A 111,895-nucleotide genomic window follows, 5' to 3' on the forward strand; every position below is an offset into this window, starting at 1 on the left:
CGTCCAGCTCCCTGGGCTTGAACGGGTTGATCGGCGCCTGGATGGCGCTGGGCGCCACGGATTTCGGGCTGTAGGCGTAGCGCCCGGCATGCAGGATCTGCAGGCAGATCTTGCCGCCGGCCTCATGCACGGCCTGGGTGACGACCCTATGCTTGTCCGCTTCCTCGGCGGTGCTCAGCTTGGCCGCACCGGCATAGACGCCGCCCTCCTCGTTCGGTCCGAAACCGCCGGTGACCATCAGGCCGACGCCGCCGCGGGCACGCTCGGCGAAGTAGGCGGCCATGCGCTCGAAGCCGTTGGGCTTCTCTTCCAGGCCGGTGTGCATCGAGCCCATCAGGGCGCGGTTCTTCAGGGTGGTGAAGCCCAGGTCCAGAGGCGCGAGCAGGTTCGGGTAGTGAGCGGTCATGGAGTTCTCCACTTCGAGGCATTGCAGTTCACGGAGCGCCGCAGCCTCAGCCGGGCCACGGTCGGTATGGGCTAGACGATAAAGAGCCACCCCGAGAGCTTCAATGACCAAAAGTTACAGCTAACTGATTAAAAATAACATCATGGCTTGGCAAGCGACCGGCACTGCCCTAGGCTTGACGGGTCGACGCCCGGCGAAATGGCCGCACATCCCCACCAGGAGCGAATCCGCATGATCACCAAGCCTCCCCGGGTCAGGCTCGGCGACCTTTCGGTCGGTTTCGTCCACAGCCTGGCCGCAGCCGTGCGCAGTCACGGGCAGGATCCGCATCCATTGCTGGAGAGCTATGGCCTCGACGCGGCACGACTGGCCGAGCCCCGCGCACGCCTGTCCATCCCCCGCTACATGCGCCTGGGGCACGCGGCGATCCAGCTGACCGGCGAGCCCGGCCTAGGCCTGCAGATGGGACGACTGAGCCGCCTGAGCCAGGCCGGCCTGGCCGGCGTCACCGCCGCCCAGGCCCCGACCGTGCGCGAAGCGGCGCGCACGCTAACCCGCTTCGAGCCACTGTATGCCTTCAACTACCGAGGCCACTCCAGCCTCCATGAAGATGCCCAGGGCGCCTGGCTGTGCTTCTATTCGATCAGCCCGTACAACGCCTACAACCGCTTCGTCGTCGACTCGGTACTGAGCAGCTGGGTCCGGCAACTGGGCAACCTGGCCGGGCAGCCGCTGCCGGTGGAGAAGGTGCAGATCGAGTTCCCGGCCCCCAGCTATAGCGAGCAATACGCAGAAAGCTTCGACAGCCCGGTGGAGTTCGCCGCGGCGCACAACCGACTGCGCCTGGACCAGGCCGCACTGAATCTGCGCAACCCCGAGCACTGCCCGAACACCTGGCGCCAGCTGGTGGACATTTGCGAAGCAGAACTGGAACAGCTGACCCGCACCCGCAGCCTGCGCGAGCGCATCGGCCAGCTGCTGGGGCCGCTGCTGCATGGTCGTGAGCCCGACCTGCAGGAGATCGCCGCACGCCTGCAACTGCCCAGCTGGACCCTTAGGCGCAGGCTGGCCGAAGAAGGCACGCAGTTTCGCGCCATACTCAACGACACTCGCCGCGACCTGGCCATGGCCTATATCCGTGATACCGAACTGGCCTTCGGCGAGATCGCCTACCTGCTCGGCTTCGCCTCTGCCGAAGCCTTCCAGCGGGCATTCAAGCGCTGGACCCAGCAGACCCCGGGCGAGTTCCGCCGCAGCCAGCGCAGAGGCGACTGACCCCCAGCTACGCGCCAGCGGCCTGAGTGCACTCAAAGCTCGGTGGCGTCCTCCGCCAGCTCTTCGACCTCCTGCTCGCCGGCGCGCAGCTCGAGCAGCTCTTCTTGGTAGTCTTCCATCGGGCGTTCCTCACAGGCAGATAAGGCAGGGCCTCGAGAACCATCGAGGCCTGTCAGGCAGCCTATGAAAAACCGATGACCGAAAGATGACAGAATTTAGCAGGCAACAAAAAACCCTCAGGCATTGCTACCTGAGGGTTTCGTGTATGGCGCAGCGGACGGGACTCGAACCCGCGACCCCCGGCGTGACAGGCCGGTATTCTAACCGACTGAACTACCGCTGCGTGTCGGTTGGACTTGCGTCCGTGGAACTCTTGCTTCGTCTGGCGGAACAGCTCCATGGCTCTTTCGCCTCATATCAGGCAAGCCCGATATGGAAAATATGGCGCAGCGGACGGGACTCGAACCCGCGACCCCCGGCGTGACAGGCCGGTATTCTAACCGACTGAACTACCGCTGCGCGTCGGCCGGGCTTGACGCCCGATTTCACAAAGAGTGGTGGGTGATGACGGGATCGAACCGCCGACCCTCTGCTTGTAAGGCAGATGCTCTCCCGGCTGAGCTAATCACCCATCTCGTTGCGAGGCGCGAAATTTACGCAAGGGCCTGAGCTAAGTCAAGGCCCCGTCTAAAGTTTTTCTTAAAAAACGGAAAAACACGCGTCTGCAAGACAACAGGCGACCATCGCAAGAATCAAAACGCCACCCGCAAGCTCAGACGCGCCGCCACCAGATTGTCCTCGCTTCGGTCCAGGCCGGCCTCGGCGATGCGCACCCCTTGCCGCTCCAGCACAACGAACCAGCGCAATAACTGAGCGAAGGGTGCCGCCTGCAGGCTGACCTCCAAGGAGCCGTCGCCGGCGCTGTCCAAACGCTCGACCGTCAATCCCTGCTCGGTCGCACTGGCCGTGACCACACCTTGTAGCCGCGCCGGGTCGAGGGTGCTCTGCGGCGTACTCGCCAGACTGCGCGCCAGCGGCGCCTGGGCCTGCATATAGGCATGCAGGTCACGCTGCTGCTCATAGGCCTCGCGGGCCGTCACCAGGCCCTGCTGAACCGGGCGCCAGAGCGACAGGTAGAGCAACACCAGCAACAGGAACAAGGCCAGTAGCACCAAGGCCAGGCGCTCACGCGGCGCCAAGGCCTGCCAGCGCTGCCCCAGGACACTGCCCTGCAATCGTGCGGAAAATGGGGTCTTCAGCTCACTCAGACTGCTCATGTTCATCCCTCTATCACCAGACGGGCGCTTACCCCTTGGCCTTCACGGCTGGCCGAACCCAACTGGACGACCAGACCGGCTTCCAGCAAACGCTCGCGCAACCGCTCCAAATCGCTGAAGCCTGGGGCCAGGACCTGCAGCGCCAGATCGCCGCGACCATCACTGAAGTCCAGTTGCTCGACCTCGACCCGCGCCCCCTCGGCCGTCATCGCCTGGTGCACCTGGGCCAACAGGCCGAGCATCCGGCCCTGGCCGCTGACACCGCCCTCGGCCAGGTGCTGGTCCAGTTGCGCCCGCAGATCGACCAGCTTGCGGTCATCCGGAAACAGTTCGCGATACAGCGCCTCATTGGCCCCGGCATAGGCATCGGCCTGGCTCTGCAGGTGCCAGCCCTGGGCCAGATTGAAGCCCCATTGCAACACCAGCCACAGGCCGACCAGCCCCAGCAGCGGCCACCAACGCTGCCACCGCTCACCCGCGCCGACCGAGGCAAACTCGCCCTGGGCCAGGTTGCCGAAGACTGCCTGCTGGGCCAACCAGACATGGGGGTCGGCCACTTCGGGGCACTGGTCCGCCGGCTCCAGCTCTGCCTGATGGGACGTGCGATAGACGATGTGCGGACGCGGACACAGGGGAGCCAGCGCCGGCCACTCCTCGGCGCTCAGCGCCAGGCGGGCCACCTCGACTCCGCCGACCAGGCAGCGCGAACCCAGCGCCAGCAACTGCGTGCCTTCACGGGGCAGCAGATCCGCATCCACGGCAATCGCCTGGGGCGGTGTCTCGCACAGTGCCAGCCAGCTCGCCAACCAGCTGCGGCGCACCGCGAACACCCGATGACGTCCATCGGCCAGCGGCTCGCCCAACGCCAGGTGAAACTGCTCGACATCCTCGGCCAGCAGTTCCTCGACCGCAAACGGCAGGGCCTGGTGCAGCCAGCGAGCCTTCTGGGTCGGCAGCTGTACGGCGCAGGCGGTCACCGCCTCGACCGGCAGCACCAGAGTCCAGGATTCGTCCTTCGCGGCCACCGCCCGGGCGAACGGCATCGGCTCGCGGCGCTCCCCATGGACCCGCTGCACCAACAGTTCGGCGTCGATCTCGGCACAGGCCGCCGGCGGCAAAAACACACAGGTCTGACTCATGGTTCGACTTCCTCGACGGGCGCGGGCGATGCACCACCCTGCCCCAAATCACGGGCTAGGACATAGACGCGGCCATCGCTGGCGCGCTGCACGGTGCTGCGCAGCACCTGACGGCGATCACCCACGCTGACCTCACTGATTACCTGAAAGTATTGACTGCCGACGGCCAGCCCCTGGCTCTGCACCTGCAACCCCGGCAGGCGGGCGGTAAAGCTGGCCACATCGGGATAGCCCTGGCTGCCTCGAGCCGCCACCAGGGCCTCGGCGGTGGCGAGCGGCAAGCCTTCGGCCAGACTCGCCAGCACCGGGGCGCTGGCGGTATTGACGTTCAACGTGGCATCTGCCGGCAAGGCCGTGACGAAAGGCAACAGACGCCGGTAGTCGGCCTCGGTCATCTCCAGAAGCAGACGCAGTTCCGAGACATCGCTCAAGGTCCTGTTGGCCGCACGATAGGCCGGTTGCGCCAGAAGATACTGGTTGTCCTCGGCGCCATAGCCGCCGCTCGGCTCCTGGTCGCCGTCCAGCCAATCCACCAACCGCTCGGCATAGAGCTTGTCGATCTGCAGGTTACGCAGCAGGCGGCGAAACTGTGCCAGAGCCGCCTCGTTGGCCTGCCCTTTGCGCAGCAGCCCATTGAGATTGAAGCGGCCGGTCGGGTCGACGATGCTCACCAGCAGTTCACCCCCCTCGTTCAAGGCGAAGGGGGCCATGGGCTGAGCCCAGGACTCGCCGAGATGATCCACCGGTGCCCGCGGGTTACCCTGCTGCAGGTCGCGGCGCAGCAGTGCCTTGGCCAGGGTCTCGCCACCCAGGGCATAGTGCCAAACCTGGCGCACGTGCAGCTGATTGGCGCTGCTGCGAATGGCCAGCTGCTGGCGAGCGATCAGACTCGCACACACCACCGTCACCACCGCCACCACCAGCAGCACGGTGATCAGTGCCACACCACGCTGCTTCTTCATGGTGCCGGCTCCTTCTGCGGTTCGAGCACGCCGCCCCCCTCTGCGCCCTCTTCGCCCCCTGCTGGCGGGGCCTGGCGCTGCGGCGGCGCGTCCGGCAGGCGCAGCAGGCGACGCAACTCGCCATAGCGGCGATGTTCGAGGATCAGTTCGACCGCCTGCGGCAACAAGGTGAGCACCTCCTCGCTACGCCCATCCTGGGGCGGCCAGCTGTCGCGCCAGGTGCCGGCGCCATCCAGGTAGCGCAGCCGCAACCGCGTCACGCCCTGGAGTGCTTGCTGGATCTGCGGCTGACTGTCCTGAGCCTGGTCCAGCACGTTCCAGTAGCGTCTCTGCCACTGCTCGCCGCTCAACTGCCAACGCACCCGCTGCACCCCTGCTCGCGTGCGCCCCAGGGGGTTGCGCCAGCCGGCCCGGCTCAGCTCCACCACTGCGCCCCCCTGCTCCTCACCGAACAAGGCCGGACGCGGATCGCCGAAGGGATCGCGCACCGGCCGTGCGATGACCTGTAATAGATCGCGCTCGAACGCCGCCATGGCACGCACCAGTTCGCGCAATTGCAGTTCATGCTCGCGGGTGGCGCTGTCGGTGCGCAGCACGCTGTCGAGCATGCGATAGGTGGCGAGACCGAGCAGGGCGAAGATCGCGATGGCGATCAGCAACTCCAGCAGCGTGAAGCCCCGCACTCGCCTCATCGCGCCGCCCCGAGGAAACCGCTGAGGCTGACCAGCGCCCGCTCACGCAGATCACCGCTGGCCCGCCGCTGCGCAAGCGGCGCCACCCACAGGGTGACCCGGCGCATTTCCGGCTCGCTGGTCTGCTGGACCTCGCTCTGCCACTGCCAGCGACGCCCGGCGTACGTCAACTCGCCCTCAGCCCGGCCATCCGCGACCGGCTCCTCGGCCAGCTGCAACTCGCTCAGGCGGTTGTCGGCGATCCACATCGCCAGAGTCTTGTCCTCCAGCCGGGCAACCGTCTGCAAACTGCGGCTACTGGCGCTGAGTACGCTGGCCGCAACCAGGGCGAAGATGGCCAGGGCGACCAACACCTCGAGCAGGGTAAAACCTGCAGCACGCCTCATCCGGAACGCCCCTTTGCAGCATCCTGCGCGACCCGGGGCAATTGAAAGCCATCGCTCGACAGCCACAGGCGCAAACCGTCCCGACGCCGCTCGCGCAGCTGCAGGCGGAACGGGCTGAGCTCGCCGCTGGAGAGAATCAGCAGCTGCGGGGTGAGGCCGGCCCTGCGTCCGGGCTCGGCGAGCGGCTGCGGCAAGCGCAGCGCCTCGCCCTCCAGCTCGACCCGCAACTCGGCCCAGGGCGGCAGGTCATGGGGCTTGCCCTGCAGCGGCAGCCAGCGCCCCAGGGCCGGATCGTAGCGCAGCACCTGGTAGGCGCCGTCCGTCATGTGCAGGCCGTATTCGCGGTTGTCCAGCACGGCCTCCTCGGCCAGCACGCCGATCAGTCCGGCCAGACGCTCGGCCTCGCCATGCAGCTCCCGCGCCGGCCCGGCGACGCCGGGGCCGAGCATGGCCAGACCAATCAGCACGCCGAGGATCACCAGCACCACCAGCAACTCGACCAGGGTGAACCCGCGCACCGCACCGCGCCCGGCGCAATGAGGGGTTAGGGCGGCGCGAGCTGTCGGCATGGCTCAGCGACGCCCCATCAGAGGTCCCAGTTGCCGATATCGGCATCCAGGTCGCTGCCGCCCTGCTTGCCGTCGCGGCCGAGGGAGTAGAGGTCGAAGGCGCCCTTGGTACCGGGTGCCAGGTACTGATAGACATTGCCCCAGGGGTCGACCGGCAGGCGCTTGAGGTAGCCTTCGCGATTCCAGTTCTTCGCCGGCGGATTACCGGAAGGCTTCTGCACCAAGGCTTCGAGACCCTGCTGGGTACTCGGGTAGCTGTGGTTGTCCAGCTTGTACATGTCCAGGGCGGCACCTATGGCACGGATATCGTTCTGCGCCGCGGTCACCTTGGCCTGATCCGGCCGACTCATGACCTGCGGCACCACCAGGGCCGCGAGGATCCCGAGGATCACCACCACCACCATGATTTCGATCAGCGTGAAACCTGCCTGACGCTTATCCACCTGCTTACCCCACCAATTGATTGAGAGACAGAATGGGCAACAGGATGGCCAGGACTATGACCAGCACCACCGCCCCCATGAAAACCAACATAAACGGCTCGAACAGGCCGACCAGCAGGGCCACCTGGGCACTCAGGTCGCTTTCCTGGTTGCGCGCCGTGCGCGCGAGCATCTGATCCAGCTCGCCGGAGCGCTCGCCGCTGGCGATCATATGCAACATCATCGGCGGAAACTGCCCGCTGGCCTCCAGCGCGCGGGTCAGGCTGCCGCCCTCGCGAACCTTCTGCGCCGCCACCACCACCTGGGCACGAATCACCCGGTTGGCGATCACTTCGGCGCCGATCGCCAGCGCCTCCACCAAGGGCACGCCGCTGCGGGTGAGAATCGCCAGGGTCGAGGCGAAACGGGCACAATCGGTGGCGCGAATCAGCCGCCCGAACAGCGGCACGTGCAGCAGCATGGCATGCCAGCGCAACTTCACCGCCTCGTCGCGCAACGCCCAACGCAGGACCAGGAAACCCAGCGCCATCAGGATCAGCACCAGCCAGGCCCAGGCCTTGACCCAGTCGCTCAGGGCGATCAGACCACGGGTCAGGGCCGGCAGGGTCTGCCCGGAGTCGACGAATACCCGCACCACATCCGGCACCACGTAGCCGAGCAGGAAACCGACGATCAGCAGCGAAGCGCACATCAGGATCAACGGATAGAGCAGCGCCAGCTGGATCTTCTGCCGCGACTGCTGGCGCTGCTCGGTGTAGTCGGCCAACTGCTCCAACACCGGTCCGAGGTGACCGGCATGTTCGCCCGCCGCCACCGTGGCGCGGTAAAGCTCGGGAAAGGCGGCAGGAAACTCCTTAAGGCTCTCGGCCAGGCCGTGCCCCTCCAGCACCCTGGCGCGCACCGCCAACAACATGCCCTGGACGCGCGGCGCGCTAGCCTGGGCCGCGGCGGCACGCAGCGCCTCCTCGACCGGCAGCGCCGCCTGGATCAGGGTGGCCAACTGACGGGTCAGCAGGGCCAGATCGCGCGCCGAAAGGCCACGAGAGAAACTGAAAAGCCCGCTGCCGGCCTGTTCGCGGGTGCGCGTGGCGGTCACCTCCAGAGGGGCCAGCTGGCGCTCACGCAGCAACTGGCGTACCTGCCGGGCGCTATCGGCCTCCAGCACGCCCTTCTGCTGACGGCCTTTAGGGTCGAGGGCAAGATATTCGAAGGCGGCCATTACTCTTCCAGGGTCACGCGCAGCACCTCTTCCAAGCTGGTCAGCCCTTCCAGCACCTTGCGCCGGCCATCCTCGCGGATGCTCGGGCCCAAGGTGCGCGCATGGCGAAGCATGTCCTGCTCGGAAGCGACGTTATGGATCAGGGTGCGCAGATGATCGTCGAACACCACCAGCTCGTAGATTCCGGTGCGACCGCGATAGCCTTGCTGATGGCAGGCGCTGCAGCCACGGGCGTGATACAGGGTCGGCGCCTGCTCCGGCGCCACGCCGAGCTTGGCGCATTCGGCGGCGTCGGCCTGATAGGCCTCCTTGCAGTGCGGACAAAGTACGCGCACCAGGCGCTGGGCCAGCACCCCGAGCAGCGACGAGGACAACAGGAAGGGTTCGACCCCCATGTCCACCAGGCGGGTGATGGCACCGACCGCACTGTTGGTATGCAGGGTCGACAGCACCAGGTGCCCGGTCAGCGAGGCCTGCACGGCGATCTCCGCGGTTTCCTTGTCACGGATCTCGCCGACCATCACCACGTCCGGGTCCTGACGCAGAATGGCCCGCAGGCCGCGGGCGAAGGTCATGTCGACCTTGGTGTTGACCTGGGTCTGACCGATACCCTCGAGGTTGTATTCGATCGGGTCTTCCACCGTGAGGATATTGCGCGTGCGGTCGTTGAGGCTGACCAGGCTGGCATACAGCGTGGTGGTCTTGCCCGAGCCGGTGGGGCCGGTGACCAGCAGGATGCCGTGCGGCTTGCGCACGGTCTCCTCCATCAGCTGACGGTCCCGGGCGCTCATCCCCAGATGCTTCAGGGTCAGGCGTCCGGCCTGCTTGTCCAGCAGCCGCAGGACCACGCGCTCGCCGTTGGCCGAGGGCAGGGTCGAGACGCGAATGTCCACCTCGCGACCGCCGACCTTGAGGGAAATCCGCCCGTCCTGGGGTACGCGCTTCTCGGCGATGTCCAGACGCGCCATGACCTTGATCCGCGAAACCAGCAGCGCCGCCAGCTCGCGTTTGGGCTCGAGAACTTCGCGAAGCACGCCGTCGACGCGAAAGCGCACCACTAGGCGCTTCTCGAAGGTTTCCAGATGAATATCCGAGGCGTTTTCCTTGATCGCCTCGCCGAGGATGGCGTTGATCAGGCGAATGATCGGTGCATCGTCTTCCTGTTCCAGCAGGTCCTCGGTCTCCGGCACCTGCTCGGCCAGCGCCGCCAGGTCCAGACTGCCGCCGATATCTTCGGCCAATTGCATGGAGGCCGAGTCGTGCTGATAGGCCTTGCCCAGGGCCTGTTCGAAGGCCTCGGCAGACAGCGCCCGCAAGGCCAGCTGACGACCGATGAAGCGCTGCGCCTCGGCCAGTGCCACCAACTCGACGCCCGGTCGATGAGCCAGGCAAGGCGGATCGACCTCCGCCAACAACACCACGCCATGACGCTTGGCAAAGCTGAACGGCAAACGGCGCAGTGGCGCGTCATTGAGCAAAGCGTTCATCCTGGACGAACCTTAGGCGGTAACGTGACGCACGTATCATGGTCGTTCCTGACCATTATGCAGCCGCGGTTCCGTCGGTTAATGGTAGTGAGTTCCCGCTGTAGTGCGGACACATTAAGCTATCTTTAGCACATCGCAGCAATGGGATACACCACCCTGACGGGGGACTGTCAAACACCTGCGAACTGTCTATCATCGGTGCGCGACACGCACCCCAGAACAAGAACATTCATGGAGTGATGCCCTTGCCCCTTACGGCTACTCGACGCTGGATCGATCGACACGCCACGACCCTGGCCGGCATTGCCATCGTCTTGGCCATGAGCATCAGCCTGGCCTGGCAAACCGCGGACTGGCTTCGACTGTTGCGCACACCGCCCGGCATCGACGCCTTCGACGCCCCCCGCAACGCCCCTCCCGCCCTCACCCAAGGCCTGGAGCTGCTCTTTGGCAGCAGCACCCTGGACGGCGATGCGCCGCCACCCGCCACCAGCCTGCGCCTGACGCTGCTGGGAAGCTTCGTGCACAGCGACCCGCAGCGCTCCAGCGCCATCATTCGCCAGGAAGGCAGCGAAGCCCAGCGCTACGGCATAGACAGCGAAGTAGCCAACGGCGTGCGCCTGCATGCGGTCTATGCCGACCATGTGGAACTGCTGCGCAACGGTCGCCGGGAAAGCCTGGCCTTCCCCCATAGCCAATCCGGCGGCGATAACCTGAGCCCCGTGCAATATGACGCGGCGCCGGACAACCTCGATCAACTGGACGAGCTGGAGGCCGGCAACCTCGAACAGTTACGCGAGCGCATGGATGCACTGCGCGAGCAAATGGAAGCGGCAGGTACCTTGCCGCCGGACGCCGAACCTACCGATCAGACCACAGAAGGCCACTGAACCGATGTCCCCGATCCTCTCGCGCCTCACCTTCGCACTGTTAGCCGCCGGGCTGGCATTCGGCCCGCTGCCGCTCAGCGCAGCCAACAGCACGGTGCAACCCTCGGCCGGGCAGCAGGAAGAAAGTTGGACCATCAACCTGAAAGGCGCGGATATTCGCGAATTCATCGATCAGGTCGCACAGATCACTGGGCAAACCTTCGTCGTCGACCCGCGGGTGAAGGGCCAGGTCAGCGTCGTGTCGAGCACTCCACTGAATCTCAGCGAGGTCTACCAGCTGTTCCTCTCGGTGATGGCCACCCACGGCTTCAGCGTCATCACTCAGGGCGAGCAGGCACGCATCGTACCCAACGCCGAAGCCAAAGCCGAAGCGGGACTCGGCCGCGTCGCCCCCGACCGCCTGGAGACCCGCCTGATCCAGGTACAACACGGCTCGGCCACCGAACTCATCCCCCTGCTGCGCCCGCTGGTACCGCAATACGGCCACCTGGCCGCGGTGACTTCGGCCAACGCCATCATCATCAGCGACCGCAGCGCCAATATCGCCCGCATCGAGGATCTGCTGCGCCAGCTCGACCAGAAAGGCGAACGCGACTACAGCATGCTCAATCTGCAACACGCCTGGGTGATGGACGCCGCCGAGGTGCTCAACAGCGCCCTGGAGCGCGGCCAGGCCAAGGGCGCCTCCGGCACCCAGGTGATCGCCGACGCGCGCACCAACCGCCTGATCCTCCTCGGCCCACCGGCAGCACGCGCCAAACTGGTGGCCCTGGCCCAATCGCTGGACACCCCCACCAGCCGTTCGGCCAATACCCGGGTCATACGCCTAAGACACAATGACGCCAAGGCCCTGGCCGAGACCCTCGGCGACATCTCCGAAGGCCTGAAGAACCAGGAAGGCGGCGAAACCACCGGCAAGCCGCAGAACACCCTGATCCGCGCCGACGAGAGCCTCAACGCCCTGGTGCTGCTGGCCGAACCGGACCTGGTGGCGACGCTGGAGGATATCGTCCGCCAACTCGACGTGCCCCGCGCCCAGGTGATGGTGGAAGCCGCGATCGTCGAAATTTCCGGCGACATCAGCGATGCCCTGGGCGTGCAGTGGGCGCTGGATGGTCGCGGCGACAAGGGCGGCCTCGGCGGGGTCAACTTCGGCAACACCGGTCTGTCGATAGGCACCGTGCTGCAGGCCATTCAGGATCAGAAGAACAACGTCGACAACCCGATTCTCAACAACCTCCCCAATGGCGCGATCGTCGGCCTGGGCAGCGACCGCTTCGGCGTACTGGTCACCGCCCTGTCGGCCAATACCAAGAGCAACCTGCTGTCGACCCCCAGCCTGCTGACCCTGGACAACCAGGAGGCGGAGATCCTGGTCGGGCAGAACGTGCCGTTCCAGACCGGCTCCTTCACCACCAGCGCCTCCGGTGCCGACAACCCCTTCACCACCATCGAACGCAAGGACATCGGTGTCACCCTCAGGGTGACGCCGCATATCAACGAGGGGGCCAGCCTGCGTCTGGAGATCGAGCAGGAGATTTCCTCCATCGCACCGACCACCCAAGGGGTCAATGCCGTCGACCTGATCACCAACAAGCGCTCGATCAAGAGCACCATCCTCGCCGAAGACGGCCAGGTCATCGTGCTCGGCGGCCTGATCCAGGACGACGTCACCCAAACCGACTCCAAGGTGCCGCTGTTGGGCGACATTCCCTTCCTCGGCCGTCTGTTCCGCTCCAACAAGGACACCCACATCAAGCGCAACCTGATGGTGTTCCTGCGCCCCAGCGTGATCCGCGACGCCGCCGGCCTCGCGGCCCTGTCCGGGAAGAAGTACGGCGATATCCGCGTGCTCCGGGATATCCGCGACGACTACCAGCCCGGCGAACTCCCCCGCGACCCGGTCCAGCTGTTCGACCGCGCCACGGCGCCGGCGGTCGATCTGCGCGAATAAATTCGCGCAACAACGAAAAAGGCCTCGATATTCCATCGAGGCTTTTTTTCGTTGGCCGGTAGGCACCGGCCACAAGCTCGGATAAAGACTGGACGTCGCCGACTCAGAGTGCGGCCAACCCTCGGGCCAGGTCGGCCTTGAGGTCGGCCAGGTCTTCCAGCCCCACCGCCACGCGGATCAGGTTGTCGCGGATGCCGGCATTGGCCCGCTCGGCCGGCGACAGCCGCCCATGGGAGGTAGTGGCCGGGTGGGCGATGGTGGTCTTGGTGTCGCCCAGGTTGGTGGTGATGGAGATCACCCGCGTCGCGTCGATGAAGCGCCAGGCCGCCTCCTTGCCCCCCGCCACCTCGAAGCTGACCACGGCGCCGAAGGCGCTCTGCTGCCGCCGGGCCAGCTCATGCTGGGGATGACTGGGCAGGCCTGCATAGTAGACGCGCTCCACTCCTGCCTGCCGCTCGAGCCACTCGGCCAGTTGCAGGGTGCTGGCGCAGTGCGCCTGCATGCGTACGCGCAGGGTTTCCAGGCCTTTGAGGAAGATCCAGGCGTTGAACGGACTGAGGGTGGGGCCTGCGGTGCGCAGGAAGCCGACGATTTCCTTCATCAGCTCCGCCTTGCCGGCCACCACGCCGCCCATGCCACGGCCCTGGCCGTCGATGTACTTGGTCGCCGAGTGCATCACCACGTCCGCCCCCAGCTTCAGCGGCTGCTGCAGCGCCGGGGTACAGAAGCAGTTGTCCACCGCCAACAGCGCGCCTCGATCATGGGCGATCTGCGCCAACGCGGCGATATCGACCAGCTCGGCCAGGGGATTGGAGGGCGACTCGACGAACAGCAGCTTGGTAGTGGGCCGACAGGCCGCCTGCCACGCATCCAGGTCGGACAAGGCGACATAATCGACTTCGATGCCGAAACGCTTGAGGTACTTCTCGAACAGACTGATGGTCGAGCCGAACACGCTGCGCGAGACCAGCACGTGATCGCCGCCACTGCACAGGCTCATGACGATGGCCAGGATCGCCGACATGCCGGAGGCCGTGGCGACCGCCTGTTCAGCGCCCTCCAGTGCGGCGATGCGCTCCTCGAAGGCTCTCACCGTGGGATTGGTGTAGCGGGAATAGACGTTGCCGGGCACCTCACCGGCGAAGCGCGCGGCCGCATCGGCCGCGGTGCGGAACACGTAGCTGGAGGTGGGGAACAGCGCCTCGCTGTGCTCGCCTTCCGGGGTTCGGCGCTGGCCCGCGCGTACCGCCAGGGTATCGAAGCCGACTCCGTCCAGGTCGCTGTCCAGCCGTCCGGCATCCCAATCTTGCGTCATGCCCCTCACCTCGGTTCTGCCGCCGCAGCTTCGCCCGGCGCGCCGCTCTTTAGTTGTTGTACAGGTCGATGATCGCACTGACCGCCTGGGACTTGGCCTTGGTGGCGTCGTTGCGCGCCTGCTCGATCTTGTCCAGGTAGGCCTCGTCGACATCGCCGGTGACGTACTGGCCATCGAATACCGCACAGTCGAAGTGCTCGATCTTGATCTTACCGCCACCGACCGCATCGATCAGATCGTTGAGGTCCTGGTACACCAGCCAGTCGGCACCGATCAGCTCGGCGACCTGCTCGGTGCTGCGGTTGTGGGCGATCAGCTCGTGGGCGCTGGGCATGTCGATGCCGTAGACGTTCGGGTAGCGCACCGCCGGCGCCGCCGAACAGAAATAGACGTTCTTCGCCCCGGCCTCGCGGGCCATCTGGATGATCTGCTTACAGGTGGTACCCCGCACAATGGAGTCATCCACCAGCATCACGTTCTTGCCGCGGAACTCCAGCTCGATGGCATTGAGCTTCTGCCGCACGGACTTCTTGCGCGCCGCCTGGCCGGGCATGATGAAGGTACGACCGATGTAACGGTTCTTGACGAAGCCCTCGCGGAACTTCACCCCCAGGTGATTGGCCAGCTCCAGCGCCGCGGTGCGGCTGGTATCGGGAATCGGAATGACCACGTCGATGTCGTGATCGGGCCGCTCGCGCTGAATCTTCTCGGCCAGCTTCTCGCCCATGCGCAGGCGCGCCTTGTACACCGAGACGCCGTCCATGATCGAATCCGGACGCGCCAGGTAGACGTGCTCGAAGATGCACGGCGAGTAGCGCGGGTTCTCCGCACACTGGCGGGTGAACAGCTTGCCGTCCTCGGTGATGTACACCGCCTCACCGGGTGCCAGGTCACGGATCAGGGTGAAGCCGAGCACGTCCAGCGACACGCTTTCCGAGGCGATCATGTACTCCACGCCCTCGTCGGTGTGGCGCTGACCGAAGACGATCGGCCGAATGCCGTTAGGGTCGCGGAAACCGACGATGCCGTAACCGGTGATCATCGCCACCACCGCGTAACCGCCGCGGCAGCGCTTGTGCACATCGCTGACCGCGGCGAACACGTCTTCCTCGGTCGGCTGCAGCTGGCCGCGCAGGGCCAGTTCGTGGGCGAACACGTTGAGCAGCACTTCCGAGTCGGAGTTGGTGTTGACGTGACGCAGGTCGGACTCGTAGATCTCCTTGGCCAGCTGTTCGACGTTGGTCAGGTTGCCGTTGTGCGCCAGGGTGATGCCATAGGGCGAGTTGACGTAGAACGGCTGTGCCTCGGCCGAGCTGGAGCTGCCGGCGGTCGGGTAGCGCACATGCCCGATGCCCATGTGGCCGACCAGACGCTGCATGTGGCGCTGCTGGAACACATCGCGCACCAGGCCGTTATCCTTGCGCAGGAACAGCCGTCCATCATGGCTGGTGACGATACCGGCAGCATCCTGGCCGCGGTGCTGCAGAACGGTAAGCCCGTCATACAGCGCCTGATTGACGTTCGATTTACCGACGATACCGACAATGCCACACATGTGACGCAACCCCTACTTAGTGAAACACGCAGATTCTGAAGGCTCTTACGGCAGTTTAGGCTGCAAGAGACCCTCTTTGAACGGCAGCGGCGCCGATGCGTCGACGCCGCTGGCCAGCCACTCGCTGGACACCCCGAGGATGAGGTTCTTCGACCAGTCCGCAACCATTAGAAAGTGCGGCAACAGCGTCGACTGCTGCCACCAAGGATCCTGTTGCACCGGCGCCAGGCTGAGCAGGCCGACCAGCACCACGACCAACAGCCCGCCCCGGGCGGCACCGAACACCATGCCGAGAAAACGGTCGGTGCCGGACAGACCGGTGACCCGGATCAGCTCGCCGACCAGGTAATTGACCAACGCCCCCACCATCAGGGTGACGACAAAGAGGAAGGCGCAGGCGGCGATCACGCGCGCCGACGGGGTTTCGATGAATTCTGTGAGGTGCTGCGACAAGGCGCCGCCGAACATCCAGGCAACGACGCCGGCAACGATCCAGGTGAGCAACGACAGGGCTTCCTTGACGAAGCCACGGCTCAGACTGATCAGACTCGATACGGCGATGATGGCGATAATCGCCCAATCGACCCAGGTAAATGCCACGATTCAGCTACCGACGCAAAAGGCGCTGCATTTTAGCAGAGCCCATGCCTTCGGGTAAGCCGCGGATCAACTGCGCTCCGGCTGAAAGCGCACGACGAAGCCGTTGAGCTTATGCTGACGCTTGAGCTGATCGCGCAGGCGGTCGGCCTCGGCGCGCTCGATCAACGGACCGACGAACACTCGGTTCATGCCGTCCACGCTGCGGATATAGGCGTTGTAGCCCTGACTGCGCAGGGTCTTCTGCAGGTTCTCGGCCCCGCTGCGACTGGACAGGCTGGCCAATTGCACGGACCAACTGATCGGCAGGCTGTTGGCATCCAGACGACTGGCGGGAGCCGGTGGTACAGCCGCGGGCTGCGCGGGGGCCGCCGCCACTGCTTCAGGCTCGACGACGGGGGCCGGGACAGGAACAGGCTGCACCGGGTCGACCGCATCCTGCGCATCCGGCTGCTCGGGTACCGGCTCCTCCGGCAGAACCTGGGGCTCCGGCACCGTGACCGGCTGCATCTCGATCTGCGGCATGGCTGGCGCCTCCGGCATGGCCGGCGCCTCGACCACCACCTGACGCAACTCGTCCTGGCGCGACAGCAACATCGGCAGGAAGATCACCGCCAGCGCCAGCAGCACCAGGGCCCCCACCATCCGCTGCTTCAGCCCTTTATCCAGCAAAGCCATCCTGCACATCCCCCGTGGCATGGCGGGCCAGCCAGTCCAGGGCCTCGGCCACGCAATAAAAAGATCCGAACAGCAGAATTTCATCCCCTGCCGACGCCCGCTCACACTGTGCCAGCAATGCCGATTGCACATCGGCATAGGCGCTCACCCGCGCCGCGCAATTGTGCAGGTGCGCCTCCAACTCGGCGACCGGACGACTGCGAGCGGTCGGCAGCGAAGTCACGGCCCAATGCGCGATCTCGCCCAGCAGCGGCGCAACCACCCCAGCCAGATCCTTATCGGCCAGCAGCCCGAACACCGCCAGACGCTCGCCAGTCGCCGGCCTGACCGCCAGCCGTTGCGCCAGGTACCCGGCGGCATGGGGATTATGCCCAACATCCAGCAGCAACGTGAGTGGCTTGCCCCGCCAATTCACAGCCCGGCGATCCAGGCGACCGGCAACCCGGGTCTGCGTCAAGGCAGCAGCGATCCGCTCAGCCTGCCAGGGCAGTCCAAGCAAGGCAAAGGCCTGCAGCGCCAAGGCGGCATTCTCCATCGGCAGATCGAGCAGCGGTAGCCGCTCCAAGCGCAGCTCTTTGCCCTGAGCGTCCACCCCGCCCCAGGACCAGCAGTGGGCATCGACGCCAAGGTCGTAGTCGCGCCCGCGCAGATACAACGGCGCAGCCAATAGCGCCGCCTGATCCAGCAAGGGCTGCGGCGGCTGCGGGTCGCCGCACAAGGCCGGCGTACCCGCGCGAAAGATTCCGGCCTTTTCGAAAGCGACCGACTCGCGGGTGTCTCCCAGCCACTCGGCATGATCCAGGCCGATACTGGTGACCAGGGCCAGGTCGGCATCGATCAGATTGACCGCATCCAGCCGCCCGCCCAGCCCCACTTCCAGCACCACGGCATCCAGTTGCGCGCGCTGAAACAACCAGAAAGCCGCCAGCGTGCCCATCTCGAAATAGGTCAGGGAAATTTCGCCTCGTGCCGCCTCGACAGCGGCAAAGGCCTCACAGAGCGAGGCATCGCTGGCCTCGCTACCGGCGATCTGCACCCGCTCGTTGTAGCGCAGCAAGTGCGGCGAGCTGTACACCCCGACCCGCCGTCCCTGGTCTTGCAGCAGGGCGGCCAGGAAGGCGCAGGTCGAGCCCTTGCCATTGGTGCCGGTGACGGTGATCGCCAGAGGCGCCGGCTTGCCCAGACCCAAGCGCTCAGCTACCGCCCTGGAGCGCTCCAGCCCCATATCGATAGCCGAGGGGTGCAGCTGCTCCAGATAAGCCAGCCAATCAGCCAGGGAGCGCTCGATCATGCAGTGACCGGCAGCGCAGCTGGGGACGGCAGGCGCATCAGCTGTGCGAGCAGCTTGGCCAGACGCGGGCGCAACTCCGCACGCGGGATGATCATGTCGATCGCGCCGTGCTCGAGGAGGAACTCGCTGCGCTGGAAGCCTTCGGGCAACTTTTCGCGCACCGTCTGCTCGATCACCCGCGGGCCGGCGAAGCCAATCAGTGCCCGCGGCTCGGCGACTATCACGTCGCCGAGCATCGCCAGACTGGCGGACACGCCACCATAGACCGGGTCGGTCAGCACCGAGATGAACGGAATACCCTCTTCGCGCAGACGCGCCAGCGCCGCCGAGGTCTTGGCCATCTGCATCAGAGAGATCAGCGCCTCCTGCATGCGCGCGCCACCGGAGGCGGAGAAACAGATCAACGGGCAACGCTGCTCCAGGGCTACGTTGGCCGCGCGCACGAAGCGCTCACCGACGATTGCGCCCATGGAGCCCCCCATGAAGGAAAACTCGAAGGCGCAGGCCACCACCGGCATTTTCTCCAGGGTACCGCGCATGGCGATCAACGCATCCTTCTCGCCGGTCTGCTTCTGCGCCGACACCAGGCGATCCTTGTACTTCTTGCTGTCACGGAACTTCAGGCGATCGACCGGCTCCAGGTCGGCCCCGATCTCCTCGCGCCCCTCGGCATCGAGGAAGATATCCAGACGGGCGCGCGCATCGATACGCATGTGATGGTTGCACTTGGGGCAGACATCCAGGGTCTTCTCCAACTCCGGTTTGTACAGCACCGCCTCACAGGAGGGGCACTTGTGCCAGAGCCCCTCGGGCACCGAACTCTTCTTGACCTCGGAACGCATGATCGATGGGATCAGTTTGTCTACCAACCAGTTGCTCATGCTCTTCATTCTCCAAAGCAGTGGGCTCGAGCATGCCATGGCACAGGGCCTTGCGGCACACCCAAGCGAATTCACGGATGCGGTCTCGACAGGGGCCGGCACCAGTTCCAACCGGCCCCTATCGACCACTCGAAACACATCGGTACCCGCCGCCCAATCTCGACCGCCAAAGGCGCTCATTACAACACCTGCAACAGGGCTATGGACGGCTGCCCGCGCAGCGTCGTCACATCAGCGGTGCAATCGACTCAGGCAGCCCGGACGGCGCTCACGAACGCACGGATCTTCTCGGCATCCTTGATGCCCTTGCTTGCCTCCACCCCACCACTGACATCGACCCCATAGGGCCCGACCTGGGCAATGGCCGCCGCCACGTTCTCTGGCGTCAGGCCACCGGCCAGAACAACGGGCTTGGTCAAACCTCGGGGCACCAGAGACCAGTCGAACGTCTCGCCAGTACCGCCTGGAACACCCGCCACATAGGTATCCAGCAGTATTCCCGCGGCACTGGCATAGGGCTCGATGCGCGCCGCGACGTCGTCCCCCGGCCTGACCCGCAGCGCCTTCATATAAGGACGGCCAACGGCCTCGCAGGAGGCGGCCGTTTCATCACCATGGAACTGCAACAGGTCCAGCGGCACCGCGCGCAGGACAGCGTTCAATTCATCGGCACTGGCATCGACGAACAGGCCCACGGTGGTCACGAAGGGCGGCAGCGCGGCGATGATCGCTCGTGCTTGAGGCACGCTGACCGCCCGCGGGCTCTTGGCATAGAACACCAGGCCGATCGCATCCGCACCGGCCTCGACGGCGATCAGAGCATCCTCTACGCGGGTAATTCCACAGATCTTGCTGCGAACGACTGGCAACTGGCGAAGCCTCCGGCAAAGCATCGATGGTAGCAAATGACTACCTAGGCGTCAGCCGCCACATCTGGCAGGCCGGAAAGGAAATGCGGCCCGAGATAACGCCTGGGGAGATCGAATTCCTCTGGATAATCGACCTGCACCAGATACAACCCATAAGGATGAGCCGTGACGCCCCCCGTGCGGCGCGCCCGCGTTTCGAGCACTTCTCGCGCCCACTCCACCGGCCGCTCCCCGGCACCTATGGCCATCAGCACGCCGGCAATGTTGCGGACCATATGGTGCAGGAAGGCGTTGGCACGAATATCCAGCACGATAAAGCGGCCATGCTCGAGTAGATGCAGATGATGCACCGTCTTCACCGGCGACTTGGCCTGACACTGGCGCGCGCGGAAGGCACTGAAATCATGGGTACCCACCAGCACCTTGGCTGCCTCGCGCATGAGCCCGATATCCAGCGCCCGGTGATTCCAGGTGACCTCTTCGGCCATGTGCGCCGGACGGATCTGATCGTTGTAGATCACGTAGCGATAGCGCCGGGCCATGGCACAGAAACGCGCATCGAAATGCGCCGGCATGAGCTTGGCCCAGGCCACACTGATGTCGGCCGGCAGGTTCATGTTTGCGCCCATGACCCAGGAATGCATGGAGCGCTCGACAGTCGTATCGAAGTGCACCACCTGGGCGCTGGCATGCACCAGGGCATCGGTACGACCGGCACAGCTCAGGGTGACCGGCGCGCCGCCGGCCACCTTGGACAAGGCCTTCTCCAGAGACTCCTGAATAGACGGCACCCCTGCGCGCTGACGCTGGAAACCGCGGTAGCGGGAGCCCTTGTACTCGACACCGAGGGCGACCTTGAAAAAACCAACGGCAGCCGAATCGGCTGCCGTTGCGGGTAGTGCATCAGACATGTATCAAACCAATTTAGCGATCAACTCTCGCGCTTCTTGCTGCTGGCCTTCGTCGCCCTCGGCAACCACCTCATCGAGGATGTCGCGCGCACCTTCGGTGTCGCCCATATCGATATAGGCCCGGGCCAGATCGAGCTTGGTCGCCGTCTCGTCGGTACCGGACAGGAAGTCGAAATCATCGTCCTCCAGATCCACAGAAGCAGGTCCACTCGCCTCGGCTGCCGCAGACTGCTCCGGACCACCTGCAGACAACTGATCCAGTTCGGCGCTCACCTCATCGAGTCGAGCGGAGAAGTCATCCGCCTGGACTTCCACCGCCTCATCGTCCAGCGACAGATCGAAGTCGGCCGGCAGGTCGAGTTCGCCACCAGCACTCGCTTCCGGCAGATCGAGCGCCAAATCAGAAACCTCATCCACGACAGGCTTAGAAACCGGTTCGTCATCCAGACTGAGGAGGAACTCGTCTTCCTCTGCCGCCGGGGCCTCGCCACCGTCGGCCTCGATGTCCAGGCTGAAGTCGGCCAACTCGCCACCCAGCGGCAGATTCTCGTCGGCAGCATCATCCAGACTCAGATCGAAGCCTAGATCGTCGTCCAGGCTGGCGACCGGCGCGGTCGAAGACTCGACGTCCAATTCCAGACCTTCGGCCTCTGGGGTCGAGCCCTGAGTAGAGGCGGCCTGCAAATCACTCTCGAGTTCGCTTTCGAGGTCATCCAGACTCAAATCGAATTCGTCATCCAGTTCAGCCGCAGCAGTCGGCCGAGCCGGCTCGTCCAGCGTCAGATCGTCGAGACTGAAACCGTCCAGATCATCGTCGACGCCAGCAGCTGCGGTGGCCGCCATGGTGGCGCCGGCGAAGGCGACCATGGCCGGGTAACGCACCTTGAGTTGATCGACCTCTGCTCCGGCCCCACCTATCTCGCGCAACTCGTTTTCCTGACGGGCAAAACCCTCACGATCGCCCAGCTCGGCATAGACCTCCATCAACTTGAGTCGCAGGTCCGCACGATGCGGTTCGTCGTTGATCGCGTTGGACAACAGCTCGGCAGCCTGATTGAAGCGGCCGTAAGCGATATAGATATCCGCTTCACCCAAGGCATCCGAGGTCTGCGCCGTGACACGTTCCTCGGCAGGTGCAGCAGCGGCCTCCTCGCCCAAGGCATCGGGAAATACCTCGAAGCCTTCGGACGCCTGCTGCATATCGTTATCGAAGATGTTCTCGTCACTCGCGGCCGCCAAGCCGGCCTGCAGCTCGGCTTCCTTCTGGGCATTGCGCCGCGACAACATCATCAAACCGACCAGCAGCACCAACAAGGCGCCACCACCGGCGGCGCCCAGCAACATGGGATTGGCCAGAAGGTCGTCCAGGGCGCTGGACTGCGGCGCCTGCACCGCGACCGGCTCAGCCGGTGCCGCTGGCGGCTCAGCGACAGCAGCAGGTACAACCGGCTCCCCGATCGCAGCCACAGGTTCGGGCGTCACTGCAGGCTCGGATACCGGCTGTGCAGCCTCACCTTGCGCGGCCGAAGCGGGCTCCTCGCCGTAGTTGTAATCCGGCGCGGACTCCGACGTAGTGGCCGCCGCTTCCGGCTGAACGACTGCCACCTGGGCCGGCTCAACCTTGGCCGGTTCTTCGGCCGCTACGACCGGGGCAGTAGACGCGACCTCTGGCGCCTGGACCTGCCCTGGCTTGGCGAGATCCGCCTGCAACTTGGCCAACTGGTCATCCTTCAGCTGGATCAGGCGCTGTAGCTTGTCGAGCTGCCCCTGCAGATCGCTCATGCGTCCTTTCAGCTCATCGTTCTCACGGCGAGTCGAGTCGAGACTTTCTTGGGTGACGGCCAACTTATCGGCCAGCGCCTTGCTGTCGGCCGCCCCCCTGTCGCTGCCACTGCTGGCCTTGCCGCCATCGGCAGAAACCAGCTTGAGACTGTCCTGAGACTTGACCTGGGCGGGTGCCGCGCCAGCAGCGCTGCGCTTGGTTGCATCAAGCTGACGAGCCGCAACACCACGCCCTTCGCGCCAGGCCGCATTCTGACTGGCGACCTGAGCAATGGCCTCGGCCTGGGAGCGACGCTTGAGCTGCTGCTCATCGGGCAGACGCAGAACCTGGCCGCTCTTCATGCGATTGATGTTGCCGCCGATAAAGGCATCCGGGTTCAGGTCCTGAATCGCCAGCATGGCCTGATGCACGGTGCCGCCAGGCACACGTCGAGCGATTTCCCAGAGCGTATCGTTAGACGTGGTCTTGTACTCGTTGCTCCCGCCTGCACTGCGCACAGCTGGCGCAGGCACGGCCGCTTGCACGCTCTGACGCGGCGCAGCAGCCTGCGAAAGCGGGGCCGGCGCGGCTACGGGCAACTGCGGAGTAGCCGCGACTGCGGTTTGCGGCGAATAGAGCGGCGGATCGAGCAGCAGGGTGTACTCGCGCAGCAGGCGACCATTGGGCCACAACACCTCTACCAGAAAGTTCAGGTACGGCTCGCGCACCGGCTTGTTCGACGTCACCCGGATCACACTCTTGCCGTTAGGCTTGAGGATCGGAGTGAACTTGAGGTCGGTCAGGAAGTACTGACGATCGACGCCAGCCTTGGTGAATTCTTCGGGAGCCGCCAGGCTCGGCAGGACTTCATTGGACGCCAGATCGCGCACTTCCAACAATTCGATTTCAGCCACCAACGGCTGATTCAGCGCCGATTGCAGGGTCACTTCTCCCAGCCCCAGCGCGTGCGCCATACCGGAGGACAGTGCCGAAGCAGCTGCGATTGCCAGCACCAGTTTGCGAACCCGAACCATAGCGTTATCCCTTGTTTTATCTTTTTTCTCGGTTTCCGAGAGGGTCTTGTTATTGCTGCCTGCATCCGCCCAGGGCGACTCCCCATGCAGCAATCAACTCGGCCAGTATTGCCAAGCTCGAAAGATTCTTCAAATTTCAGGGTAAGTATCTTTTACAGGTAGTGTTTTATCAACAACTCACCCGGCGACACGACATTCAAGCTCGCGCCTTTTCTTACATTATCAGACGCAATCCACAAATCGAGATCGGCGACCTAGCCCTGCCCGCCGATCCGCCTGACACGGGCCACATCCAAACCAGCTGCGACATCCGGCGCAGCCGAGCCGCCCGATTCGAGCCATTCAAGACTTGAGCCGGCCCTCTCACCCATGCTCTGAAAGAGCGGGCCGTGACGACCATCTCCTCCATACCTGCCATTGCCATTCCTTACACCCTGGCGCACTGGCCGCTGCCGACACTCAAGTATCGACCTAACGCCGGCAGACTGAAGGCAGTTCGTCGGCTAATCGGCGAGCGTTCATGCCTGCGACCGTCCCAAACAGCGGCCTAATGAAGGGCCCGCCCGACACTTTTTCGCGCCCCTCAAAATGCGAGGGGCGGGCCCGTCTCACGATCACCTTCGATCGCAGACGGCGCCCGCCCCTATTCGGTATCGACAACGCTCAGCCGAACAGACTCAGCGCGCGACTCCCTCAACGCTCCAGCAGAATCCGCAGCATGCGCCGCAGCGGCTCCGCGGCGCCCCACAGCAGCTGGTCACCCACGGTGAAAGCCCCCAGGTAGTGCGAGCCCATGTTCAGCTTGCGCAGGCGACCGACCGGTACGCTCAGGGTGCCGGTGACTGCAGTCGGACCCAGCTCGCGGATGCTCGCCTCGCGCTGGTTCGGCACCAGTTTGACCCAGGGGTTGTGCTGACTGATCAGCCCCTCGATATCGGACAGCGGCACGTCCTTGTTCAGCTTGATGGTCAGGGCCTGGCTGTGGCAGCGCATCGCGCCGATGCGCACGCAGATGCCGTCCACCGGGATCGGGCTCTTGAAGCGACCGAGGATTTTGTTGGTCTCGGCCTGGGCCTTCCACTCTTCGCGGCTCTGGCCGTTGGGCAGCTCCTTGTCGATATAGGGGATCAGGCTGCCGGCCAGCGGCACGCCGAAGTTGTCCACCGGGAAGGCTTCGCCGCGCATGGCATCGGCCACCTTGCGGTCGATGTCGAGGATGGCGCTGGCCGGATTGGCCAGATCGTCGGCCACCGCGCCGTTGATCGCACCCATCTGCTTGATCAGCTCGCGCATGTTCTGCGCGCCGGCGCCGCTGGCCGCCTGATAGGTCATGGCGCTCATCCACTCGACCACGCCGGCCTCGTAGAGACCGCCCAGGGCCATCAGCATCAGGCTGACGGTGCAGTTGCCGCCGATATAGTTCTTGGCGCCGGCATCCAGCTGCTGATCGATCACCTTGCGGTTGACCGGGTCCAGCACGATGACCGCGTCGTCGGCCATGCGCAGCGAGGACGCCGCGTCGATCCAGTAGCCCTGCCAGCCCGCTTCGCGCAGCTTGGGGAAGACTTCATTGGTGTAGTCGCCGCCCTGGCAGGTGAGGATCACGTCCAGACCTTTCAGTTCGTCGATGCTGTAGGCGTCCTTCAGCGGGGCGATGTCCTTGCCAATGGCCGGGCCCTGGCCGCCGACATTGGAGGTGGTGAAGAACACCGGTTCGATCAAGTCGAAATCCCGCTCTTCCAGCATGCGCTGCATGAGCACGGAACCGACCATGCCACGCCAACCGATCAGACCTACACGTTTCATAACGACTACACCTATGTGAACAGACCGCCGGAACCACCCCGGCGGACCTGGAAGATTACAGACTACGCAGCGCTTCGACTACCGCATCGCCCATGGCCGCGGTACCGACCTTGGTCATACCGGCGGAGTGGATATCGCCGGTACGCAGGCCCTGATCGAGCACCTTGCTCACCGCCTGCTCGATGGCATCGGCCGCAGCGCCCTGATTGAAGCTGTAACGCAGCATCATCGACACCGAGAGGATGGTCGCCAGCGGGTTGGCGATGCCCTGCCCGGCGATGTCCGGCGCACTGCCGTGGCACGGCTCGTACATGCCCTTGTTGTCGGCATCCAGGGAGGCCGAGGGCAGCATGCCGATGGAGCCGGTGAGCATGGAAGCCTCGTCCGACAGGATGTCGCCGAACATGTTGTCGGTGACCATCACGTCGAACTGCTTGGGTGCGCGCACCAGCTGCATGGCCGCGTTGTCCACGTACATGTGGCTCAGCTCGACGTCCGGGTAGTCCTTGGCCACCTCCTCCACCACGGCGCGCCACAGCTGGCTGGAGGCCAGCACGTTGGCCTTGTCCACCGAACAGAGCTTCTTGTTGCGCACCCGGGCCATGTCGAAACCGACACGGGCGATGCGGCGGATCTCGCTCTCGCTGTACGGCAGGGTGTCGTAGGCCATGCGCTCGCCATTCTCCAGCACCTTGCTCTCGCGCGGCTGACCGAAGTAGATGCCGCCGGTCAGCTCACGGACGATGAGGATATCCAGGCCGGCGACCACTTCCGGCTTCAGCGAGGAGGCATCGGCCAGCTGCGGATAGAGGATGGCCGGGCGCAAGTTGGCGAACAGGCCCAGTTGCGAGCGGATCTTCAGCAGGCCGCGCTCCGGGCGCAGGGCCGGGTCGATGGCGTCCCACTTGGGTCCGCCGACCGCGCCGAGCAGGATGGCATCGGCGGCACGGGCCCGCGCGAGGGTCTCGTCGGCCAGCGGCACGCCGTACTTGTCATAGGCGGCGCCGCCCAGCTCGTCGAAACTCAGCTCGAAACCCAGGGCGTACTTGTCGTTGGCCAGCTGCAGCACCTTGACCGCCTCGGCCATGATCTCCGGGCCGATGCCGTCGCCGGGGAGAACCAGAATCTGCTTGCTCATTACATTCCTCTACTTCGGTAGGGTGGATATTGGCCACAGGCCCCATCCGCCAAAATCCGTGGTGGAAAACGCTGCGCGGTTTTCCACCCTACACATCACTTGATCGCGCCGAACAGCCAGGGGCTGCGCTGCTTGTAGCCGGCCTCGAAGGCCTCGATCGCCTCGGCATCCTGCAGGGTCAGGCCGATGTCGTCCAGGCCGTTGAGCAGGCAGTGCTTGCGGAAGGCGTCGACCTCGAAGCCGTACTGCTTGCCGTCCGGACGGGTCACGGTCTGCGCCGCCAGGTCGACGGTCAGCCGGTAGCCCTCCTCGGCCTCGCACTGGCGGAACAGCTCGTCCACGTCGCGCTCGGCGAGGATGATCGGCAGCAGGCCGTTCTTGAAGCTGTTGTTGTAGAAGATGTCGGCGAAGCTCGGGGCGATGATGGCGCGGAAACCATACTCCTCCAGCGCCCAGGGCGCGTGCTCGCGGGACGAGCCGCAACCGAAGTTCTCCCGGGCCAACAGCACGCTGGCGCCCTGGTAGCGGGGGAAGTTCAACACGAACTCCGGGTTGACCGGCCGCTGCGAGCAGTCCTGGTTGGGTTGGCCGACATCCAGGTAGCGCCATTCGTCGAACAGGTTCGGGCCGAAGCCGGTGCGCTTGATCGACTTGAGAAACTGCTTGGGAATGATCTGGTCGGTGTCGACGTTGGCGCGGTCCAGCGGCGCGACGAGACCGGCGTGTTGGGTAAAGGCTTTCATGGGCGGTCTCCTTAAGGCCGAATCAGTTCGCGAACGTCGATGAAGCGGCCGGTGACCGCGGCCGCCGCGGCCATGGCCGGGCTGACCAGGTGGGTACGCCCGCCAGCGCCCTGACGGCCCTCGAAGTTGCGGTTGGAGGTGGAGGCGCAATGCTCGCCGCTGCCCAGCTTGTCCGGGTTCATCGCCAGGCACATGGAGCAGCCCGGCTCACGCCACTCGAAGCCGGCCTCGATGAAGATCTTGTCCAGGCCTTCGGCCTCCGCCTGGGCCTTGACCAGGCCCGAGCCCGGCACCACCAGCGCCTGCTTGACCGTGGCGGCGACCTTGCGGCCCTTGGCCACCTCGGCGGCGGCGCGCAGGTCCTCGATGCGCGAGTTGGTGCAGGAGCCGATGAACACGCGATCCAGCATGATGTCGGTGATGGGCTGATTGGCCGCCAGCCCCATGTACTTCAGCGCGCGGACGATGGAGTCGCGCTTGACCGGATCGGCCTCGGCCGCCGGGTCCGGCACCTTCTGGTCGACCGCCAGGACCATCTCCGGCGAGGTGCCCCAACTGACCTGGGGCTTGATGTCTTCGGCACGCAGCTCGACCAGGGTATCGAAACGGGCGTCGGCATCCGACACCAGCTCGCGCCACTGGGTCACGGCCTGGTCCCAGTCGGCGCCCTTGGGCGCGAAGGGGCGGCCCTCGACGTAGTCGATGGTCTTCTCGTCCACGGCCACCAGGCCGACCCGGGCGCCCGCCTCGATCGCCATGTTGCACAGGGTCATACGCCCTTCCAGGGACAGGTCGCGGATGGCGCTGCCGGCGAACTCCAGGGCATGGCCGTTGCCGCCGGCGGTGCCGATCTTGCCAATCACGGCGAGGACGATGTCCTTGGCGGTGACGCCGAAGGGCAGCTGACCCTCCACGCGCACCTGCATGTTCTTCATCTTCTTGGCCACCAGGCATTGGGTCGCCAGCACGTGCTCGACCTCGGACGTGCCGATGCCGTGGGCCAGGGCGCCGAAGGCGCCGTGGGTGGAGGTGTGCGAGTCGCCGCAGACCACGGTCATGCCCGGCAGGGTAGCGCCCTGCTCCGGGCCGACCACATGGACGATGCCCTGGCGCGAGTCGTTCATCTTGAATTCGAGGATGCCGAAGTCGTCGCAGTTCTCGTCCAGGGTCTGCACCTGAATGCGCGACACCTCGTCGACTATGGCCTCCAGACCGCCCTGACGCTCGGCCTGAGTGGTCGGCACGTTGTGGTCCGGGGTGGCGATGTTGGCGTCGATGCGCCACGGCCTGCGGCCGGCCAGACGCAGGCCCTCGAAGGCCTGCGGCGAGGTCACCTCGTGGAGGATATGGCGATCGATGTAGATCAGCGAAGAGCCATCGTCGCGGCGCTTCACCTCGTGCATATCCCAGAGCTTGTCGTAGAGCGTTTTGCCGGCCATCAGCGAGTCCCTCATCAGCGTGTTTCTATGCCCGGGCGAATAGCCCTGCGGCTTATGGGGACGATCCTAGGGGCTTGCTTTAAATTACTCAAATTCATATTTTTCATCCATTGGATAACCAACTGGAATTCAATATGGACCTGGCCACCCTCAACGCCTTTATCGCCATCGCCGAGACCGGCAGTTTCTCCGAAGCCGCCGAACGCCTGCACCTGACCCAGCCGGCGGTGAGCAAACGCATCGCCAGCCTGGAGCAGCAGTTGAACGTGCGCCTGTTCGACCGCCTGGGCCGCGAGGTGAGCCTGACCGAGGCGGGCCGCGCCCTGCTGCCGCGGGCCTACCAGATTCTCAATGTGCTGGACGACACCCGTCGCGCCCTGACCAACCTCAATGGGGAGATCAGCGGCCGCCTGACCCTGGCCACCAGCCACCATATCGGCCTGCACCGTTTGCCGCCTCTGCTCAGGGCCTTTACCCGCGCGCACCCCAAGGTGGCGCTGGATATCCAATTCCTCGACTCGGAGGTGGCCTACGAGGAGGTGCTGCATGGTCGCGCCGAACTGGCGGTGATCACCCTGGCGCCCGAGACGCGCGAACCGGTACGCGCCACGCCGGTATGGAACGACCCGCTGGACTTCGTCGCCGCCCCCGAGCACCCCCTGGCATGCCAGGGCGCGGTCGAACTGGCCGACGTCGCGCGCCACCCGGCGGTGTTTCCCGGCGGCAACACCTTCACCCACCACATCGTCCAGCGCCTGTTCGAGGCCCAGGGCCTGACCCCGAACATCGCCATGAGCACCAACTACCTGGAGACCATCAAGATGATGGTCTCCATCGGCCTGGCCTGGAGCGTACTGCCGCGCACCATGCTCGACGAGCAGGTCTCCCGCCTGCCCCTGCCCGGCATTCAACTGTCACGACAGCTGGGCTATATCCTGCATACCGAGCGCACCCTCTCGAACGCCGCGCGGGCCTTCATGGGACTGCTCGATACCCAGCGCGACGATCTTGCAGCGACAGCCGCGCACCAGCTAACGTGACGCGCAGCCCGACATACGGCGATCCGCGAATAATGTGCCAGCCAGCTCCATGCATCGGGCGCCTCGCCGCTCCAGTACCGCCAGAGGGGGTCGACCATGGCCAGAAGCAGTGACCGCCTCCCGCCCCTGCCGAGCGCCTCTCTATATGACGCGGCCGAAGCAGAGCAGGCCATCCAGGATAGTCCGCGCCTGCTCGAGGCGCTGAACGGCGCCCGCCTCGCGGCCTGGCACTGGGACATGCACGCCGACCGGATCAGCTGGTCCCCTGGCGCCGAGGCGCTGTTCGGCCTGCAGCCCGACGGCCTGGAGCGCCCCCCGATCGACTACCTCGGGCAAATCCTGCCGGAAGACCGCGACGAGGTGCTGCAGCGGCTCCACTTGATGCTCGATGGTCGCCCGAACCCCCACCCCGTCCACCATCGCATTCGCTGGCCGGATGGCAGCCTGCACTGGCTGGAGGTCAGTGGCCGCCTGCACCGGGACGACCACGGCAACCCGCACGGAACGGGCGTCATCCGCGAGATCGGCGAACAGCACGCACGCCGCCAAGACCAGAGCCGCGGCGAGGACAAGTTCGCCAAGGCCTTCCACAACACCCCCGACACGGTGGTGATCACCGAGAAGGCCAGTGGCCGCTTCATCGAGATCAATGCCAGCTTCGAACGCCAGTTCGGCTGGAGCAAGAGCGAGGCCGTGGGCCGCACGTCTCTGGCCCTGGGACTCTGGCTGCAGCCCGAGGACCGCCAGCGGCTTCTCGACGCCCTGCAGGACGACGGCAGCCTCCAGCCGGTCGAGACGCGCCTGGCCAGCCGCGACGGACAGATCACCGACAACCTGATTCACGGCGGCGAGATCGAGCTCGGCGGCGTCGCCTGCCTGGTGCTGACGGTCCGTGACATCACTCGGCAGAGGGCGCAGGAGCAGGCCCTGAAGGACAGCCAGGAACGGCTGAACCTGGCGCTCGACTCGGCGGACCTCGGCACCTGGGACTGGCACATACCCAGCGGCATCTTCTATGGCTCGGCGCGCGCGGCCGCCCTCCATGGGCTGCCCGCAGAACCCTACCAAGGGACATTCCAGCCATTCTTCGGCTGCGTGCCGCAGGAGGATCGCCAGGCCATGCGCCAGGCCTACGGCCAACTGCTCGAAGGCACCAACAGCGAATACCAGGTGACCTATCGAGTGCGGCACCCCGACGGCAACCTGCACTACGTGGAAAGCACGGCCAAGCTCTACCGCAACGACCGGGGCCACCCCCTGCGCATGGCCGGGGTGCTGACGGACATCAGCGAACGGGTCCGGCGCGAACAGCGCCTGGCCGCCTCGGAGGAGAAGTTCGCCACCCTGTTCCAGAGCAGCCCCGACCCCATCTGCGTCTCACGCATCCGCGACGGCGTGTTCATCGAGGTCAACCCCAGCTTCAGCGAAACCTTCGGCTGGCCAGCCGAGCAGATAGTCGGGCGCAGCGGCCCAGAGGTCGGCTTCTGGCACGACCTCGAGCAACGCCGCCGCCTGTTCGAGCAGCTGACCCGCGACCAGGGCCTGAGCAACGAGATCGCCCGCTTTCGCACCCGCGCCGGAACGACCCTCAGCTGCGTGGTTTCCAGCCGTTTCATCCGCGTCGACCGCCAACTCTGCATCGCCAGCACCTTCCGCGACATCACCGAGCATCAACAGGCCGAGGCCGCGCTCAAGGCCAGTCAGGAGAAGTTCGCCAAGGCCTTCCACTCCAGCCCCGACGCCATCACCATCACCGAGCGCGACACGGCCCGTTATATCGAGGTCAACGAGGGCTTCACCCGCCTCACCGGCTACAGCTCGGCAGAAGTCATCGGCCGCAGTGCGCTGGAACTGAACATCTGGGCCGAGCCCAGGCAGCGCCAGGAGCTGCTCGAGGCGCTGCAGCGCGAGGGCCGCGTGCCGCACCGCGAGATGCTCGGCCGGCACCGTAGCGGCCAGGTCAAGACGGTGGAGGTCTCGGTGGAGCCGATCATGCTCGACGACACCCCCTGCCTGCTGCTGACCGCCCGCGACATCAGCCAGCTGAAGGAGGCCCAAGCGCAGATCCAGCACCTGGCCTATCACGACTCCCTGACCAACCTGCCCAACCGCGCCCTGCTGATGGACCGCCTGACCCAGCAGATCGCCCTGCTCAAACGCCATCAGCTGCGCGGCGCCCTGCTGTTTCTCGACCTGGATCACTTCAAGCACATCAACGACTCCCTCGGCCATCCGGTGGGCGACGCGGTGCTCAAGCTGGTTACCGCACGCCTGGAGGCCAGCGTGCGCCAGGAAGATACCGTGGCGCGCCTGGGCGGCGACGAGTTCGTGGTGCTGCTCAGCGGCCTGGAGGGCCCGCGTTCGAGCGTGACTCGCCAGGCTCGCACACTGGCAGACAAGCTGCGCCGCCTGCTGGCCGAACCCATGCGCCTGGATGGCCACCGCCTGCAGGTCACCCCGAGCATCGGCATCGCCCTGATCCCCGACCATGGCGACACCCCCGCCGACCTGCTCAAGCGCGCGGACATCGCCCTGTACCGTGCCAAGGACGCCGGACGCAACACCATCCAGCTGTTCCGCAGCACCATGCAGCAGGCCGCCAGCGAGCGCCTGCGCCTGGAAAACGACCTGCGCCTGGCCTTGGCCCGCGGCGAGTTCGAGCTGTACTTCCAACCCCAAGTGGACGCCCGCGACGGCCGGGTGATCGGCGCCGAGGTGCTGTTGCGCTGGATTCATCCGAGCCTAGGGGCGCAATCCCCGGCCCTGTTCATTCACGTACTGGAAGACAGCGGCTTGATTCTCGACGTCGGCAGCTGGGTCATTGCCGAGGCCTGCCATGCCTGCGCACAACTGCTCGAGGAAGGGCTGATCGCAGCCGAGACCTTCAGCCTGTGCGTGAACATCAGCCCGCGACAGTTCCGCCAGAACGACTTCGGCGACCGCGTGGAGAGCAGCCTGCGCAACAGCGCCTTACCGCGCGCCATGCTCAAGCTGGAAATCACCGAAGGCATCGTCATCGAGAATATCGAGGACACCATCGCCAAGATGAAACGGCTGCAGCGCCTCGGCGTCAGCTTCGCCATGGACGACTTCGGCACCGGCTACAGTTCGCTGACCTACCTCAAGCGCCTGCCGGTGGACGTACTGAAGATCGACCAGTCCTTCGTCCGCGATGCCACCCACGACCCCAACGATGCGGAAATCATCCGCGCCATCGCCGCCATGGCGCGCAGCCTGGGTCTGACGCTGATCGCCGAAGGGGTCGAACAGCAGGAGCAGCTGGACCTGCTCGAACGGCAGGGCTGCCACCTGTACCAGGGCTACCTGTTCAGCAGGCCACTGCCGCTGGCGGAGTTCCGCGCCCTGCTGGCGCATTCGGCCCAGCGCCCGCCCCGGCGCTGAAAACCACGAGGGCGCCCTCGCCGACGGTGAGGGCGCCCTGCGCCGCACAACGAGAGGCGCTTAGCTGTCCAGCGCCGGCCGCGCGCCATTGATGGGGATGCGCTTGGCCTTGGCCTCTTCCGGAACGATGCGCACCAGGTCGATGTTCAACAAGCCATTGACCAGGCCGGCGGCCTTGACCTCGATATGATCGGCCAGGCGGAACGACAACTTGAAGGCACGCCGGGCGATGCCCTGGTACAGGTAGGTGATACCGTCGGCGTCCTGCTCGCGCCGCCCGCCGGTGACGGTCAGCACGCCACGCTCGACCTGCAGGTCGAGGTCTTCCTCATGGAAGCCGGCCGCGGCGATGACGATGCGGTACTCGTCCTCGGCATGCTTCTCGACGTTGTACGGCGGATAGCTGCTGCCCGACTCGTTGCGCATGGCCGACTCGAACAGGTCGTTGAAGCGGTCGAAGCCGATGGACTGGCGGAACAGCGGGGTCATGGAAAATGCAGTGCTCATGGATAATCTCCTGAATAACAGCGAGTGATTCGACGCGGAGCCCGACTTCGGCGCCCCGCAAGAGAGAAGATGCGGTTGAGCGAAAGGATTTCAACCCCCAGGCAGACCGAGGAGAAAAACCGGTGGAACGAGTCATGCTGATTACCGGGGCCGCGCGCGGCATCGGCGCCGCTACCGCCCGCCTGGCCGCCGAGCGCGGCTATGCCCTGTGCCTGAACTACCGTCAGCGGCGCGACGCCGCCGAGGCCCTGGCCGCCGAGATAGTCGCGGCCGGCGGGCAGGCCATCGCCGTGCAGGCCGACGTGGCCGACGAGGCGCAGGTGACGGCGCTGTTCGCCGAACTCGACCGCCGGTTCGGCCGGCTCGACGTACTGGTCAACAACGCCGGCATGCTGGAAACGCAGATGCGCCTGGAACAGATGGACGGCGCGCGCCTGCAGCGGGTGTTCGCCGCCAACGTGTTCGGCAGCTTCTACTGCGCCCGCGAGGCGGTCAAACGCATGTCGACCCGCCACGGCGGCCGTGGCGGCGCCATCGTCAACCTGTCGTCGGTAGCCGCGCGCCTCGGCGCCCCCGACGAGTACATCGACTACGCGGCGGCCAAGGGCGCCATCGACAGCCTGACCCTGGGCCTGGCCAAGGAGGTGGCCGGCGAAGGCATCCGCGTCAACGCCGTGCGCCCCGGGGTGATCGACACCGAGATCCATGCCTGCGGCGGCGAGCCGGGGCGGGTGGCGCGGGTCAGCCGCAGCGTGCCCATGGGCCGCGGCGGCCTGGCCGAGGAAGTGGCCGAGGCGATCCTCTGGCTGGCCGGCGAGCAGGCCTCCTACACCAGCGGCGCGCTGCTGGATGTCGCCGGCGGACGCTGAGGCTCAGGCGCTGGCCAGCTGCTCCCGAGGCGCCGGCTCAGGCAGCTCGACGCCGAGCAAGGCATCGAGCCGCGCGCAGTCGCTCTCCCGGCGCAGCAGGCCGAACAGTTCGACCGCCTGGGGGTAGCTGCGGGTCAGCATGGCCAGCCACTGCTTGAGGCGCCCCGGCGCGTAGCGCGGGGACAGCTTGCGCCGGGCCTGCAGCCAGAAGTCGGCGAGCAGGGGTTGCAGCTCGGTCCAGGTCATCTCGGCGACGGCCTGCCCGGCGCGCGCCGCGGCGATCTGCCGGGCCAGGTCCGGCCGCGCCACCAGGCCGCGGCCGAGCATGATGTCCTCGACCCCGCTGACCTCGCGGCAGCGGCGCCAGTCGTCCAGGGTCCACACCTCGCCGTTGGCGAACACCGGCACCGCCACCGCTTCCTGCACCCGCGCCACCCACTCCCAGTGGGCCGGCGGCTTGTAGCCCTCGACCTTGGTCCGCGCATGCACCACGAGCTGCGCGGCGCCGCCCTCAGCCAGGGCGCGGGCGCAGTCCAGGGCGTACTCCTTGTGGTCGAAGCCCAGGCGCATCTTCGCCGTCACCGGAATCTGCGGCGGCACGCTGCGGCGCACCTCGCGGACGATGACATGCAGCAGCTCGGGCTCCTTGAGCAGCACCGCGCCGCCGCGGGACTTGTTCACCGTCTTGGCCGGGCAGCCGAAATTGAGGTCGATCACCGGCGCCCCCAGGGTGCAGGCGAAGGCGGCGTTGTCCCCCAGGCAGGCCGGGTCGGAGCCGAGCAGCTGCACCCGCAGCGGCGTCCCCGCGCGGGTCTGCGCGCCGGCGAACAGTTCCGGGGCGAGCTTGCGGTAGGTCGCCGCCGGCAGCAGCCGGTCGCTGACACGGATGAATTCGGTCACGCACCAGTCGATGCCGCCGACCCGGGTCAGCACATCGCGCAGTATGTTGTCGACCAGGCCCTCCATGGGCGCCAGGGCAATCTGCATAGCCTTACTCACGAAAAAACGCCGCGTAGTGTACGCGGCGCGGCGCGGCGGATGAACAGACTCAACGGCGCCGGCACCGGCCGCTCGTCAGAGTTCCAGGGGAAAGGGCCGCTGCAGTGCGCGCCCATAGCCCTCGACGAACTCGGCCGGCATGCGCCTGGGCTTGCCGCTGGACAGCTCGATGCAGACGAAGGTGGTCCTGGCCCGCAACAGGGTGACGCCGTCGGCCGGGCGGATCAGCTGGAAGCGCCGATCCATCTTCAGGCGCTGGTCGGATTCGACTATCCAGGTGGCCATCTGCAGCTCCTGGTCCTCGTAGGCGCTGGCCAGGTAGTCGACCTCGTGGCGCACCACGGCCATGGCCCGATCCAGGCGCCGGTACTCGGCCAGATCCAGGCCCAGGTACTGCGAATGGCGCCAGGCGCAGCGCTCCAGCCAGCTGACGTAGACCGCGTTATTGGCGTGGCCGAGGCCATCGATGTCCTCGGCGCCGACGCGAATGTCGATGACGAACGGATTGGCCAGCTCCCAGTTCATCGCACCGGCCCCGCTGCCATGGGGCGCGGCTGGCGCATCAGCTCCTCGATCCACTTCATGATTGCTCCTCGTTGCATGCCCTGCCATTTCCGGTGGCCGAGCCGGCCGGGCATCATGGCGCCTTCGGCGCCAGGAAGCCAGGGGTCCGCAACGGATCGTCCTCTCCCGCATCACCTCCCCCGGAAGCATGTAGCCGCTCCGGACGCCCGTACGCAGCCACAGGCGACGCCTCCACAACCAGCGGACTCAAGCCGTCAGGGGCACAACGGCGGCAGGCTGACCGATCCTATCGAGCAGGTGCAGGGTCGCTTCGATCAGCCGCGGATCGCCCAGTACCCGCTGGTGCCCGCCCTGCTCCAGGCGCAGCAGCCGACTGTCGGGCCAGGCCTGGTGGATCGCCTCGGCCTCGGTGAAGGGCACCAGCGGATCGTCGGCGGCGTGCACCACCAGGCCGGGCATATCCAGGTGATACTGCGCCACGTCGATCTGCCTGGCGGGCATGCCCGCCTTTTCCTCGACCAGGCGCACGAAGTGCGCCCGTGCCTTGGCCGGCAGCCCCATGTAGCGGGCGAAACCGCGCAGCATGGTGAGGATGCGCCCAGGTGCGGCGATGGTCACCAGCGCCTCGGTGCGCAGGCCCAGCTGAGTCGCCAGCAGCGCACTGGCGCCCCCCATGGAATGGCCGATCACCGCCTTGAGCGGCGGCAGCTCGCTGGCGGCCTCGAGCATGGCCCGGGCGAACAGCACCACGTTCGCCTCGCGCCCCGGTGAGCGCCCATGGGCCGGCGCATCCAGCGCGACCACCGCGTAACCGGCGCCCACCAGCGCCTTGATCAGCTCGGCGAACTGGGTCGGCCGCCCTTCCCAGCCATGCATCAGCAACACCACCGGGCCACTGCCCCAACGCAGCGCCGACAGGCCGAAGCGCAAGGTCACCCGCTCGGCCTGGGCCAGCAGCGGCAGCTCCCAGTCCCGTAGCGGCAGGTCGCGCGGCGTCATGAAGGCCCGGCGCATCCGACCCGCCACCGCACGAGGGGCCAGCCTGCCAACGGTGGCATTGAGTCCACGTACCCAGTTCAAGCTGCTCATAGCCTTTCTCCTCAAATGATCGCCGCCTTGGCGGCACGCAGGACGCGGTCGGACATCTCACCGGGGCCCAGCGCCCGCGCCAGCGCCAGTCCCCCGACCATCAACGCGATATCGGCGAGCACGCTGTTGGCCTCTTCCGGGCCACCCGCCAGCTTCGCCATCAGCAGTTCCAGGTGTTCGGCCAGCGCCTCGCGAAAGGCGTCCGGCAAACGCGCCAGCTCGCTCAGCGAACTCGGCAGCGGACACCCCAGCTCGGTGGCGTCGCGATGCTTGCGCGAGAGGTAGAACGCCGCCACCAGCGCCCGCCGCTCGGCCGCGGGCAAGCGCTCGTCCATCTGGCCGATCAGGTCCTGGCGCTGACAGAGCAACTGCTTGAACGCCTCCAGCATCAGCGCATCCTTGCTCTCGAAGTGGGCGTAGAACCCTCCCACCGTCAGCCCCGCCGCCCCCATCACCTCGCCGACGCTGGGCTCCGCGGGGCCGCGCTGCAACAGGGCGGCACCCGCAGCCGAGAGAATGCGTTCGCGGGTCTGGGCTTTCTTGTCGCTCATGATCGCCTCCAAAAATATTACGATAGAAATATTACTCTCATAATATTTACAGGCAAGCACCAGCCACGACCGCCGGTCGGCAGCAGCATGAAGACAGGGAGATTCAGACTCGGAAAAACAAAAGGGCCACTCCGCAGGAGTGACCCTTAAAAATCCCGCAGAGCGGGCAAAACTGGCGTCCCCTAGGGGACTCGAACCCCTGTTACCGCCGTGAAAGGGCGGTGTCCTAGGCCACTAGACGAAGGGGACGAATCCTTCGAAGAACAAGGCCAGCACAGCGGCTGGCCTTGTCGTGGAATTGGTGGAGCTAGACGGGATCGAACCGTCGACCTCTTGCATGCCATGCAAGCGCTCTCCCAGCTGAGCTATAGCCCCGAAACCTTGCGGTCTGGCTGCAGCGCCTAAGCACTGCGGCTGGAAATAGTGGCGTCCCCTAGGGGACTCGAACCCCTGTTACCGCCGTGAAAGGGCGGTGTCCTAGGCCACTAGACGAAGGGGACGCAAAGCCCTTCAAAACTCAGCCGGCTGCTGGAACCGACTGTGGCAAGCCTTTCGGCTTCGAGATTGGTGGAGCTAGACGGGATCGAACCGTCGACCTCTTGCATGCCATGCAAGCGCTCTCCCAGCTGAGCTATAGCCCCATCTCGTGGACGGGGCGCATGTTAAGGGCGCCCCTGGGTACTGTCAACAAGATTTTTATTCCTTCCCTGTTTTTTTTCGCTGACATAACAATCACTTACCCCAATCCTTCGCCGACGGCTCGATCAGCCGATGGCCGCCAGCAGCTTTTCCCACTCCTTGTTCTCCTTCTTCGACACGCCACCGAGCAGCTCGATGGCCTGGCGCAGGCGGAAGCGGGTGAGGTCCGGACCGAGGATTTCCATGGCGTCGAGCACCGACACCGAGCTGGCCTGACCGGTGATGGCGGCGAACATCAGCGGCATGGCATCGCGCAGCTTCAGCTCGAGGTGTTCGACCACCGCCTGGATGCAGCCGGTGATCCTGTCCTTCTCCCACTGGCGCAGGGCCTCCAGCTTCCACAGGATCAGCTGCATGACCTGACGCACCTGGTCGGGCGAGAGCTTCTTGTGCTCGAACAGCTTGGCGTCCAGGTTCAGGCCACCGGCGAAGAAGAAGCTCGCCAGCGGGGCGATCTGACTGAAGGTCTCCACCCGCCCCTGCACGTGGGGGGCGATCTTCATCAGGTAATCGGAGTTGAACGCCCACTGCTGCGCGCCGGCGGCGAATTCCTCGACGGAAAGTTCGCGCAGCCACTGGCCGTTGAGCCAGGACAGCTTCTCCAGGTCGAAAATCGGCCCGCCCAGGGACACGCGCTGGATGTCGAAGTGCTCGATCATCTCGGACAGCGAGAACTTCTCGCGCTCGTCGGGCATCGACCAGCCCATGCGCCCGAGGTAGTTGAGCATGGCCTGGGGCAGGAAACCCATGCGCTCGTAGAAGGTGATCGAGGTCGGGTTCTTGCGCTTGGACAGCTTGCTCTTGTCCGGATTGCGCAGCAGCGGCATGTAGCACAGCTGCGGCTTGTCCCAGCCGAAGTACTCGTACAGCAGGATCAGCTTGGGCGCCGAGGGCAGCCACTCCTCGCCGCGCAGCACATGGGTGATGCCCATCAGGTGGTCGTCGACCACGTTGGCCAGGAAGTAGGTCGGCAGGCCATCGGTCTTCATCAGCACCTGCATGTCCATGCGGTCCCAGGGAATCTCCACCTCGCCGCGGAGCATGTCCGGCACCACGCACACGCCCTCGCTCGGCACCTTCATGCGCACCACGTTGGGCTCGCCGGCGGCCAGACGCCGCTGCACCTCATCCTGAGCCAGGTGCATGCAGTGGCCGTCGTAGCGCGGGGTCTGCTTGGCCTCGGTCTGCTCGGCGCGCAGCTTGTCCAGGCGCTCGGGGCTGCAGAAGCAGTGGAAGGCATGGCCCTTCTCCACCAGCTCGGCGGTGTACTGCTTGTAGATGTGCCCGCGCTCGCTCTGCCGGTACGGCCCATGGGGACCGCCGACGTCCGGCCCCTCGCTCCACTCGATGCCGAGCCAGCGCAGGGCGTCGAAGATCTGCTGTTCGGACTCGCGGGTCGAGCGCAGCTGATCGGTGTCTTCGATGCGCAGGATGAACTCGCCACCGTGCTGCCGGGCGAAGCACAGGTTGAACAGGGCGATATAGGCGGTGCCTACGTGCGGATCGCCGGTGGGCGATGGCGCGATACGGGTACGAACGGTGGTCATGGCGATTCTCGAGAAAATGAAGCGAAAGCCGATTTAAGGCGGCGATGTTACCAGCCCCGTGGGCGCCGGCTCCAGCAGCCGCCCCCCTTCGACCGGCAGGCTGCGCATGAGGAAGTCGAGAAAGGTCTTGACCTTCATCGCCTGGAAACGCCGGGAGGGATAGACCGCATAGAGCTCGCCGGTCGGCAGGCACGCGCCTGGCAACAGGTGCACCAGGCGCCCGCTAAGCAGAGCCTCCTCGCAGATCATCCGCGGCAGGCCGGCGATACCGGCGCCGGCCAGGGCCGCCTCGCGGGCGAAGGTGATGTTGTTGCACGCCAGCACCCGCTGACAGGACAGGCTCTCCCCCAACAGCGGCCAATGGCGCGGCGAGTCATGGGGCAGCAGGATCGCCCGGTGCCCCTCGAGTTCGGCCACCGTCTGCGGCGTACCCTGGGCTCGCAGGTAGGCGGGACTGGCGCACAGGCGCCGCTCGACCTCGAACAGCTTGCGTGCGATCAGCGTCGAATCCTGCGGCTGGCCGACCAGGATGGCGATATCCACGCCCTCCTCCACCGGGTCGACATGGCGCGAGGTCAGCTCCACCTCAGCGGTAATCTGCGGGTACTGGCGCATGAACTCGCCGAGCACCCGACCGAGCAACAGCTGGCCGAACTCGATGGGGGCGGTGATGCGCAGCAGGCCGGATGGCGCTTGCTGCAGCTGCATGACCGCCTGCTCGGCTTCGGCGAAGTCCAGCATGATCTGCCGGCAGCGCTCGTAGTAGGCCTGACCCACCTCGGTCAGGCGCAGCTTGCGCGTGGTGCGGTTGAGCAGACGCACGCCGAGGCGCTCCTCCAGCAGGACGATGCGCCGGCTCACCGTGGACTTCTGCATGCCCAGGCCCTGGGCCGCCAGGGTGAAGCTGTGGCACTCGACCACCCGGGTGAAGATCAACGCATCATCCAGACCCATCAGCATTTCTCACAGTCAACAAAGCGCAGAAAGTCTAACGGCCACGGGCGAGGATGGAACAGCTCATGCATTGCCCAGAGCCGCAGTGGCATCGCCCCCTCACACCTGCAGCAGGCGCTCGCGCAGCTTCTGGATCTCGTCGCGCAACTGCGCCGCCGCCTCGAACTCCAGGTCGCGGGCAAGCGCGTACATCTTCTCCTCCAGCTGGCGGATGCGCTTGGTGATCTCGCTGGGCGAACGCAGTTCGCTCTCGTAGCGCGCGCTGTCCTCGGCGGCCTGGGCCATGGCCTTGCGCTTCTTGCTGCGCGCTCCGGGTACGGTGGCGCCCTCGAGGATGTCCTGCACGTCCTTCTTCACCCCCTTGGGCACTATGCCGTGGGCCTGGTTGAAGGCGATCTGCTTGTCGCGGCGGCGCTCGGTCTCGCCGATGGCCCGCTCCATCGAGCCGGTCATGCGGTCGGCATAGAGGATCGCCTTGCCGTTGAGGTTGCGTGCTGCGCGGCCGATGGTCTGGATCAGCGAGCGCTCGCTGCGCAGGAAGCCTTCCTTGTCGGCATCGAGAATGGCCACCAGGGACACCTCCGGCATGTCCAGGCCCTCGCGCAGCAGGTTGATGCCGACCAGCACGTCGAAGGCGCCGATGCGCAGGTCGCGGATGATCTCGACCCGCTCCACCGTGTCGATGTCCGAATGCAGGTAACGCACCTTCACGCCGTGGTCGGCCAGGTAGTCGGTCAGGTCCTCGGCCATGCGCTTGGTCAAGGTGGTGACCAGCACCCGCTCCTCCAGGGCCACGCGCTTGTGGATCTCCGACAGCAGGTCGTCGACCTGGGTCAGGGCCGGGCGCACCTCCACCTCGGGGTCGACCAGGCCGGTAGGCCGTACCACCTGTTCGATCACCCGCCCGGCGTGATCGGCCTCGTAGGGCCCCGGGGTGGCCGAGACGAAAATGGTCTGCGGACTGGCCGCCTCCCACTCCTCGAAGCGCATGGGCCGGTTGTCCAGGGCCGAGGGCAGGCGGAAGCCGTACTCCACCAGGGTCTCCTTGCGCGAGCGGTCGCCCTTGTACATGGCGCCGACCTGGGGCACCGACACGTGGGACTCGTCGATCACCAGCAGGGCCTGGTCCGGCAGGTAGTCGTAGAGGGTCGGCGGCGGCTCGCCCGGGCCGCGTCCGGACAGGTAGCGCGAGTAGTTCTCGATGCCGTTGCAGTAACCCAGCTCGAGGATCATCTCCAGATCGAAGCGAGTGCGCTGCTCCAGGCGCTGGGCCTCCACCAGCTTGCCCGCGCCGCGCAGGTATTCCAGGCGCTCGGCCAGCTCGGCCTTGATGCCATCGACCGCCTCCAGCAGGGTCTCGCGCGGGGTGACGTAATGGCTCTTGGGGTAGAAGGTAAAGCGCGGCAGCTTGCGGATCACCTCGCCGGTCAGCGGGTCGAAGGCGGCGATGCTCTCCACCTCGTCGTCGAACAGCTCGATGCGGATGGCCTCCAGGTCCGATTCGGCCGGGAAGATGTCGATCACGTCGCCACGTACGCGGAAGCTGGCGCGGGCGAAGTCCAGGTCGTTGCGCGTGTACTGCAGATCGGCCAGGCGGCGCAGCAGCGCGCGCTGGTCCAGCTTGTCGCCGCGATCGACGTGCAGCACCATCTTCAGGTAGGTCTCGGGGCTACCCAGGCCGTAGATGCACGACACCGTGGTGACGATGATGGCATCCGGACGCTCGAGCAGCGCCTTGGTCGCCGACAGGCGCATCTGCTCGATGTGGTCGTTGATCGAGGCGTCCTTCTCGATGAAGGTGTCGGACGAGGGGACGTAGGCCTCCGGCTGGTAGTAGTCGTAGTAGGAGACGAAGTACTCCACCGCGTTGTGCGGGAAGAACGCCTTGAACTCGCCGTAGAGCTGCGCCGCCAGGGTCTTGTTCGGCGCCAGCACCAGGGTTGGACGCTGCACCTGGGCGATCACGTTGGCGATGGCAAAGGTCTTGCCCGAGCCGGTGACGCCCAGCAGGGTCTGGTGCGCCAGGCCCGCCTCCAGCCCCTCGACCATCTGCCGGATCGCCTCCGGCTGATCGCCGGCCGGCTGGAAGCGGGTGACCAGTTGGAACTCGGACATAGCGGACCTCGACAAGCGGTTGTGACGCAGACCCACAGCCTACGTCAAACCCGGTGTAAAAGCCTGTGCCCGCTGTCGCGGCACAGGACCTGGACCCGTTATACTAACGGCCCATTCGCGCAACCCCCAGCCGCAGACGTAGCCGGGTGTTGCAGACACCCACCCCTCTTCCCCCGAGCTGCCGCATCCATGAGTCTGTTCTCTGCCGTCGAAATGGCACCGCGCGACCCGATCCTGGGCCTCAACGAAGCATTCAACGCCGACACCCGCGCCACCAAGGTCAACCTCGGCGTGGGCGTGTATACCAACGAAGAGGGGCGCATTCCGTTGCTGCGCGCGGTCGCCGAAGCCGAGAACGCACTGACCGCCAAGCACGCACCGCGCGGCTACCTGCCGATCGAAGGTATCGCCGCCTACGACCAGGCCGTGCAGACCCTGTTGTTCGGTGCCGACTCGGCGCTGATCGAGGGCGGCCGGGTGATCACCGCCCAGGCTCTGGGCGGCACCGGCGCGCTGAAGATCGGCGCCGACTTCCTCAAGCGCCTGCTACCCGACGCCACCGTGGCCATCAGCGACCCGAGCTGGGAGAACCACCGCGCGCTGTTCGAGACTGCCGGCTTCCCGGTGCGCAACTACCGCTACTACGACGCCTTCAGCAACGGCGTCAACCGCGGCGGCCTGCTGGAGGACCTGAAGAACCTGCCGGCGCGCTCCATCGTGGTGCTGCACGCCTGCTGCCACAACCCGACCGGCGTCGACCTGAGCATGGACGACTGGCAGGCGGTGCTGGAAATCGTCCGCGAGCGCGAGCACGTGCCCTTCCTCGACATCGCCTACCAGGGCTTCGGCGACGGCATCGAGGAAGACGCTGCCGCCGTGCGCCTGTTCGCCCAGTCGGGGCTGACCTTCTTCGTCTCCAGCTCCTTCTCCAAGTCCTTCTCGCTGTACGGCGAGCGGGTCGGCGCGCTGTCCATCGTCACCGGCTCGCAGGACGAGACCGGCCGCGTGCTGTCGCAGCTCAAGCGGGTGATCCGCACCAACTACTCCAACCCGCCGACCCACGGCGCCAGCGTGGTCGCCGCGGTGCTGGGCAGCCCCGAGCTGCGCGCCATGTGGGAGGCCGAACTGGGTGAGATGCGCGAGCGCATCCGCGGCATGCGCCTGGCCATGGTCGAGCAGCTGGCGGCCCTGGACGCCAAGCGCGATTTCGGCTTCGTCGCCCAACAGCGCGGCATGTTCTCCTACTCGGGCCTGACCACCGAACAGGTGGAGCGCCTGAAGAGCGAATTCGCCATCTATGCGGTCGGCACCGGACGCATCTGCGTGGCAGCCCTGAACCAGCGCAACCTGCCGTTCGTCACCCAGGCCATCGCCCAGGTCCTCTAAGCCAGAACGGGAAGTCGACAGAGGCTTGACTTCCCCTTTTTAATCAGTAGGATACGCCCCGTTGTTCCGCGATAGCTCAGTCGGTAGAGCAAATGACTGTTAATCATTGGGTCCCTGGTTCGAGTCCAGGTCGCGGAGCCAAATTCGAAAGCCTCGGTTAACGCCGGGGCTTTTTTGTTTCCGCCGGACTCTCACCAGGGACTGCGTCCCAGGTTATTCGGCCTGCGGCCTCACCCTTCGGGCCGCGCTGAAGCGCGTTCAGCTGTGCTGTCGAGTCCAGGTCGCGGAGCCAAATTCGAAAGCCTCGGTCAACGCCGGGGGCTTTTTTGTTTCTACCGGGCGCTCACCCGGGACTGCCTTACGGGTTGTCCGGGATCTGCCCAACCTTTTTCCCAGACAGTAGAAAGCCGGTCGGCGACCGGCCCTCTACTGCTATCGCCGCGCCCGACTAATCGACGCTGAGCTTGTCACGATTCTTCGCCAGGGTGGCTTCGCCTATGCCCTTGACCTCCAGCAGCTCCTCGACCGCAGCGAACGGACCGTTGGCCTCGCGGTACTCGACTATGGCCCTGGCCTTCACCTCGCCGATGCCGTTGAGCTCACGCTTGAGCGTGGCGGCATCGGCGGTATTGAGATTGATCCTGCCGACCTCTGCCACCTGAGCGACGACGGGCTCGACCGGAGCGGTCTTGGCCGGTTCGGCGGCCAGGGCGGCGGCGGAGGAAAACGCCAGGACGGCAGCCAGCAGGGAAGCGATGTAGCCTTTATGCATGATGAAATTCCTTTTAGTGGATAGTCGATCGAGAGCTGACCGGCGCGGACTTCCATGCGCCGCGCCATTCAAATTAGCCGTAGCCTTGGGCCTGTCAAATCGCCCCACGTGAAACGCCTTCGCGCCCGCGCCACCCGCGGGTCCGGCCCTCGGCGACCCACCCAACAATAGATAACTCCTATCGATGGAATCTTATAACTACATTTCATCTATTCAAGGTCAGCCCCTAGAGTGGACGCCAGTAGCGAACACTGTTCACTAGAGGCCGCCATGCTCAAGACCCTGACCTTCACCCTGATGCACTTCTGCATCGCCTTCGCGGTGACCTACGCGCTGACCGGCAGCGTAGCCGCCAGCGGCCTGGTCGCCGCCATCGAGCCCCTGTGCAACTCGCTCGGTTTCTATTGTCACGAGAAAATCTGGCAGCGCTTCGAGCGCGGCCAGCACCCCAGGGCCGAGCGCCCGCCCCATGCCTGGCTGCATCACCAGGCCTGAAGCCACCGCTGCCGGCAGCCGTACCGAAGCCCGCCTGTCGACCTAGACGCAATTGGTTGCCTTGCGGGCCCAGGACGCGGCATGCTCGGACCTTTGCCGGTCACAAGGAGCGACCATGAGCCGTCTGCAGATCCGCCCCGCCCAGCCCGAAGACACCGACCTGATTCTCACGCTGATCCGCGAACTGGCCGACTACGAGAAACTCGGCGACCAGGTGGTCGCCGAGCCGGCCCACCTGGCCGAGCACCTGTTCGGCCCGCGCCCCTATGCCGAGGTGCTGATCGGCGAGCTGGACGGCCAGGCCGCAGGCTTTGCCCTGTTCTTCCACAACTTCTCGACCTTTCTCGCCCGGCCCGGCATCTACCTCGAAGACCTCTATGTGCGCCCCTCAGCACGCGGCGCCGGCCTGGGCAAGGCCCTGCTCTCGCGTCTGGCGCGCCTGACGGTCGAACGTGACTGCGGCCGCCTGGATTGGGCGGTGCTGAACTGGAACGAGCCGGCCCTCGGCTTCTACCGCAGCCTCGGCGCCCGCCCACAGGATGACTGGACGGGCTATCGCCTGAGCGGCCCGGCGCTGCATGCATTAGCGGAAAAGCCGGCCTGAACGGCACTCACTCGACTTACCGCTGTCATAAGGCGCGTATTCACTCGACCCATTCTTCTCCCTGGGACTCAAGTATGCCGTTCCTCCCCCGTCTCGCCGCCCTGCTCGGCGGCCTGCTCATCGCCGCGCCCCTATGGGCCGCCGACATCGATGCCGGCAGCTACGGCTACCCGCTGAGCAACCCGTTCGAGGCGACCATCGCCACCACGCCGCCGGACCTGCGCCCGCCGTTGCCGGCCGACAGCGATATCGATCAGGGCGACTACAAGGTCAGGCTGCGCCCGGAGCGGCAGTTCGAGGTGCCGGAGAACTTCTGGTCGGTGACCAAGCTGGGTTACCGCCTGGCCCAGCAGGACGGCGAGGCGCCGCTGATCTTCATCATCGCCGGCACCGGCGCGCATTACAGCAACGGCACCATGGAGTACCTGAAGAAACTGTTCTACGGCGCCGGCTACCACGTGGTACAGCTGTCCTCGCCGACCAGCTACGACTTCATGACCGCCGCCTCGCGCTTCGCCACGCCGGGGATCTCCAGCGACGACGCCGACGATCTGTACCGGGTGATGCAGGCGGTACGCGCCCAGCACCCCAGGCTGGCGGTCAGCGAATACCACCTCACCGGTTACAGCCTGGGCGGCCTGCACGCCGCCTTCGTCAGCCACCTCGACGAGACCCGGCGCAGCTTCAACTTCAAGCGCGTGCTGCTGCTCAATCCGCCGGTCAACCTCTACACCTCGATCAGCAACCTCGACCGCCTGGTGCAGACCCGGGTCGAGGGCATCGACAGCACCACCACCTTCTATGAGCTGGTGCTGGGCAAGCTGACCCGCTATTTCCAGACCCAGGGGCATATCGACCTCAACGAGGCGTTGCTCTACGACTTCCAGCAGTCGGCGGAGCAGCTCTCCGACGAGCAGATGGCCATGCTGATCGGCGCGGTGTTCCGTTTCGCCGCCGCCGACATCGCCTTCACCTCGGACCTGATCAACCGCCGCGGCCTGATCACCCCGGTCGGCCAGCCGATCGGCGAAGGCACCAACCTCACCCCCTTCTTCAAGCGCGCCCTGCAGTGCGACTTCGACTGCTACATCGGCGAGCAGCTGATCCCCATGTGGCGGGCTCGGCATAACGGCGGCAGCCTGAGCCAGCTGATCGACCAGGTCAGCCTCTACGCGCTGGAGGACTACCTGAAGAACAGCGACAAGATCGCCGTGATGCACAACGCCGACGACCTCATCCTCGGCCGCGGCGACCTGGGCTTCCTGCGTCGCACCCTGGGCAAGCGCCTGACCCTCTACCCCCTGGGCGGGCATTGCGGCAACCTCAACTACCGCGTCAACAGCGACGCCATGCTGGAGTTCTTCCGTGGCCAAGCCTTCTAGCGCCGTACTGCTGTCCGCCCTGCTGCTGGTCATCGGCGCCACGGCCCAGGCCCAACAGGAAGCGGACGACGACGGCTTCAAGCAACCGCTGCAGCACCTGCAGTTCAACCCCAGCCTGGACCAGCGCGAGTTCGAGCGTTCGACCCTCGGCGCGCTGAACGTCTACGACCCGCTGGAGTCGTGGAACCGGCGGGTCTACCACTTCAACTACCGCTTCGACGAATGGGTCTTCCTGCCGCTGGTAGACGGCTACCGCTACGTCACCCCGGACCTGGTGGAGACCGGCGTCAGCAACTTCTTCGGCAACCTCGGCGAGGTGCCCAGCCTGTTCAACAGCCTGCTGCAGCTCAAGGGCCAGCGCGCCATGCGCACCACCGCGCGGCTCCTGTTCAACACCCTGATCGGCGTGGGCGGGCTGTGGGACCCGGCCAGCCGCATGGGCCTGCCCAGGCAGAGCGAAGACTTCGGCCAGACCCTGGGCTTCTATGGCCTGCCCGCCGGCCCCTACCTGATGCTGCCGCTGCTCGGCCCCGCCAACCTGCGCGATACCGGCGGGCTGGTGGTGGACTTCAACCTCGACAGCCACATCAACCTGCTCAATGTCGCGGCAGTCAGCAGCAGCCACCCGGAAGTCACCCTGCTGAAGGTGGTCGACGAACGCTCGACCACCAACTTCCGCTACGGCCAGCTCAACAGCCCCTTCGAATACGAGAAGCTGCGCTATTTCTACACCGAGGCGCGCAAGCTGCAGATCGCCGAATAGCCCGGGGCTTGACCCCGGGGCAGCCCCGGGGTTTTAGCCTGGCGCTGCCCCGTCCATTCAGGAGCCCTCCCATGCGCGTCGCCCAACTGGCCAGAGCCGCCGCCGTCAGCGCGGAAACCGTGCGCCACTACACCGACCTGGGCCTGCTGCGCCCCAGTCGCGAGCCGCACAACGGCTACCAGAACTTCTCCGCCGACGACCTGCAGCGCCTGCGCTTCATCGCCCGCGCCCGGCGCCTGGGCTTCAGCCTCAAGGACGTGCAGCTGATACTCGAGCGCACCGAAGGCGGCGCCGAACACTGCGGCGAGGTGCGCGACCTGCTCGGCGAACGCCTGCAGGCCCTGCAGACGCATATCGAGGAGTGCCAGCGCCTGGCCCTGGTGATGCGCAGCGCCCTCGACGATTGGGCCGACAAGCCCCAGTGCGCGCCGGATGGCCAGGCCCTCTGCCGGTTGATCGAGGACTTCGAGCCGCCCGAGGAGAGCCGTCCGGCGACGCCCTGCCCGGCCCACTAAGCAATCGATAAAACCGATAGATATAGCGAGAATTTCGCAACCATCGATTCAATCGCTAGGCATAGCATGGACACATTCCACTTCGAGGAGGTGCTCCATGAGTTCACTGCGCAGCGTGCTGTCCATCCATCCCGGCCAGGCGGCCTCCGACGGCGCCGGGGTGCGCCTGACCCGGGTGATAGGCGGCGCCGGGATCGAACGCTTCGACCCCTTCCTGATGCTCGACGAGTTCGGCTCGGATAACCCGGACGACTATATCGCCGGCTTTCCGCCGCACCCGCACCGCGGCTTCGAGACCATCACCTACATGCTCGCCGGAAGCATGCGTCACGAGGACCACCTGGGCAATGTCGGCCTACTGCAGAGCGGCGGCGTGCAGTGGATGACCGCCGCCCGCGGCATCATCCACAGCGAGATGCCCGAGCAGGAGCAGGGGGTGATGCGCGGCTTCCAACTGTGGCTGAACCTGCCGAGCCAGGACAAGCTCGGCGAACCCGGTTACCGCGACATCCCCGCCGCCGAGATCCCGCGCCTGACCAGCACCGGCGGCGTCGAGGTAGTGGTGATCGCCGGCCGGTTCGACGACGGCCAGGTGCAACAAACCGGCGCGGTGCAGCGGCCGCATACCGAGCCGCAGCTGTTCGACCTGCACTTGCCGGCCGGCAGCCGAATCGCTCCGCGCCTGACGGACGGCCATCGCGCCCTGCTCTATGTCTACGAGGGCAGCCTGGAGCTGCCGGGCGCCACGCCCAGGACGGTGACGGCCGGTCGTCTGGTGCGCCTGTCCGACGAGGGTGAATTGCAACTGGCCAGCAGCCAGGGCGCCCGCCTGCTGCTGATCGCCGGCAAGCCGCTGAACGAGCCGATCGTGCAATACGGCCCCTTCGTGATGAACAGTCGGGAGGAGATCGAACAGGCGCTGCGCGACTACCGCGACGGCGTACTGACCTGAGACCGCAGGCAGGAAGTTGGCGCTACTGGGCGTAGCGCCGATACAGCCCTGGCGGCACACCGCCGCTGTCGGTCGGCTGCCAGGGGCCCTGGGAGCTGGTGGCCCAGCTCCAACCATCGTGCCAGCGGTAATAGGTGCGCTCGCGGTAGTAGAGATGACGCGCACCACCCACCACATAGACGCCGAGGGCGGCGTCCCAATGGCTCTGCGCGCCGGGTGGCGGCGCATAGCGCGGGTGTGCCTGGGCGACCGGCGCCTGCGTGACGGGCGCCGGGCCGTGCACCGCACAGCCGGCCAGACTCGCCAGCCCCAAGGCCAGGAACACGCCGAACAGTCGACTCATTGCGCCTGAGCGTCCGCGCTGTCGATAGTCAGGCGCTGCGGCTCGGCGCTGCTGCTGGCCAGCGGCTGGCTGCGGCCGACCCACTCGCCGGCGGTGGCGTCGCCTTTGCGCGAGATGCGCGCCACCAGCTGCACCCGTTCGAAGCCGGAGAGCTTGAGCTGCGGCATCATCGCATCGCTGTCCGACAGACTGACCTCGGCTGGCAGCTCGGCCACGGTCAGGCGCTTGACCGCCAGCGGCATGGGCGGACCGGAGACGGCGCGGGCGAAAACGAACACGCTGTCGCCAGGCTGCACCTCATCGCGCAACGCGGCGGCCAGCTCGACCCTGACCAGCAGTTGCCGGCCCTGCTCTGCCGCCGGCTCCGCAGGTTGCGCACCGCCCTCGGCGGCGAGCCGTTCGCGGGCCCGGGCGATGCCGCCCTCGATCGCCTGACGCGACGGGTCCTGCTCCGGCAATGCGGCCACCAGACGCTGCCAGTGCTCGATGGCCTCGGCGAAGCGCCCGCCCTCGAAGGCGGCGATGCCGAGCAGGCCGAGGCTGGTGACCTCCGCCGGGTCCGCCTGCAGGGCCTCGTCGGTCAGCTGCTGCAGCCGCTCGCTCCACTGCTTGTTGCCGGCGAAATACAGGGCCTGGGCCCACTGGCCGAGCAACTCCGGCTGGCGCCCGGCGATGGCAACCGCCCGCTCGAAGGCCTGGGCCGCCTCGCCGGCCCGCTCCTGGGCCATATAGGTGCGGCCGAGGAAGTACCAGCCCTCGGCCGACTCGGGGTTGTCCTTGACCGTCGCCTCCAGGCGCGCGGTCATCTCCTCGATGCTCTGCGGCTGCTCGGCGAAGCTCCGTGCCTGCTCGACCCGGTCGATGGCGCCCCAGTGCAGGTACAGGCCATAGCCCAGCAGCGGCATCAGCAGCGCCGCGGTCAGCGGCACCTTGCTACCGAGCACACCACTCCTGGCCTTGCGGCCCGCGCCTTCGGTGTCGGCCAGCAGCTCGCGCGCCGCCTCGTCACGCCCGGCCTGCAGCTGGGCATCGCTGAGGATGCCGGCGCGATGCTCGCCCTCCAGCTCCTGCAGGCGCTCCTGATAGAGAGTGACGTTGAGGGCGGTGCGATCTTCCTCGGCCTGGGCCTTGCGCCCGCGCAGCACCGGAATCAGCAAAAAAGCCAGGGCGGCCAGCAGCAGCAGCCCGGCGGACAGCCAGAATTCGATCATGGGTCTTTCTTTTCCGAGGAGGCTTGATTCAACAGGGCGGCGAGGCGCTGGCGCTCGGCGTCGGAGAGCCCCTGCCCCGGCGTGGAGGACTTACCGCGGCGGCGCAGCACTATCACGCCAAGCAGCACGAAGCCGGCGACCAGCAGAGCGGCCGGGCCATACCAGAGCAGCAGGGTGCGCGAGCTGACCGGCGGCTTGTACAGCACGAAGTCGCCGTAGCGGGCCACCAGGAAGTCGATGATCTGCTCGTCGCTCTGGCCCTCCTCGAGCATGCGGTAGATCTCCGCGCGCAGGTCCATGGCGATGGGCGCGTCGGAGTCGGCGATGTTCTGGTTCTGGCACTTCGGGCAGCGCAGTTCCTCGACCAGGGTACGGTAGCGCTGGCGCTCCGCCTCGCTGGCGAACTCGTAGGTGTCGATGGCCGCCTGGGCGGTACCGAGCAGCACCAGGCTCAACAGTGCGGCGCCGAGCAGGGGCCTCATGGCGCTACCTCGTCGACCAGCTGCTGGTACAGCGGCGCCAGCTGCTCGCGCCAGACCCGCTCGTCGATCACCCCGACGAACTTGTGGCGGATGATGCCCTGCTTGTCGATCAGGAAGGTCTCGGGGGCGCCGTACACACCCAGGTCCAGGCCGAGGGAGCCGCGGGCGTCGTCGATGTTGAGCTGGTAGGGGTCGTGGAACTCCGCGAGCCACTTCAGGGCATCGGCGTTGTCGTCCTTGTAGTTGACCCCGTGGATGTTCACCCCCAGCTCGGCCAGCTTGTTCAGCACCGGGTGTTCGACGCGGCAGGCCACGCACCAGGTGGCCCAGACGTTGACCAGCGCCGGCTTGCCCTTGAGGTCGTCCTGGGTCAGGGTCGCGCCGCCCTGCACCGCCGGCAGGGAGAAGGCCGGGAAGGGCTTGCCGATCAGCGCCGAGGGCAGCTCGGTCGGGTCGAGGAACAGGCCGCGGTAGAGAAACAGGGCGACGCCGAGGAAGATTGCCAGCGGCAGCAACAGGATCAGTCGTTTCATGCGTGAGTCCTCGCCGAGCCCAGGGCTTCGCGCACCCGGGTCCTGACTTTCATCCGATAGCGTTTATCGCCGGCCGCGAGCAGGCCGCCCAGCCCCATCAGCAGGGCCCCCAGCCAGATCCAGCGGACGAACGGCTTGATGTGCACGCGTACCGCCCAGGCGCCGTTTTCCAGCGGCTCGCCGAGGGCGACGAACAGGTCGCGGGTGAAGCCGGCGTCGATGCCGGCCTCGGTCATCACCGACTGCTGCACGGTGTACAGGCGCTTCTCCGGGTGCAGCACGGCGATCTGCTCGCCGCCCTGCAGCACCCTGACGGTGCCGCGGTCGGAAGTGAAGTTGGGGCCCTCGCGGTGCGCCGCGCCCTCGAAGACGAACTGGTAACCGCCGATGGCCACCGCGTCACCGGGCGCCATGCGCATGTCGCGCTCGTAGCTGCCCAGGCTGGTGAGGATCACCCCCAGGGCGCAGACCGCCAGGCCCAGGTGCGCCAGCTGCATGCCCCAGTAGCTGCGCCCCAGGCCCGGCAGACCGCGCAGCAGGCCCTTGTGGCGGGTCTTGTCGTGGATATCGCGCAAGCCGGCCAGCACCACCCAGGCGGCCAGCAGGCAGACGCCCAGCACCGCCCAGTTGAAGTCGCCGACCAACAGGCTGCCGAGCACGGCCAGAGCCACGCTGGCCAGCAGCACCGGCGTGAGCATGCCCAGCAGCCAGCGCACGGGGGTGTCCTTCCAGCGCACGATCACGCCGAGGGCGATCATTGCCAGCAGCAGGCCCATCAACGGCACGAAGAGGGCGTTGAAGTACGGTGGGCCGACCGACAGCTTGGCCCCGGTCATGGCATCGAGCACCAGGGGGTAGAGGGTGCCGAGCAGGATCATGGCCGCCGCCACCACCAGGATCAGGTTGTTGACCAGTAGCAGGGTTTCCCGCGACCACAGGGCGAAGCCGACCTGGCTCTTGACCACCGGCGCGCGGAGGGCGAACAGGGTCAGGGAGCCGCCGACCACCAGCAGCAGGAAGGCCAGGATGAACACCCCGCGCTCGGGGTCGCTGGCGAAGGCGTGCACCGAGGTCAGCACCCCGGAGCGCACCAAGAAGGTGCCCAGCAGGCTGAGGGAGAAGGTGGCGATGGCCAGCAGCACCGTCCAGCTCTTGAACACCCCGCGCTTCTCGGTCACGGCCAGCGAGTGGATCAATGCCGTACCCACCAGCCAGGGCATGAAGGAGGCGTTCTCCACCGGGTCCCAGAACCACCAGCCGCCCCAGCCCAGCTCATAGTAGGCCCACCAGGAGCCCAGGGCGATGCCGATGCCGAGGAAGGCCCAGGCGACCAGGGTCCAAGGCCGCGACCAGCGCGCCCAGGCCGCGTCCAGCTTGCCGCCGAGCAACGCGGCGATGGCGAAGGCGAAGGCCACCGAGAAGCCGACGTACCCCATGTAAAGCATCGGCGGATGGATGATCAGGCCGAAGTCCTGCAGCAGCGGGTTGAGGTCGTTGCCGTCCACCGGGCTGTTGGGCAGCAGGCGGGCGAAGGGGTTGGAGGTGACGATCAGGAACAGCAGGAAGCCGATGCTGATCAGACCCATCACGCCTAGCACCCGGGCCAGCATCTCCTCCGGCAACTGCCGCGAGAAGATCGACACGGCGAAGGTCCAGCCGGCCAGGATCAAGGCCCAGAGCAGCAGCGAGCCCTCGTGGGCGCCCCACACCGCGCTGAACTTGTAGTACCAGGGCAAGGCGCTGTTGGAGTTGCTGGCCACGTAGGCGACGGAGAAGTCGTCGACCATGAAGGCGTAGGTCAGGCAGATGAAGGCGAAGGCGACGAAGCTGAACTGGCCCCAGGCGGCGGGCTGGGCCAGGCTCATCCACTGGTGGTCGCCGCGCCAGGCGCCGATCAACGGCAGGCTGGCCTGCACCAGGCTCAGGCACAGGGCCAGGATCAGCGCCAGATGACCGAGTTCGGGAATCATTGCGCACCTCCTTGGGTGGCCGCGTCATGCTGTTGCTGCATGCCGCTCTGCTGCAGGGCCTGCATGACCTCCGGCGGCATGTAGTTCTCGTCGTGCTTGGCCAGCACCTCGTCGGCCACCAGCACGCCGTCGGCATTCAGCTTGCCCATGGCGACGATGCCCTGGCCCTCGCGGAACAGGTCCGGGAGGATGCCGCTGTAGCGGATGGTCACCCGCGCGGCACCGTCGGTGACCACGAAGGCGGTATCCAGCGAGTCGGCGGAACGCGCCACCGAGCCGTCCTCCACCAGGCCGCCGGCGCGGATGCGGGTGTCCTGCGGCGCCTCGCCATTGGCGATCTGGGTCGGCGAATAGAACAGGTTGATGTTCTGCTGCAGCGCACTCAGGGCCAGGGCCACCGCCACGCCGAAGCCGGCGAGTATGGCCAGGACGATAAACAGACGCTTCTTGCGCACGGGGTTCACTTCGACTCCTCCCGGCGCAAACGACGCGCCTCGTCTTGCAGATAGCGGCGGCGCGCCAGGACCGGCAGCGCCACGTTCAACGCCAGCACCGCCAGGCTGATGCCGTAGCAGGACCAGACATAGACGCCATGGTTGCCCATGGCGAGAAACTCGGCGAAGGAGGCGAAACTCATAGGGCCTTCTCCACCTGGCTCTTGATCTCGGCCTGGGCCCAGCTGCTGCGGGCCTCGCGCTTGAGCACCTCCAAACGCATGCGCAGCAGCAGCACGGCGCCGAAGAAGCAGTAGAAACCCAGCACCATGATCAGCAGCGGCAGCCACATCTCCAGGGGCATGGCCGGCTTCTCCACCACGCTGAAGCTGGCCGGCTGGTGCAGGGTGTTCCACCACTCCACCGAGTACTTGATGATCGGGATGTTGATGACCCCGACTATGGCCAGGACCGCACAGGCCTTGGCGGCGCTGTCGCGGTTGCTGATGGCCTGGGCCAGGGCGATCACGCCGAAGTAGAGGAACAGCAGGATCAGCATCGAGGTCAGGCGCGCGTCCCACACCCAGTAGGTGCCCCAGGTCGGCTTGCCCCAGATGGCGCCGGTGACCAGGGCCACAGCGGTCATCCAGGCGCCGATGGGCGCGGCCTGCTGCAGGGCGATGTCGGCCAGTTTCATCTTCCACACCAGCCCGACCACCCCGGCCACGGCCAGCATGACGTAGACCGACTGGGCGAGAAATGCCGCCGGCACATGGATATAGATGATACGGAAGCTGTTGCCCTGCTGGTAGTCCGGCGGCGCGAAGGCCAGGCCCCAGACCAAGCCAAGCGCCATCAGCAGCGCCGCCGCCACCGCCAGCCAGGGCAGCCAGCGCCCGCTGATCTGGTAAAACCACTTGGGCGAGCCCAGCTTGTGAAACCACGTCCAGTTCATCGAATCACTCATCAGTTGGTTCGGCCGACTGCAACCGCCATCCGGGCGTGCGGCAATCGCTGGCCCATCGGGCCTATTGTCTACTCGGCCACGCTTATTGTCAGACCCGCGGCTATGGCAAAAGGTGTCAGGGTCACCGCCAGTGCGGCGAGACTGGCCAGCCACAACAGGTGGCCGACCGCGGGCAGGCCTTGCAGGCTCGCCTGCAGCGCGCCGCTGCCGAGGATCAGCACCGGGATGTACAGCGGCAGGATCAGCAGGGCCAGCAACAGGCCGCCGCGCTTGAGCCCCACCGTCAGCGCCGCCCCCACCGCGCCGAGCAGGCTCAGCACCGGCGTGCCGAGCAGCAGCGACAGCAGCAGTACCGGCAGGCAACGCCCCGGCAGGCCGAGCATCAGGGCCAGCAGCGGCGCCAGCAGGACCAGGGCCAGGCCGGAAAACAGCCAGTGTGCCAGCACCTTGGCCAGCACCAGAAGAGGCAGGGGGTGCGGCGAAAGGACCCACTGTTCCAGGGAGCCATCCTCGAAATCGCTGCGGAACAGCCCGTCCAGCGACAGCAGCACGGCCAACAGCGCCGCCACCCACACCAGGCCAGGCGACAGGGTTTGCAGCAACTGGGTCTGCGGCCCCACCGCCAGCGGGAACAGGGCGACGACGATGGCGAAGAACACCAGCGGATTGGCCAGCTCGGCCGGACGGCGGAACAGCAGGCGCGCCTCGCGGGCCAGCAGCAGGGTAAAGACGTTGCTCATGCGGCGCGGCGCCCCAGGTCCAGTTCGCGGTAGCCCTCGGGCTTGACGCTCAGCGCGTGGTGGGTGGTCAGCACCACCAGGCCACCCCGGCGACAATGCTCGGCCAGGTGCGCCTCCAACTGGGCGACCGCGGCCTTGTCCAGGGCGGTGAAGGGCTCATCGAGAATCCACAGGCCGGGCCCCTCGAGATACAGCCGGGCCAGGGCGACGCGGCGCTGCTGGCCGGCCGACAGGGTATGGCAGGGCACATCTTCGAAGCCGCGCAAGCCGACCGCGGCCAGGGCCTGCCAGATCGCCTCGCGGCTGGCCGGCCGGTGCAGGGCGCACAACCAGGCGAGATTTTCCTCGGCACTGAGCAGCCCCTTGATGCCGGCGGCATGGCCGATCCACAACAGATTGCGTTCCAGTTCGGTTCGCTGCTGGGTCAGCGGCCGGCCCTCCAGGCGAATCTCCCCCGCCGTGGGGTGCATCAGGCCGGCCAGCAGACGCAGTAGACTGGTCTTGCCACTGCCGTTGGGGCCGGAGACCTGCAACATCTCGCCGCCCTGCAGGCGCAGGTCCAGCCGTTCGAACAGCATGCGCCAGTCCCGCTCACAAGCGAGCGCCACGGCTTCGAGAAGGGGACTGGTCAAGGCATGGATACCTAAAACGGTTCAAGTCGACAGTGCGCCGGCCGTTATACTGAGGCATGGCCGGCCCGGACGGGGCGGCATTATACATGCCCTGCCGCGCCCCCCGCAGTCGGCATATTTGACAGGTTGTAACCCGCCCATGAGCGAAATCGGCAGCGCCCGCCCTCTTCCAGCCATGCCGCCCAGCAGCCGGCCCAGTGCCCTCGCCAGCGACCTGGCACTCAAGCTGCTGCAGCCGCTGCAGGGCCTGCTGGCGAGCGGCGAGACCGCCCAGGCCGAGGTGGTGGCGCTCAAGGAGGCGGCGCAGAACTTCCAGCTGCTGCTCAAGCTGACCCTGGAGAATGGCCGCCAGACCACGCTGCAGGCCAGCAGTCCGCACCCCCTGGCCCAGGGCACCGCGCTGGCGGTCACCGCCCTGTCGGAAACCCGCCTGGCGGTCGCCCTGCAGGCGGGAAGCGACAAGGCCCTGACCAGCCTGGACCTCGGGCAGCTGCCGCTCGGCAGCCTGCTGCAGGGCAAGGTGGTGGCCCGCGAGCCACTGGCCCAGGCCCAGTCGCAACAGGCGGTCTACAGGGTACTGGTCAAGCTGCTGAATACCCCGCTGGCCGGCAGCAAGCTGGCCCTGGAAACATCACTGCCCCTCCCCCTGGGCAGCCTGCTCAGCGCCCAGGTGCAGGGCAGCCAGGCCCTGAACTTCCTACCGCTGAGCAGTCGCCTGGACCAGTTGGAGCTGAGCCAGCAGCTGGCGAGCCAGCACAATCGCCAGGGTTCCCTCGAAGGCCTGTTCAAGGCCCTGCAGGGCATGCGCAGCCAGGAAGGCCTGCCCGATGGCCTGCGCGGCAGCATCGACAAGCTGCTCGGCAGCCTGCCCGACGCCGGCCAGCTGAGCACGGCCAAGGGCCTCGGCCAGGCCCTGGAGAACAGCGGCCTGTTTCTCGAGAGCAAACTGCTCGGCGGCCAGCAGGGCGCCCTGCCCACGGACCTCAAGGCCAACCTGCTGCGCCTGGTCAGCCAGCTGCTGCCCACCCTGCCGGGCGGCGCACCATTCGCCGCGGCCAACGCCGGCAACGCCCTGGCCCAGGCGCTGCCGGCCTTCGCCCGCGACATACTCGGCAACCTCGGCCAGTCCGGCGTGCGTCAGCAGGCCCTGCGCTTCCCCCTGCCCTCACGGCTGCTGCAATCGCTGGAGGGCGAGGCGGACCTCGAATCCTTGCTGAAACTCGCAGCGGCGGCGGTGTCACGCCTGCAGACCCACCAGCTGTCGAGCCTGGCGCAGAGTCAGGTGGGCCCCGACGGCACCCTGCTCACCACCTGGCAGCTGGAGTTGCCGATGCGCAACCAGCAGGAGCTGGTGCCGTTGCAGGCGAAGATCCAGCGAGAAGAGGCGCAGAAGGGCAGCGCCGGCGAACACAAGGAAATGCTCTGGCGGATCGAGCTGGCCTTCGACCTCCCCCCCCTGGGGCCCTTGCAGGTGCAGGCCCAGCTGGCCCAGGGCAAACTGTCCAGCCGGCTATGGGCCGAGCGCGGCAGCACCGCCGCGCTGATCGACGCCGAGCTGCTGACCCTGCGCGAACGCCTGACCGCCGCCGGCCTGGTGGTCGGCGAGCTGAGCTGCAGCCAGGGCGTGCCGCCGCAGGGGCCACGAACCGCCCTGGAACAACGCTGGGTCGACGAAACCGCATGAAACGCCAAGCCCCCCGCCAGGCCATCGCCCTGAACTACGACGGGCAGAGCGCCCCTACCCTGAGCGCCAAGGGCGACGACGAACTGGCCGAAGCCATCCTGGCGATCGCCCGCGAATATGAAGTGCCGATCTATGAAAACGCCGACTTGGTGCGCCTGCTGGCGCGCCTGGAGTTGGGCGAGGCGATTCCCGAGCAGCTCTACCGCTGCATCGCCGAGATCATCGCCTTCGCCTGGTACCTGAAAGGCAAGTGCCCGCCTGGCTTCGCCCAGGAGCGCGATACGACTCCCGCCCCTCCCCTGCTCGACGGCCCTACTCGATGATGGCCATCGCCTCCCGGCCCTCGCCCTTGCCCAGGGGGAAGTCGAACAGCTGCCAGGCGAAATAGCCGCCACGGAAGTAGAACACCCGCTCGTAGCCCCAGCTCACCGCCAGATGGGAGGCCAGGGCGCTGCGCTGGCAGACCTCGCTGTCGCAATAGATCACCAGCGGCATCTGGCGGGGCCAGTGGGCCATCGCCAGGGCGGCGAAACGGTCGGCCAGATCCAGATGCACGGCGCCGCGCACATGACCCCAGCCCCACTCGCGCGACGGCCGCACATCGATGAACAGTGCCCCCCGGTCGTACAGGTATTTGGCCTGCAACACATTGACCGTGATGGCGCCATCCACCACCAACGGCGCCTCTCGCGCCTGAGCCGGCAGCCAGGCCACCGCGCACAGCAAGACAACCAGCAAGCCGCGCATCGCGCCTACCTCCGCCGAACATGCCTAGGCTTTAGCTTAGGGCGCCGAGGATCGAAGACTAGGAACGAATAACCGGGCAGGGTGGCCGGCTAAGAACTGCCAGCGCTAACTGCTGCGCGCGTCTAGGGGGCTCAGGGCTTATGGGCCTTGGCCCCGTGCAGCTTGCTGACCAGCTCCGCCTCGGCCTTGGTCAGGCCGCAGGAGTGGGTCAGGTCGTCGACGCTAGCGCCCAGGCCGACCAGGCGCGCCGCCTGGGTGAAGGACAGGCTGCTGGGATCGCGCTGCTCGATCTGATTCAGCTTGTCCGGCAGCGGCGCGACGATGCGGCGCAGCTCATGCAACTCCTCGCCCATGCGCACACTGCCGGCCAGGTAGGCATCCAGGCGCTTGCCGAGCTCCTTGATCCGCTGATCGCGCGCCGCGTCGCGCTCGCCCTGCAGCTGCACCGTGTGCCGCAGCTGGGCGGCCAGCCAGACGCAGGCGCCGACCAGCCCCAGGCAGATCAGCGCGAGCAGCAGCAGGGCGATCCCGAGCATGACTCAGATGCTCTCCAGCTCGGACCACTCTTCCTCGCTCATCATCTTGTCCAGCTCGACCAGGATCAGCAGCTCGCCGTTCTTGTTGCACACGCCCTGGATGAACTTGGCCGACTCGTCGTTGCCGACATTCGGTGCGGTCTCCACCTCCGACTGGCGCAGATAGACCACCTCGGCCACGCTGTCGACCAGGATGCCGACCACCTGTTTGTCCGCCTCGATGATCACGATACGGGTATTGTCGGTCACCGGCGCCGAGTCCAGGCCGAAGCGCTGACGGGTGTCGATGACCGTCACCACGTTGCCGCGCAGATTGATGATGCCCAGCACATAGCTCGGCGCCCCCGGCACCGGGGCGATCTCGGTATAACGCAACACTTCCTGGACCTGCATCACGTTGATGCCGTAGGTCTCGTTATCCAGGCGGAACGTCACCCACTGCAGAATCGGGTCTTCGGCGCCCTGCGCGGAACTCTTCTTCATATCCCAAGCCTCGTCATAAGCCGCGCGGTGCGGCGTGTGCGGTGCAACCCGCTGGTTATCTTCTGCCCGGTTCGCGGCAAGCGCGCCCCCGGCACCATTCAATCACTGCAGCTGGCCATTGACCATGCGCTTGGCCGCGCCACTGGCGATCAGCTCCGCCAGGGCCGCCACATCCAGCAGGGCGCACATGTGCTCGATCACCGTACCGGCCAGCCAGGGCCGCTGACTGCGCTCGCTACGCCATTTGATCTCGTCGGGCTGCAGGCGAATCGAGCGGCTGACCTGATGCACCGCCAGGCCCCACTCGTAGCCCTGTACGGAAATCACATACTGCAGGCCCTGGCGGAAGTCGTCGCGGTAGCGGTCGGGCATGACCCAGCGCGCGGTATCCAGCACCTTAAGGTTGCCGGCCTGACACGGCAGTATGCCGAGAAACCAGTCCGGTTGGCCGAACAACGGGGTCAACTCGCTCCCCGCCAGCGGGTAGATCGACCCCAGGCAGACCAGCGGCACGGCCAGGGTCAGCCCGGCGACATCGAACAACAGGCACTCGAAGGGCTCCTGGGCCCAATCCGGCCGCCCCTCGAGTCGCAGCAGGGGGGGCTGCGGCGCCTGGGGCGATGGCCGGTTGACCTCGGCAATCGGCTGGACCATAGGCGCCGGCGCTTCAGGCTCAGTTCGCACCTCGGGCAACGGCGTCTCGGCCGCCGGCTCGCAAGGCAGGGGCTCGACCAGGGTCAAGGTCGGCGATGCCGACGGCAGCAGTCGCGCATCGCGCACCTGCTCCTCCAGCACGGCGGCCTGGAACTCGTCGAGGCCGCTGCTCTCGGCCAGCTCGACCGCGGCCTCCTGCAGCAGACCGTCCAGGTAGGACTGCAGGGCTAGCTGGGGTCGGGTGGCAGTGGCAAGGGGACGAGTCATAGATGGAATCCGCAACAATGGCCTGTACAGCCTATCGGCCGCAGCCGCCTCAGACTTGAGCGATTCTGCTCGGCATCGTCATTCATCTCAAGCCACCTGCGCGGCCGGCTGATGCGCCAGCAGGTGCTTGAGCAGTGCGCGGTAGGCAATGGTGCCGCGGCTGTTGTGATCGAACTGCGAAGGCGTCAGTCCCGCCCGACTGGCATCGCGCAAGCGGGTGTCGACCGGGATATAGGCCGGCCACAGGTGCTCCGGGTAGCTGTTGCGCAGCACCCGCAGAGTGCTCAGGGAGGCCTGGGTGCGGCGGTCGAACAGGGTCGGCACTATGGTGTAGGGCAGCGCCTGCTTGCGTGAGCGGTTGATCATCGCCAGGGTGCTGACCATGCGCTCCAGGCCCTTCACCGCGAGGAACTCGGTCTGCACCGGGATCGCCAACTGCTGGCTGGCGGCCAGCGCATTGACCATCAGCACGCCCAGCAGCGGCGGGCTGTCGATCACCGCGTGATCGAAATCCTGCCACAGCTGCGCCAGACTCTTGGCGATCACCAGGCCCAAGCCGTTCTGCCCCGGGGACTGGCGCTCGAGCGTGGCCAGGGCGGTGCTGGAGGGCAGCAGTGCCATGCGCTCATGGCTGGTCGGCAACAGCAACTGCCGCGGCAGCCCCTCCGGTACGCTGCCCTGATGCAGGAACAGGTCGAAGGTGCTGCGCTCCAGGGCGTCCGGATCATGGCCGAAATAACTGGTCATCGAACCATGGGGATCGAGGTCGACCACGACCACCCGCTTGCCGGCATCGGCCAGCAACCCGGCCAGGGCGATGGAGGTGGTGGTCTTACCGACGCCACCTTTTTGATTGGCTACTGCCCAGACTCTCATCTTCTTCATCCTCTCGGCATTGCCAGGGCCTGGCCGAGAACGGGCGCCGCCCTCATGGGGCTGGCGACGGGGGATTGACGGCACCGCTTTGTGGCACCTGCGCTGACGGCGTCGCTGCAGATTGCATGCCAGCACGCAGCAGCGCGCTATCCGGCTTGGCATTGCCGCTGCCGACGCCGGTCACGCTGCGCCGCACATCGAGGTTGCGGGAAATCACCAGCACCACCCGGCGGTTACGCGCCCTCCCCTCTGCCGTCGTATTGTCGGCCACCGGCTGGAATTCGCCATAACCGACCGAGGCCAACCGCTGTGGTTTGACCCCATCCATTGCCAGCATGCGCACGATACTCGCGGCACGGGCAGCCGACAGCTCCCAGTTGGTCGGGAACTGCGCGGTGTTGATCGGCAGGTTGTCGGTGAAGCCCTCGACATGCACCGGATTCTCGTAAGGCGCCAGAATCTTGGCTACCTTCTCGATGATGGCGAACGCCCTGTCGTTCGGCAACGCATCGCCACTGGGAAACAGCAGGCTGGAGCTGAGTTCGATCTCGATCCACAGCTCGTTGCCGCTCACTTTCAATTGCTGCGCATCGATCAACTCGCCGAAGGCCTCGCGCACGCTGTCGGCGATGTCCTTCAGGTCGTCCGTGGGCGCCGGCTCGCCGGCCTCGGCGGATGAGGTACGCGCCGGTACCGTGGTACGCGGACGCTCCTCGCCCAGCTGAATCGGCTTGACCGAGCGCTCCGGCTGGTTGAACACCCCGACCAGGCTCTCCGAGAGCACCTTGTACTTGCCCTCGTTGATCGAGGAAATCGAATACATCACCACGAAAAAGGCAAACAGCAGGGTGATGAAGTCGGCATAGGAGACCAGCCAACGCTCGTGGTTCTCATGCTCTTCGTGATGGCGTCTGCGAGGCATGGCGCGTCCCTGTCAATCCATGAAGCCTTGCAGCTTCAGCTCGATGGAGCGCGGGTTCTCGCCTTCGGCGATGGACAGAATGCCTTCGAGCAGCATCTCGCGGTAGCGCGACTGGCGCAGGGCGACGGCCTTGAGCTTGTTGCCGATCGGCAGCAGCAGCAGGTTGGCGAAACCCACACCATAGATGGTAGCTACAAACGCCACGGCGATGCCACTGCCGAGCATGCTCGGGTCGGCTAGATTGCCCATCACGTGGATCAACCCCATCACCGCACCGATGATGCCGATGGTCGGCGCGTAGCCGCCCATGCTCTCGTACACCTTGGCGGCCTGTATGTCGCGGCCTTCCTGGGTGTACAGGTCGACCTCGAGGATGCTGCGGATGGCCTCGGGCTCGGCGCCATCGACCAGCAACTGCAGGCCCTTGCGCGCATAGGGGTCGGACTCGGCGTCCGCCACCGCCTCCAGGCCCAGCAGGCCCTCCTTGCGCGCGGTCATGCTCCAGCCGACCACATGGTTGATGCCGCCGGCCAGGTCCACCCGGGGCGGGAAGAAGATCCAGCGCAGTATCGCCAGGGCGCGCTTGAACACGCTGACCGGCGCCTGCAGGAAAGCCGCGCCCAGGGTGCCGCCGATCACGATCAGCGCCGCCGGCCCATTGAGCAGCGCCGTCGCGTGACCGCCTTCGAGATAGTTGCCACCCAAAATGGCGACGAACGCCAGGATGACCCCGATCAGACTTAGCACATCCATGCGGGCACGCTCCCTCTCGGGGTCATTTACAGGCACGCCTCGGTCAGGTGCCGAGCGATATCGTCGAGCCCATACACCGCATCGGCCAGGTTGGCCTTGACCACGGCCATCGGCATGCCGTAGATCACGCAACTGGCCTCGTCCTGCGCCCAGACCTGGCTGCCGCCCTGTTTGAGCAGGCGTGCCCCCTCGCGCCCGTCCGCCCCCATGCCGGTCAGTACCACCGCCAGCACCCTGTCGTGATAGGACTTGGCCGCCGAACCGAAGGTGATGTCGACACTGGGCTTGTAGTTCAACCGGTCATCGCCGGGGAGGATGCGGATGGTACCGCGCCCATCGACCATCATCTGCTTGCCGCCGGGCGCCAGCAACGCCACTCCGGGCCGTAGCAGCTCGCCATCTTCGGCCTCCTTGACGGCAATCCGACAGAGCTTGTCCAGGCGCTCGGCAAAGGCCTTGGTAAAAGCCGCCGGCATGTGCTGGATCAGCAGGATCGGGGCCGGAAAGTTGGCTGGCAGCTGCGTCAACACGCGCTGCAGAGCCACCGGCCCGCCGGTCGAGGTGCCGATGGCCACCAGCTTGTAGGCCTTGCGCTTGGGCGCGGCTGCACTGGTCGGCGCACCGGGCGCCGGCACCGGAGCTGGCGTGGGCGTCGGCGCTGGCCGCGTCAGGCTGCTGGTCGTGGCCGGCCTGGGCGGCGTGACGGATACCGCTGGCGCTGGGGTGGGAGACGGCCGCGCACCGATGCTGCGCCTGTTGCTGCGGGCGATGCTGTGCACCTTCTCGCACAGCAACTGCTTGACCTTCTCCGGATTGCGCGAGATGTCCTCGAAGTTCTTCGGCAGGAAGTCCACCGCCCCGGCATCCAGGGCATCGAGAGTAACCCGGGCGCCCTCGTGGGTCAGCGAGGAGAACATCAGCACCGCGGTCGGACAACGCTGCATGATGTTCCGGACCGCGGTGATGCCATCCATCATCGGCATCTCGTAATCCATGGTGATCACATCGGGCCTCAGGGCCTGGGCCTGGTCGATGGCTTCACGGCCATTGGTGGCGGTGCCGATCACCTGGATATTCGGATCGGTGGAGAGGATTTCCGAGACACGCCGGCGGAAGAAGCCGGAATCGTCCACCACCAGTACCTTGACAACCATACAAACTCCTAAGCGGCGCGCGCAGGTCGCGCCGCCAATCAATCAGATGCGCCGCGCGTAGCGCTTGAGCATGCTCGGCACGTCGAGAATCAAGGCGATGCGTCCATCGCCGGTGATGGTAGCGCCGGACATGCCCGGAGTGCCCTGAAGCATCTTGCCCAGGGGCTTGATCACCACCTCTTCCTGACCGACCAGTTGGTCGACGACGAAGCCGATGCGCTGGCTGCCCACCGTGAGAATCACCACATGCCCCTCGCCCTGCTCCTCATGGGCGGCATCACGCACCAGCCAGCGCTTGAGGTAGAACAGCGGCAACGCCTTGTCGCGCACCACCACCACCTCCTGGCCGTCGACCACGTTGGTGCGCGACAGGTCGAGGTGGAAGATCTCGTTGACGTTGACCAGCGGGAAGGCGAATGCCTGCTTGCCCAGCATCACCATCAGGGTCGGCATGATCGCCAGGGTCAGGGGCACCTTGATGACGATCTTCGAGCCCTGGCCCTTGACCGAGAACACGTTGACCGTGCCGTTGAGCTGGGAAATCTTGGTCTTCACCACGTCCATGCCGACACCGCGACCGGACACGTCGGAAATCTCGCTCTTGGTCGAGAAGCCCGGGGCGAAGATCAGGTTGTAGCACTCGAACTCGTTCAGCCGGTCGGCCGCGTCCTTGTCCAGCAGGCCCTTTTCCACGGCCTTGGCGCGCAGCACATCGGCGTCCATGCCCTTGCCGTCGTCGGAGATCGACAACAGGATGTGGTCGCCCTCCTGCTCGGCCGACAGCACCACCTTGCCGCCGCGGGCCTTGCCGGCTGCCTCGCGCTCTTCCGGGGTCTCGATGCCATGATCGACGGCGTTGCGCACCAGGTGCACCAGCGGGTCGGCCAGGGCCTCGACCAGGTTCTTGTCCAGGTCGGTCTCTTCGCCGACCAACTCCAGGTTGATCTCTTTCTTCAGGCTGCGGGCCAGGTCGCGGACCAGGCGCGGGAAGCGCCCGAAGACCTTCTTGATCGGCTGCATGCGGGTCTTCATCACCGCCGTCTGCAGGTCGGCGGTGACCACGTCGAGGTTGGACACCGCCTTGGCCATTGCCTCGTCGCCGCTGTTGGAGCCCAGGCGCACCAGGCGGTTACGCACCAGCACCAGTTCGCCGACCATGTTCATGATCTCGTCCAGGCGCGCGGTGTCGACCCGTACCGTGGTTTCCGCCTCACTGGCCGGCACCACCTTGTCGGCCGCTGCCGGCGCGGGGGTCGGCGCCTTCGCCGGCTCGGCCTTGGTCGCTGGCTTGACGCTTGCCTTGGCCGTCTCGGTGGGCTTGATCGGCGCTACCGCAGCGGCGGGCGCCTTGGCCGGGGCGCTCGGCTCGGCAAACTTGCCCTTGCCGTGCAGTTGATCGAGCAGCGCCTCGAACTCGTCGTCGGTGATCTCGTCACTGTCCGCGCGCGCTGCCGCAGCCGGGGCCTGCGCCGGCTGCACCGCCGTGGCGGCGCCCGTGGCGGGCGGAACGAACTGGCCCTTGCCATGCAGCTGATCGAGCAGCGCCTCGAACTCGTCGTCGCTGATCTCGTCAGCGCCAGGACTGGCTTCGGCAACCGCCGCCACCGGGGCCTGCACCGGCTGCGCCGCCGTGGCGGCGGCAGTGGCGGGCGGAACGAACTGGCCCTTGCCATGCAACTGATCGAGCAGTGCCTCGAACTCGTCGTCGCTGATTTCGTCCGGACCGGCCGCCGCAGAGGCTGTTTCGGCCTGGGCTTCGGCCGGCGCCCCATGCAGGGCATCGAGCAGTTGCTCGAACTCGCTGTCGGTGATGTCGCCAGTCTCGGGCGCAGCCGAGGCGGGTTCCGGCTCAGGCTCCGCCACGGCCTGGACCTGCGCCTCCGGCGCTGGCACTTCCTCGGCACCGGCCGGCTCCGCCAGGCGGGCCAGGGCCGCCAGCAGCTCCTGACTGGCCGGGGTCGGCTCGACTCGTTCGCGCACCTGGCCGAACATGCCATTGACCGCATCCAGCGCTTCCAGCACCACGTCCATCAACTCGGCGTCGACCCGTCGCTCGCCCTTGCGCAGAACGTCGAAGACGTTCTCCGCGATGTGGCAGCACTCGACCAGTTCGTTCAACTGGAGAAAGCCGGCACCGCCCTTGACGGTATGAAAGCCGCGAAAGATCGCGTTGAGCAGGCTCATATCGTCCGGGCGGCTCTCTAGCTCGACCAACTGTTCGGACAGTTGCTCGAGGATCTCCCCGGCCTCTACCAGGAAGTCCTGGAGGATCTCTTCATCGGCGCCGAAGCTCATAAAACGTGCTCCTAAAAACCTAAGCTGGATAGCAGATCGTCGACGTCGTCCTGGCTTGCGGCGACATCTTCACGCTTATCGGCATTAATCTGCGGACCTTCACCACGGGAAGGCTCTTTTTGTTGTTTTTGCTCGGCGCGTAACTGTTCGTGGTCGTGCTCGATACCGGCGAAACGGTCCACCTGGCTGGCCATCAGCACCAGTTTGAGCAGATTGCTCTCCACCTCGGTGACCAGCTGGGTGACCCGCTTGATCACCTGGCCGGTCAGGTCCTGATAGTCCTGAGCCAGCAGGATGTCGTTGAGATGGGCGGACAACTTGGCGCCATCGCGTTCGCTGCGGGCGAGGAACAACTCGATGCGCTTGGCCAGCTCGCGGAAACCATCGGCGCCCATTTCCCGGCGCATGAAACGTCCCCACTCGGCGCTCAGGGTCTGTGCCTCGCTGCCGAGGTCGTTGACCAACGGCGCGCTCTGCTCGACCAGATCCATGGTCCGGTTCGCCGCCTTCTCGGTCATCGTCACCACATAATTCAGGCGCTCGGTGGCATCGGTGATTTGCGAGACTTCCTGGGCATGGGGCACGCGCGGATCGAGTTGGAAGTTGACGATGGCGTTGTGCAACTCGCGCGTCAGCTTGCCGACTTCGTGGTACAGGCCACGGTCGCGGGTTTTATTGAGTTCATTGATCAGCTGCACCGCTTCGCCAAAGTTGCCTTGATCCAGGCTGTCGACCAATTGGCGCGCGTTTAACTTCAGGCTCGACTCGAGGTCGGCCTGCGGGGAATCTTCGTGTTCCATAGCACCCTCGCGGCAGACATCAGCCGTTGACCCGCTCGAAAATCTTCTCGATCTTTTCTTTCAGCACCTGGGCCGTGAACGGCTTGACCACATAGCCATTCACCCCGGCTTGCGCGGCCTCGATGATCTGGTCGCGCTTGGCCTCGGCGGTGACCATCAGTACCGGCAGGTGCTTGAGCCGCTCGTCCGCCCGTACCGCGCGGAGCAGGTCGATCCCGGTCATGCCCGGCATGTTCCAGTCGGTCACCAGAAAATCGAAACTGCCGCTGTGCAACATCGGCAGGGCGGTGGTGCCGTCGTCGGCCTCCGCGGTATTGGTGAACCCCAGATCACGCAGGAGGTTCTTGATGATCCGGCGCATCGTTGAAAAGTCATCAACGATGAGGATTTTCATGTTCTTGTCCAAGTCGACCTCCGTACAGTCCTAAACGCAGCCAGCCTCTGGCTGCGCCCTTAATCGTGAAACCGGCCTGACAGGCCGTTGCAAAACCATTGCGATCAGCTGCGCCACGTTGCAATCAGGTAGGTGTTACTCGCTCACCTACAGGCCGTACAGGCCGTAATGCGCCTTATCTGACCCTCGTCCGCTACGTTTCCCAACGACCCGCTAATCTAGCTGTTCAGCGCGTGCGCCATTCGCTCAGCCGCGCACGCAGGCGTGCGGCGCACTGGCTGTGGATCTGGCTAACGCGCGACTCGCTGACCCCCAGCACCTCGCCGATCTCCTTGAGATTCAGCTCTTCGTCGTAATACAGCGCCAACACCAGTCGTTCGCGCTCCGGCAAGTTGGCGATGGCATCGGCCAGCGCCGCCTGGAAGCGCTCATCTTCCAGGCCACGAGAAGGTTCTTGGTGAGTGGCATTGGCGTCTTCGCACAGCCCCCCGTGCTCGCCGTCCTGCAACAGGTCGTCGAAGCTGAACAGGCGGCTGCCCAAAGTGTCGCCAAGAATGCCGTAGTAATCCTCGAGACTCAATTGGAGTTCGGCCGCAACCTCGTGATCTTTAGCGTCACGACCGGTTCTGGCCTCAATTACTCGGATCGCATCGCTGACCATGCGGCTGTTGCGGTGTACCGAACGCGGCGCCCAATCGCCCTTGCGCACCTCATCGAGCATCGAACCGCGAATGCGAATGCCGGCGAATGTCTCGAAGCTCGCGCCCTTGCTGGAGTCGTATTTCTTCGAGGCCTCGAGCAAACCGATCATGCCGGCCTGGATCAGATCGTCCACCTGCACGCTGGCCGGCAGGCGCGCCAGCAAGTGGTAGGCGATGCGCTTGACCAGGGGCGCATAGCGCTCGATCAACTGATACTGGGACTCTTGTCCTTGCGCCTTGCTGTACATACGAAGTCCGGAAGCTGCTGTCATACCGCCGAGTCCGCGGTCGGTTGCTGCACCAAGCGCTCGACGAAAAACTCCAGATGACCGCGCGGATTGGCCGGTAGCGGCCAGGCATCGACCTTCTGCGCGATCGCCTTGAACGCCAGGGCGCACCTGGAGCGTGGATAGGCGTCATAGACCGCGCGCTGCTTCTGCACGGCCTTGCGCACCGACTCGTCGTAGGGCACCGCGCCGACATACTGCAGGGCGACGTCGAGGAAACGATCGGTGACCTTGGTCAGTTTGGCAAAAAGATTGCGCCCCTCCTGTGGACTGTGCGCCATATTGGCCAGTACACGAAAGCGGCTCATGCCGTAGTCGCGATTGAGCAACTTGATCAGCGCGTAGGCGTCGGTGATCGAGGTCGGCTCGTCGCACACCACCACCAGCACCTCCTGGGCCGCGCGGACGAAGCTGACCACCGAGTCGCCGATGCCGGCGGCGGTGTCGATGATCAACACGTCGAGGTTGTCGCTGATGTCGCTGAAGGCCTGGATCAGGCCGGCATGCTGCAGGGGCGAGAGCTGCACCATGCTCTGCGTGCCCGAGGCGGCCGGAACGATGCGGATGCCGCCGGGGCCCTGCAGGATCACGTCGCGCAGGTCGCACTCGCCGCTGATCACATCGGCCAGGGTGCGCTTGGCGGTGAGGCCGAGCAGGACGTCGATGTTGGCCAGTCCCAGGTCGGCGTCCATCAACATGACCCGCCGGCCGACATCGGCCAGCGCCAGGGCCAGATTCACCGACACGTTGGTCTTGCCGACACCACCCTTGCCGCCGGTCACCGCGATCACCTGTACGGGATGCATACCCATGTTCTCTACACACCTTGTCTAACGTCGACGGGAGCCGCTTGGCTAAGCGTACCCCGCCAATCCGGCATGAGGTCAACCTGCGCCTCGTGCCACTGAGTCATCGCCGCGGCGCCGTCAACCGGCACGGCGCGTCGGCTGCTGATAGAGGCCGGCGAACAGCTCCGCCATCGCCTCCTCGCTTGGATCTTCCGCACTCTGCAGCCCGACGGCCCGGCTCACCAACTGATGGCTGCGCGGTACCTGCAGATCATCCGGGATACGCGGACCATCGGCCACATAGGCTACCGGCAGGCGCTGACCTATCGCCAGCCCCATGACCTCGCCCAGGCTGGCGGCCTCGTCCAGCTTGGTCAGGATGCAACCGGCCAGACCACAACGCTTGTAGCTATGGTAGGCGGCTTTGAGTACCTGGCTCTGGCTGGTGGCGGCCATGACCAGGTAGTTCCTGGACTTGATCCCGCGGCTGGCCAGGGCCTCCAGCTGCATGCGCAGCGCCGGGTCGTTGGCCGGCAGGCCGGCCGTGTCGATCAGCACCAGGCGCTTCTTCGCCAGAGGTGCCAGGGCCTGGGTCAGCGATTGGCCGGGATCGACCAGGGTGACCGGCACGCCGAGGATGCGGCCGAGGGTCTTGACCTGCTCCTGGGCGCCGATGCGGTAACTGTCCAGGCTGACCAGGGCGAGGCTCTGGGCGCCGTGCTTGAGCACATAACGCGCCGCCAGCTTGGCCAGGGTGGTGGTCTTGCCCATGCCGGCCGGGCCGACCAGGGCGATCACCCCGCCCTCCTCCAGCGGCTCTTGCTTGGGGGTCTGAATGGCGCGAGCCAGGTGGGCCAGGAGCATGCGCCAGGCCTGCCGGGGCTCGGCGACATTGGTCACCCGCTCGAGCAGCACCCGGGCCAGCTCGGCCGGCAGGCCCATGCGCTGCAGGCGGCGCCAGAGGCTGGCCTGCTGCGGACGGCGGCTCTGCATCTGGCCCCAGGCGATCGAGCCGAGCTGTACTTCGATCAGCTCGCGCAGGCCGTGCAGCTCGAAGCGCATGGCCTCGAGGGCACGCTGATCGCTGGCCGCAGGCAGCGCCGGTTGCGGCTTGCCGAGCACGGCGGCGAGGCTGTCGGCCGGCACCTCGGGGGCCGCGCCAAACAGTTGGCGGTCCTTGCCCTCGTCGGCCTGCGCCCGGGTGGTCAACTCGGCCTGGGCGGAGGCGATGCGCGACTGGGTCTTGCGCAGCTCGGCCTCCAGCGCCGGATTGGGCTGGCGCGCAGGCGCGGCGGGAATCTGGTAGTCCAGCGCGGCGGTCAACTCGACACCGCCGGCCACCCGGCGATTGCCGATGATCGAGGCATCCGCGCCCAGCTCATCGCGGACCAGCTTCATGGCTTGACGCATATCGGCGGCGAAAAAGCGTTTGACCTGCATGGCCTGTGACCTCGGTTAGTTCTGCCCCACCGTCGCGACGATGGTGACCTGCTTGTTGTCCGGGATTTCCTGGTAGGCCAGCACGTGCATGTTCGGCACTGCCAGCCGCGCGAACCGCGAGAGCATCGCCCGGACCGGACCGGCCACCAGCAGTATCACCGGCTTGCCGAGCATCTCCTGGCGCTGCGCCGCTTCCACCAGGGAACGCTGCAGCTTCTCGGCCATGCCCGGTTCCAGGAGGATGCCATCCTCGGAGCCTTGCCCGGCCTTCTGCAAACTATTGAGCAATATCTGTTCCAACCTGGGTTCCAGGGTGATCACAGGCAGCTCCGGCTCTAGTCCCACGATGCTTTGCACGATCGCGCGGGCCAAGGCCACGCGCACCGCCGCCACCATCGCGGCGGGATCTTGACTCTTGGCCGCGACGTTGGCCATGGCCTCGGCGATGGTGCGGATGTCGCGCACCGGCACCTGCTCCTGCAGCAACGCCTGCAGCACCTTGAGCAGGGTCGACAGCGACACCAGACCCGGCACCAGCTCCTCGGCCAGCTTCGGCGAGCTCTTGGCCAGCAACTGCAGCAGCTGCTGCACTTCCTCATGGCCGAGCAGCTCATGGGCATGCTTGTGCAGCACCTGGTTGAGGTGGGTGGCGACCACCGTACTGGCGTCCACCACGGTGTAGCCGAGCGATTGCGCCTGGTCGCGCTGACTGGCGTCGATCCACACCGCCTCCAGACCGAACGCCGGATCCTTGGCGGCCACGCCGTTGAGGGTGCCGAACACCTGCCCGGGGTTGATCGCCAGCTCGCGATCCGGATACACCTCGGCCTCGGCCACGCTGACCCCCATCAGGGTCAGGCGGTAAGCGTTGGGCAGCAGGTCGAGGTTGTCGCGGATATGCACCGAGGGCATGAGGAACCCCATCTCCTGGGACAGCTTCTTGCGTACCCCCTTGATCCGCGCAAGCAGCTGACCGCCCTGGTTGCGGTCGACCAACGGGATCAGCCGGTAGCCGACCTCCAGGCCGACCATGTCCACCGGCGTGACGTCGTCCCAGCCCAGCTCCTTGACCTCCTGGGCCTTCTGCGCCGGCAGCAACTCCTGCTGACGCTGCACCTCCTTGATTTCCTCCTCCTTGCCCTTGCGTTGCTTGTTGGCGATCCAGTACGCGGCGCCGGCGGCAATCAGGCCGAGGCTGATGAAGGAGAAGTGCGGCATGCCCGGCACCATCCCCATGGCGATCATGATCGCCGCGGCCACGGCCAGGGCCCGCGGCGAGGCGAACATCTGCCGGTTGACCTGGGCGCCCATGTCTTCGGAGCTGGACACCCGGGTGACCATCACCGCCGCGGCGGTGGACAGCAGCAGCGAGGGGATCTGCGCCACCAGGCCGTCGCCGATGGTCAACAGGGTGTAGACCTTGCCGGCGTCGGCGAAACCCAGGCCGTGCTGGAACATGCCGATGGCGATGCCGCCGATCAGGTTGATGAACAGGATCAGCAGGCCGGCGATGGCGTCGCCGCGGACGAACTTGCTGGCACCGTCCATGGAGCCGTAGAAGTCGGCCTCCTGGGACACCTCGGCGCGGCGCTTCTTGGCCTCGGCCTGGTCGATCAGGCCGGCGTTGAGGTCGGCGTCGATGGCCATCTGCTTGCCCGGCATGGCGTCCAGGGTGAAACGCGCGCTGACCTCGGAGATGCGCCCGGCGCCCTTGGTGACCACCACGAAGTTGATGATCATGAGGATGGCGAACACCACGATACCGACCACGTAGTTGCCGCCGATCACCACCTCGCCGAAGGCCTGGATCACCTGGCCGGCGGCGCCATGCCCCTCGTGGCCGTGCAGCAGCACCACCCGGGTCGAGGCGACGTTGAGCCCCAGGCGCAACAGGGTCGCCGCCAGCAGGATGGTCGGGAATACCGCGAAATCCAGGGGCCGCAGGGCATAGATGCCGACCAGCAGCACCACGATCGACAGGGCGATGCTGAAGGTGAACAGCACGTCGAGGAGGAACGCCGGCATCGGCAGCATGACCATGCCGAGCATGACCAGCAGCAGCAGCGGGATACCCAGGTTGCCCTGGCGCAACCCCGCCAGATTGCTGCGTACGTCTCCGATGATTTGCGCGCGATCTACAGCCACATCCCTACCCCAGCCAGCTCAATTTTTTGACGCGCAACGGCGTCTTAACTGGGGTGTGGCAAGAAGCATTCCAAGTTCGACCCAACCGGCGATGGCGTCCGGCACTCACTCGTCGCGACGCAGATCCGGCGGAATCGGCAGGTCCGGCAGCGGGCCCGGGCGCTTGCCCTTGCCGGCCTGGTACTGACGCAACTGGTAGACGTAGGCCAGCACCTGGGCCACGGCCAGGTACAGGCCGGCGGGGATTTCCTGGTCCAGCTCGGTGGAATAGAACACCGCCCGCGCCAGGGCCGGCGACTCCAGCAGCATGACCCGGTGCTCCTGGGCGATCTCGCGAATCTTCAGGGCGGTGAAGTCGCCGCCCTTGGCCAACAGCACCGGCGCACTGCCCTTGGCCGGATCGTACTTCAGCGCCACGGCGAAGTGGGTCGGGTTGGTGATCACCACATCGGCCTGGGGCACGGCCTGCATCATGCGCCGCTCGGCCATCTCCCGCTGCAGCTGGCGGATGCGCGACTTGACCTCGGGCTTGCCCTCGCTGTCCTTGTATTCGTCGCGCACCTCCTGCTTGGTCATCATCAGCTTCTGCTTGTTGTCCCAGAGCTGGAAGGGCACGTCCACCGCGGCGATCAGGATGATCCCGCAGGCCATCCACAGCGCGCTCCAGCCCACCACCTGGGCCGCGTGCAGGATCGCCGCCTCCAGCGGCTCGTGGGCCATCGCCAGCAGGTCGTCGCGGTCGGCGGACAGCACCGCCAGGGCCACCAGCAGGATCACCAGGAACTTGGCCAGGGCCTTGAGCAGCTCGACCAGCGCCTTGGTCGAAAACATGCGCTTGAGCCCGGCCAGGGGGTTCATCCGGCTCAGCTTTGGCGCCATGGCCTGGGCCGAGAACAACCAGCCGCCCAGGGCGATGGGGCCGACGATGGAGGCGATCAGCAGGGCCAGGAACAGCGGCAGCAAGGCCTCGATGGCCATCTCGCCGGACGCCAGCAGCCAGATCACCATGTTGCGCTCGTCGAACAGCACTTCGCGCGGCAGGGAAAAATTGCCGCGCATGATCTCCAGCAGCGCGCTCGCCAGCCCGCCGCCGCTGGCCAGCAGGCCGCCCGCCCCGGCCAACATCACCGCCAGGGTGTTGAGCTCCTTGGAGCGAGCGATCTGACCCTTTTCACGGGATTCGCGCAGGCGTTTCTCCGTGGGTTCCTCGCTTTTTTCGGCGCCGCTCTCGGACTCGGCCATGGCCTACCTCGCCCGCGCCATTTCGCGCAGGAACTGCAGGGCCTCGCCGACCAGCAACTGATACTGGGCGAGGATGTCGGCCATGCCGATCCAGACGATCGCCAGCCCCAGCACCAGGGTCAGCGGAAAGCCGATGGAGAAGATGTTCAGCTGCGGCGCGGCGCGGGTCATCACGCCGAACGCCAGGTTGACCACCAGCAAGGCGGTGATGGCCGGCAGCACCAGCATCAGCGCCGCGCCCATGACCCAGCCCAGCTTGGTGGCCAGGGTCCAGTAGTGGTCGGTCAGCAGCCCCTCGCCCACCGGCAGGGTAACGAAGCTCTCGGCCAGCACCTCGAACACCACCAGATGACCGTTCATCGCGAGGAACAGCAGGGTCACCAACATCAGGAAGAACTGACCGACCACCGGCACCGACACCCCATTGGTCGGATCGACCATGGAGGCGAAGCCCAGGCCCATCTGCATCGAGACGATCTGCCCGGCGACCAGGAAGGCGTGGAAGAACAGCTGCAGGCTGAAGCCGAGCATCACCCCGATCAGCACCTCCTGGGCGATCAGCACCAGGCTGCGCAGGCTCAGCGCGTCGACCTGCGGCATCGCCGGCAGGGTCGGCATCAGCACCAGGCAAATGGCCAGGGCCAGATACAGGCGCACCCGCATCGGCACCAGCTGGGTGCCGATGATCGGCATGCTCATCAGCAGCGCGGCGATGCGGAACAGCGGCAACAGGAAACTGCCGACCCAGCCGCCGATCTGCGTGGCGCTCAGCTCGATCATGTCAGCCGATCAGCATGGGGATGTTCATGATCAACATCTTGGTGAACTCCATCAGCTCGCGGGTCAACCAGGGGCCGGCAAAAATCAGGGTGAGCAGGATCACCAGCAGGCGCGGCAGGAAGCTCAGGGTCTGCTCGTTGATCTGCGTGGCAGCCTGGAACATCGCCACCACCAAGCCCACCAGCAGGCTGGGCACGACGATGACCGCCACGATCAAGGCGGTCAGCCACAGCGCCTCGCGGAACAGGTCGACGGCGATCTCGGGGGTCATGCTCAGGTCGCTCCGAAGCTGGCCGCCAGGGTGCCCATGATCAGCGCCCAGCCATCGATCAGGACGAACAGCATGATCTTGAACGGCAGCGAGATGATCAGCGGCGAGAGCATCATCATACCCATGGCCATGAGGATGCTGGACACCACCAGATCGATCACCAGGAACGGGATGAAGATCATGAAACCGATCTGGAACGCGGTCTTCAGCTCCGAGGTGACGAAGGCCGGGATCAGGATGGTCAGCGGCGTATCGTCCGCACTGGCGATGTCGGTGCGCTTGGACAGGCGCATGAACAGCTCCAGGTCGCTCTCGCGGGTCTGCGCCAGCATGAAGTTCTTGATCGGCACTTCGGCCTTGGCGATCGCCTCCTGGGCCGGCAGCTGCTCGTTGAGGTAAGGCTGCAGGGCGTCGCGGTTTATCTGGTCGAACACCGGCGCCATGATGAACAGGGTCAGGAACAACGCCAGGCCGACCAGGATCTGGTTCGACGGCGTCTGCTGCAGGCCCAGGGCCTGACGCAGGATGGAGAACACGATGATGATGCGGGTGAAGCTGGTCATCAGCATGACGAAGGCCGGGATGAAACTCAGCGCCGTCATGATCAGCAGGATCTGCAGGCTGACCGAGTATTCCTGCTGCCCCTGGGTATCGGTGCTCAGGGTGATCGCCGGGATCGACAACGGGTTGTCGGCGCCCAGGGCCAGAGGCGCGCTCAGCGCCAGCAGCAGGGCCAGGAGCAGGCGCATGGCGCTCATCGAGACGTGTCCTTCTGGTCCTTGCCCAGCAGCTCCATCAGGCGCTGGGCGAACTCGGTCGAGGCCGGCTGGCCGTCCGGCAGGTGCACCGGCTCGGCCATGACATGCAGCGGGGTGATGCGGCCCGGGGTCAAACCGAGGAGGATCTGCTCCTGGCCGACCTGCACCAGCACCAGGCGGTCACGGGGGCCGAGGGCCTGGCTGGCGAGTATCTTGATCACCTGACCGCCGCGCGGAGTGATCTGTTGAACCCGGCGCATGAGCCAGGCCAGCAGGAAGATCAGGCCGATCACCAGCAGCAGGCCGAGCAGCAACTGCACCAACTGCCCCGCCATGCCGCCCTCCGCCAGAGAGGGAGCCGCCGGCGCCGACTCGGCGGCGAGGGCCGTCAGCGGCAGCGAGCCGATAATGCCGATGAGCGCACGCATGCCTAGCGCAGCTTCTTGATGCGTTCGCTCGGGCTGATCACGTCCGTCAGGCGGATGCCGAACTTCTCGTTGACCACCACCACCTCGCCATGGGCGATCAGGGTGCCGTTGACCAGCACGTCCAGCGGCTCGCCGGCCAGCCGATCCAACTCGATCACCGAGCCCTGATTGAGCTGCAGCAGGTTGCGGATGGTGATATCGGTATTGCCGACTTCCATGGAGATCGACACCGGGATATCCAGGATCACATCCAGATTCGGCCCATCCAGGTTGACCGGCTGGTTGCTCTTAGGCGCGCTGCCGAACTCCTCCATCGGCGCCCGCGGCGCAGCCGGCGCATCGCCCGCGCCACCGGCGGCGAGCATGGCATCGATGTCGTCCTGGCCGGCGGCGTCGCCGGACTCGGACAGCGCTGCGGCCCACTCGTCGGCCAGCGCCTGCTCCTCCGGGGAGGTCGTTTCGTTTTCGTCTGCCATAGTCTGTCCTCGGCTGGCATGTAACAGGTTTGACGGGGTCTAGCGCTGCCGTTCGATCGGCTCCAGCACCTGCAGGGCCAGGTTGCCCTTGTGTGCGCCCAGCTTGACCTTGAAGGCCGGCACCCCATTGGCACGCATGATCACGTTGTCGGGAATATCCACCGGGATCACGTCGCCCGGTTGCATGTGCAGGATGTCGCGCAGCTTCAACTGGCGCCGCGCCACGGTGGCGCCCAGGGGCACGCTGACGTCGAGAATGTCCTCGCGCAGGGACTTGACCCAGCGCTCGTCCTGGTCGTCGACATCGGACTGGAAACCGGCGTCGAGCATCTCGCGGATCGGCTCGATCATCGAATAGGGCATGGTCACGTGCAGGTCGCCGCCACCGCCATCCAGTTCGATATGGAAGGTCGACACCACTATGACTTCGCTGGGGCTGACGATGTTGGCCAGGGCCGGGTTCACCTCCGAGTTGACGTACTCGAAGTTGATGTCCATGACCGCGTGCCAGGCCTCCTTCAGGTCGACGAAGGCCTGGTCCAGCACCATGCGCACCACCCGCAGCTCGGTGGGGGTGAACTCGCGCCCCTCGATCTTGGCGTGACGGCCGTCGCCGCCGAAGAAGTTGTCGACCAGCTTGAACACCAGCTTGGCATCGAGGATGAACAGCCCGGTGCCGCGCAGCGGCTTCATCTTCACCAGGTTGAGGCTGGTCGGCACGTACAGCGAATGCACGTACTCGCCGAACTTCATCACCTGCACGCCGCCGACCGCCACGTCCGCCGAGCGACGCAGCAGGTTGAACATGCTGATGCGGGTGTAGCGGGCGAAGCGCTCGTTGATCATCTCCAGGGTCGGCATGCGCCCGCGGACGATCCGGTCCTGGCTGGTCAGGTCATACTGCTTGACGCTGCCCGGTTCGGCGGCGTCCTCGGTCTCGACCAGGCCGTCGTCGACGCCATGCAGCAGCGCATCGATCTCGTCCTGGGAGAGCAGGTCTTGCACGGCCATGTCCGACTCCCGACTACTGCAACACGAGGTTGGTGAACAACACTTGCTCGACGGCCAGCGTGCCCGTCTCCTTCTGCGCCAGCTCCTGTACGCTGCTGGTGGCCTGCTGGCGCAGCATTTCCATGCCCACCGGGGTGGCTAGCGTCTCGAAGTCCTGGCTGGAAAACAGCATCACCAGGCGATTGCGCAACACCGGCATGTGCACCTTGAGCGCGTCCAGTGCCGTCTTGTCGCGCGCCATCAGGGCGACGCTGACCTGCATGTAACGCGGTCGCCCCTTGTAGTCGAAATTGACCACGAAGGCTGGCGTCAACTCTTCATAGATCGCCGGCAGCTTGACCGGCGCAGCCGGCTCCGTCGGCGCCTGGGCTTCGGCTTCCGCCTGGGCGTCACCCTTGCTGAGCAGGAACCAGGTCCCCCCCACCGACAGGCCCACCGCGAGCAGCAGCGCCACGACGATCAAGATAATGAGTTTCAGCTTGCCAGCCGGTTTCGCGTCGCCGCCCGCCGCGTCTTGCGACTTGTCTTTCTTAGCCATGCCAATAATCCGTCACTGAGCGCTGTTCTAGCCGCCGTTAAGAGGTTGGGAGCAAGTGTTATGCCAGCTCTTCGACAGAGCGCCCTGGCGAAGGCCCCGACGGGCGATTCAGCCGGAACAGGTGGCCGGGCTCCGCAGGCTGGCCGCAGAATCAACCTGGGCAGCGGATATATCAGCCCCCCCACGACCTTGTCACGCCCGAACGCCCTCGCCCGGCAACCTTATGGCTGTCGGGCGAGGCAGTTTAGATCAGTGAGACGACAGACTACAGCGCCTATCCATCCTTAGTATTCCGGGAAGGAGCGGCCACCGACACGGGGGACGCACCTAGGCGTAATAATCGACCAGAGCACGGGCGCCGCCGAGGGAAAGAGCAGGCTGCTCGGCCGCGCTTGCGGCGAATTCCTCCTCACCGCCGAGCAGAGGCTCACTGGCGCCGCCACGTCCGCCGCCACCGCTCCCCTCCTGTCCTTGCCAGCCGCGACTCAGCGACTGGTCGGAGACACTGGCATCGAGCAAGTTCATGCCCTGCTGGGAAAACAGCTCACGCAGCCGGTGCATCTGCCCTTCCAGGGCCTCGCGCACCGCGGCGTTGGGGCTGGCAAAGGTGACCTGGGTCTGCTCCTGACTCATGTTGATGCGCACCTCCAGGCGACCCAGTTCGGCGGGGTCGAGCTGAATCTCGGCGGACTTGAGGTTCTGGCTGGACAGCCACATCACCCGGTCGACCACCGCCTCGCTCCAGCCCCCCTGCTGCATCGCTACCGGCTGCCCCGGCACCTGGGCAGCACGCGGCGCCAGCGCGGCCTGCTGGCCAACGGCCTGGCTCAACGCGCTGAGCTTGCTGACGAAGTTTTCCGGGCGGTTGTCGGCGGAGCTTTCCTTCAGGCTTTCCAGCCCCTCGGCACTCAACTCCAGCAGCGGCGCCTCGGCCAGATCAGCGCCCTGCTCTTGCGAACGCTGCGCCCCCATGGCGGCCATCGCATTGGCGAACCCCTGCCCGGTGTTGAACGATGCCTGGGTGGCGGCCTTCCCCGTGGCGCTCTGCTCAGCCGCAGCGGCCTTGGCCCCCAGCTCCAGGGCCATCTGCACCGCGGGCACCTGGTTCAACGCCTCCAGCTCAGGATCGAGGCTTGCCTCGGTCAGGCTCGCCGGCCCCGAGCCGATCAGGCTGGCCGTCGGCAAGGGCGCCGCCTCGCCCCCCTGCAAGCCGAGTTCGCCGGTTTCGTCCGACACCGGCTGCTGGCCGGCCAATCCAAACAACAGGTCGAGCGACGGATCCTCGGTCGACGGGTCACTCGGCAAAGAGTTGCCGCTTTCGGCAAGCGCTGGCTGGGCTGCGGCGGCAGCGTCTTGCTCTTCCTGCGCTTCGCCCGATGCGGAATCGGTCGCACGCTCGGGTTTAGCGCTGGCTTCACTGCGTCCGGCGGCATTGGCCTGACGCTCCTTGGCGTAGACCTGCGCGAAGCTGGAGGGCTCGCGTTTATTGGGCTCGGCCGGTTTCGCCGGAGCCTTAGCCGACGCCGCTTTCGGCCTTACTTCGGCAGCCGGCTTGAGGAGTAGATCGGGAGCAACAGACACGGGCACTCTCCGTTTGAATGGGGTAGTGCCGAGATAATTGCAAAGGGTGGGCCAAGTTTGCGGCGGAGCCGATGAGGCTAGAAGCGAAAACGCTGGCGCTCGGCCCTGAACAGGATGCGCACGATGGCGAACTCACGCTCGATCTGCTCGATGAGCCCGGCGGCCTCGTGCAAGTGCTCGCGCCGCGCCGCCTCCTCCAACTGCCAACACAGCTCGGCAAGCAAGGGCGCCCCCATGTTGCTGCAACTGCCCTTGAAGCTGTGTGCAGCCAGACGCAGCCCCTGCGCATCTGCGGCCTGCTCGGCCTGGTGCAGCAGCCGCAGGCGCTCTTCGGAGTCGGCCAGAAAGGTATCCAGCAGCACTGGGTACTCCGCCGCCATGACATCCTGCAGCACTCCCTGCACGGCGCTGTCGAGATGGGTATCGGACATCCGGTCACTCCCTGATCAAAACGAGCGCGATTATGCCCCAAGCCGCCAGGAGAACTCCACGCGCGCACCCCGGCCGTCATCCGGCCAGGTGCAGCGCTCGCTCAGCTGGCGCACCAGGGCCAGGCCGCGTCCGCAGAGGCTGTCCAGCGCCATCTGCCGGTCCAGGACCGCCTGCCCGTCGAATCCGGGGCCGCTGTCTTCGACCCTCACGACCAGACGGCCACCTGCCGCCTCGGGAAAAAGATTCAGGTGGAAACGCACATAGCCTTCGTCGAGGGCAGCCAGTCGCGCGCTGCGCTGCCGATAATACTCGGCGAAACCCTCCGCATCGCGCTTCAAGGCGGAGTCCAGCCCCAGCACCCCATGCTCCAGGGCATTCGAATACAACTCTGCGAGTACGCTGTACAGCGCCCCGCCCTGGGGACGCAGCCCCTGGACCTCGAGCAACAGTTGCAGGAGGAAAGGCAACGGGTTGAAGCGCCGCAAGGTTTCCCCCCGAAACTCGAAGCTCGCCGACCAGTCCAGCGGGTTGTTCTGGCCACAAGCGGAAAAAGCCAGGGGTGGGCGGCTCTGGGCGCTGGCCTCGACCAGGCTGACCTCGACCAGGCTGACGTCGTCCTCCTGCTCGCCACGAAAGCGCGTCAACGCCTGTTGAATATTCGTGAAGATGTGCTGCGGCTCGGGGCTTTCGGCGAACACGCCGAGCAGGCGCTCCTCGCCGAACAGCTGGCCTTCGCCGTCGCGGGCCTCCAGCACGCCATCGGAGAGCAGGATGATCCGGTCGCCCAGCTCCAGGGGATAGACCTCGTAGGCATCGTCGAACGACGGCGCGTCGAGGATGCCCAGCGGCAAGTGGCGGGATGCCAGGGGAATACGCTCGCCTCCGGCGCCACGTTGCAGATAGCCGTCCGGCAAGCCGCCACTCCACACCTCGACCTCACGGCGATGGGCATTCAGGCTGAGCATGGTGGCGCAGCAGAACATGCCGACGGGCAAGATGCGTTTGAGCTTGGCATTCATCTCGCGCAGGATCTCGGCCAGGGAGTAGCCCTTGGCGGTCATGCCGTAGAACACTTCGGCCACCGGCATGGCGCCTATCGCGGCCGGCAGGCCGTGACCGGTGAAATCGCCGAGCAATACGTGCATGCCGCCCGAGGGCTTATAGGCCGCCAACAACAGGTCGCCGTTGAACAGGGCGAAGGGGGACTGCAGATAGCGGATATTCGGCGCATCGAGACAGCCGGAGTGGGCCACCTTGTCGAACACCGCCTTGGCCACGCGCTGCTCGTTGAGCAGATACTCGTTGTGCTTGGCGATCAGGTCGCGCTGCTGCAGCACCGTATCCTGCAGGCGCCGCAGGCGGTCCATGGCCTTGATCTTGGCTTCGAGAATCACCGGGTTGTAGGGCTTGGCGAGAAAGTCGTCGCCACCGGCCTCCAGACAGCGCACCAACGCCTCCCCCTCGGTCAAGGAGGTCAGGAAGATGATCGGCACCAGGGACTCGCCGGCCAGCTGCTTGATCTGCCGCGCCGCCTCGAAACCGTCCATCAGTGGCATCAACGCATCCATCAGGACCAGCTGTGGCTGCTCGCGCTGGAACAGCTCGACCGCTTCCAGGCCATTGCTCGCGGTCAAGGCCCTGTGCCCCTGACGGCTGACGATGGCCGACAACAGCAGGCGATCGGCCGCGCCGTCTTCGGCGATCAGGATGCTCAGGTTCTCGGACATGATCGCTGACACCTGCGTCAGGCGATCTGAAACAGCTGTCCGAAATTGGAAATGGCGAGAATCTTGCGCACGTCCGGGTTGCAGTTGAGCAAACGGATCTGGGCGTGCTCGCCGCCGGCGTGATCGCGCAGCAACAGCAGCATGCCCAGCGCCGAGCTGTCGAGGTAGGTCGTACCCTTGAGGTCGATGACATAGCGCTCTGGACTGACGCTGGTGCGCTCGTAGGCATCGCGAAACTCTTGGTGCGCACCGAAATCGAAACGTCCTTGAATCACGATGGTCAACTCTTGCCCATCAGGCGAGGGCAGCGAGGTGATAGCCATGAATTACTCCTTAATCCTGCGAAACAGTCGATAACGCATCCGGTCGAATATCAGCGTAGCGTCAAGCCCTCTGCACGCTTCGCATGTTCAAGATGTAGCATCCAGAACCGTTTGCGGCAACTGCCAATCAGCTCGACGCGCGACTGGACAGGCGCTGAGCCAGCTCATCGAGCAGCTTCTGCTCGCGCTTGTCCTCGAGCAGGCGAGCCTCGTCGAGATAGCGCTGCACCAGTTTGCGCAGCCCTTCGAGCCGGGCATAGCGCTGCTGCCAAGTATCACGCACCTTGTCCAGATTGGCGCGATGCCAGTCCACACTCTGGCGCTGCTGACCGATGGCGGTCTCCAGTTGCGCGAGAAAGCGTTGATAGTTCATCAACCACTGGCCGGACACTCCCCGCTGGCCCTCGCTGATCCATTGCTGCTGGTAATCGCCGCGGTAATGCTCCAGCTGACCCAACTTGACTTCCGCCTGACGCAGCTGGCCCTGGACACGGCCGAGCTGCACGGCGGCCTCGCGTTCGGCGCGCTCGGCCATCGCGATCACCGGCGCGAGACGCGCGGCCCGGCCTTGCGACATTTAGCCCCCGGACGCCGCGGCTGGGTTGAAGATCGCCGCCAGCTGGGCACTGCTACGCTCGAGATTTTCGCTCTCGCCCAGGCTCTGGCGCAGGTAGCCGACCATCGCCGGCTGGCGGGCGATGGCCAGGTCGGTGTCGGCATCGCCCCCCGGCACGTAGGCCCCGACGCTGATCAGATCGCGGCTCTGCTGATAACGCGACCACAGCTGCTTGAAGCGCTGGGCCTGGCGCAGATGCTCGGGCGCCACCACCTGCGGCATGACCCGGCTGATCGAGGCCTCGATGTCGATGGCCGGATAATGCCCCTCCTCCGCCAGACGCCGCGACAGCACGATATGGCCGTCGAGCACCCCACGCGCGGCGTCGGCGATCGGGTCCTGCTGGTCGTCGCCTTCGCTCAGTACGGTGTAGAAGGCCGTGATCGAGCCACCACCGGCCTCGGCATTGCCGGCCCGCTCGACCAGCTTGGGCAGCTTGGCGAATACCGAGGGCGGGTAGCCCTTGGTCGCCGGCGGCTCGCCGATGGCCAGGGCGATTTCCCGCTGGGCCTGGGCGAAGCGGGTCAGCGAGTCCATCAGCAACAGGACGTTCTTGCCCTTGTCGCGGAAATATTCGGCGATGCGCGTGCAGTACATGGCCGCCCGCAGGCGCATCAAGGGCGCGTCATCGGCCGGCGAGGCGACCACCACCGAGCGCTTGATGCCCTCCTCGCCGAGGATCTCGTCGATGAACTCCTTGACCTCGCGGCCCCGCTCGCCGATCAGCCCGACCACTATGATCTCGGCCTCGGTGAAGCGCGTCATCATGCCGAGCAACACACTCTTGCCCACGCCCGTACCGGCGAACAGGCCCAGGCGCTGGCCGCGACCGACGGTGAGCAGGCCATTGATGCAGCGAATGCCGACATCCAGCGGCTGGTCGATCGGGTGGCGTTTGAGCGGATTGATGGTCGGCCCGTCCATCGGCACCCAGTCCTCGGCTTTCATCCCGCCCTTGCCGTCCAGGGCGCGACCGGCACCGTCGAGCACCCGGCCGAGCATCGAGCGGCCCATCGGCAGGCGCCCGGTATCGGGCAGCGGCACCACCCGCGCCCCCGGCGCGATGCCGGCCAGGCCGCCGACGGGCATCAGGTAGATCTTGCCGTTGGAGAAGCCCATCACCTCGGCCTCGACCTGCACCGGGTGATAGCTGTCGTCGTTGATCACCAGGCAGCGACTGCCCAGCGCCGCACGCAGGCCTTCGGCCTCCAGGGTCAGACCGACCATGCGTAGCAGGCGGCCCTCCACCACCGGCTGGACCGGCAGCTGTACCGCCTCGCGGTAGCCGGCCAGGCGCTTGGCGAAGCTGGTGCGCTCAAGGCGCATCGGCCGGTTCCTGGGCGGCGTCCAGATCGATCTGCAGGTCGGCCGCTACGGGATTGGTGACCTGCTCGCGCTGCTGCTCGAACAGCTGCTTCAGCGCCTGCTCCAGGCGCGTCTCGATACTCGCATCGATGCGGCTGTGCTCGCACTCGACCCGGCAACCGCCGGGCAACATGGAGTCGTCCTCGAGGATGCGCCAATCCTCCTCGTGACGCTCGCGCAGGGCCTTGATCGTCTCGAAGTCCTGCGGGTTGAGGTGGATACGCACATTGCCCGCGCCCATCGGCAGCAGCTTCAGCGCCTCGCGCAGGATCTGGCGGATCTGACTGGAATCGCTGGTCAACTCGCGCTGGATCACCTGGCGGGCCATATGGCTGAGCAGATTGACCAGCGCCACTTCCAGCTGCTGGTCCTGCTCGGCGATCGGCTCGAACAGTTGCTGCATCAGTTGCTCCAGACCGGCCAGCTTGGCAGCCAGGGCCGCGTCGGTTTCCTGCTTGGCCTTCAGCTGCCCGGCGTGAAAACCGTCTTTCTCCCCCGTGGAGAAGCCCTCGTTGTAGGCTTCTTCCCGAATCGCCTCCAGCTCCTCCAGCGTCAGGGGTTTGACGTCCTCCGGCGGGACCTCCTCGACCTCGCCCTGACTGACCTGGGCCACCCCGGACTCATGGTCGCCAGGCTGCTCCTCGGCGGCCGGCTCGCTCGCCTCGTCGCCGGAATCGAAACTGGGCAACGCCCAGCGATCGAAGACACCGAGGTCCTTGGCGCGAATCAGCTCGCTGGCCGCTTCCTTGGTCGCCATATTAGGGTCTGATGGCATTTGTTCGCGAGCCGCGTTGCCGCGGCAAACCCCGCCAGGCAAGGCGCGGGACGCAGGCAATGGCCACTCCCTTGGCAAGTCCCGCAACACAGCATGGCGGGGTTTGCCGCGCAACCCGAAGGGACGGGGCCCGCTTGGCGCAGGCCGTCGTTACTCGTCGTTCATTGGGAGTCACCAAACCTCTCTCCTCGCGCCTAGTCCTGCGCCAAGCGGGCCGCCGTCGCGGCCGTGAATAAATGCCATCAGCCCCTACACCATCTCCTCGCCGCCCTTGCCGCCGAGGACGATTTCGCCGGCCTCGGCCATGCGCCGGGCGATGGTGAGAATCTCCTTCTGCGCCGCCTCGACATCGCTGACCCGCACCGGCCCCTTGGCCTCCAGATCGTCGCGCAGCAGCTCGGCGGCACGCTTGGACATGTTCTTGAAGACCTTTTCCTTGATCGCCTCGTCGGCGCCCTTGAGCGCCAGCACCAGCACGTCGGAGGACACCTCGCGCAGCAGCGCCTGGATGCCGCGGTCGTCGACGTCGGCGAGGTTGTCGAAGACGAACATCAGGTCCTCGATCTGCGACGACAGGTCTTCGTCGACCTCGCGGATCGAGTCCATCAGCTGGCCTTCGACCGAGCTGTCGAGGAAGTTCATGATGTCGGCCGCCCGCTTGATCCCGCCCAGGCTGGCGCGAGTGGTGTTGGCACTGCCGGAGAACTGCTTCTCGAGAATCAGGTTGAGTTCCTTGAGCGCCGCCGGCTGCACGGTGTTCAGCGAGGACACGCGCAGGACGATGTCCAGGCGCACCTTGTGGTCGAAGTGGCTGAGCACCTCGCCGGCCTGGTCGGGGTCGAGGTAGGCCACGACTATGGCCTGGATCTGCGGGTGCTCGTAGCGGATCACGTCGGCCACCGCCCGCGGCTCCATCCACTTGAGGCTGTCCAGGCCGCTGGTGCTGCCGCCCAGGAGGATGCGGTCGATCAGGTTGCCGGCCTTGTCCTCGCCGAGGGCCGCAGTCAGCATCTTGCGGATATAGCCGTCGGAGCCCACGCCCAGGCTGGTCTGGTCGCCGACGATCTCGACGAACTCGCCCATCACCTGCTCGACCTGCTCGCGGTGCACGTTGCGCATGCCGGCCATGGCCACGCCGACCTTCTGCACCTCCTTGGGCCCGAGATGACGCAGCACCTGGGCGGCGTCGGTCTCGCCCAGCGAGAGCAGGAGGATCGCGGCCTTGTCGACCTTGTTCAGCTTGGCGGCAGTACGGTTGTCACTCATCGGCGTTGATCCACTCTTTCACGACCTGGGCGACGCGACCCGGGTCCTCGGCGACCAGGCTCTTGATCGCGTTCAGCTGCGCATCATACCCCTCGGTCGGGCTGGGCAGGAGGATGCTTTGCGGGCCGCCGAGGCTGACCCGATCGGCGGACAGCTCGCCGTCCAGGCCGCCCATTTCGCCGAGTTCCACATCGCCGTTGCGTCCCGCGCCGGAGCCGCCGCCGGACTTGCCGGCCGTGGTGATGTTGTTGAGCACCGGACGCAGCACGCCGAACACCAGCACCAGGATGAACAGCACGCCGAGCACCTGCTTGACGATGTCCCAGAACCACGGCTGGGTGTAGAAGGCCGCCTCGACGATCTCCTCGCCCTGCTCGGCGGTGAACGGCGTGTTGATCACGCTGACGCTGTCGCCACGGCTGGCGTCGAAGCCGACCGAGTCCTGCACCAGACGGGTGAAGCGGGCCAGGTCTTCGCTGCTCCAGGGCACCCGGCTGGCCTCGCCGGTGGCCGGGTCGAGCTTGAGCTGATCGTCCACCACCACCGCCACCGAAAGCCGGCGCAGGCGCCCCTGCTGCTGCTTGGTGTAGCTGATCGAGCGGTCCAGTTCGAAATTGCGCGTGGCCTGCTCGCGCTTGTCCGCCGGAAATGGCGCCAGCAGCGGCTGGCCGGTCACCGGGTCCATGACCTGTTGGCCGTTGGCATCGAGCAGCGGCTGGCCGGGGGCGATCGCCCCGGGCGCGGCAGCCGCTGCGGCCTTCTCCGGGGCGCTCGCCGCACCCGGCGGCTGATTGCTCAGGGCGCCGGGCACCCCTTGCGGGCCGAGGGCGCTGGTGCGCTGTTCGTTGACCTGCTGTTCGCTGCGCAGGGCCGGCTGGTCCGGGTTGAACATCTCCGAGGTGGACTCCACCGCGCTGAAGTCCACGTCCGCCGAGACCTCGGCCTTGTAGCGGCCGCTGCCCAGCACCGGCTGCAGGATGTTGTGCACGCGCTGGGTGAACAGGCTCTCCAGGCGCCGGCTGTAGTCGAACTGCTTGCCGGCCATGGTCAGCTCGGACAGCTCGCGCTGGTCGGACAGCAGGTTGCCCTTCTGGTCGACCACCGTGACTTGCGACTTGTCCAGTTCCGGCACGCTGGTCGCCACCAGGTTGACGATGGCCATCACCTGGCTCGGCTCCAGGGCGCGCCCCGGATACAGCTCGACCAGCACCGAGGCACTGGGCTTGCGCTCGTCGCGCACGAACACCGAACTCTTGGGGATGGCCAGGTGCACCCGGGCACCCTTGACGTTGTTGAGGCTGGACACGGTGCGCGCCAGCTCGCCTTCCAGGCCGCGACGGTAGCGGGTGGCCTCCATGAACTGGCTGGTGCCCAGGCCCTGCTCCTGGTCGAGGATCTCGAAGCCGACGCTCTTGTCGTTCGGCGCCACCCCCGCCGCGGCCAGGCGCATGCGCGCCCGCGCCAGGTCCTCGGCCTTGACCAGCAGGGCACCGGAGTTGGGCTCGACCGTATAGGCGATGTCGGCGGCCGCCAGGGTCTCCACCACCTGGGACGCATCCATGCCGCTGAGGCTGCCATAGAGCGGGCGGTAGTCGGGCTGCTGCGACCAGAGCACCACGGCGAAACCGATCGCCACGCTGGCGGCCAGGCCGACCAGCAGGCCGATCTGGCGCAGCATGCTCATGTCCGACAGGTTCTCCAGGAAGGTCAGACCGAACAGCGGTTTCTTCGGATCGTCACCCGCAGTGGTGGCGGGCACGTTTGTGGCGAGGGCATCGGCCATGGTCGGAACCTATCCTTAAACCGGCATCTGCATGATGTCTTGGTACGCCTGAACCAGCTTGTTGCGCACCTGGGTCATGGCCTGGAAGGACACGCTGGCCTTCTGCGAAGCGATCATCACATCGGTGAGGTCGACGCCGCTCTGGCCCATCTCGAAGGCGGTAGCCAGTTGGTTGGAGGTCTGCTGGGTTTCGTTGACCTTGTTCACCGCCTGCCCGAGCATCTCCGAGAAGCTCGGCGCGCCCGGCTCCGGGGCGCTGGCGACCGGCTTCTGCCGCGCCATGGCCTCGGCTTGCATGGAGCGCATTTCCAACATCAGGCGATTGAATTCGACACCCTGGCTCATAACCTTCCTCCACTGGCCGCGGAATTTTGACGCTGCGCGGCGCTCTTGGATGAGGTTCTGCAACAAGGGTGCCAATACTGCAGGAGCAGCGTCACGAGCCGGCCGAACCCGCGAGCGCACAGTCGCCCGGAGCCGGCTCCGGGCGACTGTGCATCAGTGGTGAGGATCGACCCGCCCGGCGGCAGGGGGCCGGCTGACGCCACCCCCTAGCTGGCGTAGAGATAGGCCTCCACGTCCAGCCCGGCATCGCGCATCTGCGCCAGCTTGTAGCGCAGGGTGCGCGGGCTGATGCCCAGACGCTCGGCGGCCTCCTTGCGCCGCCCGCGCTCGGAGCGCAGGGTGTCGATGATCACCTGGAACTCGCGCCGACGCAGGTCCTCGCCCAGATCGCCCGCCTCCGCCACCGGCCCTTCTGCCGCCCCCACAGCGCTGCTCGGCGCATTCATCGGCACGGAGGCCAGCGGCGACTGCACAGCCGGGGCGAAGCCGATCGGCGCCGTCAGGCAGAGGTCCTGCGGCTGGATCAGGCCGCCCTGCTGCAGGATCAGCGCGCGCTGGATGGCATTGTCCAGCTCGCGCACGTTGCCCGGCCAGGCATGACTCACCAGGCAGGCCTGGGCCTGGGGTGACAGGCGAATCGGCGGGTGATTCATTTTTTTGACGTGCTTGGCCAGCAGGCGCTCGGCCAGCGGCACTATGTCCGCCGGACGCTCGCGCAGCGGCCGCCAGGCCAGGGGAAAGACCGACAGGCGATAGTAGAGGTCTTCGCGAAACCGTCCCGCCGCGACCTCCCCGGCCAGGTCGCGGTTGCTGGTGGCCAGCACGCGAATATCCAGGCTGATCGGTTTGCGCGCGCCGACGCGCTCCACCTCGCGCTCCTGCAGCACGCGCAGCAGCTTGGCCTGCAAGGCCAGCGGCATCTCGGAAATCTCGTCGAGGAGGATGGTGCCGCCATCGGCCAGCTCGAACTTGCCCGGCGCACTGGCGACGGCGCCGGTGAAGGCGCCCTTCTCGTGACCGAACAGGGTGGCCTCGAGCATGTTGTCGGGAATGGCGGCGCAGTTGATGGCGATGAAGGGCTGCGTCGAACGCGGCGACTGCTGGTGGATATAGCGCGCCAGCACCTCCTTGCCGGTACCGGACTCGCCGGTGATCAGCACCGTGGAATCGCTCTGCGCCACCCGCGCGGCCAGCTCCAGCAACTGCACGCTGGCCGGCTCCAGGGCCACCGGACCGCCCTGCTCGGCCGCGCCCAGGCGGCCCAGGGCATGCCGCTCGACCAGGGCCAACAAGGCCTTCGGCTCGAACGGTTTGACCAGGTAGTCCGCAGCCCCCTGACGCATGGCCTCCACCGCCCGCTCGACCGCGCCGTGGGCGGTCATCAGCAGCACCGGCAGCTGCGGCTGGCGCTGGCGAATCAGGCCCAGCAACTGATGACCGTCCATGCCCGGCATGTTCACATCGCTGACCACCAGGCCGAACGCCTCCCGGGCCAGCGCCTGCAACGCCGCCTCGGCACTCTCCACCGCACAGTAATCGTGCCCGGCCAGCATGAGGGTATCGGCCAGGGCTTCGCGCAAGGCGCGGTCGTCTTCGACCAGCAGGACTTTGGCAGCCATGGGAATCACTCCTGAATCGAGGGTTGCGCCGCGCTCAGCAGCGGCATAGTCAACAGGGCACAGGTGCCCCGGCCGAGGCGCGAATACAGCTGCAGCTCGCCCTGATGGGCACGCGCCACCGCCTTGACCACCGCCAGGCCCAGGCCGGTACCGGTGGTCTTGGTGGTGAAGAAGGGTTCGCCCAGGCGCGCCAGGGTGGCCGGATCTATCCCCGGCCCGTCGTCGCTGACACACAGGCGCAACGTGTCGTCGCGCCGGTACAGATGGACCTTGAGACGGGCATCGCCGCCGGCCGCCTGAATGGCGTTGTGCAACAGATTGAGGACGGCGCCGACCAGGGTGTCGCGATTGCACAGCAACTCGCCGTCGCGCACATCGCACTGCCAACGCAGGTTCATACCCTGCACATGGGGCTCGGCCGCCGTGCGCAGAGCCGCGAACAGGGCCCTGGGCGCCAATCGATCCGGCAGCGGCAACTCGCCGCGGGCGAACACCAGCATGTCGCGCACCTGGTGCTCGAGCTCGTGCAGACGCTCCTTCAGGCGTCCGGCGAAGCGCTGCTGTTGCTCGGCCGGCAACACCTGCTCGGTCAAATGACTGGCATAGAGCAAGGCGGCGGACAGTGGCGTGCGAATCTGATGAGCCAGGGAGGCCACCATCCGCCCCAGGGCCGACAGGCGTTCATGGCGGGACAGCTGATCCTGCAGGCGTCGGGTTTCCGTCAGGTCGGTGAGCAGCACCAGCTGCCCGGGTTCGGCATGCAGCGAGCGGGTGGCGATCGACAGGCGCCGGCCATCCTTCAGCGAGACTTCGTGACCATCGTCTTCCCGCGGGGCGAAGTTACGGGCGATCACCTGACGCCAGAGCATGCCGACCAGGGGCTGGCCGAGCAGGCTGCGCGCCACCGGGTTGGCCTCGCGCACCACGCCCTGACCGTCGATGACGATCACCCCGCCCGGCAACAGATCCAACAGGCTCTGCAGGCGGTGAGCCAGACGCTCCTTCTCCGCCAACTCCTGCATGCGCTGGGCGCTGACCAGTGCCAGCTGCCCCTTGAGCTCGGTCACCCGGGCCTCCAGCATGCTGTAAGACTCGTTGAGCTGATTGGACATCTGACTGAACAGGGCGAAAGCCTGTTCCAGATTGACGCGGCCGGCCTGCTCTAAGGATGCAACGGGGGTCGGTTCGGCGTCAGGGGAAAGCTGGGCATTGGGATTCATTATGTTCTCTCGTGCCACGCACCGTCATAAGACAGTCAGTTACAGAAGAGATAGCAATACCCGTGCCTAAAATTTTTACATTGATTTTCAATAACTTAAAAAACAAAGCCGAAGGTCGTGTCAAACCTTCGGCTTCTCTTGGCACATGCTGCCAATGGACTGACTCCATGAGGAAGCGCTATTCCTGCTCCTCTTCCTCGCGTCGGCTCATGCCGTACTTGCGCATCTTCTCGACCAGGGTGGTGCGGCGGATGCGCAAGCGCTCGGCCGCACGGGCAACCACTCCACCGGCATCATCCAGCGCCTGCTGGATCAGGCCTTGCTCGAGGCCGCCCAGGTAATCCTTGAGATCCAGGCCCTCGGGCGGCAGCATCGCGGGCGTGTCGATGCCCGGCAGACCGGCGACTATGGCCGCGCGCTCCTCGATCTCGTCGCGCAGGCTGACCGCCAGCTGCTCATCCTCATCGTCGACATGGCGGAACTTCTTCGGCAGCTCGCCCACGCCGATCACCCCATAGGGATGCATGATCGCCATGCGTTCGACCAGGTTCGCCAGCTCGCGCACATTGCCCGCCCAATCATGCCGGCACAGCGACATGATCGCCGCCGAGTTGAAGCGAATGGAGCCGCGTTTCTCATGCTCCATGCGCGAGATCAACTCGTTCAACAGCAGCGGGATGTCCTCGATGCGCTCGCGTAGCGGGGGCATCTCGATGGGGAACACATTCAGACGGTAATACAGGTCCTCGCGGAAGCTGCCCGCCTCGATCATGGTTTCCAGGTCTTTGTGGGTCGCGGCGATGATGCGCACGTCGGCGCTCTGGGTCTTGTTGCTGCCGACCCGCTCGAAGGTGCGCTCCTGCAGCACCCGCAGCAGCTTGACCTGCATCGGCAAGGGCATGTCGCCAATCTCATCGAGGAACAGCGTGCCGCCATTGGCCAGTTCGAAGCGCCCGGCGCGACTGGTGATGGCACCGGTGAACGCCCCCTTCTCATGGCCGAACAGCTCGCTTTCCAGCAGCTCGGCCGGAATCGCACCGCAGTTGACCGGCACGAACGGGGCCTCGCGGCGCTTGGAGTGGTAGTGCAGGTTGCGGGCCACCACCTCCTTGCCCGTGCCGGATTCGCCGAGGATCAATACGCTGGCTTCGGTGTCGGCCACCTGCTGCATCATCTGCCGCACATGCTGGATGGTGCGGCTGGTGCCGACCAGGCTGCGGAACAGATTGGTCTCACGCTGGCGCCCGCGATCGCGCGCCTGGTCATACATCTCGCGATAGACCTGGGCGCGGTGCAGGGAGTCGAGCAGCTTGTTATAGCTCGGCGGCATCTCCAGGCTGGCCAGGACACGGCGCCGCACATCCTCCGGCCACTCCGCGGCGACCTGCTCGTCGACCAGCTGAACCGGCAGGTATTCATCCCAGGCCGCCAGGTCCTTGAGCAGCTCCAGCATCCCGCCTGTGGCCTGCGCGCCGCCGACCAATACGCTGAGCACAGTGCGACTGGACTCCAGAGGCGTCACCGCATCGCGCCAGTCCGCGCTGCCGCAGGCGATATGCTCCTCCCCCAGAAAATTCAGGATGACCGCAAGGTCACGACGACGCTCGGAGTTATCGTCGATCAACAGGATCTTGGTTTCACGCCACATATTTTTTTCGGTCTTTTCCGGGGAGTGAACGGACGCACATCGCCACGCAGAGGAGGCGTCGGCATTTGGCCGCTAGTAAAGTCAATTTCGAGGGTGCAGTCAATTTTATGGCGTGATTTTTTTGCTTTGCCGGATTCACAGCCTAAGCGGCTGTTCAGACAGAAAGGAGCTCGACTGAGCAAGCTCCCGAGAAGCGGCCTTGAGGAGGACAGGCCAGAGGGTAAACACCAACAGTCTCGGAAAGATGCCTAACCGAACAATTGATAAACCTTTGCCCCCTGCTGGGACTGATTCAGCTGAATCAACTCACCCGCCAGACGCTGCTGCTCGGCCTGGCAGACGCAGACCAGTTCGCGATAGAGCTCGAGCAGCTCCTGCATGCGCGCGCGCAGCACGCCCTCGTCCCGCTCGGCCTCGACCATCGCCTCGTCCACGGCCTGGCGGCACTGCAGATCCAGTTCGCCAATCGCCGCCCAATCGCGGGTGTCCAAGGCGGTACGCAAGGCGCTGCCGGTATCTTCCAGGCGCTGGACAGTTGAACTCATCATTGCGCTCCCTTAAACCTAAACCGCATCACTGACCGATGGCATCCCAACCGGTCTTCACTTCGCGCAACAGCCCGGCAACCTCCTCGAGAGGTGCGGGGTCATTCTTCGCATTGGCCTGCAGCAAGCGGGTAACCATATATTGGTACAAGCTATCCAGATTGGCGGCTAGCTCCCCTCCCTGACGCAGATCCAGGCCCTCGCGCAGGCCGCCGACGATGCCGATGGCCTTGCCGATCAGCTCCCCCTTCAGCGCGGTCTGCCCGCGCTCCATAGCCCCGCGCGCCTGGGCGATACGAGCCAACCCCCCCTCCATCAGCATCTGGATCAAACGATGGGGGCTGGCGTCCGCAACCTGGGTCTGAGTGTTGACGTTCTGATACTGCCGCATCGCAACCATAGCATTCATGCCAATGTACTCCCGGTGTGCTTTCCCATTACCCCGGTTATCGGCATCGACGCTGCGAGCTTGAGACCTTTCGAACAACTATCCACGCGGGAAAGGCACGTAGACGAACAGTAGTCCCACATAAAACGAAAAGACCTACAGTTGCCCTACTCGGGCACCATGCAAGTCTTTTTCGCCCTAGCAGCCCAGCCTGCCCTCAGGCCGGTTCCGGCTCCACTTCCGGGCCTATCGCCACCCAGGCATCACGGATCTGCACGATCAATTGTTCTACCTCGAGCAGGCTGCGCGGCGTCTGCTCGAAGGCCACACCGGCCAGGCGACGGATCATGTAGTCATAGAGCGCGTCCAGATTTTCCGCCAGCTCGCCGCCCAGCTCTTTATCCAGGCTGGCCTGAAGCACGCCGATGATCGACAGGGTGCTGCCGACCGCCTCCCCACGCACGCCGGAAATACCCTCTTGCTGGGCATGCAAGGCGAGAGCAATTCGCTCCAAGGCACCGTCCAACAACAGGCGCACGGCCTGGTAAGGCGTGATGTCCTGGCTGGTCTTGACCTGCTTATAGGTATTGATGGCGTCGCTCACAAATTAACTGTCCTTCTTGACAATACCCGGAAGACTGCCAAGCGCTTGGGCCAATCGGGCACTGGTGTCGTTCAGACGCCCCACCAGTGCATCCATTGCGTTGAACTGGGCGAACAAACGAGTCTGCATCTGCGCCACGCGCCGAGCCAGATTGGCGCTCTGCTCCTTGATGTCGCTGCGGGTGGCCTCCAGCCCCTTCATCCGCTGCTCCAGCACACCGCCGGTCTGAATATAGCCATCGATACGCTTGTCCACCCGACTCATCAAACCGGTATCGCCGGTGAAGAAGCTGCCGACCGCATCGAAATTATCGGTCAGAGCCTTGCTCAGCTTGGTATCGTCGACCTTCAGGGTGCCGTCTTTCTGGGTGGTGATGCCCAGGTCGGCCAGAACCCTCACGCCTCCCTGTTCGGCCGGGCTGACCAGTTCGTTGCGCACGGCACTCAGCAAGGTACGCACGGTAGCGTCGCCAACCAGACCACCGATCACCGGCGGCTTGTCCTCGCCGACCCGAGTGACACTGGTCAGCTCGTTACTGGTCTTGATCAACTTGTTGTAGGCGTCGACAAATTTCTTGATATTGGCGGTGACGCCGGACTTGTCCTGATCAACTTTCAGGGTCAACGGCTTATCCGCCTCAGTCTTGCCGACCAGGGTAAGCGTCACCTCGGGAATGGCGTTGTCGACGGTGTTGCTCGGACTCTTGAGCGCCAGGCCATCGACGGTGAACTCGGCATCGGCGGCCTGCTGCAGATAACCGGCGCCATTCCCGGTCGACTGGACGCTGCCGTCGAGAGCCAGGCCCGCCAGAGCCGCGTCGGCGGTCTCGATGGAAATATCCTTGCCGGCCCCGGTCTCCTTGGCATTGAGCACCAGGCGCGACTGGCCGTCGGCCGGGTTGTTGATGACGTTGGCGGTAATGCCCTTGTCCTTGAGTGCGGTGTTGAGCTTGTCGCGGATCTGCACCAGGGTATCGCCAGAGGCGATATCGACCTCGACCCCGGCATCGGCCGCACCCAGCTTGACCGTCAGCTTGCCGTCGGCGGATGCGGCGAAGTCACTGGCCAGTGCCGCCGTAGCGACCTTGCTGCTACTGGCCAGCCGCTCGACGGTCATCTGGTAGCTGCCCGCCAACGCCGTCTTGCTCGCCGAAGCGCTCAAGGCGCTGGTATTGGAAGAGGTGGCGCTGCGCTTCTCGAACAGCGCCAGGCTGTTAAGGTCCTTCATCGCCGTCTGGAATTCGCTCAGCGCCCCCTTGAGCTGGCCCAAGGCGGAGAACTTGGTGACCGAGTCTTTCTCCAGGCGCGCCAGCTGCGCCTCCTTCGGGGCTTTTTCCGCATTGATCATGGCACCGACGATGCTGTTGATGTCGATGCCCGAACCAAGACCCGGTATGCCTGCCATCTGCTCCACCTCGTCATGTGATTGACGCTTTTGCTCGTTACCCCAAGCTCATTCAAGAAACGCGCCAATCACGCCTCGGCTTTGAACAGCAGGCTGCGCGCCTCGTCCAGTCTCTCCGCCAGGCGCAGGGCCTCTTCGGAAGGAATCTGCCGAATCACTTCTCCGGACACGCCATCGGTGACCCTGACCACCACCCGCCCGGTGGAGTCATCCAGAGCGAAATCCAGGTTGCGCTGAATGCTCTGAGCGAACTGCTTGATACTGGACACCGCCTCCTCCACCGGCTGTCGCTGCGACTCGGCAGTCGGTGACAGGGCAGCTGTGCTTTGTCCGACCGACGACGGTACGGGCTGGCGTTCAGCAGAGCTGTCGCGTGCCGCAGCCGGCGCCTCGGAACGCATCACTCGCTCGGCGGCAAACACCGGGAAAATACCTTTTAGTCCATTGATATCCATGACCTCACCTCACATGGCAAGACGGGGAGTAGCGCCTGGCACTACCCCCCGTGGTTCTAGCCTAAACGCCGCCTCGAATTAACGAAGCAGACTCAGTACCGCCTGCGGCAACTGGTTGGCCTGGGCCAGGATCGCCGTGCCGGCCTGTTGCAGCACTTGGTTCTTGCTCAGGTTAGCGGTTTCTGCGGCGAAGTCGGTGTCCTGAATCCGGCCACGTGCAGCCGATACGTTCTCCGAGATGTTCTGCAGGTTGGAGATGGTGTTCTCGAAACGGTTTTGGGTGGCACCCAGAGCCGCACGGTTCTTGTCGATGCCGGCAATAGCGGCGTCGATCACCGAGATCGCGTTCTGGGCGCCCAGTGCGGTAGTAATATCCACATCAGAGACTTTGGCCAGGGTCGAGACTTCCGCGGTCCCAACAGCAGTGATCAGCGTTGCAGACTCAGCACCAGTACCCACGACCTGGAAAGCGCCATTGCCCTCCAGCCGCACATTACCCTGGATGCGAGCCGTATCGGCCGCAGTGCCGCCGGTAATAGCAACCGCAGCGGCATAAGTCTTGCCGTCGTAACTGATCGACTTCAGGTCAATCGCCTTGTCGGTGCCCGAGTTATTGAAGGACGTGATCTGAATGTCGTCGCCCGCCTCGCTGGTCAGCTCCAGCTTGGCATTGCCACCGGTCAACACGGCCGAAATACCGGTTTCCGAAGACTTAGCGTTGATGGCGTTTGCCAGATCGGTCAGATCCGAACCATTGGTGATGACTGCACTGATAGTGGCGTTGCTGCCGGCCTTGCCGGTCAGGCTGAAGGATACAGTGCCAGCCCCCACACCAGACAGTTCGACAGATGTCCTGGCATCCGCTGTGACGCCAGTATCATCCGACAACAGATTGATTGCCTTGGCGGCATCCGCAGCGGAACCTGCACCGATGTTGGCCGTGGTCTTGGTGGTGCCATTGGAGCCGGTGATGCTCAATGTCGCAGCAGTACCACCGATCGCTGCAGCCACCTGAGTACCGGCGACAGTCGAGGCCAGCACCTTATTCACACCGGTCCCGGCGAGATCACGACGATTGGCGCCAATCTTGTCAGCACCCGCCGAGTTCAAAGTAACCGCAATCGTTTCGTTGGCATTGGCGCCAACCTGGAACTGTTTTGTACCAAACTCGCCACTCAGAAGCTTCTGGCCACCAAAAGTGGTGGTCTCGGCGATACGGTTCAGCTCTTCTTTCAGCTGGGACACTTCTTGACTCAGCGCTTGGCGCTCAGCCGTGGAGTTGCTGCCGTTGGCCGACTGCAGGGACAGGTCGCGCATACGCTGCAGGATGTTGGTGGACTGCTGCAGGGCACCCTCGGCGGTTTGAGCCAGGGAGATACCGTCGTTGGCGTTGCGCACCGCCACACCCAGGCCGTTGACCTGGCTGGTCAGACGGTTGGAGATCTGCAGGCCGGCGGCGTCGTCCTTGGCGCTGTTGATGCGCGAACCGGTGGACAGACGTTGCAGGGAGGTATTCAGCGAGTTGGACGAGCTATTCAGGTTGCGCTGGGTATTGAGCGACGCGATGTTGGTATTGACGGTAAGAGCCATGGTGGTGTCCTCCAAGGACTAGCGTGTTTGCCTGAGCGTGCGACCTCGGGTGGGCAGTGCCCAGGCACCCTTAAAGTTCGCATTCGTAATTTGTATCGGCGCTAGGGCTTGGAGCTTTAGAGTTTTTTGCAAGGTTGCTGAATAGATTTTTTCTTCAGCGCTGACAAATACTTAGCCCAAGTAGCACCCCACTAGAGCGACGATGGCAGAATTTCGGCGGCCTATCTGACAGGGTCACAGGGTGGGTTTGCCGAAGGCGTAACCCGCCAAGCGTTGGTTAATGGCGATGGATTACGCCGCTGTACGGCCCAGCCTACAGCCGGCTACAGGCTCAACGCAGCTGATTGAACAGGTTCAGGCCGCTGATCTTCACGTAGCTCTGCTGCGCGGCCTCGAGGATGATCGACTGGAAGGACAGGCGCGACAGCGCCTCGGCGTAATCCAGTTCGCGCAGGTCGGCCTGCACGCCCTTGTTGACCAGGCTGACGTCTTCGTTGTCGGTCTGGGTCGACTCGACAATATTCAAACGCGCGCCGATCTCGCCACGCACGCCATCCACCTTGGTCATGCCATGGTCCAGATTGGTCAGCGCCACGGCGACGGCGTCGCGCAGCTGGAGGTTGCCTGCCGGGGTGTCGGCGGTGCTTTCCAGCGCCGTGCGCAGGTTGGCGATGGTGCTGAGGATGCCCTGCTTCTGCCGGGTCGGGTCGGCCGTCACCTGAATGGTCTCGCCACCGACCGGCGCACCATCGAGCAGCACGCTGACTCCTCGAAAAACCAGCCGATCGCTGGTGTTCGTGTCGTTGTCCAGGCTGCCGCTGGCCAGCGCTCCGGGAACGCCAATCTCGAACACCTCGTAGCTGCTGGCCGTCGGATTGCCGAAGACGATCTCCACGCCTGCGGCGGGAAATGGCGGGGTACCGGAGAAGGCCACCTCGTCCTGCACCAGGGGCGCCGAGGCCGTCAGCGTGGAACCGACAGGACTGGCGGTGAAAGCCGCATCCAGGCGTCCGGCATTGACGACGTTCTCGAAGATTTTCTTGCCGCTGTCGCTGATCGCCAGATCCAGCGAGCTGGCCACCTGCAGCTTGCGCTGGCCCTCGTCGCCGGCATAGCTGTAACTGCCGTCGGCCTGACGGACGAAGGGCTGGGTCTTGCCCTGAAACCCCGCGAACAGATACTCGCCGCGGGCATTGCGGGTGTTCATCAGGCTGAACAGCTCCTCCTCGCGCTCGCCCAGTTCGGCGGCGATGGACTGCCGGTCGGCCTGACTCAGCGCGCCGTTGCCGGCCTGCACCGCCAGTTCGCGCACCCGCTGCAGCACGGTGTTGACCGAGTTGAGGGTGACCTCCTCCTGGGTCAGGCTGTTCTTGGCCGCGGTGAGGTTGTCCTTGTACTGGGTCAGCACATTCTGCTGCTGCTCCAGTTGCAGCAGGCGCACCGAGGCCACCGGATCGTCCGCCGGGGTGAGAATGCGGTTACCCGTACTGATCTGCTCCTGGGTGCGCGTGGCATTGGCATAGTTGCGCTGCAGGCCCTGCACGCCATTATTGAAGGCTTGGATGGTGGAGATGCGCATGTTCTAGCCTCTTGTCGCAAGCTGCGAGCCGCTAGGGCTTAGCGGAATGAGTTGATCAGGGTATCGAACAACGAGCGGGCAACTTGAATGACCTGGGCCGAGGCGTTGTAGTACTGCTCGAACCTGATCAGGTTGGCCGCCTCCTCATCGAGGTTGACCCCGGACAGGGCATCGCGGTTGTCCGTGGCCTGCTTGAGGATGGCCCCGGTGGCCTCGCCGTCCTGGCGGGCCTGGGCGGTCAGGGTGCCGACCCGCTCCACCAGGTCACCGTAACCATCGGTGAAGCTGGCCCCGGTGCCGATACCCGTAACGCTCGGGTCCACGCCGACGGTCTGCTTGCTCTGCAGATCCACCAGTTTGAGCGCATTGCGGTTGTCCGAAACACCATTGCTGTTGAAGGCCAGGGTAAAGCTGTCGCCATTTTCCGGACGGCCGCTGATGGTGAAGCTGACCCGGTTACCGCTGCCGAGATCCAGTTCATAGGTGTTCAGTTGGCCCGGCACGAAGGCGCCAGCAGGTACCCGGGTCAACCCGGCTACCGGGGTGCCCGGCGGGTTCTCGAAGCCCCCGGCGCCGTTGTAGATCAGCCCCTGCGGCAAGGCGGCGGCGATCGCCGCGCTGTCGATAGGACTGGCCCCGGCGGCGATCAGGTCAGGCTGGGAAATCGTGCCATTGCCGACGTTCTGCAGGGCGGCCTCGCTCCTGACCGGCGCGGCGAAAGCCAACTGATCGGCCTGGTCCAGGACTGCGGTCATGCTGACAGCGCCGCGCCGGGTTGGCTGCATCAGGAAGCGGTCACCCGCCGCCGGTGCCGATCCCAATACCAGCTCGAACCCTTGGTCGCGGCCGGCGGCATCGGCAAAGGTCAGGGTTTGCGGGTAAGCGAAGGGGCCAGGAGGTGCCACCGTCATGGTCGCGCCGTCGCTCAAGCGCCGCGCCGTGTAGTTGGCGCCATCGAACTCTAGGCGGTAATCGCTGGTGGTCAGCACGCTGCTGTTGGTGATATTCAGCGCCGGTTGGACATTGCTGGTATTGGTCGAAAAGGCCAGGACGCGCAACGCCGCCTGGGCCGGGTCGTTGAAGTCGCCGAACAGCGCGCTGCCCACCTGCCCCTTGAGATCCAGGCCCTGACCGAGCTGGGTGTTGACCTGGTCGCTGACCGCCAGGGCCAGGCGACCGAGCGCATTGAGGGTCGGGTCCAGGCTCTCGGCCCGGTAGCGAATCAGCCCGCCCAGTTCGCCGCCGCTTATCAGGCTGGTGATGCCCTGGCGCGAGCCACCGCTGACGAAGTCTATCTCGAAGCGAGTGGGGTCGCCCTGCCCCGGCACGGCCTCCAGGCGACTGGCGGTGGCGCCCACCACCAGCGGCTGGCCGGAGCCGACGAACAGGTTCAGCGAACTGTCGTCCTGGGGCACTACCGTCACGCCGACATAGGTGGACAGCTGGCGGATCGCCTCTTCCCGGGCATCGAGCAGGTCGTTGGGCTGCTGGCCGTTGGAGGCGGCGACGGCGATGGCATTGTTGAGGCTGGCAATGGAGGTGCTCAGCCGGTTGATCTGATCGGTCACAGCCGTCATCTGCTTGTTGATGAAGCTGTTCTGCTCGCCGATCCGCTCGGACACCGTGTTGAAGCGCCGCGCCAGGCCTTCTGCCTCGGACAGCACCAGCTGCCGGGCGGGAATGTTGGCCGGGTCCTCGGCGGCAGTCTGCAAGGATGAGAAGAACTTCTGCAGCGAGGGGGTGATGCCGGTGGTGGAGCCTGCCAGCAGCGAATCCAGCTGCTCGATCTGGCTCTTGTAGGCCTGTACGTCGCTGTTGAGCGCGGTGCTGCTGCGCAGCTGGGTGCTGAGGAACTCGCTGTAGCTGCGGCGGATATCCACCAGGGTGGTACCGGAGCCGATGTAGCCGGCACCGCTGAACTGCGGCGGCCGGGTGGCCTGCACCGTGTCCTGACGGGAAAAACCCGGCGTATTGACGTTGGTGATGTTGTGACCGGTGACCGACAGCGCAGTCTTGTTCGCGGCGAGGCCGGACAGGCCAATATTCAGTAGATCAGCCATGGTTCAGCTCACCCGCGGGCCGGCGGTGTGCCGGCCGCTGCGATGGTTTGATAGGTCTGCATCTTGCGCGCGATCTGCGACACCTTGCGCGCGTAATGCGGGTCGGTGGCGTACCCGGCCTGCTGCAGCTCGCGCACGAAGCGCTCGGGGTTGTCGGTGGCATTCAGGGCCTTCTCGTAACGGCCGTTGCTCTGCAGGAAGCTCACGTAGTCCTCGAAGCTCTGTGCGTAGGAGTCGTAGGCGCGAAACGAAGCCGCCTCTTTCACCGCCTTGCCGCCCTGGTATTCGGTGGTCAGCACCCGCGCCGACTCGCCGTCCCAGCTGTTGTGGCTCTTGATGCCGAACAGGTTGTGGCTGCTGGAGCCGTCCCGCTGGCGGATGATCGACTTGCCCCAGCCGGTTTCCAGGGCCGCCTGGGCCACCAGGTAGCGGGCCTCGACGCCGATTTTCTCGGCGGCCTTCTCGGCCATCGGCAGCATGGCCGCGACGAACTCCGCGGGCGAGGCGAAGGCCGACTTGCCCGCTGCCGTAGCCGCCTGGGCCAGGCGGCGGCCGCTGACGGCATCGCTGTCGCCCAGGCTCAGGGCCTTGTCCTTGGGCGCGGCGAAGGCCGTGGCCGGCACCCAGTCGGCCTGTGCCAGGGGCTGGCCATCGACAGCGCCGGCCGAGGGCACTATGCCGGCCAGCAGGCGATCACTCAGCTTGCCCGGCAGCGCCAGGCGCCGCTGATTGATCAGTCCCGCGTCATCGCGTGCACTGTCGACCTTGGCCAGCGGCTTGCTCGGCGCACGGGGCACCGGCGCATCGACCTGAGCGAACGGATTGGGCCGCTCGCTGGGCCCTTTCATCTTCGACATTTGCCGCTCCAGCACAGCGGCCAGGCCGATACCGTTCTGGTTGTTCGACAGCGTCACCGACAGCTGCTGGTCGTACATGTCCTGGTAGGTCTTGCTCTCGTTGCTGTTGAGGAAGTTGCCTTCGCCGAACACCTCGTTGGCCGAGCGCATGGCCTTGAGCATCTGATTGAGGAACAGCGACTCGAACTCCTGGGCCACCTTGCGGATGTTCTGCTCGCTGTCGCCGCCGACCTTGAACTGGTTCAGGCGGTTCAGGTCGGTGAAGGCGCCGCTGTCCAGCGGGCTCTTGCCGTTGCCGAGCAGGCCGGCTGACATTCTGGAATCCATCTTGGGCGTGACCTCAGTTATTTCGCCGTTGCGCCGGAGCCTGCTTTTGCGCAGGGCAAGGCGTGAGGAACGAAGTTTGGTGGCTCCAAATGAGTGACGAAGAACGCAGCTCTGCGCAAAAGCAGGCCCGGCCCTTCGGGTTGCGCCTAAAAGCGCGCCATGCATCGTTGCAGCCCTGGCCAAGGGCGCGACCATTGCCTGCGGACTGCGCCTTGCCTGGCGCGCTTTTAGGCGGCAACGCAGTCGGTGAAATAACTGAGGTCACGCCCATTTCCTCCTTAGATCACGATCAGGTCGGCCTGCAGGGCGCCCGCTTGCTTGAGCGCCTCGAGGATGGCCATGAGGTCCGAGGGCGCGGCGCCGACCTGGTTCACCGCGCGGACGATCTCGTCCAGGGTCGTGCCGGGGCCGAATTTGAACATCGGCTTGGCTTCCTGATCGGCGTTCACCCGCGAGCGCGGCACCACAGCGGTCTGACCGCCGGACAGCGCCTCGGGCTGGCTGACGATGGGGTCTTCGGTGATGGTCACGGTGAGGCTGCCGTGGGTCACCGCCGCCGGTTGCACCCGCACGTTCTGGCCGATGACGATGGTGCCGGTGCGCGAATTGATGATCACCTTGGCCACGGCCTGGCCCGGGTTGACTTCCAGGTTCTCGAGAATCGACAGGTAGTCGACCCGCTGGCCCGGGTCCAGCGGCGCGCTGACCCGTACCGAACCGCCGTCTATGGCCTGGGCCACGCCCGGGCCGAGCAGATCGTTGATCTGGTCGACGATGTTCTTCGCCGTGGTGAAGTCCGGCCGGTTGAGGTTCAGGGTCAGGCTGTTGCCCTGGTCGAAGCCGCTCGGCACCGGCCGCTCCACCGTGGCGCCGCCGGGGATGCGCCCGGCCGACGGCACGTTGACGGTGATGCGCGAGCCATCGGCGCCGCCGGCATCGAAACCGCCGACCACCAGGTTGCCCTGGGCGATGGCGTAGACGTTGCCGTCGATGCCCTTGAGCGGGGTCATCAACAGGCTGCCGCCGCGCAGGCTCTTGGCGTTGCCGATCGAGGAGATGGTGATGTCGATGGTTTGCCCCGGCTTGGCGAAGGCCGGCAGGTCGGCATGCACCGACACCGCGGCGACGTTCTTCAGCTGCACGTTGCCACCGGCCGGCACCTTGATGCCGAACTGCGCCAGCATGTTGTTGAAGGTCTGCACGGTGAAGGGCGTCTGGGTGGTCTGGTCGCCGCTGCCGTTGAGGCCGACCACCAGGCCGTAGCCGATCAGCTGGTTGCTGCGCACGCCCTGGATGCTGGCCAGGTCCTTGAGCCGCTCGGCCTGGGCGACGGCGGCGAGCAGCAGCAGGCAGAGGGCGGAAATCAGTCGCATCATGGTCGGCTACCTGCTTAGAACGGGAACAGCGGGCTGAGGAAGAAGCGGTCCAGCCAGCCCGGCTGACTGGCGTCGGCGAAGGCCCCCGTACCCGAGTAGGTGATGCGCGCGTCGGCAATACGCGTGGAGGAAACGGTGTTGTCCGTGCTGATGTCGTCGGCCCGCACCAGCCCGGCGATGCGCACCAGTTCGTCGCCGGTGTTGAGGGTCATCCACTTCTCCCCGCGCACGGCCAGGATGCCGTTGGGCAACACCTCGGCGACGGTCACGGTGACCGAGCCGGACAGGCTGTTGCCCTGGGCCGCCTTGCTGTCGCCCTTGGTGTCGCGGTTGGCGTTGTACTCGGCCCCCAGGCTCAGGTTGTCGCCGGTCAGCGGGTTGAGGACATTACCCGAGCCGGGGTTGCGTACCGACACGCCGCCGCCGAACAGCGAGGTCAGGCCGATATTGGCGCTGCTGTCCTTGGATATCTGCGAGCCGGCGTTCTTGCTGGCCTGGGTGCGCTCGTTGAGGGTGATGGTGATGATGTCGCCGACACGGAAGGCCTTGCGGTCGCCATACAGGTTGTTCTCGAAGCCGGCCTGGTAGATCGAGCCGTTGTTCTGCGCCGCCGGCAGCGGAGTACGGGGCAGCACCGGCGCGTAGTACGGGTCGTCCGGCCTCGGCGGCGGCGAGACGCAGCCGCTCAGGGCCACGGTCACGAGCATAGAGAGCGCTATCATCAGCCGGTTCATAACCACTACCTCGGGTGTTCTATTGCAGTTGCGGCCCGCTAACGCCGGCCCCACTCATCAAAGATTCTGGGACACGAAGGACAGCATCTGGTCGGCGGTGGAGATGACCTTGGAGTTCATCTCGTAGGCGCGCTGGGTGGTGATCATGTTCACCAGCTCCTCGACCACGCTGACGTTGGAGTTTTCCAGGGTGTTCTGCAGGGTCGTGCCCAGGCCGTTGAGGCCCGGCGTGCCGACCTGGGGCGCGCCACTGGAGGCGGTCTCCAGGAACAGGTTGCTGCCGACCGCTTCCAGGCCCGCCGGGTTGATGAAGTCGGCGAGCTGCAGGTTGCCGACGATCTGCGGCTGCGGGTTGCCGGCGGTGGTCACCGATACCGTGCCGTCCTCGCCCACGGTGAAGGTGCGCACCTCGTTGGGCAGAACGATGGCGGGCTCCAGGGCGAAACCATTGGAGGTGACCAACTGGCCGTCGGCGTTCAGATGAAAGCTGCCGTCGCGGGTGTAGGACACCGTGCCGTCGGGCATCAGCACCTGGAAGAAACCCCGGCCGTTCACCGCCATATCCAGCGGTTGCTCGGTGGTTTGCAGGCTGCCGGTGGTGAAGATCTTCTGCGTGCCGACCACCCGCACGCCGGTGCCGAGCTGCAAGCCGGAGGGCAACTGGCTGTCCTGGCTGGACTGGCCACCGGGCTGGCGACGGATCTGATACAGCAGGTCCTCGAACTCGGCACGATCGCGCTTGAAACCCGTGGTCGAAACGTTGGCCAGGTTGTTGGAAATGGTGGTCAGGTTCATGTCCTGGGCGGACAGGCCGGTCTTGCTGACCCAGAGTGCAGGAAGCATATCTATTCTCCTCGGGCGCCGCTTTCACGGCGCCGCGTGCTGGTAATTAGCTGAGCTGCAAGACCCGCGCCACAGCCGAGGCGTTGTCCTCGGCGGTGCGCATCATCTTCACTTGCAGTTCGAACTGGCGGGACAGGGAGAGGATCGCGGTCATCTCCTCCACGGCGTTGACGTTGCTCGACTCGAGGAAACCCGAGGTCACCCGCACCGCCGCATCGGCCAGCACCGGCTGCCCGTCCTTGACCCGCATCAGGCCGTCACTGCCCTTCTCCATCTGCTTGAGGTCGGGGTTGACCAGCTTCAGACGGTCGACCTCGGCCAGCACATTGGGCGCCTCGCCGAGGGCGCGAATGCTGATGGTGCCGTCCTGGCCGATCTCGATCTTCTGCTCCGGCGGCACGGCGATCGGCCCGGCATTGCCCATCACCGGCAAGCCGCTGCCGGTGCGCAACATACCTAAGGCATTGACATTCAGGCTGGCGGTGCGCACGTAGGCCTCGCTGCCATCGGCCGCCTGCACGGCCAGCCAGCCCTCGCCGCCGATCGCCACATCCAGGTCACGACCGGTCTCCTGCAGAGAGCCGGGGGTAAAGTCGGTGCCGGGGCGCTCGCTCATGGCATACACCCGCGCCGGCAAACCGTCGCCGAACACCGGCATCGAGCGCGCCTGCTCGAAATCGCGACGGAAGCCGCTGGTGGAGATGTTCGCCAAATTGTTGGCGTGGGCGCTCTGGGCCAGGCTGTTGTTGTGGGCCCCTGTCATGGCGACGTACAGCATCTTGTCCATGGTTAGTCTCCGAGGTGGGCGTAGCGCCCGCTGCTCTTTGCCAGTAATCCAGCAAGCACCGTGCCACCCATCGACAAAAACCGATAAGACAATGAAATATAAGGAGTTTATTAAAAAGAAAAGGCTCCCTAGGGGAGCCTTTCAAAAGACGCTCGGCGGGAATTTGCCGCCTGCGGCAAGCGCAACCGAGCGCGCCGCTATCAGCGTAGATTGATGATGGTCTGGGTGATGGCGCTTTCGGTTTCGATCGTCTTGGCATTGGCCTGATAGTTACGCTGAGCGACGATCATGTTCACCAACTGCTCGGACACCTCGACATTGGAATCCTCCAGGGCGCCGGCCTGCAGCGCACCCAGGGTACCGCTGCGCGGCGTGCCGATCACCGGCTCCCCGGACTGGAAGGACTGCGCCCAGCCCGTCTTGCCAACCGGGGTCAGGCCTTGAGTGTTGGCGAAATTGGCCAGAATGACCTGCCCCTGCACCCTGGATTGACCATTGGTGTAACGGGCGAAGATCACCCCGGTATCGTCTATCTCCAGCCCCGCCAGCTGCCCCGTGGTGTAGCCGTCCTGACTGACGCTGTTGACCGCGAAGGCGCTGGCGAACTGGGTGGAGTTGCGGATGTCCACCTGGATGCCCGCTGCGTTGGCGGTGGCGCCGTTGGCCGACCATACCGGTGGGACCGAACTATCCGCTATCGCCGGCGTCCAGCCATCCAGGGTGAAGCGTCCGGTCGCCGGGTCCACAGTGAAGTCGGGGCCGCCGGCGCCGTCATAGTTGCCCGAGGCCAGGCTGGCGATGTTCAACTGACCGCTGGCGGTGAACCCCATGCCCATCGAATAGGGCACTGTGGAGGTCGGGTCTGCCGGGTTGCGACCATCGATCAGCACATTCATCTGCCAGGCATTGGGCCCGGTCTTGACGAAGTACTGAGTCATGACATGGGCATTGCCCTGGCTGTCATAGATATTGGTGGAGGTCGCCGAATTGTAGGTAGTCGGGTCGGCCGGATTGAATGGCGTAGTGACGGGCACCGTGTTGGTCGAATTCAGGTTGAATCCCTGGGTCAGCGTGCTCGTCGCCTGGGGGGACTGGCTGGCCGACTCGATGCGCAAGTCGGTGATCACGCCGTTCTGCAGATTGCCGTTGGCATCGGTTGCATAGCCCTGCAGGCGATGACCGAAGTTGTTCACCATGAAGCCTTCGCGGTCGGTACCGAAATAACCGGCCCGGGTGTAGCTGATCTCGCCGTTGTTGCTGGTCTGGAAGAAGCCATTGCCGTTGATGGCCAGATCCAGGGCGTTCTGCGTGTAGTTGATGTTGCCCTGATTGAACAGCTGCGACACATTGCTCAGCTGCACCCCAGCGCCCTGCTGGTTGCTGCCGGTGCCTTGCACCGAAGCGGCATAGAGGTCGGCGAACTCGGCACGCGACTGCTTGAAGCCAACGGTACCGGCGTTGGCGATGTTGTTGCCGGTGATATTGAGATCACTGGTGGCAGCCCGCAGACCACTCAGACCGATATTGAACGACATGGAAGTCTCCTTTGCCGGCCGCACCGGCGATTGAATTCGCTGATTACTGACCGATGACCTGCACCTGGGAGAGCGGCACGCTGCCGAGCCCCGCCAGGTTCAACGTCAGCTCGCTCCCCCCCAGGGTGACGCTGTCGACGTTGGCCGGCAGCAGGGTGTAGAGCCCCTTGGTTTCGCCGTTGTAAGTCGCCTGCGCCTCGAACCTATAGTTACCGGGCGGCAACAGATTGCCGCCGGCGTCCTTGCCGTCCCAGATGAAGCTGACGTTGCCGGCGGCCTGTTCGCCCAGGTTGATCCGGTTCACCACGGAGCCGGATTTGTCATACACGTTGACGTAGACATTGCTGCTGGTGGTCGGCAGCACCAGGCTGGCCTTGAAGCTCTCGCTGGTATCGACCATCGCCTTGTCGGTCGGCACTATGACCTTGCGCCCGACCAGGGAAGAGGCTTGCAGCGCCTGGGACGACTGGTAGCCCGATAGCAGGGAGCTCATGCTGGTATTGAGCTTCTCGATCCCCTCGACCTGGCTGAACTGGGCCAACTGGGCGATGAACTCGCCGTTACCCTGGGGCTCCAGCGGGTTCTGGTTATTCAATTGCGCCACCAGCAGGTTGAGAAACTCATTCTTGCCAAGCTCCTTGCTCTTATTGGGCTCCTGCTTGATCTGGTACTGATCCAATGCAGAGCTGACACCACTAACGCTGCTCATCCTTCATTCCTCACCGGTGGTTCACTGGCCCAGGGTCAGTACCCGCTGCAGCATCTGCTTGGCGGTGTTCATCATTTCCACGTTGGTCTGGAAGGCCCGGCTGGCCGAGATCATGTCGGCCATTTCCTCGACCACGTTGACGTTGGGGTAGTAGACATAGCCATTCTCATCGGCGGCCGGATGATTCGGCTCGTAGCGCTGTACCAGCTCGCTCTGATCCTCGACTATGCCCAGCACCTGGACGCCTTGGCCGGCCTGGTCCTGCTCGGCGAACAAGGAACCGCGGTCGCCGCCCTGGGCCTGCTGGAAGACGGTGGCGAACACCGGATGACGCGCGCGATAGGTCTGATCGATGCTCGACGACACCGTCTCGGCGTTGGCGATGTTGCTGGAGATGGTATTCAGGCGAGTGCTCTGGGCGCTCATGCCGGTTCCGGCGATATTGAAGACACTGGCGAGTGACATGGCATCGGGCTCCTTTAATCGCCGCGCAGGGCGCTGATCAGCCCTTTGAACTTGCTGTTGAGGAAGGTGAAGCTAGCCTGGAAGTTCACCGCGTTTTCCGCGTAGCTGGCCTGCTCGACCTGCAAATCGACGGTGTTCTGGTCGATGGAGGCATGCAGTGGCGAGCGGTAGACCAGCCCGGCATCGCCCGCGCTCAGCCCCTCGGCGGCGATATGCCGGCTGTCGGTGCGGCTCAGCCCGACCGGGCCGCGCTGGACCTTGGCACTCTGCTCGGCCAGTACCGAGGCGAAGTCCAGATCGCGCGCCTTGTAGTTGGGCGTATCGGCGTTGGCCATGTTGTTGGCCAGCACCTCGGCACGCTGGGCGCGAAAGCCGAGCGCTTTTTCATGGATGCCGAGTGCACTATCGAAGCTGATGCTCATGGTCAGGAACCCTTGCCGTCTGGCTTACCTGTTGTCCGTGCCAGACATACAGCAAGGTGTGTGCCAAAAAATTTACTCCTTATATTTCAATCACTTGGTAGTTATCTCCAGGCCAACTTCCGAACCAAGCGGCAAGGCCTTTCCGCCCTCTGGCAAGCAAAGCGGCAATCCTCCCCAGACCATTTGCCGCCGGCCGAACGAAAAACGGGAGGCCACTGGCCTCCCGTTCTTCCCAAGCCGCCCGCGGCGACTGGCTCATTTTGCCTTGTAGATGATGCCCGGACTGCACTGCACCATCTGATAACGCTCCGGCAGTCCGTTGAGCGCCTCAGAGGCGCCGAGGAACAGGTAGCCACCGGGCTTGAGCATGGCGTGGATGCGCACAAGGATGTCCTTCTTCACTTCGGCGGAGAAATAGATCAGCACGTTGCGGCAAAACACGACGTCGAATTTGCCGAGGCTGGCATAGCTGTCCAGCAGGTTAAGCGGGCGAAATTCGACGCGGCTCTTGATGGCCGGCTTGACCACCCAGCGCCCCGGCCCGGCCGGATCGAAATAGCGCTGCAAGCGCTCCTGGGACAGGCCACGGCCCATCGCCAGGCTGTCGTATTCGCCGGACTTGCAGTTGGCCAGCATCGACGGCGACAGGTCGGTGGCCACGATCTGCACTCCGGCCTTGAGCTGACCGATATTGGTCTTCTCGAACTCGTCGATGCTCATCGACAGGGAATAGGGCTCCTGACCGGACGAGCAGGCCGCCGACCAGATGCGCAAGCGCTGCCCGGGGCTGGCCTTGATCATCTCGGGCAGCACCCGATTCTTCAACACCTCGAACGGATAGGTGTCGCGAAACCACAGGGTTTCGTTGGTGGTCATGGCATCCACCACC

111 protein-coding genes, 8 tRNA genes and 1 pseudogene (2 of these 120 only partly in view) are annotated in these 111,895 nt (G+C 65.6%); 16 read left to right on the forward strand and 104 right to left on the reverse strand.

The annotated features are described in order from the left end of the window. Nucleotides 1–406: the start of an FAD-dependent oxidoreductase gene (locus tag ACSX1C_RS07800; RefSeq protein ID WP_439888962.1), read on the reverse strand. It extends 1,628 nt beyond the left edge of the window; only the first 406 of its 2,034 coding nucleotides appear in the window; the start codon lies at nt 404–406; the stop codon falls past the left edge of the window. Nucleotides 407–637: 231 nt separating this feature from the next. Here ACSX1C_RS07800 and ACSX1C_RS07805 point away from each other — a divergent pair, with 231 nt between their 5' ends. Next, complete coding sequence (locus ACSX1C_RS07805) at nt 638–1,681, forward strand: AraC family transcriptional regulator (protein WP_439888963.1); 1,044 nt, start codon at nt 638–640, stop codon at nt 1,679–1,681. Nucleotides 1,682–1,947: 266 nt separating this feature from the next. Here ACSX1C_RS07805 and ACSX1C_RS07810 read toward each other — a convergent pair. From ACSX1C_RS07810 to gspE, 12 genes are all read right to left on the reverse strand, one after another. Continuing rightward, a tRNA-Asp gene (locus ACSX1C_RS07810) sits at nt 1,948–2,024 on the reverse strand. 99 nt (nt 2,025–2,123) lie between these two features. Further along, nucleotides 2,124–2,200, reverse strand: a tRNA-Asp gene (locus ACSX1C_RS07815). A 36-nt stretch (nt 2,201–2,236) separates the two neighbouring features. Further along, nucleotides 2,237–2,312 (reverse strand) — tRNA-Val (locus ACSX1C_RS07820). Between the two features lie 121 nt (nt 2,313–2,433). After that, nucleotides 2,434–2,958 (reverse strand): type II secretion system protein M, encoded by a 525-nt coding sequence (locus tag ACSX1C_RS07825; protein ID WP_439888964.1) that lies wholly within the window; start codon nt 2,956–2,958, stop codon nt 2,434–2,436. A gap of 2 nt (nt 2,959–2,960) precedes the next feature. Continuing rightward, nucleotides 2,961–4,097: a type II secretion system protein GspL gene (gene gspL, locus ACSX1C_RS07830; protein ID WP_439888965.1), complete on the reverse strand. Its 1,137-nt coding sequence runs from the start codon at nt 4,095–4,097 to the stop codon at nt 2,961–2,963. Further along, the gene (gene gspK, locus ACSX1C_RS07835) at nt 4,094–5,059 is read right to left on the reverse strand and encodes a type II secretion system minor pseudopilin GspK (protein ID WP_439888966.1); all 966 of its coding nucleotides are present in this window, start codon (nt 5,057–5,059) and stop codon (nt 4,094–4,096) included. Before gspK ends, gspL begins: the two co-directional genes overlap by 4 nt. After that, on the reverse strand, nt 5,056–5,751 hold the full coding sequence (gene gspJ, locus ACSX1C_RS07840) for a type II secretion system minor pseudopilin GspJ (RefSeq protein ID WP_439888967.1): 696 nt from the start codon (nt 5,749–5,751) through the stop codon (nt 5,056–5,058). The genes gspK and gspJ overlap by 4 nt, the downstream gene beginning before the upstream one ends. Continuing rightward, nucleotides 5,748–6,137: a type II secretion system minor pseudopilin GspI gene (gspI, locus tag ACSX1C_RS07845; RefSeq protein ID WP_439888968.1), complete on the reverse strand. Its 390-nt coding sequence runs from the start codon at nt 6,135–6,137 to the stop codon at nt 5,748–5,750. The genes gspJ and gspI overlap by 4 nt, the downstream gene beginning before the upstream one ends. Further along, a complete protein-coding gene (gene gspH, locus ACSX1C_RS07850) occupies nt 6,134–6,706 on the reverse strand; it encodes a type II secretion system minor pseudopilin GspH (RefSeq protein ID WP_439888969.1) in 573 nt (190 codons plus the stop codon). Before gspH ends, gspI begins: the two co-directional genes overlap by 4 nt. Before the next feature lie 17 nt (nt 6,707–6,723). Continuing rightward, on the reverse strand, nt 6,724–7,149 hold the full coding sequence (gene gspG, locus ACSX1C_RS07855; RefSeq protein WP_369959571.1) for a type II secretion system major pseudopilin GspG: 426 nt from the start codon (nt 7,147–7,149) through the stop codon (nt 6,724–6,726). Nucleotides 7,150–7,153: 4 nt separating this feature from the next. Further along, nucleotides 7,154–8,368, reverse strand: coding sequence for a GspF family T2SS innner membrane protein variant XcpS (xcpS, locus tag ACSX1C_RS07860; protein ID WP_439888970.1), 1,215 nt, complete (start codon nt 8,366–8,368; stop codon nt 7,154–7,156). Beyond that, nucleotides 8,368–9,855 (reverse strand): type II secretion system ATPase GspE, encoded by a 1,488-nt coding sequence (gspE, locus tag ACSX1C_RS07865; RefSeq protein ID WP_439888971.1) that lies wholly within the window; start codon nt 9,853–9,855, stop codon nt 8,368–8,370. Before gspE ends, xcpS begins: the two co-directional genes overlap by 1 nt. 239 nt (nt 9,856–10,094) lie before the next feature. Here gspE and ACSX1C_RS07870 point away from each other — a divergent pair, with 239 nt between their 5' ends. Next, on the forward strand, nt 10,095–10,745 hold the full coding sequence (locus ACSX1C_RS07870) for a type II secretion system protein N (RefSeq protein WP_439888972.1): 651 nt from the start codon (nt 10,095–10,097) through the stop codon (nt 10,743–10,745). Between the two features lie 4 nt (nt 10,746–10,749). Further along, nucleotides 10,750–12,699, forward strand: a complete 1,950-nt coding sequence (gene gspD, locus ACSX1C_RS07875; RefSeq protein ID WP_439888973.1) for a type II secretion system secretin GspD — start codon at nt 10,750–10,752, stop codon at nt 12,697–12,699. A 103-nt stretch (nt 12,700–12,802) separates the two neighbouring features. On the opposite strand, the gene ACSX1C_RS07880 is transcribed toward gspD, so the two are convergent. From ACSX1C_RS07880 to leuC, 14 genes and pseudogenes are all read right to left on the reverse strand, one after another. Then, nucleotides 12,803–14,014 (reverse strand): O-succinylhomoserine sulfhydrylase, encoded by a 1,212-nt coding sequence (locus ACSX1C_RS07880; protein WP_439888974.1) that lies wholly within the window; start codon nt 14,012–14,014, stop codon nt 12,803–12,805. Nucleotides 14,015–14,063: 49 nt separating this feature from the next. Then, the gene (purF, locus tag ACSX1C_RS07885) at nt 14,064–15,569 is read right to left on the reverse strand and encodes an amidophosphoribosyltransferase (RefSeq protein ID WP_439888975.1); all 1,506 of its coding nucleotides are present in this window, start codon (nt 15,567–15,569) and stop codon (nt 14,064–14,066) included. Nucleotides 15,570–15,614: 45 nt separating this feature from the next. Then, a complete protein-coding gene (locus ACSX1C_RS07890) occupies nt 15,615–16,169 on the reverse strand; it encodes a CvpA family protein (protein WP_318645845.1) in 555 nt (184 codons plus the stop codon). Between the two features lie 66 nt (nt 16,170–16,235). Then, the gene (locus ACSX1C_RS07895; RefSeq protein WP_439888976.1) at nt 16,236–16,844 is read right to left on the reverse strand and encodes an SPOR domain-containing protein; all 609 of its coding nucleotides are present in this window, start codon (nt 16,842–16,844) and stop codon (nt 16,236–16,238) included. Next, nucleotides 16,828–18,135: a bifunctional tetrahydrofolate synthase/dihydrofolate synthase gene (folC, locus tag ACSX1C_RS07900; protein ID WP_439888977.1), complete on the reverse strand. Its 1,308-nt coding sequence runs from the start codon at nt 18,133–18,135 to the stop codon at nt 16,828–16,830. The genes ACSX1C_RS07895 and folC overlap by 17 nt, the downstream gene beginning before the upstream one ends. Further along, nucleotides 18,132–19,016 (reverse strand): acetyl-CoA carboxylase, carboxyltransferase subunit beta, encoded by an 885-nt coding sequence (accD, locus tag ACSX1C_RS07905; RefSeq protein WP_439888978.1) that lies wholly within the window; start codon nt 19,014–19,016, stop codon nt 18,132–18,134. Before accD ends, folC begins: the two co-directional genes overlap by 4 nt. A gap of 248 nt (nt 19,017–19,264) precedes the next feature. Further along, nucleotides 19,265–19,885 (reverse strand): phosphoribosylanthranilate isomerase, encoded by a 621-nt coding sequence (locus tag ACSX1C_RS07910; protein WP_439888979.1) that lies wholly within the window; start codon nt 19,883–19,885, stop codon nt 19,265–19,267. A gap of 44 nt (nt 19,886–19,929) precedes the next feature. Further along, nucleotides 19,930–20,796: a tRNA pseudouridine(38-40) synthase TruA gene (gene truA, locus ACSX1C_RS07915; protein ID WP_439888980.1), complete on the reverse strand. Its 867-nt coding sequence runs from the start codon at nt 20,794–20,796 to the stop codon at nt 19,930–19,932. A 3-nt stretch (nt 20,797–20,799) separates the two neighbouring features. Further along, nucleotides 20,800–23,592 (reverse strand): FimV/HubP family polar landmark protein, encoded by a 2,793-nt coding sequence (locus tag ACSX1C_RS07920; RefSeq protein WP_439888981.1) that lies wholly within the window; start codon nt 23,590–23,592, stop codon nt 20,800–20,802. A gap of 152 nt (nt 23,593–23,744) precedes the next feature. Continuing rightward, nucleotides 23,745–23,837 (reverse strand): annotated as a pseudogene (locus ACSX1C_RS07925) (hypothetical protein); the annotation flags it as partial. A 448-nt stretch (nt 23,838–24,285) separates the two neighbouring features. Continuing rightward, nucleotides 24,286–25,398 carry an aspartate-semialdehyde dehydrogenase gene (gene asd, locus ACSX1C_RS07930; protein WP_439888982.1) on the reverse strand — a complete coding sequence of 371 codons (1,113 nt, stop codon included), beginning with the start codon at nt 25,396–25,398 and terminating at the stop codon, nt 24,286–24,288. A 55-nt stretch (nt 25,399–25,453) separates the two neighbouring features. Next, nucleotides 25,454–26,536: a 3-isopropylmalate dehydrogenase gene (gene leuB, locus ACSX1C_RS07935; protein WP_369959574.1), complete on the reverse strand. Its 1,083-nt coding sequence runs from the start codon at nt 26,534–26,536 to the stop codon at nt 25,454–25,456. 95 nt (nt 26,537–26,631) lie between these two features. Then, complete coding sequence (leuD, locus tag ACSX1C_RS07940; protein ID WP_439888983.1) at nt 26,632–27,279, reverse strand: 3-isopropylmalate dehydratase small subunit; 648 nt, start codon at nt 27,277–27,279, stop codon at nt 26,632–26,634. Nucleotides 27,280–27,290: 11 nt separating this feature from the next. Next, the gene (leuC, locus tag ACSX1C_RS07945; RefSeq protein ID WP_439889386.1) at nt 27,291–28,718 is read right to left on the reverse strand and encodes a 3-isopropylmalate dehydratase large subunit; all 1,428 of its coding nucleotides are present in this window, start codon (nt 28,716–28,718) and stop codon (nt 27,291–27,293) included. A gap of 134 nt (nt 28,719–28,852) precedes the next feature. On the opposite strand from leuC, the gene ACSX1C_RS07950 reads away from it, so the two are divergent. Further along, entirely contained in the window at nt 28,853–29,758 is a 906-nt protein-coding gene (locus tag ACSX1C_RS07950) for a LysR family transcriptional regulator (RefSeq protein ID WP_439888984.1), read from the forward strand. Between the two features lie 96 nt (nt 29,759–29,854). Further along, the gene (locus ACSX1C_RS07955) at nt 29,855–33,160 is read left to right on the forward strand and encodes a sensor domain-containing protein (protein WP_439888985.1); all 3,306 of its coding nucleotides are present in this window, start codon (nt 29,855–29,857) and stop codon (nt 33,158–33,160) included. 60 nt (nt 33,161–33,220) lie between these two features. Here the strand turns inward: ACSX1C_RS07955 and ACSX1C_RS07960 are convergent, their stop codons facing one another. Continuing rightward, nucleotides 33,221–33,667 (reverse strand): Hsp20 family protein, encoded by a 447-nt coding sequence (locus ACSX1C_RS07960; protein WP_439888986.1) that lies wholly within the window; start codon nt 33,665–33,667, stop codon nt 33,221–33,223. A 122-nt stretch (nt 33,668–33,789) separates the two neighbouring features. Here ACSX1C_RS07960 and ACSX1C_RS07965 point away from each other — a divergent pair, with 122 nt between their 5' ends. Then, nucleotides 33,790–34,536 (forward strand): SDR family oxidoreductase, encoded by a 747-nt coding sequence (locus ACSX1C_RS07965; RefSeq protein ID WP_439888987.1) that lies wholly within the window; start codon nt 33,790–33,792, stop codon nt 34,534–34,536. A gap of 3 nt (nt 34,537–34,539) precedes the next feature. Here ACSX1C_RS07965 and ACSX1C_RS07970 read toward each other — a convergent pair whose 3' ends face one another. The 11 genes from ACSX1C_RS07970 to uvrB form a co-directional block, all read right to left on the reverse strand. Next, nucleotides 34,540–35,523 carry a tRNA dihydrouridine synthase gene (locus ACSX1C_RS07970; RefSeq protein ID WP_439888988.1) on the reverse strand — a complete coding sequence of 328 codons (984 nt, stop codon included), beginning with the start codon at nt 35,521–35,523 and terminating at the stop codon, nt 34,540–34,542. Nucleotides 35,524–35,610: 87 nt separating this feature from the next. Then, entirely contained in the window at nt 35,611–36,060 is a 450-nt protein-coding gene (locus ACSX1C_RS07975; protein WP_439889387.1) for an acyl-CoA thioesterase, read from the reverse strand. A 246-nt stretch (nt 36,061–36,306) separates the two neighbouring features. Then, the gene (locus tag ACSX1C_RS07980; RefSeq protein ID WP_439888989.1) at nt 36,307–37,149 is read right to left on the reverse strand and encodes an alpha/beta fold hydrolase; all 843 of its coding nucleotides are present in this window, start codon (nt 37,147–37,149) and stop codon (nt 36,307–36,309) included. An 11-nt stretch (nt 37,150–37,160) separates the two neighbouring features. Then, on the reverse strand, nt 37,161–37,700 hold the full coding sequence (locus ACSX1C_RS07985; protein ID WP_318645828.1) for a TetR/AcrR family transcriptional regulator: 540 nt from the start codon (nt 37,698–37,700) through the stop codon (nt 37,161–37,163). Nucleotides 37,701–37,873: 173 nt separating this feature from the next. Then, nucleotides 37,874–37,949, reverse strand: a tRNA-Glu gene (locus ACSX1C_RS07990). Nucleotides 37,950–37,999: 50 nt separating this feature from the next. Continuing rightward, nucleotides 38,000–38,075: transfer RNA gene (locus ACSX1C_RS07995), tRNA-Ala, on the reverse strand. A gap of 49 nt (nt 38,076–38,124) precedes the next feature. Beyond that, nucleotides 38,125–38,200, reverse strand: a tRNA-Glu gene (locus ACSX1C_RS08000). A gap of 65 nt (nt 38,201–38,265) precedes the next feature. Continuing rightward, nucleotides 38,266–38,341 (reverse strand) — tRNA-Ala (locus tag ACSX1C_RS08005). Nucleotides 38,342–38,464: 123 nt separating this feature from the next. Beyond that, nucleotides 38,465–39,946, reverse strand: a complete 1,482-nt coding sequence (gltX, locus tag ACSX1C_RS08010) for a glutamate--tRNA ligase (RefSeq protein ID WP_439888990.1) — start codon at nt 39,944–39,946, stop codon at nt 38,465–38,467. 33 nt (nt 39,947–39,979) lie between these two features. Then, a complete protein-coding gene (locus tag ACSX1C_RS08015) occupies nt 39,980–40,900 on the reverse strand; it encodes a LysR family transcriptional regulator (RefSeq protein ID WP_439888991.1) in 921 nt (306 codons plus the stop codon). A gap of 99 nt (nt 40,901–40,999) precedes the next feature. Then, nucleotides 41,000–43,015: an excinuclease ABC subunit UvrB gene (uvrB, locus tag ACSX1C_RS08020; protein ID WP_439888992.1), complete on the reverse strand. Its 2,016-nt coding sequence runs from the start codon at nt 43,013–43,015 to the stop codon at nt 41,000–41,002. A gap of 189 nt (nt 43,016–43,204) precedes the next feature. Between uvrB and ACSX1C_RS08025 the strand changes: the two genes are divergently transcribed. Both ACSX1C_RS08025 and ACSX1C_RS08030 read left to right on the forward strand, forming a co-directional pair. Beyond that, entirely contained in the window at nt 43,205–44,401 is a 1,197-nt protein-coding gene (locus ACSX1C_RS08025; RefSeq protein ID WP_439888993.1) for an amino acid aminotransferase, read from the forward strand. 65 nt (nt 44,402–44,466) lie between these two features. Beyond that, nucleotides 44,467–44,542: transfer RNA gene (locus ACSX1C_RS08030), tRNA-Asn, on the forward strand. Between the two features lie 307 nt (nt 44,543–44,849). Here the strand turns inward: ACSX1C_RS08030 and ACSX1C_RS08035 are convergent. Further along, nucleotides 44,850–45,173 (reverse strand): ComEA family DNA-binding protein, encoded by a 324-nt coding sequence (locus tag ACSX1C_RS08035; RefSeq protein ID WP_439888994.1) that lies wholly within the window; start codon nt 45,171–45,173, stop codon nt 44,850–44,852. Between the two features lie 270 nt (nt 45,174–45,443). On the opposite strand from ACSX1C_RS08035, the gene ACSX1C_RS08040 reads away from it, so the two are divergent. From ACSX1C_RS08040 to ACSX1C_RS08065, 6 genes are all read left to right on the forward strand, one after another. Then, nucleotides 45,444–45,668, forward strand: a complete 225-nt coding sequence (locus ACSX1C_RS08040) for a DUF2061 domain-containing protein (protein ID WP_439888995.1) — start codon at nt 45,444–45,446, stop codon at nt 45,666–45,668. A 115-nt stretch (nt 45,669–45,783) separates the two neighbouring features. Next, complete coding sequence (locus tag ACSX1C_RS08045; RefSeq protein WP_439888996.1) at nt 45,784–46,272, forward strand: GNAT family N-acetyltransferase; 489 nt, start codon at nt 45,784–45,786, stop codon at nt 46,270–46,272. Nucleotides 46,273–46,346: 74 nt separating this feature from the next. After that, complete coding sequence (locus tag ACSX1C_RS08050) at nt 46,347–47,654, forward strand: serine/threonine protein kinase (protein WP_439888997.1); 1,308 nt, start codon at nt 46,347–46,349, stop codon at nt 47,652–47,654. Between the two features lie 7 nt (nt 47,655–47,661). Continuing rightward, nucleotides 47,662–48,417, forward strand: a complete 756-nt coding sequence (locus ACSX1C_RS08055; RefSeq protein ID WP_439889388.1) for an MlaA family lipoprotein — start codon at nt 47,662–47,664, stop codon at nt 48,415–48,417. Between the two features lie 71 nt (nt 48,418–48,488). Then, nucleotides 48,489–48,932, forward strand: coding sequence for a MerR family transcriptional regulator (locus tag ACSX1C_RS08060; protein ID WP_439888998.1), 444 nt, complete (start codon nt 48,489–48,491; stop codon nt 48,930–48,932). A 97-nt stretch (nt 48,933–49,029) separates the two neighbouring features. Then, on the forward strand, nt 49,030–49,884 hold the full coding sequence (locus tag ACSX1C_RS08065) for a pirin family protein (protein WP_439888999.1): 855 nt from the start codon (nt 49,030–49,032) through the stop codon (nt 49,882–49,884). A 22-nt stretch (nt 49,885–49,906) separates the two neighbouring features. Here ACSX1C_RS08065 and ACSX1C_RS08070 read toward each other — a convergent pair whose 3' ends face one another. From ACSX1C_RS08070 to ccmA, 10 genes are all read right to left on the reverse strand, one after another. Then, nucleotides 49,907–50,227 (reverse strand): hypothetical protein, encoded by a 321-nt coding sequence (locus ACSX1C_RS08070; protein ID WP_439889000.1) that lies wholly within the window; start codon nt 50,225–50,227, stop codon nt 49,907–49,909. Further along, nucleotides 50,224–51,438, reverse strand: coding sequence for a c-type cytochrome biogenesis protein CcmI (ccmI, locus tag ACSX1C_RS08075; RefSeq protein WP_439889001.1), 1,215 nt, complete (start codon nt 51,436–51,438; stop codon nt 50,224–50,226). Before ccmI ends, ACSX1C_RS08070 begins: the two co-directional genes overlap by 4 nt. Continuing rightward, entirely contained in the window at nt 51,435–51,920 is a 486-nt protein-coding gene (locus ACSX1C_RS08080) for a cytochrome c-type biogenesis protein (protein WP_439889002.1), read from the reverse strand. Before ACSX1C_RS08080 ends, ccmI begins: the two co-directional genes overlap by 4 nt. Beyond that, the gene (locus ACSX1C_RS08085; protein WP_439889003.1) at nt 51,917–52,453 is read right to left on the reverse strand and encodes a DsbE family thiol:disulfide interchange protein; all 537 of its coding nucleotides are present in this window, start codon (nt 52,451–52,453) and stop codon (nt 51,917–51,919) included. The genes ACSX1C_RS08080 and ACSX1C_RS08085 overlap by 4 nt, the downstream gene beginning before the upstream one ends. Beyond that, nucleotides 52,450–54,423, reverse strand: coding sequence for a heme lyase CcmF/NrfE family subunit (locus tag ACSX1C_RS08090; RefSeq protein ID WP_439889004.1), 1,974 nt, complete (start codon nt 54,421–54,423; stop codon nt 52,450–52,452). Before ACSX1C_RS08090 ends, ACSX1C_RS08085 begins: the two co-directional genes overlap by 4 nt. After that, on the reverse strand, nt 54,420–54,887 hold the full coding sequence (gene ccmE, locus ACSX1C_RS08095; RefSeq protein ID WP_439889005.1) for a cytochrome c maturation protein CcmE: 468 nt from the start codon (nt 54,885–54,887) through the stop codon (nt 54,420–54,422). The genes ACSX1C_RS08090 and ccmE overlap by 4 nt, the downstream gene beginning before the upstream one ends. After that, nucleotides 54,884–55,060 carry a heme exporter protein CcmD gene (gene ccmD, locus ACSX1C_RS08100; RefSeq protein ID WP_439889006.1) on the reverse strand — a complete coding sequence of 59 codons (177 nt, stop codon included), beginning with the start codon at nt 55,058–55,060 and terminating at the stop codon, nt 54,884–54,886. Before ccmD ends, ccmE begins: the two co-directional genes overlap by 4 nt. Next, nucleotides 55,057–55,812, reverse strand: a complete 756-nt coding sequence (locus ACSX1C_RS08105; RefSeq protein ID WP_439889007.1) for a heme ABC transporter permease — start codon at nt 55,810–55,812, stop codon at nt 55,057–55,059. Before ACSX1C_RS08105 ends, ccmD begins: the two co-directional genes overlap by 4 nt. 80 nt (nt 55,813–55,892) lie before the next feature. Next, complete coding sequence (gene ccmB / locus ACSX1C_RS08110; protein WP_439889008.1) at nt 55,893–56,564, reverse strand: heme exporter protein CcmB; 672 nt, start codon at nt 56,562–56,564, stop codon at nt 55,893–55,895. Beyond that, nucleotides 56,561–57,196: a cytochrome c biogenesis heme-transporting ATPase CcmA gene (ccmA, locus tag ACSX1C_RS08115; RefSeq protein ID WP_439889009.1), complete on the reverse strand. Its 636-nt coding sequence runs from the start codon at nt 57,194–57,196 to the stop codon at nt 56,561–56,563. Before ccmA ends, ccmB begins: the two co-directional genes overlap by 4 nt. A gap of 139 nt (nt 57,197–57,335) precedes the next feature. Between ccmA and fliK the strand changes: the two genes are divergently transcribed. Further along, nucleotides 57,336–58,880 (forward strand): flagellar hook-length control protein FliK, encoded by a 1,545-nt coding sequence (gene fliK, locus ACSX1C_RS08120; RefSeq protein WP_439889010.1) that lies wholly within the window; start codon nt 57,336–57,338, stop codon nt 58,878–58,880. Beyond that, a complete protein-coding gene (locus tag ACSX1C_RS08125) occupies nt 58,877–59,203 on the forward strand; it encodes an EscU/YscU/HrcU family type III secretion system export apparatus switch protein (RefSeq protein ID WP_439889011.1) in 327 nt (108 codons plus the stop codon). The genes fliK and ACSX1C_RS08125 overlap by 4 nt, the downstream gene beginning before the upstream one ends. Here ACSX1C_RS08125 and ACSX1C_RS08130 read toward each other — a convergent pair. The 54 genes from ACSX1C_RS08130 to cheR form a co-directional block, all read right to left on the reverse strand. After that, nucleotides 59,193–59,627 carry a rhodanese-like domain-containing protein gene (locus ACSX1C_RS08130; protein ID WP_439889012.1) on the reverse strand — a complete coding sequence of 145 codons (435 nt, stop codon included), beginning with the start codon at nt 59,625–59,627 and terminating at the stop codon, nt 59,193–59,195. The genes ACSX1C_RS08125 and ACSX1C_RS08130 overlap by 11 nt on opposite strands. Before the next feature lie 131 nt (nt 59,628–59,758). Beyond that, nucleotides 59,759–60,163: a DUF2802 domain-containing protein gene (locus tag ACSX1C_RS08135; RefSeq protein WP_318645804.1), complete on the reverse strand. Its 405-nt coding sequence runs from the start codon at nt 60,161–60,163 to the stop codon at nt 59,759–59,761. Nucleotides 60,164–60,166: 3 nt separating this feature from the next. Next, nucleotides 60,167–60,646, reverse strand: coding sequence for a chemotaxis protein CheW (locus ACSX1C_RS08140; protein WP_296217448.1), 480 nt, complete (start codon nt 60,644–60,646; stop codon nt 60,167–60,169). Between the two features lie 102 nt (nt 60,647–60,748). After that, the gene (locus tag ACSX1C_RS08145) at nt 60,749–61,567 is read right to left on the reverse strand and encodes a chemotaxis protein CheW (RefSeq protein WP_439889013.1); all 819 of its coding nucleotides are present in this window, start codon (nt 61,565–61,567) and stop codon (nt 60,749–60,751) included. An 87-nt stretch (nt 61,568–61,654) separates the two neighbouring features. Continuing rightward, nucleotides 61,655–62,443 (reverse strand): ParA family protein, encoded by a 789-nt coding sequence (locus ACSX1C_RS08150; protein ID WP_369959586.1) that lies wholly within the window; start codon nt 62,441–62,443, stop codon nt 61,655–61,657. Nucleotides 62,444–62,495: 52 nt separating this feature from the next. Continuing rightward, a complete protein-coding gene (gene motD / locus ACSX1C_RS08155) occupies nt 62,496–63,365 on the reverse strand; it encodes a flagellar motor protein MotD (protein ID WP_439889014.1) in 870 nt (289 codons plus the stop codon). 12 nt (nt 63,366–63,377) lie between these two features. Then, nucleotides 63,378–64,118 (reverse strand): flagellar motor protein, encoded by a 741-nt coding sequence (locus ACSX1C_RS08160; RefSeq protein ID WP_318645800.1) that lies wholly within the window; start codon nt 64,116–64,118, stop codon nt 63,378–63,380. 26 nt (nt 64,119–64,144) lie between these two features. After that, nucleotides 64,145–65,272 (reverse strand): protein-glutamate methylesterase/protein-glutamine glutaminase, encoded by a 1,128-nt coding sequence (locus ACSX1C_RS08165; protein ID WP_439889015.1) that lies wholly within the window; start codon nt 65,270–65,272, stop codon nt 64,145–64,147. Nucleotides 65,273–65,314: 42 nt separating this feature from the next. Continuing rightward, nucleotides 65,315–67,567 (reverse strand): chemotaxis protein CheA, encoded by a 2,253-nt coding sequence (locus tag ACSX1C_RS08170; protein ID WP_439889016.1) that lies wholly within the window; start codon nt 67,565–67,567, stop codon nt 65,315–65,317. Nucleotides 67,568–67,578: 11 nt separating this feature from the next. Beyond that, nucleotides 67,579–68,367: a protein phosphatase CheZ gene (locus ACSX1C_RS08175; RefSeq protein WP_439889017.1), complete on the reverse strand. Its 789-nt coding sequence runs from the start codon at nt 68,365–68,367 to the stop codon at nt 67,579–67,581. A 19-nt stretch (nt 68,368–68,386) separates the two neighbouring features. Beyond that, nucleotides 68,387–68,761, reverse strand: a complete 375-nt coding sequence (locus ACSX1C_RS08180; RefSeq protein WP_170862135.1) for a chemotaxis response regulator CheY — start codon at nt 68,759–68,761, stop codon at nt 68,387–68,389. Nucleotides 68,762–68,987: 226 nt separating this feature from the next. Next, nucleotides 68,988–69,734 (reverse strand): RNA polymerase sigma factor FliA, encoded by a 747-nt coding sequence (fliA, locus tag ACSX1C_RS08185; RefSeq protein ID WP_439889018.1) that lies wholly within the window; start codon nt 69,732–69,734, stop codon nt 68,988–68,990. Beyond that, complete coding sequence (gene fleN, locus ACSX1C_RS08190; RefSeq protein WP_318645795.1) at nt 69,731–70,561, reverse strand: flagellar synthesis regulator FleN; 831 nt, start codon at nt 70,559–70,561, stop codon at nt 69,731–69,733. The genes fliA and fleN overlap by 4 nt, the downstream gene beginning before the upstream one ends. 114 nt (nt 70,562–70,675) lie before the next feature. Further along, entirely contained in the window at nt 70,676–71,977 is a 1,302-nt protein-coding gene (gene flhF / locus ACSX1C_RS08195) for a flagellar biosynthesis protein FlhF (RefSeq protein ID WP_439889019.1), read from the reverse strand. 15 nt (nt 71,978–71,992) lie between these two features. Then, on the reverse strand, nt 71,993–74,122 hold the full coding sequence (gene flhA / locus ACSX1C_RS08200; protein ID WP_439889020.1) for a flagellar biosynthesis protein FlhA: 2,130 nt from the start codon (nt 74,120–74,122) through the stop codon (nt 71,993–71,995). Between the two features lie 105 nt (nt 74,123–74,227). Further along, nucleotides 74,228–75,364, reverse strand: a complete 1,137-nt coding sequence (gene flhB / locus ACSX1C_RS08205; RefSeq protein ID WP_318645792.1) for a flagellar biosynthesis protein FlhB — start codon at nt 75,362–75,364, stop codon at nt 74,228–74,230. A gap of 3 nt (nt 75,365–75,367) precedes the next feature. Beyond that, nucleotides 75,368–76,144, reverse strand: a complete 777-nt coding sequence (fliR, locus tag ACSX1C_RS08210; protein WP_318645791.1) for a flagellar biosynthetic protein FliR — start codon at nt 76,142–76,144, stop codon at nt 75,368–75,370. Between the two features lies 1 nt (nt 76,145). Next, nucleotides 76,146–76,415 carry a flagellar biosynthesis protein FliQ gene (fliQ, locus tag ACSX1C_RS08215; RefSeq protein ID WP_318645790.1) on the reverse strand — a complete coding sequence of 90 codons (270 nt, stop codon included), beginning with the start codon at nt 76,413–76,415 and terminating at the stop codon, nt 76,146–76,148. A gap of 2 nt (nt 76,416–76,417) precedes the next feature. Further along, on the reverse strand, nt 76,418–77,173 hold the full coding sequence (gene fliP, locus ACSX1C_RS08220) for a flagellar type III secretion system pore protein FliP (RefSeq protein ID WP_439889021.1): 756 nt from the start codon (nt 77,171–77,173) through the stop codon (nt 76,418–76,420). Beyond that, nucleotides 77,170–77,601 carry a flagellar biosynthetic protein FliO gene (gene fliO / locus ACSX1C_RS08225; protein WP_439889022.1) on the reverse strand — a complete coding sequence of 144 codons (432 nt, stop codon included), beginning with the start codon at nt 77,599–77,601 and terminating at the stop codon, nt 77,170–77,172. Before fliO ends, fliP begins: the two co-directional genes overlap by 4 nt. Before the next feature lie 2 nt (nt 77,602–77,603). Continuing rightward, nucleotides 77,604–78,077 carry a flagellar motor switch protein FliN gene (gene fliN, locus ACSX1C_RS08230; protein ID WP_318645787.1) on the reverse strand — a complete coding sequence of 158 codons (474 nt, stop codon included), beginning with the start codon at nt 78,075–78,077 and terminating at the stop codon, nt 77,604–77,606. 39 nt (nt 78,078–78,116) lie between these two features. Beyond that, nucleotides 78,117–79,088 (reverse strand): flagellar motor switch protein FliM, encoded by a 972-nt coding sequence (fliM, locus tag ACSX1C_RS08235; RefSeq protein WP_318645786.1) that lies wholly within the window; start codon nt 79,086–79,088, stop codon nt 78,117–78,119. Between the two features lie 13 nt (nt 79,089–79,101). Further along, nucleotides 79,102–79,626, reverse strand: a complete 525-nt coding sequence (gene fliL / locus ACSX1C_RS08240) for a flagellar basal body-associated protein FliL (protein ID WP_439889023.1) — start codon at nt 79,624–79,626, stop codon at nt 79,102–79,104. 327 nt (nt 79,627–79,953) lie between these two features. Beyond that, nucleotides 79,954–81,207 (reverse strand): flagellar hook-length control protein FliK, encoded by a 1,254-nt coding sequence (locus tag ACSX1C_RS08245; RefSeq protein WP_439889024.1) that lies wholly within the window; start codon nt 81,205–81,207, stop codon nt 79,954–79,956. A gap of 77 nt (nt 81,208–81,284) precedes the next feature. Further along, nucleotides 81,285–81,638, reverse strand: coding sequence for an Hpt domain-containing protein (locus ACSX1C_RS08250; RefSeq protein WP_318645783.1), 354 nt, complete (start codon nt 81,636–81,638; stop codon nt 81,285–81,287). Nucleotides 81,639–81,668: 30 nt separating this feature from the next. Then, the gene (locus ACSX1C_RS08255; protein ID WP_439889025.1) at nt 81,669–83,366 is read right to left on the reverse strand and encodes a fused response regulator/phosphatase; all 1,698 of its coding nucleotides are present in this window, start codon (nt 83,364–83,366) and stop codon (nt 81,669–81,671) included. Nucleotides 83,367–83,383: 17 nt separating this feature from the next. Continuing rightward, complete coding sequence (locus tag ACSX1C_RS08260; protein ID WP_318645781.1) at nt 83,384–83,689, reverse strand: STAS domain-containing protein; 306 nt, start codon at nt 83,687–83,689, stop codon at nt 83,384–83,386. 127 nt (nt 83,690–83,816) lie between these two features. After that, nucleotides 83,817–84,266 carry a flagellar export protein FliJ gene (gene fliJ / locus ACSX1C_RS08265; RefSeq protein WP_318645780.1) on the reverse strand — a complete coding sequence of 150 codons (450 nt, stop codon included), beginning with the start codon at nt 84,264–84,266 and terminating at the stop codon, nt 83,817–83,819. Next, nucleotides 84,267–85,631 carry a flagellar protein export ATPase FliI gene (gene fliI / locus ACSX1C_RS08270; RefSeq protein ID WP_318645779.1) on the reverse strand — a complete coding sequence of 455 codons (1,365 nt, stop codon included), beginning with the start codon at nt 85,629–85,631 and terminating at the stop codon, nt 84,267–84,269. It lies immediately after the preceding gene. Beyond that, a complete protein-coding gene (fliH, locus tag ACSX1C_RS08275; protein ID WP_439889026.1) occupies nt 85,621–86,427 on the reverse strand; it encodes a flagellar assembly protein FliH in 807 nt (268 codons plus the stop codon). The genes fliI and fliH overlap by 11 nt, the downstream gene beginning before the upstream one ends. Before the next feature lie 267 nt (nt 86,428–86,694). Then, the gene (gene fliG / locus ACSX1C_RS08280) at nt 86,695–87,711 is read right to left on the reverse strand and encodes a flagellar motor switch protein FliG (protein ID WP_318645777.1); all 1,017 of its coding nucleotides are present in this window, start codon (nt 87,709–87,711) and stop codon (nt 86,695–86,697) included. Continuing rightward, nucleotides 87,704–89,494, reverse strand: coding sequence for a flagellar basal-body MS-ring/collar protein FliF (gene fliF / locus ACSX1C_RS08285; RefSeq protein WP_439889027.1), 1,791 nt, complete (start codon nt 89,492–89,494; stop codon nt 87,704–87,706). The genes fliG and fliF overlap by 8 nt, the downstream gene beginning before the upstream one ends. A gap of 15 nt (nt 89,495–89,509) precedes the next feature. Continuing rightward, nucleotides 89,510–89,839 (reverse strand): flagellar hook-basal body complex protein FliE, encoded by a 330-nt coding sequence (fliE, locus tag ACSX1C_RS08290; RefSeq protein WP_369959593.1) that lies wholly within the window; start codon nt 89,837–89,839, stop codon nt 89,510–89,512. A 206-nt stretch (nt 89,840–90,045) separates the two neighbouring features. Further along, on the reverse strand, nt 90,046–91,458 hold the full coding sequence (gene fleR / locus ACSX1C_RS08295) for a sigma-54-dependent response regulator transcription factor FleR (RefSeq protein WP_439889028.1): 1,413 nt from the start codon (nt 91,456–91,458) through the stop codon (nt 90,046–90,048). Between the two features lie 5 nt (nt 91,459–91,463). Beyond that, entirely contained in the window at nt 91,464–92,678 is a 1,215-nt protein-coding gene (locus ACSX1C_RS08300) for a sensor histidine kinase (protein WP_439889029.1), read from the reverse strand. A 178-nt stretch (nt 92,679–92,856) separates the two neighbouring features. Then, complete coding sequence (locus ACSX1C_RS08305) at nt 92,857–94,326, reverse strand: sigma-54 dependent transcriptional regulator (RefSeq protein ID WP_439889030.1); 1,470 nt, start codon at nt 94,324–94,326, stop codon at nt 92,857–92,859. A gap of 248 nt (nt 94,327–94,574) precedes the next feature. Next, the gene (locus ACSX1C_RS08310; RefSeq protein WP_369959596.1) at nt 94,575–94,871 is read right to left on the reverse strand and encodes a flagellar protein FliT; all 297 of its coding nucleotides are present in this window, start codon (nt 94,869–94,871) and stop codon (nt 94,575–94,577) included. Nucleotides 94,872–94,899: 28 nt separating this feature from the next. Next, nucleotides 94,900–95,280, reverse strand: coding sequence for a flagellar export chaperone FliS (gene fliS / locus ACSX1C_RS08315; RefSeq protein WP_439889031.1), 381 nt, complete (start codon nt 95,278–95,280; stop codon nt 94,900–94,902). Nucleotides 95,281–95,476: 196 nt separating this feature from the next. After that, nucleotides 95,477–95,863 (reverse strand): flagellar export chaperone FliS, encoded by a 387-nt coding sequence (gene fliS, locus ACSX1C_RS08320; RefSeq protein ID WP_439889032.1) that lies wholly within the window; start codon nt 95,861–95,863, stop codon nt 95,477–95,479. 3 nt (nt 95,864–95,866) lie between these two features. Beyond that, nucleotides 95,867–97,267 (reverse strand): flagellar filament capping protein FliD, encoded by a 1,401-nt coding sequence (fliD, locus tag ACSX1C_RS08325; protein ID WP_439889033.1) that lies wholly within the window; start codon nt 97,265–97,267, stop codon nt 95,867–95,869. Nucleotides 97,268–97,335: 68 nt separating this feature from the next. Further along, nucleotides 97,336–97,668: a flagellar protein FlaG gene (locus tag ACSX1C_RS08330; RefSeq protein ID WP_439889389.1), complete on the reverse strand. Its 333-nt coding sequence runs from the start codon at nt 97,666–97,668 to the stop codon at nt 97,336–97,338. A 132-nt stretch (nt 97,669–97,800) separates the two neighbouring features. Beyond that, a complete protein-coding gene (locus tag ACSX1C_RS08335; RefSeq protein WP_439889034.1) occupies nt 97,801–99,312 on the reverse strand; it encodes a flagellin in 1,512 nt (503 codons plus the stop codon). A 331-nt stretch (nt 99,313–99,643) separates the two neighbouring features. Further along, entirely contained in the window at nt 99,644–100,891 is a 1,248-nt protein-coding gene (gene flgL / locus ACSX1C_RS08340; RefSeq protein ID WP_439889035.1) for a flagellar hook-associated protein FlgL, read from the reverse strand. Between the two features lie 38 nt (nt 100,892–100,929). After that, nucleotides 100,930–102,951 carry a flagellar hook-associated protein FlgK gene (gene flgK / locus ACSX1C_RS08345; RefSeq protein ID WP_439889036.1) on the reverse strand — a complete coding sequence of 674 codons (2,022 nt, stop codon included), beginning with the start codon at nt 102,949–102,951 and terminating at the stop codon, nt 100,930–100,932. Nucleotides 102,952–102,959: 8 nt separating this feature from the next. Continuing rightward, nucleotides 102,960–104,135 (reverse strand): flagellar assembly peptidoglycan hydrolase FlgJ, encoded by a 1,176-nt coding sequence (gene flgJ, locus ACSX1C_RS08350; RefSeq protein WP_439889037.1) that lies wholly within the window; start codon nt 104,133–104,135, stop codon nt 102,960–102,962. A 278-nt stretch (nt 104,136–104,413) separates the two neighbouring features. Then, nucleotides 104,414–105,511, reverse strand: a complete 1,098-nt coding sequence (locus ACSX1C_RS08355; RefSeq protein WP_439889038.1) for a flagellar basal body P-ring protein FlgI — start codon at nt 105,509–105,511, stop codon at nt 104,414–104,416. Nucleotides 105,512–105,525: 14 nt separating this feature from the next. Next, a complete protein-coding gene (gene flgH, locus ACSX1C_RS08360) occupies nt 105,526–106,245 on the reverse strand; it encodes a flagellar basal body L-ring protein FlgH (RefSeq protein ID WP_439889039.1) in 720 nt (239 codons plus the stop codon). A 57-nt stretch (nt 106,246–106,302) separates the two neighbouring features. Beyond that, nucleotides 106,303–107,088 (reverse strand): flagellar basal-body rod protein FlgG, encoded by a 786-nt coding sequence (flgG, locus tag ACSX1C_RS08365; protein WP_318645760.1) that lies wholly within the window; start codon nt 107,086–107,088, stop codon nt 106,303–106,305. A 46-nt stretch (nt 107,089–107,134) separates the two neighbouring features. Beyond that, the gene (locus tag ACSX1C_RS08370; protein WP_439889040.1) at nt 107,135–107,875 is read right to left on the reverse strand and encodes a flagellar basal body rod protein FlgF; all 741 of its coding nucleotides are present in this window, start codon (nt 107,873–107,875) and stop codon (nt 107,135–107,137) included. 200 nt (nt 107,876–108,075) lie between these two features. Beyond that, nucleotides 108,076–109,410, reverse strand: a complete 1,335-nt coding sequence (gene flgE, locus ACSX1C_RS08375; protein WP_369959605.1) for a flagellar hook protein FlgE — start codon at nt 109,408–109,410, stop codon at nt 108,076–108,078. Between the two features lie 43 nt (nt 109,411–109,453). Then, nucleotides 109,454–110,119 (reverse strand): flagellar hook assembly protein FlgD, encoded by a 666-nt coding sequence (gene flgD / locus ACSX1C_RS08380; protein WP_318645757.1) that lies wholly within the window; start codon nt 110,117–110,119, stop codon nt 109,454–109,456. 21 nt (nt 110,120–110,140) lie between these two features. Continuing rightward, nucleotides 110,141–110,584, reverse strand: a complete 444-nt coding sequence (gene flgC, locus ACSX1C_RS08385) for a flagellar basal body rod protein FlgC (protein ID WP_318645756.1) — start codon at nt 110,582–110,584, stop codon at nt 110,141–110,143. A 14-nt stretch (nt 110,585–110,598) separates the two neighbouring features. After that, the gene (flgB, locus tag ACSX1C_RS08390; protein ID WP_439889041.1) at nt 110,599–111,006 is read right to left on the reverse strand and encodes a flagellar basal body rod protein FlgB; all 408 of its coding nucleotides are present in this window, start codon (nt 111,004–111,006) and stop codon (nt 110,599–110,601) included. Between the two features lie 255 nt (nt 111,007–111,261). Beyond that, nucleotides 111,262–111,895: the 3' portion of a protein-glutamate O-methyltransferase CheR gene (gene cheR, locus ACSX1C_RS08395; RefSeq protein ID WP_439889042.1), read on the reverse strand. 194 nt of this gene lie beyond the right edge of the window; only the last 634 of its 828 coding nucleotides appear in the window; its start codon lies off the right edge, out of view; it ends in the stop codon at nt 111,262–111,264.

Origin of the sequence: Pseudomonas sp. MBLB4123 (assembly GCF_051904775.1) — a bacterium.
GTDB classification, from domain to species: Bacteria; Pseudomonadota; Gammaproteobacteria; order Pseudomonadales; family Pseudomonadaceae; genus Aquipseudomonas; species Aquipseudomonas benzenivorans_B.

Coding starts and splice junctions, on each gene's coding strand:
- ACSX1C_RS07805 (WP_439888963.1), top strand. CDS start 638: ATGATCACCAAGCCTCCCCGGGTCAGGCTCGGCGACCTTTCGGTCGGT.
- ACSX1C_RS07825 (WP_439888964.1), bottom strand. CDS start 2,958: ATGAGCAGTCTGAGTGAGCTGAAGACCCCATTTTCCGCACGATTGCAG.
- gspL (WP_439888965.1), bottom strand. CDS start 4,097: ATGAGTCAGACCTGTGTGTTTTTGCCGCCGGCGGCCTGTGCCGAGATC.
- gspK (WP_439888966.1), bottom strand. CDS start 5,059: ATGAAGAAGCAGCGTGGTGTGGCACTGATCACCGTGCTGCTGGTGGTG.
- gspJ (WP_439888967.1), bottom strand. CDS start 5,751: ATGAGGCGAGTGCGGGGCTTCACGCTGCTGGAGTTGCTGATCGCCATC.
- gspI (WP_439888968.1), bottom strand. CDS start 6,137: ATGAGGCGTGCTGCAGGTTTTACCCTGCTCGAGGTGTTGGTCGCCCTG.
- gspH (WP_439888969.1), bottom strand. CDS start 6,706: ATGCCGACAGCTCGCGCCGCCCTAACCCCTCATTGCGCCGGGCGCGGT.
- xcpS (WP_439888970.1), bottom strand. CDS start 8,368: ATGGCCGCCTTCGAATATCTTGCCCTCGACCCTAAAGGCCGTCAGCAG.
- gspE (WP_439888971.1), bottom strand. CDS start 9,855: ATGAACGCTTTGCTCAATGACGCGCCACTGCGCCGTTTGCCGTTCAGC.
- ACSX1C_RS07870 (WP_439888972.1), top strand. CDS start 10,095: ATGCCCTTGCCCCTTACGGCTACTCGACGCTGGATCGATCGACACGCC.
- gspD (WP_439888973.1), top strand. CDS start 10,750: ATGTCCCCGATCCTCTCGCGCCTCACCTTCGCACTGTTAGCCGCCGGG.
- ACSX1C_RS07880 (WP_439888974.1), bottom strand. CDS start 14,014: ATGACGCAAGATTGGGATGCCGGACGGCTGGACAGCGACCTGGACGGA.
- purF (WP_439888975.1), bottom strand. CDS start 15,569: ATGTGTGGCATTGTCGGTATCGTCGGTAAATCGAACGTCAATCAGGCG.
- ACSX1C_RS07895 (WP_439888976.1), bottom strand. CDS start 16,844: ATGGCTTTGCTGGATAAAGGGCTGAAGCAGCGGATGGTGGGGGCCCTG.
- folC (WP_439888977.1), bottom strand. CDS start 18,135: ATGATCGAGCGCTCCCTGGCTGATTGGCTGGCTTATCTGGAGCAGCTG.
- accD (WP_439888978.1), bottom strand. CDS start 19,016: ATGAGCAACTGGTTGGTAGACAAACTGATCCCATCGATCATGCGTTCC.
- truA (WP_439888980.1), bottom strand. CDS start 20,796: ATGTCTGATGCACTACCCGCAACGGCAGCCGATTCGGCTGCCGTTGGT.
- ACSX1C_RS07920 (WP_439888981.1), bottom strand. CDS start 23,592: ATGGTTCGGGTTCGCAAACTGGTGCTGGCAATCGCAGCTGCTTCGGCA.
- asd (WP_439888982.1), bottom strand. CDS start 25,398: ATGAAACGTGTAGGTCTGATCGGTTGGCGTGGCATGGTCGGTTCCGTG.
- leuB (WP_369959574.1), bottom strand. CDS start 26,536: ATGAGCAAGCAGATTCTGGTTCTCCCCGGCGACGGCATCGGCCCGGAG.
- leuD (WP_439888983.1), bottom strand. CDS start 27,279: ATGAAAGCCTTTACCCAACACGCCGGTCTCGTCGCGCCGCTGGACCGC.
- leuC (WP_439889386.1), bottom strand. CDS start 28,718: ATGGCCGGCAAAACGCTCTACGACAAGCTCTGGGATATGCACGAGGTG.
- ACSX1C_RS07950 (WP_439888984.1), top strand. CDS start 28,853: ATGGACCTGGCCACCCTCAACGCCTTTATCGCCATCGCCGAGACCGGC.
- ACSX1C_RS07955 (WP_439888985.1), top strand. CDS start 29,855: ATGGCCAGAAGCAGTGACCGCCTCCCGCCCCTGCCGAGCGCCTCTCTA.
- ACSX1C_RS07960 (WP_439888986.1), bottom strand. CDS start 33,667: ATGAGCACTGCATTTTCCATGACCCCGCTGTTCCGCCAGTCCATCGGC.
- ACSX1C_RS07970 (WP_439888988.1), bottom strand. CDS start 35,523: ATGCAGATTGCCCTGGCGCCCATGGAGGGCCTGGTCGACAACATACTG.
- ACSX1C_RS07975 (WP_439889387.1), bottom strand. CDS start 36,060: ATGAACTGGGAGCTGGCCAATCCGTTCGTCATCGACATTCGCGTCGGC.
- ACSX1C_RS07980 (WP_439888989.1), bottom strand. CDS start 37,149: ATGAGCAGCTTGAACTGGGTACGTGGACTCAATGCCACCGTTGGCAGG.
- ACSX1C_RS07985 (WP_318645828.1), bottom strand. CDS start 37,700: ATGAGCGACAAGAAAGCCCAGACCCGCGAACGCATTCTCTCGGCTGCG.
- gltX (WP_439888990.1), bottom strand. CDS start 39,946: ATGACCACCGTTCGTACCCGTATCGCGCCATCGCCCACCGGCGATCCG.
- ACSX1C_RS08015 (WP_439888991.1), bottom strand. CDS start 40,900: ATGGGTCTGGATGATGCGTTGATCTTCACCCGGGTGGTCGAGTGCCAC.
- uvrB (WP_439888992.1), bottom strand. CDS start 43,015: ATGTCCGAGTTCCAACTGGTCACCCGCTTCCAGCCGGCCGGCGATCAG.
- ACSX1C_RS08025 (WP_439888993.1), top strand. CDS start 43,205: ATGAGTCTGTTCTCTGCCGTCGAAATGGCACCGCGCGACCCGATCCTG.
- ACSX1C_RS08035 (WP_439888994.1), bottom strand. CDS start 45,173: ATGCATAAAGGCTACATCGCTTCCCTGCTGGCTGCCGTCCTGGCGTTT.
- ACSX1C_RS08040 (WP_439888995.1), top strand. CDS start 45,444: ATGCTCAAGACCCTGACCTTCACCCTGATGCACTTCTGCATCGCCTTC.
- ACSX1C_RS08045 (WP_439888996.1), top strand. CDS start 45,784: ATGAGCCGTCTGCAGATCCGCCCCGCCCAGCCCGAAGACACCGACCTG.
- ACSX1C_RS08050 (WP_439888997.1), top strand. CDS start 46,347: ATGCCGTTCCTCCCCCGTCTCGCCGCCCTGCTCGGCGGCCTGCTCATC.
- ACSX1C_RS08060 (WP_439888998.1), top strand. CDS start 48,489: ATGCGCGTCGCCCAACTGGCCAGAGCCGCCGCCGTCAGCGCGGAAACC.
- ACSX1C_RS08065 (WP_439888999.1), top strand. CDS start 49,030: ATGAGTTCACTGCGCAGCGTGCTGTCCATCCATCCCGGCCAGGCGGCC.
- ACSX1C_RS08070 (WP_439889000.1), bottom strand. CDS start 50,227: ATGAGTCGACTGTTCGGCGTGTTCCTGGCCTTGGGGCTGGCGAGTCTG.
- ccmI (WP_439889001.1), bottom strand. CDS start 51,438: ATGATCGAATTCTGGCTGTCCGCCGGGCTGCTGCTGCTGGCCGCCCTG.
- ACSX1C_RS08080 (WP_439889002.1), bottom strand. CDS start 51,920: ATGAGGCCCCTGCTCGGCGCCGCACTGTTGAGCCTGGTGCTGCTCGGT.
- ACSX1C_RS08085 (WP_439889003.1), bottom strand. CDS start 52,453: ATGAAACGACTGATCCTGTTGCTGCCGCTGGCAATCTTCCTCGGCGTC.
- ACSX1C_RS08090 (WP_439889004.1), bottom strand. CDS start 54,423: ATGATTCCCGAACTCGGTCATCTGGCGCTGATCCTGGCCCTGTGCCTG.
- ccmD (WP_439889006.1), bottom strand. CDS start 55,060: ATGAGTTTCGCCTCCTTCGCCGAGTTTCTCGCCATGGGCAACCATGGC.
- ACSX1C_RS08105 (WP_439889007.1), bottom strand. CDS start 55,812: ATGAACTGGACGTGGTTTCACAAGCTGGGCTCGCCCAAGTGGTTTTAC.
- ccmB (WP_439889008.1), bottom strand. CDS start 56,564: ATGAGCAACGTCTTTACCCTGCTGCTGGCCCGCGAGGCGCGCCTGCTG.
- fliK (WP_439889010.1), top strand. CDS start 57,336: ATGAGCGAAATCGGCAGCGCCCGCCCTCTTCCAGCCATGCCGCCCAGC.
- ACSX1C_RS08125 (WP_439889011.1), top strand. CDS start 58,877: ATGAAACGCCAAGCCCCCCGCCAGGCCATCGCCCTGAACTACGACGGG.
- ACSX1C_RS08130 (WP_439889012.1), bottom strand. CDS start 59,627: ATGCGCGGCTTGCTGGTTGTCTTGCTGTGCGCGGTGGCCTGGCTGCCG.
- ACSX1C_RS08135 (WP_318645804.1), bottom strand. CDS start 60,163: ATGCTCGGGATCGCCCTGCTGCTGCTCGCGCTGATCTGCCTGGGGCTG.
- ACSX1C_RS08140 (WP_296217448.1), bottom strand. CDS start 60,646: ATGAAGAAGAGTTCCGCGCAGGGCGCCGAAGACCCGATTCTGCAGTGG.
- ACSX1C_RS08145 (WP_439889013.1), bottom strand. CDS start 61,567: ATGACTCGTCCCCTTGCCACTGCCACCCGACCCCAGCTAGCCCTGCAG.
- ACSX1C_RS08150 (WP_369959586.1), bottom strand. CDS start 62,443: ATGAGAGTCTGGGCAGTAGCCAATCAAAAAGGTGGCGTCGGTAAGACC.
- motD (WP_439889014.1), bottom strand. CDS start 63,365: ATGCCTCGCAGACGCCATCACGAAGAGCATGAGAACCACGAGCGTTGG.
- ACSX1C_RS08160 (WP_318645800.1), bottom strand. CDS start 64,118: ATGGATGTGCTAAGTCTGATCGGGGTCATCCTGGCGTTCGTCGCCATT.
- ACSX1C_RS08165 (WP_439889015.1), bottom strand. CDS start 65,272: ATGGTTGTCAAGGTACTGGTGGTGGACGATTCCGGCTTCTTCCGCCGG.
- ACSX1C_RS08170 (WP_439889016.1), bottom strand. CDS start 67,567: ATGAGCTTCGGCGCCGATGAAGAGATCCTCCAGGACTTCCTGGTAGAG.
- ACSX1C_RS08175 (WP_439889017.1), bottom strand. CDS start 68,367: ATGGAACACGAAGATTCCCCGCAGGCCGACCTCGAGTCGAGCCTGAAG.
- ACSX1C_RS08180 (WP_170862135.1), bottom strand. CDS start 68,761: ATGAAAATCCTCATCGTTGATGACTTTTCAACGATGCGCCGGATCATC.
- fliA (WP_439889018.1), bottom strand. CDS start 69,734: ATGACAGCAGCTTCCGGACTTCGTATGTACAGCAAGGCGCAAGGACAA.
- fleN (WP_318645795.1), bottom strand. CDS start 70,561: ATGGGTATGCATCCCGTACAGGTGATCGCGGTGACCGGCGGCAAGGGT.
- flhF (WP_439889019.1), bottom strand. CDS start 71,977: ATGCAGGTCAAACGCTTTTTCGCCGCCGATATGCGTCAAGCCATGAAG.
- flhB (WP_318645792.1), bottom strand. CDS start 75,364: ATGGCCGAGTCCGAGAGCGGCGCCGAAAAAAGCGAGGAACCCACGGAG.
- fliR (WP_318645791.1), bottom strand. CDS start 76,144: ATGATCGAGCTGAGCGCCACGCAGATCGGCGGCTGGGTCGGCAGTTTC.
- fliQ (WP_318645790.1), bottom strand. CDS start 76,415: ATGACCCCCGAGATCGCCGTCGACCTGTTCCGCGAGGCGCTGTGGCTG.
- fliP (WP_439889021.1), bottom strand. CDS start 77,173: ATGAGCGCCATGCGCCTGCTCCTGGCCCTGCTGCTGGCGCTGAGCGCG.
- fliO (WP_439889022.1), bottom strand. CDS start 77,601: ATGCGTGCGCTCATCGGCATTATCGGCTCGCTGCCGCTGACGGCCCTC.
- fliN (WP_318645787.1), bottom strand. CDS start 78,077: ATGGCAGACGAAAACGAAACGACCTCCCCGGAGGAGCAGGCGCTGGCC.
- fliM (WP_318645786.1), bottom strand. CDS start 79,088: ATGGCCGTGCAAGACCTGCTCTCCCAGGACGAGATCGATGCGCTGCTG.
- fliL (WP_439889023.1), bottom strand. CDS start 79,626: ATGGCTAAGAAAGACAAGTCGCAAGACGCGGCGGGCGGCGACGCGAAA.
- ACSX1C_RS08250 (WP_318645783.1), bottom strand. CDS start 81,638: ATGTCCGATACCCATCTCGACAGCGCCGTGCAGGGAGTGCTGCAGGAT.
- ACSX1C_RS08255 (WP_439889025.1), bottom strand. CDS start 83,366: ATGTCCGAGAACCTGAGCATCCTGATCGCCGAAGACGGCGCGGCCGAT.
- ACSX1C_RS08260 (WP_318645781.1), bottom strand. CDS start 83,689: ATGGCTATCACCTCGCTGCCCTCGCCTGATGGGCAAGAGTTGACCATC.
- fliJ (WP_318645780.1), bottom strand. CDS start 84,266: ATGTCGCAAGGCCGGGCCGCGCGTCTCGCGCCGGTGATCGCGATGGCC.
- fliI (WP_318645779.1), bottom strand. CDS start 85,631: ATGCGCCTTGAGCGCACCAGCTTCGCCAAGCGCCTGGCCGGCTACCGC.
- fliH (WP_439889026.1), bottom strand. CDS start 86,427: ATGGCGACCAAGGAAGCGGCCAGCGAGCTGATTCGCGCCAAGGACCTC.
- fliG (WP_318645777.1), bottom strand. CDS start 87,711: ATGAGTGACAACCGTACTGCCGCCAAGCTGAACAAGGTCGACAAGGCC.
- fliF (WP_439889027.1), bottom strand. CDS start 89,494: ATGGCCGATGCCCTCGCCACAAACGTGCCCGCCACCACTGCGGGTGAC.
- fliE (WP_369959593.1), bottom strand. CDS start 89,839: ATGAGCCAGGGTGTCGAATTCAATCGCCTGATGTTGGAAATGCGCTCC.
- fleR (WP_439889028.1), bottom strand. CDS start 91,458: ATGGCTGCCAAAGTCCTGCTGGTCGAAGACGACCGCGCCTTGCGCGAA.
- ACSX1C_RS08300 (WP_439889029.1), bottom strand. CDS start 92,678: ATGAATCCCAATGCCCAGCTTTCCCCTGACGCCGAACCGACCCCCGTT.
- ACSX1C_RS08305 (WP_439889030.1), bottom strand. CDS start 94,326: ATGTGGCGTGAAACCAAGATCCTGTTGATCGACGATAACTCCGAGCGT.
- ACSX1C_RS08310 (WP_369959596.1), bottom strand. CDS start 94,871: ATGAGTTCAACTGTCCAGCGCCTGGAAGATACCGGCAGCGCCTTGCGT.
- fliS (WP_439889031.1), bottom strand. CDS start 95,280: ATGAATGCTATGGTTGCGATGCGGCAGTATCAGAACGTCAACACTCAG.
- fliD (WP_439889033.1), bottom strand. CDS start 97,267: ATGGCAGGCATACCGGGTCTTGGTTCGGGCATCGACATCAACAGCATC.
- ACSX1C_RS08330 (WP_439889389.1), bottom strand. CDS start 97,668: ATGCGTTCCGAGGCGCCGGCTGCGGCACGCGACAGCTCTGCTGAACGC.
- ACSX1C_RS08335 (WP_439889034.1), bottom strand. CDS start 99,312: ATGGCTCTTACCGTCAATACCAACATCGCGTCGCTCAATACCCAGCGC.
- flgL (WP_439889035.1), bottom strand. CDS start 100,891: ATGCGCATCTCCACCATCCAAGCCTTCAATAATGGCGTGCAGGGCCTG.
- flgK (WP_439889036.1), bottom strand. CDS start 102,951: ATGGCTGATCTACTGAATATTGGCCTGTCCGGCCTCGCCGCGAACAAG.
- flgJ (WP_439889037.1), bottom strand. CDS start 104,135: ATGGATTCCAGAATGTCAGCCGGCCTGCTCGGCAACGGCAAGAGCCCG.
- ACSX1C_RS08355 (WP_439889038.1), bottom strand. CDS start 105,511: ATGATGCGACTGATTTCCGCCCTCTGCCTGCTGCTGCTCGCCGCCGTC.
- flgH (WP_439889039.1), bottom strand. CDS start 106,245: ATGAACCGGCTGATGATAGCGCTCTCTATGCTCGTGACCGTGGCCCTG.
- flgG (WP_318645760.1), bottom strand. CDS start 107,088: ATGCTTCCTGCACTCTGGGTCAGCAAGACCGGCCTGTCCGCCCAGGAC.
- ACSX1C_RS08370 (WP_439889040.1), bottom strand. CDS start 107,875: ATGGACAAGATGCTGTACGTCGCCATGACAGGGGCCCACAACAACAGC.
- flgE (WP_369959605.1), bottom strand. CDS start 109,410: ATGTCGTTCAATATCGGTCTGAGTGGTCTGCGGGCTGCCACCAGTGAT.
- flgD (WP_318645757.1), bottom strand. CDS start 110,119: ATGAGCAGCGTTAGTGGTGTCAGCTCTGCATTGGATCAGTACCAGATC.
- flgC (WP_318645756.1), bottom strand. CDS start 110,584: ATGTCACTCGCCAGTGTCTTCAATATCGCCGGAACCGGCATGAGCGCC.
- flgB (WP_439889041.1), bottom strand. CDS start 111,006: ATGAGCATCAGCTTCGATAGTGCACTCGGCATCCATGAAAAAGCGCTC.